At 59.2% G+C, this 113,772-nt stretch carries 106 protein-coding genes and 4 tRNA genes; 58 read left to right on the top strand and 52 right to left on the bottom strand.

Annotation, left to right across the window (positions count from 1 at the left end; all coding sequences use genetic code 11):
• The first annotated feature begins 109 nt into the window (after positions 1-109).
• Complete coding sequence (locus ACA051_RS25600; RefSeq protein ID WP_497305602.1) at positions 110-886, top strand: ferredoxin--NADP reductase; 777 nt, start codon at positions 110-112, stop codon at positions 884-886.
• 41 nt (positions 887-927) lie between these two features.
• On the opposite strand, the gene mscL is transcribed toward ACA051_RS25600, so the two are convergent.
• Complete coding sequence (gene mscL, locus ACA051_RS25595) at positions 928-1,347, bottom strand: large-conductance mechanosensitive channel protein MscL (RefSeq protein WP_497305600.1); 420 nt, start codon at positions 1,345-1,347, stop codon at positions 928-930.
• Between the two features lie 286 nt (positions 1,348-1,633).
• On the opposite strand from mscL, the gene katB reads away from it, so the two are divergent.
• From katB to radA, 3 genes are read left to right on the top strand one after another with little or no spacing between them, the layout of a single operon-like run.
• Positions 1,634-3,175, top strand: coding sequence for a catalase KatB (katB, locus tag ACA051_RS25590; protein ID WP_497372400.1), 1,542 nt, complete (start codon positions 1,634-1,636; stop codon positions 3,173-3,175).
• 59 nt (positions 3,176-3,234) lie between these two features.
• Positions 3,235-3,777: an ankyrin repeat domain-containing protein gene (locus ACA051_RS25585; RefSeq protein ID WP_497372398.1), complete on the top strand. Its 543-nt coding sequence runs from the start codon at positions 3,235-3,237 to the stop codon at positions 3,775-3,777.
• 45 nt (positions 3,778-3,822) lie between these two features.
• On the top strand, positions 3,823-5,190 hold the full coding sequence (radA, locus tag ACA051_RS25580) for a DNA repair protein RadA (protein ID WP_010467488.1): 1,368 nt from the start codon (positions 3,823-3,825) through the stop codon (positions 5,188-5,190).
• A 70-nt stretch (positions 5,191-5,260) separates the two neighbouring features.
• On the opposite strand, the gene ACA051_RS25575 is transcribed toward radA, so the two are convergent.
• Positions 5,261-5,629, bottom strand: coding sequence for a PilZ domain-containing protein (locus ACA051_RS25575; protein WP_497305594.1), 369 nt, complete (start codon positions 5,627-5,629; stop codon positions 5,261-5,263).
• A 159-nt stretch (positions 5,630-5,788) separates the two neighbouring features.
• On the opposite strand from ACA051_RS25575, the gene ACA051_RS25570 reads away from it, so the two are divergent.
• The 3 genes from ACA051_RS25570 to yjiA all read left to right on the top strand — a co-directional run bounded on the left by ACA051_RS25570 (position 5,789) and on the right by yjiA (position 9,199).
• A complete protein-coding gene (locus ACA051_RS25570; protein WP_497305592.1) occupies positions 5,789-7,855 on the top strand; it encodes a carbon starvation CstA family protein in 2,067 nt (688 codons plus the stop codon).
• 14 nt (positions 7,856-7,869) lie between these two features.
• A complete protein-coding gene (locus ACA051_RS25565; RefSeq protein ID WP_007895266.1) occupies positions 7,870-8,067 on the top strand; it encodes a YbdD/YjiX family protein in 198 nt (65 codons plus the stop codon).
• A 163-nt stretch (positions 8,068-8,230) separates the two neighbouring features.
• The gene (gene yjiA, locus ACA051_RS25560; protein WP_497305590.1) at positions 8,231-9,199 is read left to right on the top strand and encodes a GTPase; all 969 of its coding nucleotides are present in this window, start codon (positions 8,231-8,233) and stop codon (positions 9,197-9,199) included.
• Between the two features lie 51 nt (positions 9,200-9,250).
• Here the strand turns inward: yjiA and ACA051_RS25555 are convergent, their stop codons facing one another.
• The 5 genes from ACA051_RS25555 to ACA051_RS25535 form a co-directional block, all read right to left on the bottom strand.
• Positions 9,251-9,934, bottom strand: coding sequence for a GntR family transcriptional regulator (locus ACA051_RS25555; protein WP_497372396.1), 684 nt, complete (start codon positions 9,932-9,934; stop codon positions 9,251-9,253).
• 25 nt (positions 9,935-9,959) lie between these two features.
• Positions 9,960-10,664, bottom strand: a complete 705-nt coding sequence (locus ACA051_RS25550) for a FadR/GntR family transcriptional regulator (RefSeq protein WP_109634999.1) — start codon at positions 10,662-10,664, stop codon at positions 9,960-9,962.
• A gap of 67 nt (positions 10,665-10,731) precedes the next feature.
• Entirely contained in the window at positions 10,732-12,045 is a 1,314-nt protein-coding gene (locus ACA051_RS25545; protein ID WP_497372394.1) for a C4-dicarboxylate transporter DctA, read from the bottom strand.
• Positions 12,046-12,321: 276 nt separating this feature from the next.
• Positions 12,322-13,575 carry a serine hydroxymethyltransferase gene (gene glyA, locus ACA051_RS25540; protein ID WP_054051411.1) on the bottom strand — a complete coding sequence of 418 codons (1,254 nt, stop codon included), beginning with the start codon at positions 13,573-13,575 and terminating at the stop codon, positions 12,322-12,324.
• 246 nt (positions 13,576-13,821) lie between these two features.
• A complete protein-coding gene (locus ACA051_RS25535) occupies positions 13,822-17,670 on the bottom strand; it encodes a sensor domain-containing protein (RefSeq protein WP_497305586.1) in 3,849 nt (1,282 codons plus the stop codon).
• A gap of 286 nt (positions 17,671-17,956) precedes the next feature.
• Between ACA051_RS25535 and ettA the strand changes: the two genes are divergently transcribed.
• A complete protein-coding gene (ettA, locus tag ACA051_RS25530) occupies positions 17,957-19,621 on the top strand; it encodes an energy-dependent translational throttle protein EttA (protein ID WP_010467508.1) in 1,665 nt (554 codons plus the stop codon).
• Positions 19,622-19,787: 166 nt separating this feature from the next.
• Here the strand turns inward: ettA and ACA051_RS25525 are convergent, their stop codons facing one another.
• The 4 genes from ACA051_RS25525 to ACA051_RS25510 all read right to left on the bottom strand — a co-directional run bounded on the left by ACA051_RS25525 (position 19,788) and on the right by ACA051_RS25510 (position 23,360).
• On the bottom strand, positions 19,788-20,282 hold the full coding sequence (locus ACA051_RS25525) for a GreA/GreB family elongation factor (RefSeq protein WP_497305584.1): 495 nt from the start codon (positions 20,280-20,282) through the stop codon (positions 19,788-19,790).
• A gap of 70 nt (positions 20,283-20,352) precedes the next feature.
• Positions 20,353-20,709 carry a hypothetical protein gene (locus ACA051_RS25520; protein ID WP_497372392.1) on the bottom strand — a complete coding sequence of 119 codons (357 nt, stop codon included), beginning with the start codon at positions 20,707-20,709 and terminating at the stop codon, positions 20,353-20,355.
• Between the two features lie 216 nt (positions 20,710-20,925).
• Positions 20,926-22,779: an Lnb N-terminal periplasmic domain-containing protein gene (locus ACA051_RS25515; RefSeq protein ID WP_497372390.1), complete on the bottom strand. Its 1,854-nt coding sequence runs from the start codon at positions 22,777-22,779 to the stop codon at positions 20,926-20,928.
• A 92-nt stretch (positions 22,780-22,871) separates the two neighbouring features.
• The gene (locus ACA051_RS25510) at positions 22,872-23,360 is read right to left on the bottom strand and encodes a DUF3015 domain-containing protein (protein WP_497305579.1); all 489 of its coding nucleotides are present in this window, start codon (positions 23,358-23,360) and stop codon (positions 22,872-22,874) included.
• Between the two features lie 276 nt (positions 23,361-23,636).
• Here ACA051_RS25510 and ACA051_RS25505 point away from each other — a divergent pair, with 276 nt between their 5' ends.
• Both ACA051_RS25505 and ACA051_RS25500 read left to right on the top strand, forming a co-directional pair.
• Positions 23,637-26,075: a Lon protease family protein gene (locus ACA051_RS25505; protein WP_497372388.1), complete on the top strand. Its 2,439-nt coding sequence runs from the start codon at positions 23,637-23,639 to the stop codon at positions 26,073-26,075.
• Between the two features lie 316 nt (positions 26,076-26,391).
• Entirely contained in the window at positions 26,392-26,712 is a 321-nt protein-coding gene (locus tag ACA051_RS25500; protein ID WP_010467520.1) for a PA4575 family protein, read from the top strand.
• A 22-nt stretch (positions 26,713-26,734) separates the two neighbouring features.
• On the opposite strand, the gene ACA051_RS25495 is transcribed toward ACA051_RS25500, so the two are convergent.
• Positions 26,735-28,564, bottom strand: coding sequence for a hypothetical protein (locus tag ACA051_RS25495; protein WP_497372386.1), 1,830 nt, complete (start codon positions 28,562-28,564; stop codon positions 26,735-26,737).
• Positions 28,565-28,723: 159 nt separating this feature from the next.
• Between ACA051_RS25495 and ACA051_RS25490 the strand changes: the two genes are divergently transcribed.
• The 3 genes from ACA051_RS25490 to bamJ all read left to right on the top strand — a co-directional run bounded on the left by ACA051_RS25490 (position 28,724) and on the right by bamJ (position 30,472).
• Positions 28,724-29,212, top strand: a complete 489-nt coding sequence (locus ACA051_RS25490) for a TIGR00645 family protein (RefSeq protein ID WP_403102403.1) — start codon at positions 28,724-28,726, stop codon at positions 29,210-29,212.
• A 209-nt stretch (positions 29,213-29,421) separates the two neighbouring features.
• Entirely contained in the window at positions 29,422-29,733 is a 312-nt protein-coding gene (locus tag ACA051_RS25485) for a DUF6482 family protein (protein WP_497305575.1), read from the top strand.
• Between the two features lie 121 nt (positions 29,734-29,854).
• Positions 29,855-30,472, top strand: a complete 618-nt coding sequence (gene bamJ / locus ACA051_RS25480) for a BamJ family beta-barrel-assembly machinery protein (RefSeq protein ID WP_046048787.1) — start codon at positions 29,855-29,857, stop codon at positions 30,470-30,472.
• Positions 30,473-30,603: 131 nt separating this feature from the next.
• Here bamJ and ACA051_RS25475 read toward each other — a convergent pair whose 3' ends face one another.
• The 3 genes from ACA051_RS25475 to ACA051_RS25465 form a co-directional block, all read right to left on the bottom strand.
• A complete protein-coding gene (locus ACA051_RS25475) occupies positions 30,604-30,861 on the bottom strand; it encodes a PA4570 family protein (RefSeq protein WP_497305573.1) in 258 nt (85 codons plus the stop codon).
• Positions 30,862-31,067: 206 nt separating this feature from the next.
• Positions 31,068-31,409: a zinc ribbon domain-containing protein YjdM gene (locus ACA051_RS25470; RefSeq protein WP_010467527.1), complete on the bottom strand. Its 342-nt coding sequence runs from the start codon at positions 31,407-31,409 to the stop codon at positions 31,068-31,070.
• Between the two features lie 184 nt (positions 31,410-31,593).
• On the bottom strand, positions 31,594-32,562 hold the full coding sequence (locus ACA051_RS25465; RefSeq protein ID WP_033054288.1) for a polyprenyl synthetase family protein: 969 nt from the start codon (positions 32,560-32,562) through the stop codon (positions 31,594-31,596).
• A 240-nt stretch (positions 32,563-32,802) separates the two neighbouring features.
• Between ACA051_RS25465 and rplU the strand changes: the two genes are divergently transcribed.
• The 5 genes from rplU (at position 32,803) to ACA051_RS25440 (ending at position 36,628) form a co-directional block, all read left to right on the top strand.
• Positions 32,803-33,117 (top strand): 50S ribosomal protein L21, encoded by a 315-nt coding sequence (gene rplU / locus ACA051_RS25460; RefSeq protein ID WP_003176051.1) that lies wholly within the window; start codon positions 32,803-32,805, stop codon positions 33,115-33,117.
• 34 nt (positions 33,118-33,151) lie between these two features.
• Entirely contained in the window at positions 33,152-33,427 is a 276-nt protein-coding gene (rpmA, locus tag ACA051_RS25455; RefSeq protein ID WP_003215862.1) for a 50S ribosomal protein L27, read from the top strand.
• 193 nt (positions 33,428-33,620) lie between these two features.
• Positions 33,621-34,844, top strand: a complete 1,224-nt coding sequence (gene cgtA, locus ACA051_RS25450) for an Obg family GTPase CgtA (RefSeq protein ID WP_497305572.1) — start codon at positions 33,621-33,623, stop codon at positions 34,842-34,844.
• Between the two features lie 188 nt (positions 34,845-35,032).
• The gene (gene proB / locus ACA051_RS25445) at positions 35,033-36,151 is read left to right on the top strand and encodes a glutamate 5-kinase (RefSeq protein ID WP_219096089.1); all 1,119 of its coding nucleotides are present in this window, start codon (positions 35,033-35,035) and stop codon (positions 36,149-36,151) included.
• Between the two features lie 12 nt (positions 36,152-36,163).
• Positions 36,164-36,628, top strand: coding sequence for a CreA family protein (locus tag ACA051_RS25440; protein ID WP_497372384.1), 465 nt, complete (start codon positions 36,164-36,166; stop codon positions 36,626-36,628).
• Between the two features lie 185 nt (positions 36,629-36,813).
• Here ACA051_RS25440 and rpsT read toward each other — a convergent pair whose 3' ends face one another.
• A complete protein-coding gene (gene rpsT / locus ACA051_RS25435) occupies positions 36,814-37,092 on the bottom strand; it encodes a 30S ribosomal protein S20 (RefSeq protein ID WP_008154937.1) in 279 nt (92 codons plus the stop codon).
• A gap of 252 nt (positions 37,093-37,344) precedes the next feature.
• Between rpsT and murJ the strand changes: the two genes are divergently transcribed.
• The 6 genes from murJ (at position 37,345) to ispH (ending at position 44,850) form a co-directional block, all read left to right on the top strand.
• Positions 37,345-38,883 carry a murein biosynthesis integral membrane protein MurJ gene (gene murJ, locus ACA051_RS25430; protein WP_497305570.1) on the top strand — a complete coding sequence of 513 codons (1,539 nt, stop codon included), beginning with the start codon at positions 37,345-37,347 and terminating at the stop codon, positions 38,881-38,883.
• A gap of 129 nt (positions 38,884-39,012) precedes the next feature.
• Positions 39,013-39,963 carry a bifunctional riboflavin kinase/FAD synthetase gene (ribF, locus tag ACA051_RS25425; RefSeq protein WP_497372382.1) on the top strand — a complete coding sequence of 317 codons (951 nt, stop codon included), beginning with the start codon at positions 39,013-39,015 and terminating at the stop codon, positions 39,961-39,963.
• Positions 39,964-42,795, top strand: a complete 2,832-nt coding sequence (ileS, locus tag ACA051_RS25420) for an isoleucine--tRNA ligase (protein ID WP_497305567.1) — start codon at positions 39,964-39,966, stop codon at positions 42,793-42,795.
• Positions 42,788-43,300, top strand: coding sequence for a signal peptidase II (lspA, locus tag ACA051_RS25415; protein ID WP_497305565.1), 513 nt, complete (start codon positions 42,788-42,790; stop codon positions 43,298-43,300). Before ileS ends, lspA begins: the two co-directional genes overlap by 8 nt.
• Positions 43,301-43,307: 7 nt before the next feature.
• The gene (gene fkpB, locus ACA051_RS25410; RefSeq protein ID WP_497310664.1) at positions 43,308-43,745 is read left to right on the top strand and encodes an FKBP-type peptidyl-prolyl cis-trans isomerase; all 438 of its coding nucleotides are present in this window, start codon (positions 43,308-43,310) and stop codon (positions 43,743-43,745) included.
• A 157-nt stretch (positions 43,746-43,902) separates the two neighbouring features.
• Positions 43,903-44,850: a 4-hydroxy-3-methylbut-2-enyl diphosphate reductase gene (gene ispH, locus ACA051_RS25405; protein WP_497305563.1), complete on the top strand. Its 948-nt coding sequence runs from the start codon at positions 43,903-43,905 to the stop codon at positions 44,848-44,850.
• On the opposite strand, the gene ACA051_RS25400 is transcribed toward ispH, so the two are convergent.
• Entirely contained in the window at positions 44,819-45,376 is a 558-nt protein-coding gene (locus tag ACA051_RS25400) for a GspH/FimT family pseudopilin (RefSeq protein WP_497310663.1), read from the bottom strand. The two genes, ispH and ACA051_RS25400, sit on opposite strands and share 32 nt — an antisense overlap.
• Positions 45,377-45,507: 131 nt before the next feature.
• Between ACA051_RS25400 and ACA051_RS25395 the strand changes: the two genes are divergently transcribed.
• The 7 genes from ACA051_RS25395 to thiO are packed head-to-tail and all read left to right on the top strand — an operon-like array spanning position 45,508 to position 52,272.
• Positions 45,508-45,981, top strand: coding sequence for a GspH/FimT family pseudopilin (locus ACA051_RS25395; RefSeq protein WP_497305561.1), 474 nt, complete (start codon positions 45,508-45,510; stop codon positions 45,979-45,981).
• Positions 45,978-46,427 carry a type IV pilus modification protein PilV gene (gene pilV / locus ACA051_RS25390; protein ID WP_497305559.1) on the top strand — a complete coding sequence of 150 codons (450 nt, stop codon included), beginning with the start codon at positions 45,978-45,980 and terminating at the stop codon, positions 46,425-46,427. Before ACA051_RS25395 ends, pilV begins: the two co-directional genes overlap by 4 nt.
• Positions 46,424-47,137, top strand: coding sequence for a PilW family protein (locus ACA051_RS25385; protein ID WP_497372380.1), 714 nt, complete (start codon positions 46,424-46,426; stop codon positions 47,135-47,137). The genes pilV and ACA051_RS25385 overlap by 4 nt, the downstream gene beginning before the upstream one ends.
• Positions 47,134-47,604 carry a pilus assembly PilX family protein gene (locus ACA051_RS25380; protein WP_497305555.1) on the top strand — a complete coding sequence of 157 codons (471 nt, stop codon included), beginning with the start codon at positions 47,134-47,136 and terminating at the stop codon, positions 47,602-47,604. The genes ACA051_RS25385 and ACA051_RS25380 overlap by 4 nt, the downstream gene beginning before the upstream one ends.
• Complete coding sequence (locus ACA051_RS25375) at positions 47,591-50,698, top strand: pilus assembly protein (RefSeq protein WP_497305553.1); 3,108 nt, start codon at positions 47,591-47,593, stop codon at positions 50,696-50,698. The genes ACA051_RS25380 and ACA051_RS25375 overlap by 14 nt, the downstream gene beginning before the upstream one ends.
• Positions 50,699-50,712: 14 nt before the next feature.
• Positions 50,713-51,114 carry a type IV pilin protein gene (locus tag ACA051_RS25370; RefSeq protein ID WP_497305551.1) on the top strand — a complete coding sequence of 134 codons (402 nt, stop codon included), beginning with the start codon at positions 50,713-50,715 and terminating at the stop codon, positions 51,112-51,114.
• 57 nt (positions 51,115-51,171) lie between these two features.
• Entirely contained in the window at positions 51,172-52,272 is a 1,101-nt protein-coding gene (gene thiO / locus ACA051_RS25365) for a glycine oxidase ThiO (protein WP_497305550.1), read from the top strand.
• Positions 52,273-52,402: 130 nt separating this feature from the next.
• Here thiO and ACA051_RS25360 read toward each other — a convergent pair whose 3' ends face one another.
• From ACA051_RS25360 to ACA051_RS25345, 4 genes are all read right to left on the bottom strand, one after another.
• Positions 52,403-53,743: a sigma-54-dependent transcriptional regulator gene (locus ACA051_RS25360; protein ID WP_497305548.1), complete on the bottom strand. Its 1,341-nt coding sequence runs from the start codon at positions 53,741-53,743 to the stop codon at positions 52,403-52,405.
• 2 nt (positions 53,744-53,745) lie between these two features.
• Positions 53,746-55,335, bottom strand: coding sequence for a sensor histidine kinase (locus ACA051_RS25355; protein WP_497372378.1), 1,590 nt, complete (start codon positions 55,333-55,335; stop codon positions 53,746-53,748).
• Positions 55,325-55,558 (bottom strand): PP0621 family protein, encoded by a 234-nt coding sequence (locus ACA051_RS25350; protein WP_497305546.1) that lies wholly within the window; start codon positions 55,556-55,558, stop codon positions 55,325-55,327. The genes ACA051_RS25355 and ACA051_RS25350 overlap by 11 nt, the downstream gene beginning before the upstream one ends.
• A 113-nt stretch (positions 55,559-55,671) precedes the next feature.
• Entirely contained in the window at positions 55,672-56,694 is a 1,023-nt protein-coding gene (locus tag ACA051_RS25345) for an outer membrane protein assembly factor BamD (RefSeq protein WP_497305544.1), read from the bottom strand.
• A 151-nt stretch (positions 56,695-56,845) separates the two neighbouring features.
• Here ACA051_RS25345 and rluD point away from each other — a divergent pair, with 151 nt between their 5' ends.
• The 7 genes from rluD (at position 56,846) to ACA051_RS25310 (ending at position 61,939) form a co-directional block, all read left to right on the top strand.
• The gene (rluD, locus tag ACA051_RS25340) at positions 56,846-57,808 is read left to right on the top strand and encodes a 23S rRNA pseudouridine(1911/1915/1917) synthase RluD (RefSeq protein ID WP_007942311.1); all 963 of its coding nucleotides are present in this window, start codon (positions 56,846-56,848) and stop codon (positions 57,806-57,808) included.
• The gene (gene pgeF, locus ACA051_RS25335) at positions 57,805-58,530 is read left to right on the top strand and encodes a peptidoglycan editing factor PgeF (protein ID WP_497305542.1); all 726 of its coding nucleotides are present in this window, start codon (positions 57,805-57,807) and stop codon (positions 58,528-58,530) included. Before rluD ends, pgeF begins: the two co-directional genes overlap by 4 nt.
• A gap of 131 nt (positions 58,531-58,661) precedes the next feature.
• Positions 58,662-61,226, top strand: a complete 2,565-nt coding sequence (gene clpB, locus ACA051_RS25330; protein WP_497372376.1) for an ATP-dependent chaperone ClpB — start codon at positions 58,662-58,664, stop codon at positions 61,224-61,226.
• A gap of 298 nt (positions 61,227-61,524) precedes the next feature.
• Positions 61,525-61,600: transfer RNA gene (locus ACA051_RS25325), tRNA-Asn, on the top strand.
• 9 nt (positions 61,601-61,609) lie between these two features.
• Positions 61,610-61,686, top strand: a tRNA-Pro gene (locus ACA051_RS25320).
• A gap of 5 nt (positions 61,687-61,691) precedes the next feature.
• A tRNA-Lys gene (locus tag ACA051_RS25315) sits at positions 61,692-61,767 on the top strand.
• Between the two features lie 95 nt (positions 61,768-61,862).
• Positions 61,863-61,939, top strand: a tRNA-Pro gene (locus ACA051_RS25310).
• A 163-nt stretch (positions 61,940-62,102) separates the two neighbouring features.
• Here ACA051_RS25310 and ACA051_RS25305 read toward each other — a convergent pair.
• The 5 genes from ACA051_RS25305 to ACA051_RS25285 form a co-directional block, all read right to left on the bottom strand.
• The gene (locus ACA051_RS25305; protein ID WP_497372374.1) at positions 62,103-62,498 is read right to left on the bottom strand and encodes an HvfA family oxazolone/thioamide-modified RiPP metallophore; all 396 of its coding nucleotides are present in this window, start codon (positions 62,496-62,498) and stop codon (positions 62,103-62,105) included.
• A 313-nt stretch (positions 62,499-62,811) separates the two neighbouring features.
• The gene (locus ACA051_RS25300; protein ID WP_497305537.1) at positions 62,812-64,110 is read right to left on the bottom strand and encodes an NAD(P)/FAD-dependent oxidoreductase; all 1,299 of its coding nucleotides are present in this window, start codon (positions 64,108-64,110) and stop codon (positions 62,812-62,814) included.
• 60 nt (positions 64,111-64,170) lie between these two features.
• A complete protein-coding gene (locus tag ACA051_RS25295; protein WP_497305536.1) occupies positions 64,171-64,344 on the bottom strand; it encodes a DUF3094 domain-containing protein in 174 nt (57 codons plus the stop codon).
• Between the two features lie 51 nt (positions 64,345-64,395).
• Positions 64,396-64,923: an MOSC domain-containing protein gene (locus tag ACA051_RS25290; RefSeq protein ID WP_497305534.1), complete on the bottom strand. Its 528-nt coding sequence runs from the start codon at positions 64,921-64,923 to the stop codon at positions 64,396-64,398.
• A complete protein-coding gene (locus tag ACA051_RS25285) occupies positions 64,920-65,546 on the bottom strand; it encodes a DUF1780 domain-containing protein (RefSeq protein WP_007970534.1) in 627 nt (208 codons plus the stop codon). Before ACA051_RS25285 ends, ACA051_RS25290 begins: the two co-directional genes overlap by 4 nt.
• A 130-nt stretch (positions 65,547-65,676) precedes the next feature.
• On the opposite strand from ACA051_RS25285, the gene ACA051_RS25280 reads away from it, so the two are divergent.
• The 3 genes from ACA051_RS25280 to ACA051_RS25270 all read left to right on the top strand — a co-directional run bounded on the left by ACA051_RS25280 (position 65,677) and on the right by ACA051_RS25270 (position 67,108).
• Positions 65,677-66,144, top strand: coding sequence for an FAD/FMN-containing dehydrogenase (locus ACA051_RS25280; RefSeq protein WP_497372371.1), 468 nt, complete (start codon positions 65,677-65,679; stop codon positions 66,142-66,144).
• On the top strand, positions 66,141-66,830 hold the full coding sequence (locus ACA051_RS25275) for an energy-coupling factor ABC transporter permease (protein WP_497305531.1): 690 nt from the start codon (positions 66,141-66,143) through the stop codon (positions 66,828-66,830). Before ACA051_RS25280 ends, ACA051_RS25275 begins: the two co-directional genes overlap by 4 nt.
• Before the next feature lie 62 nt (positions 66,831-66,892).
• Positions 66,893-67,108 carry a hypothetical protein gene (locus tag ACA051_RS25270; protein ID WP_497305529.1) on the top strand — a complete coding sequence of 72 codons (216 nt, stop codon included), beginning with the start codon at positions 66,893-66,895 and terminating at the stop codon, positions 67,106-67,108.
• Positions 67,109-67,111: 3 nt separating this feature from the next.
• On the opposite strand, the gene yacG is transcribed toward ACA051_RS25270, so the two are convergent.
• From yacG to pilB, 5 genes are read right to left on the bottom strand one after another with little or no spacing between them, the layout of a single operon-like run.
• The gene (yacG, locus tag ACA051_RS25265; RefSeq protein ID WP_497372369.1) at positions 67,112-67,312 is read right to left on the bottom strand and encodes a DNA gyrase inhibitor YacG; all 201 of its coding nucleotides are present in this window, start codon (positions 67,310-67,312) and stop codon (positions 67,112-67,114) included.
• A complete protein-coding gene (coaE, locus tag ACA051_RS25260) occupies positions 67,309-67,932 on the bottom strand; it encodes a dephospho-CoA kinase (protein WP_497372367.1) in 624 nt (207 codons plus the stop codon). Before coaE ends, yacG begins: the two co-directional genes overlap by 4 nt.
• Positions 67,929-68,801, bottom strand: a complete 873-nt coding sequence (locus tag ACA051_RS25255; RefSeq protein ID WP_497372366.1) for a prepilin peptidase — start codon at positions 68,799-68,801, stop codon at positions 67,929-67,931. The genes coaE and ACA051_RS25255 overlap by 4 nt, the downstream gene beginning before the upstream one ends.
• A 1-nt stretch (position 68,802) precedes the next feature.
• On the bottom strand, positions 68,803-70,020 hold the full coding sequence (locus ACA051_RS25250) for a type II secretion system F family protein (protein ID WP_497305523.1): 1,218 nt from the start codon (positions 70,018-70,020) through the stop codon (positions 68,803-68,805).
• A 2-nt stretch (positions 70,021-70,022) separates the two neighbouring features.
• Entirely contained in the window at positions 70,023-71,723 is a 1,701-nt protein-coding gene (gene pilB, locus ACA051_RS25245; RefSeq protein WP_497372364.1) for a type IV-A pilus assembly ATPase PilB, read from the bottom strand.
• 225 nt (positions 71,724-71,948) lie between these two features.
• On the opposite strand from pilB, the gene ACA051_RS25240 reads away from it, so the two are divergent.
• Both ACA051_RS25240 and ACA051_RS25235 read left to right on the top strand, forming a co-directional pair.
• The gene (locus ACA051_RS25240) at positions 71,949-72,362 is read left to right on the top strand and encodes a pilin (protein WP_497305520.1); all 414 of its coding nucleotides are present in this window, start codon (positions 71,949-71,951) and stop codon (positions 72,360-72,362) included.
• Positions 72,363-72,676: 314 nt separating this feature from the next.
• Entirely contained in the window at positions 72,677-73,030 is a 354-nt protein-coding gene (locus ACA051_RS25235) for a BON domain-containing protein (RefSeq protein ID WP_497305518.1), read from the top strand.
• A gap of 283 nt (positions 73,031-73,313) precedes the next feature.
• Here the strand turns inward: ACA051_RS25235 and ACA051_RS25230 are convergent, their stop codons facing one another.
• From ACA051_RS25230 to dksA, 16 genes are all read right to left on the bottom strand, one after another.
• Positions 73,314-73,610 carry a DUF2845 domain-containing protein gene (locus tag ACA051_RS25230; protein WP_497372362.1) on the bottom strand — a complete coding sequence of 99 codons (297 nt, stop codon included), beginning with the start codon at positions 73,608-73,610 and terminating at the stop codon, positions 73,314-73,316.
• Positions 73,610-76,552 (bottom strand): DUF748 domain-containing protein, encoded by a 2,943-nt coding sequence (locus ACA051_RS25225; RefSeq protein ID WP_497372360.1) that lies wholly within the window; start codon positions 76,550-76,552, stop codon positions 73,610-73,612. Before ACA051_RS25225 ends, ACA051_RS25230 begins: the two co-directional genes overlap by 1 nt.
• 116 nt (positions 76,553-76,668) lie before the next feature.
• A complete protein-coding gene (locus ACA051_RS25220) occupies positions 76,669-77,685 on the bottom strand; it encodes a class I SAM-dependent rRNA methyltransferase (protein ID WP_497372358.1) in 1,017 nt (338 codons plus the stop codon).
• 223 nt (positions 77,686-77,908) lie between these two features.
• On the bottom strand, positions 77,909-78,781 hold the full coding sequence (locus tag ACA051_RS25215; RefSeq protein ID WP_497305512.1) for an oxygenase MpaB family protein: 873 nt from the start codon (positions 78,779-78,781) through the stop codon (positions 77,909-77,911).
• Positions 78,782-78,847: 66 nt separating this feature from the next.
• A complete protein-coding gene (acs, locus tag ACA051_RS25210; protein WP_497305510.1) occupies positions 78,848-80,785 on the bottom strand; it encodes an acetate--CoA ligase in 1,938 nt (645 codons plus the stop codon).
• A gap of 230 nt (positions 80,786-81,015) precedes the next feature.
• Positions 81,016-82,680, bottom strand: a complete 1,665-nt coding sequence (gene pgi / locus ACA051_RS25205; RefSeq protein ID WP_497305508.1) for a glucose-6-phosphate isomerase — start codon at positions 82,678-82,680, stop codon at positions 81,016-81,018.
• A 224-nt stretch (positions 82,681-82,904) separates the two neighbouring features.
• Positions 82,905-83,285, bottom strand: coding sequence for an aspartate 1-decarboxylase (gene panD / locus ACA051_RS25200; RefSeq protein ID WP_003228271.1), 381 nt, complete (start codon positions 83,283-83,285; stop codon positions 82,905-82,907).
• A 187-nt stretch (positions 83,286-83,472) separates the two neighbouring features.
• Entirely contained in the window at positions 83,473-84,333 is an 861-nt protein-coding gene (gene panC / locus ACA051_RS25195) for a pantoate--beta-alanine ligase (RefSeq protein WP_497305507.1), read from the bottom strand.
• Positions 84,330-85,130, bottom strand: coding sequence for a 3-methyl-2-oxobutanoate hydroxymethyltransferase (gene panB / locus ACA051_RS25190; protein WP_497372356.1), 801 nt, complete (start codon positions 85,128-85,130; stop codon positions 84,330-84,332). Before panB ends, panC begins: the two co-directional genes overlap by 4 nt.
• Before the next feature lie 365 nt (positions 85,131-85,495).
• Positions 85,496-85,981, bottom strand: a complete 486-nt coding sequence (gene folK, locus ACA051_RS25185) for a 2-amino-4-hydroxy-6-hydroxymethyldihydropteridine diphosphokinase (RefSeq protein WP_497305503.1) — start codon at positions 85,979-85,981, stop codon at positions 85,496-85,498.
• A 3-nt stretch (positions 85,982-85,984) separates the two neighbouring features.
• A complete protein-coding gene (locus tag ACA051_RS25180; RefSeq protein WP_461976826.1) occupies positions 85,985-87,385 on the bottom strand; it encodes a polynucleotide adenylyltransferase PcnB in 1,401 nt (466 codons plus the stop codon).
• Positions 87,386-88,188: 803 nt separating this feature from the next.
• The gene (locus ACA051_RS25175) at positions 88,189-89,625 is read right to left on the bottom strand and encodes a sigma-54-dependent transcriptional regulator (RefSeq protein WP_497305499.1); all 1,437 of its coding nucleotides are present in this window, start codon (positions 89,623-89,625) and stop codon (positions 88,189-88,191) included.
• A gap of 22 nt (positions 89,626-89,647) precedes the next feature.
• The gene (locus tag ACA051_RS25170; RefSeq protein ID WP_497372355.1) at positions 89,648-92,602 is read right to left on the bottom strand and encodes a sensor histidine kinase; all 2,955 of its coding nucleotides are present in this window, start codon (positions 92,600-92,602) and stop codon (positions 89,648-89,650) included.
• Positions 92,586-92,762, bottom strand: coding sequence for a hypothetical protein (locus tag ACA051_RS25165; protein ID WP_003176118.1), 177 nt, complete (start codon positions 92,760-92,762; stop codon positions 92,586-92,588). The genes ACA051_RS25170 and ACA051_RS25165 overlap by 17 nt, the downstream gene beginning before the upstream one ends.
• Before the next feature lie 77 nt (positions 92,763-92,839).
• Complete coding sequence (gene gluQRS / locus ACA051_RS25160) at positions 92,840-93,736, bottom strand: tRNA glutamyl-Q(34) synthetase GluQRS (protein WP_497305497.1); 897 nt, start codon at positions 93,734-93,736, stop codon at positions 92,840-92,842.
• A 194-nt stretch (positions 93,737-93,930) separates the two neighbouring features.
• Entirely contained in the window at positions 93,931-94,371 is a 441-nt protein-coding gene (gene dksA / locus ACA051_RS25155) for an RNA polymerase-binding protein DksA (RefSeq protein ID WP_007902025.1), read from the bottom strand.
• Positions 94,372-94,704: 333 nt separating this feature from the next.
• On the opposite strand from dksA, the gene ACA051_RS25150 reads away from it, so the two are divergent.
• Complete coding sequence (locus ACA051_RS25150; RefSeq protein ID WP_497372353.1) at positions 94,705-95,877, top strand: pyridoxal phosphate-dependent aminotransferase; 1,173 nt, start codon at positions 94,705-94,707, stop codon at positions 95,875-95,877.
• Positions 95,877-96,590: a DNA/RNA nuclease SfsA gene (gene sfsA / locus ACA051_RS25145; protein ID WP_497372351.1), complete on the top strand. Its 714-nt coding sequence runs from the start codon at positions 95,877-95,879 to the stop codon at positions 96,588-96,590. Before ACA051_RS25150 ends, sfsA begins: the two co-directional genes overlap by 1 nt.
• On the opposite strand, the gene ACA051_RS25140 is transcribed toward sfsA, so the two are convergent.
• The gene (locus tag ACA051_RS25140) at positions 96,587-96,904 is read right to left on the bottom strand and encodes a Rieske (2Fe-2S) protein (RefSeq protein ID WP_497372349.1); all 318 of its coding nucleotides are present in this window, start codon (positions 96,902-96,904) and stop codon (positions 96,587-96,589) included. The two genes, sfsA and ACA051_RS25140, sit on opposite strands and share 4 nt — an antisense overlap.
• 165 nt (positions 96,905-97,069) lie before the next feature.
• On the opposite strand from ACA051_RS25140, the gene ACA051_RS25135 reads away from it, so the two are divergent.
• From ACA051_RS25135 to ACA051_RS25120, 4 genes are read left to right on the top strand one after another with little or no spacing between them, the layout of a single operon-like run.
• Positions 97,070-97,942 (top strand): heme/hemin ABC transporter substrate-binding protein, encoded by an 873-nt coding sequence (locus ACA051_RS25135; RefSeq protein WP_497372347.1) that lies wholly within the window; start codon positions 97,070-97,072, stop codon positions 97,940-97,942.
• The gene (locus ACA051_RS25130; protein ID WP_497372345.1) at positions 97,939-98,976 is read left to right on the top strand and encodes a FecCD family ABC transporter permease; all 1,038 of its coding nucleotides are present in this window, start codon (positions 97,939-97,941) and stop codon (positions 98,974-98,976) included. Before ACA051_RS25135 ends, ACA051_RS25130 begins: the two co-directional genes overlap by 4 nt.
• Positions 98,976-99,743, top strand: coding sequence for a heme ABC transporter ATP-binding protein (locus tag ACA051_RS25125; protein ID WP_497305487.1), 768 nt, complete (start codon positions 98,976-98,978; stop codon positions 99,741-99,743). The genes ACA051_RS25130 and ACA051_RS25125 overlap by 1 nt, the downstream gene beginning before the upstream one ends.
• Positions 99,744-99,762: 19 nt before the next feature.
• The gene (locus ACA051_RS25120) at positions 99,763-100,614 is read left to right on the top strand and encodes a ChaN family lipoprotein (RefSeq protein WP_497305485.1); all 852 of its coding nucleotides are present in this window, start codon (positions 99,763-99,765) and stop codon (positions 100,612-100,614) included.
• 266 nt (positions 100,615-100,880) lie between these two features.
• On the opposite strand, the gene ACA051_RS25115 is transcribed toward ACA051_RS25120, so the two are convergent.
• From ACA051_RS25115 to ACA051_RS25105, 3 genes are all read right to left on the bottom strand, one after another.
• Complete coding sequence (locus tag ACA051_RS25115; protein WP_007971093.1) at positions 100,881-101,153, bottom strand: TfoX/Sxy family protein; 273 nt, start codon at positions 101,151-101,153, stop codon at positions 100,881-100,883.
• Positions 101,154-101,396: 243 nt separating this feature from the next.
• Positions 101,397-101,741: a pentapeptide repeat-containing protein gene (locus tag ACA051_RS25110; RefSeq protein ID WP_497305483.1), complete on the bottom strand. Its 345-nt coding sequence runs from the start codon at positions 101,739-101,741 to the stop codon at positions 101,397-101,399.
• Between the two features lie 90 nt (positions 101,742-101,831).
• Positions 101,832-103,388 (bottom strand): bifunctional aminoglycoside phosphotransferase/ATP-binding protein, encoded by a 1,557-nt coding sequence (locus tag ACA051_RS25105; RefSeq protein WP_497305481.1) that lies wholly within the window; start codon positions 103,386-103,388, stop codon positions 101,832-101,834.
• 118 nt (positions 103,389-103,506) lie between these two features.
• Between ACA051_RS25105 and mrcB the strand changes: the two genes are divergently transcribed.
• From mrcB to ACA051_RS25090, 3 genes are read left to right on the top strand one after another with little or no spacing between them, the layout of a single operon-like run.
• Positions 103,507-105,831, top strand: coding sequence for a penicillin-binding protein 1B (mrcB, locus tag ACA051_RS25100; protein WP_497305479.1), 2,325 nt, complete (start codon positions 103,507-103,509; stop codon positions 105,829-105,831).
• A 16-nt stretch (positions 105,832-105,847) separates the two neighbouring features.
• A complete protein-coding gene (locus tag ACA051_RS25095; RefSeq protein WP_497372343.1) occupies positions 105,848-106,582 on the top strand; it encodes a tetratricopeptide repeat protein in 735 nt (244 codons plus the stop codon).
• Entirely contained in the window at positions 106,582-106,917 is a 336-nt protein-coding gene (locus ACA051_RS25090; RefSeq protein WP_497372341.1) for a YqcC family protein, read from the top strand. The genes ACA051_RS25095 and ACA051_RS25090 overlap by 1 nt, the downstream gene beginning before the upstream one ends.
• Before the next feature lie 18 nt (positions 106,918-106,935).
• Here ACA051_RS25090 and ACA051_RS25085 read toward each other — a convergent pair whose 3' ends face one another.
• On the bottom strand, positions 106,936-107,349 hold the full coding sequence (locus ACA051_RS25085) for a DUF4124 domain-containing protein (protein ID WP_497372339.1): 414 nt from the start codon (positions 107,347-107,349) through the stop codon (positions 106,936-106,938).
• Between the two features lie 399 nt (positions 107,350-107,748).
• On the opposite strand from ACA051_RS25085, the gene ACA051_RS25080 reads away from it, so the two are divergent.
• The 6 genes from ACA051_RS25080 to msrQ all read left to right on the top strand — a co-directional run bounded on the left by ACA051_RS25080 (position 107,749) and on the right by msrQ (position 113,731).
• Entirely contained in the window at positions 107,749-109,473 is a 1,725-nt protein-coding gene (locus ACA051_RS25080; RefSeq protein ID WP_497305473.1) for an acetolactate synthase 3 large subunit, read from the top strand.
• Between the two features lie 2 nt (positions 109,474-109,475).
• A complete protein-coding gene (gene ilvN, locus ACA051_RS25075) occupies positions 109,476-109,967 on the top strand; it encodes an acetolactate synthase small subunit (RefSeq protein WP_003176102.1) in 492 nt (163 codons plus the stop codon).
• Positions 109,968-110,015: 48 nt separating this feature from the next.
• Positions 110,016-111,032 (top strand): ketol-acid reductoisomerase, encoded by a 1,017-nt coding sequence (gene ilvC / locus ACA051_RS25070; RefSeq protein WP_007948647.1) that lies wholly within the window; start codon positions 110,016-110,018, stop codon positions 111,030-111,032.
• Between the two features lie 144 nt (positions 111,033-111,176).
• Complete coding sequence (gene pssA, locus ACA051_RS25065) at positions 111,177-112,034, top strand: CDP-diacylglycerol--serine O-phosphatidyltransferase (protein ID WP_497305471.1); 858 nt, start codon at positions 111,177-111,179, stop codon at positions 112,032-112,034.
• A 63-nt stretch (positions 112,035-112,097) separates the two neighbouring features.
• Positions 112,098-113,111 carry a protein-methionine-sulfoxide reductase catalytic subunit MsrP gene (gene msrP, locus ACA051_RS25060; protein WP_497372337.1) on the top strand — a complete coding sequence of 338 codons (1,014 nt, stop codon included), beginning with the start codon at positions 112,098-112,100 and terminating at the stop codon, positions 113,109-113,111.
• Positions 113,111-113,731 (top strand): protein-methionine-sulfoxide reductase heme-binding subunit MsrQ, encoded by a 621-nt coding sequence (gene msrQ, locus ACA051_RS25055; RefSeq protein ID WP_497305467.1) that lies wholly within the window; start codon positions 113,111-113,113, stop codon positions 113,729-113,731. The genes msrP and msrQ overlap by 1 nt, the downstream gene beginning before the upstream one ends.
• Positions 113,732-113,772: the final 41 nt, after the last annotated feature.

Genomic DNA, 113,772 nt, shown 5'->3' with positions numbered 1-113,772 from the left:
GCATTAATGACGGCAGGACATGGAGTCTTGTCCAAAGCCACTACAAATCACCGGTGTTTACATCACCCGCTTTGCGGGACACTGGGGCATCTGTTGAATGGAGCACCCCATGACCGCCAGCACAGAAAAATTCACTCGCCAGACCCTGACCGACGTTCAGCCGTTGACCCCCAACCTGTTCACGTTGCGAGCCAGCAGAGACCCCGGTTTTCGTTTTCGGGCGGGACAATTTGCCCGGCTCGGCGTGACCCGGACCGATGGCAGCACGGTGTGGCGCGCCTATTCAATGGTCTCCTCGCCGCATGACGAGTTTCTCGAGTTCTTTTCCATCGTTGTGCCAGGCGGTGAGTTCACCAGTGAACTGAGCCGGCTGCAGATTGGCGATACGCTGTTGGTCGACCATCAGGCCTTTGGTTACCTGACGCTGGATCGTTTCGTCGACGGTCGTGATCTCTGGCTGTTATCCACAGGCACCGGCGTTGCGCCGTTTTTGTCGATCCTGCAGGACTTCGAGGTGTGGGAGAAATTCGAGCGGATCATCCTGGTCTACAGCGTAAGGGAAGCCCGCGAACTGGCTTATCAGGAGCTGATCGCGGGGCTGGCGCAGCGCGACTATCTAGCCGAATACGCGCACAAATTGCAGTTCATCGCGACTGTCACGCGCGAGGAGCACCCCGGCGCCCTGAACGGGCGAATCACGACGCTGATAGAAAATGGCGAACTGGAGCGGGAGGCGGGGGTGGCACTGACGGCGGAGCACTCGCGGGTCATGCTCTGCGGTAACCCTCAGATGATCGATGACACACGCAAGTTGCTCAAACAGCGGGACATGCACTTGAGTCTCAGTCGACGACCCGGCCAGGTGGCGGTGGAGAACTTCTGGTAAAAAAAAAACGGCGCCCCGAAGGCGCCGTTTCTGTTTCGCAATCAGCTTTCAGGCCGATTGTTCTGGGCTTTGAGCAGGTCACGGATCTCGCTCAACAGCTCTTCTTCCTTGGTTGGGACCGGCGGCAGGGTTGGCGCAACGGCCTCTTCGCGTTTCAGACGGTTGATGGCTTTGACGCCCATGAAGATCGCGAAGGCGACGATGATGAAGTCGATCAGGCTCTGGATGAACTTGCCGTAGGCCAGCACCACGGCCGGAATATCCCCGTTGGCTGCCTTGAGCGTAACGGCCAGGTCACTGAAGTCCACCCCACCGATCAACAGGCCGATTGGCGGCATCACCACGTCGCCGACAAACGATGAAACGATCTTGCCGAAGGCGGCGCCGATGATGATACCGACGGCCATGTCGACCACATTACCTTTGACCGCGAAGGCCTTGAACTCACTTATCACGCCCATAGGTTATTTCCTTGTTACAGATGAGGTTGGTGGAGCGCAGTGTAAAGCAGCATTACGGCTCTTGCTCGAAACAGCTTCTTACAATGCTCGTGTTTATCGACACATTTGCCGCCAATTAGTTTGCAAAATGCCATCAATCGCGCGCGAAATACGTGCTAACAAGCTGATTAGCCACATAAATTTATGAATCATCGCATTACGTTCTTTCTATTTATGTTCTGCGGTCCGGGCCTCTAGCCTCTGGGTAGCGCACTTGGAGTGCGCCTTGAAAACAGAGGAACTTGATATGACTTCGACCATTGGCCTTGGGGCTTTCCCCTCTCGGTGCACCCTCGGCGTATTAACCGCCAGCCTGCTGTCCTTCTCCGTCCACGCTTCGACCCTGACCCGCGACAACGGTGCTGCCGTGGGCGACAACCAGAACTCGCAAACCGCCGGCGCCAACGGCCCGGTGCTGCTACAGGATGTGCAACTGATCCAGAAACTCCAACGCTTTGATCGTGAGCGCATTCCCGAGCGCGTCGTGCATGCCCGCGGCACCGGTGCCCACGGCACCTTCACCGTGACGGATGACCTGAGTGACCTGACCAAGGCCAAGGTGTTTGCGGGTGGTCAGAGCACTCCGGTGTTTGTGCGTTTCTCGGCGGTCGTCCACGGGAACCATTCGCCAGAAACCCTGCGTGATCCCCGCGGCTTTGCCACCAAGTTCTATACCGCGGACGGCAACTGGGACCTGGTCGGCAACAATTTTCCGACCTTCTTCATTCGTGATGCGATCAAATTCCCGGACATGGTCCACGCCTTCAAGCCAGACCCGCGTACCAACCTGGACGATGATGCCCGCCGCTTTGATTTCTTCTCACATGTCCCGGAAGCCACTCGCACCTTGACGGAGTTGTATTCCAATTCCGGTACACCCGCCAGTTATCGGGAAATGGACGGCAACGGTGTTCATGCTTACAAGTTAGTTAATGCAAAAGGTGAAATTCACTACGTGAAGTTTCACTGGAAAAGTTTGCAGGGGATTAATAACCTCGATCCAAAAGCGGTGACCAAAGTACAAGGCCAAGACTACAGTCATATGACTAATGATTTGGTGTTTCATATTAACAAGGGTGAGTTTCCGAAATGGGACTTGTACGTCCAGGTATTAAATCCTCAAGATCTGTACAAGTTTGATTTCGATCCATTGGACGCAACCAAAATCTGGCCCGGAGTTCCTGAACGAAAAGTTGGACAAATGGTGTTGAACCGTAATCCGGCAAATGTCTTCCAGGAAACAGAACAAGTTGCCATGGCGCCGGCCAATCTTGTTCCAGGCATCGAGCCTTCCGAAGATCGCTTATTACAGGGGCGGGTGTTCTCTTATGCCGATACTCAACTGTATCGCCTGGGCGCCAATGCACTGCAATTGCCGATCAATGCACCCAAGGTCGCCGTGAACAACGGTAATCAGGATGGCGCGATGAACATCGGCCACAGCAGCAGCGGCGTGAATTATCAGCCGAGCCGTTTGCTGCCGCGTGACGAGCCGCAAACCGCACGTTACAGCCAGTCGGCCCTGTCGGGCAGCACGCAGCAGGCGAAGATCCAGCGTGAGCAGAACTTCAAGCAAGCCGGGGATCTGTATCGCTCGTTCAGCAAGAAAGAGCGCAAGGACTTGATCGAGAGCTTCGGCGGTTCACTGGCCACCACCGATGACGAGAGCAAGCACATCATCCTGTCCTTCCTTTATAAGGCCGACCCTGAATACGGGACTGGCGTTGCCAGGGTGGCCAAGGGTGATCTGGGCCGGGTCAAGGCGCTGGCGGCCAAGCTGGCTGACTGATCGCGTTTGCCTGAAAAGCGGGGCCTCTGACGAGGCTCCGTCAGACCAAGGAGCTTGCCATGCGTTTTTGTCTATCGCTGTTTCTGGCGTGCCTGTCGTTCAGCGTAATCGGCGCGCCGGCCGAAGATCCCGCAGCGCTGAAGGTTCAACTGCAAAATTATTACTTCGACGCCGCCCGCCGTGGCGATGTGCCGATGCTCGATACCTTCATTGAGGCCGATTATTCCCTCGATACCCGCGACAGCAAGGGTTATACCGCGCTGATTCTTGCGGCCTATCACGGCCAGACAGCCGCCGTGGACCGTTTGCTCGCATCCGGGGCCGATGCCTGCGCTCAGGATCAGCGCGGCAACACCGCCCTGATGGGCGCCATTTTCAAGGGCGAAATCCAGATCGCCAAAACCCTGTTGGCCGCCCATTGCAGCCCTGACCAGCGTAACGGCGCTGGCCAGACGGCCGCGATGTACGCGGGACTGTTCAAGCGAGTCGAATTGCTGGATGAGCTCAAGGCCAAGGGCGCCGACTTGAATGCCGAAGATCCGTTAGGCAATAGCGCCGCGCGTCTGGCCAAGGGTGAAATCCGCACAGCGGCGCCGCGCTGATCCGCGTCAGCTGAGCTATCATCGCGGTTTTTGCCGGGAGTTCAGATGGCCAAGGCCAAGCGCATGTACGGCTGCACCGAGTGCGGCTCAACCTTCCCCAAGTGGGCCGGCCAGTGCGGCGAGTGCGGGGCCTGGAACACGCTGACCGAAACCATGGTCGAGAGCGGCGGCGCCGCAGCACCCAGCGGTCGCACCGGTTGGACCGGCCAACAGGCACAGATCAAGACCCTGGCCGAAGTCAGCGTCGAAGAGATTCCGCGCTTCTCCACTGCGTCCAGCGAACTCGATCGGGTGTTGGGCGGTGGCCTGGTGGATGGTTCGGTGGTCCTGATCGGCGGTGATCCGGGCATCGGAAAATCGACCATTCTCCTGCAAACCTTGTGCAACCTCGCCAAAGTCATGCCGGCGCTGTACGTCACCGGCGAAGAATCCCAGCAGCAGGTTGCTATGCGCGCGCGTCGTCTGGGCCTGCCTCAGGATCAGCTGCGGGTAATGACCGAAACCTGCATCGAAACCATCATTGCCACCGCCCGGGTCGAAAAGCCCAAGGTCATGGTGATCGACTCCATTCAGACGATCTTCACCGAGCAACTGCAATCGGCACCGGGTGGCGTGTCGCAGGTTCGGGAAAGCGCGGCGTTGCTGGTGCGGTATGCCAAGCAGAGCGGCACGGCGATTTTCCTGGTCGGCCACGTGACAAAAGAAGGCGCCTTGGCCGGGCCGCGCGTGCTGGAGCATATGGTCGATACGGTGCTGTATTTCGAAGGCGAATCCGATGGACGGCTGCGTCTGTTGCGAGCGGTGAAAAACCGTTTCGGCGCCGTCAACGAATTGGGCGTGTTCGGCATGACCGACAAGGGCCTGAAAGAAGTCTCCAACCCGTCAGCGATTTTTCTGACCCGTGCGCAGGAAGAAGTACCGGGCAGCGTAGTCATGGCGACGTGGGAAGGAACGCGGCCGATGCTGGTGGAAGTCCAGGCGCTGGTGGATGACAGCCATTTGGCGAACCCCCGGCGGGTCACCTTGGGGCTGGATCAGAATCGTCTGGCGATGTTGCTGGCGGTGCTGCATCGTCACGGCGGGATTCCGACTCACGATCAGGACGTCTTCCTCAACGTGGTCGGCGGGGTGAAGGTGCTGGAAACGGCCTCCGACCTGGCGTTGATGGCCGCGGTCATGTCCAGTTTGCGCAACCGCCCGCTGCCCCATGATTTGCTGGTGTTCGGTGAAGTCGGGCTGTCGGGCGAAGTACGCCCGGTGCCGAGTGGCCAGGAACGCTTGAAGGAAGCCGCCAAGCACGGCTTCAAACGCGCCATCGTGCCCAAGGGCAATGCGCCCAAGGAAGCGCCGCCGGGGTTGCAGATTATTGCCGTGACCCGGCTGGAGCAGGCCCTCGACGCATTGTTCGAATAACCTTCCAGGAGGAACACAAACCTTGTGGGAGCGAGCAAGCTCGCTCCCACATTGGATTGGTTTTGAGTCTTTAGATTTCGATCAAAGCGCCCAATTCGCGCTCCAGTTCCTCAGGATCGCCCAGGTTGAATTCGATCAACCTCCGCAGGCGTTCAATCGATTCCAGGCTGATGTGTTTGCAAACGAACCCGAGTTGACGATGGTCATCGTGGGTCAACATCACATCCATCTTGATCCCGACGTCTTCGGTTAGATGAATATCGACCAGGAAATGCCACTCTGGATTACCCAGCCACGGCTCTGGCTTCTCGATCAGCAGCCCCTTGAGTGACAGGTCGATCAGCTTCACCGGCCAGATGAATTCCCCCTGGCTCAGTTCGGTTTTGGCATCGAACGCAATACGTTTGAAGCGGCGGCGATCGGCAGGGTGCTCGCTCATGGCGCAATCCTCTAGATGTTCGCTGACTATAGACCCGCATTGTCGGAGCCTGCCAGTCAGGACAGTCTGCTAGACCAATATCGGGGTATGGTCTTTGCCGTCAGGCGAGCTAAACTCGGGGTGGCTGTCTTTCTTGTCCACCCTGGCTGGAATCATAAAATGAAAAATAATAATAGCCTGCTACGCCATCTACCCTGGCTGCTGCTGGCAATCGTGGGAGCGTGCGCCCTTGGTGTCGTGGCATTGCGCCGAGGCGAGGCGATCAACGCCTTGTGGATTGTGGTCGCGGCCGTGGCCATTTATCTGGTTGCCTACCGCTATTACAGTCTGTTCATCGCCAACAATGTGATGCAACTCGACCCTCGACGGGCCACCCCCGCCGTGCTCAACAATGATGGTCTGGACTACGTCCCCACCAACAAACACATCCTCTTTGGTCACCACTTCGCCGCCATCGCCGGCGCGGGGCCGCTGGTCGGTCCGGTATTGGCTGCACAGATGGGCTATCTGCCCGGTACGCTTTGGCTGATTGCCGGCGTGGTGCTGGCCGGTGCGGTTCAGGATTTCATGGTCCTGTTCATGTCCACCCGCCGTAACGGCCGCTCGTTGGGCGACATGGTCCGTGAGGAAATGGGCCGTATTCCCGGGACTATCGCGCTGTTTGGCTGCTTCCTGATCATGATCATCATCCTCGCGGTGCTGGCATTGATCGTCGTGAAAGCCCTGGCCGAAAGTCCTTGGGGCATTTTCACGGTGATGGCGACCATCCCGATCGCGATGTTCATGGGCATCTACATGCGCTACATCCGCCCGGGCCGCATCGGCGAAATCTCCGTGGTCGGTGTGCTGTTGCTGCTGGGCTCGATCTGGCTCGGTGGGCAGATTGCCGCTGATCCAGTCTGGGCCAAAGCCTTTACATTCACTGGCGTACAGATTACGTGGATGCTGGTCGGTTACGGTTTTGTAGCCGCATCGCTGCCGGTATGGCTGATTCTGGCGCCGCGCGACTACCTCTCGACCTTCCTCAAAATCGGCACCATCGTGGCCTTGGCGATCGGCATCCTGATCACCATGCCTGAGCTGAAAATGCCGGCGCTGACCCAGTTTATCGATGGCACCGGTCCGGTCTGGAAGGGCGGTCTGTTCCCGTTCCTGTTCATCACGATTGCCTGTGGTGCGGTCTCCGGTTTCCACGCGCTGATCTCCTCCGGCACCACGCCGAAACTGCTGGATAACGAAGTCAACGCCCGTTACATCGGTTACGGCGGCATGCTGATGGAATCCTTCGTCGCCATCATGGCGATGGTGGCGGCTTCGGTGATCGAGCCTGGTGTGTATTTCGCCATGAACAGCCCGGCAGCAGTCGTCGGCGGTGATGTGGTGGCCGTGGCCCAAACTGTCAGCAGCTGGGGCTTTGCAATTACCCCGGAAGCGCTGCAAGCGGTGGCCAAGGACATCGGTGAAACCACCATCCTGGCCCGTGCCGGCGGTGCGCCGACCCTGGCGGTTGGTATCGCGCAGATCCTGCACAGTGTCCTGCCGGGTGAAAACACCATGGCGTTCTGGTACCACTTTGCGATTCTGTTTGAAGCGCTGTTCATCCTGACTGCCGTCGACGCCGGCACCCGTGCCGGACGGTTCATGCTGCAGGATTTGCTCGGTTCCTTCGTCCCAGCGCTCAAGCGCACTGAATCCTGGACCGCCAACCTGATCGCAACCGCCGGTTGCGTGGCGATGTGGGGCTGGTTGCTGTACCAGGGCGTGATCGATCCACTGGGCGGCATCAACACCTTGTGGCCTCTGTTCGGTATCTCCAACCAGATGCTGGCCGGTATCGCGCTGATGCTCGGCACCGTTGTGCTGATCAAAATGAAACGCCAACGCTACGTCTGGGTAACCATGCTGCCAGCGGTCTGGCTGCTGATCTGCACCACCACGGCCGGTTTCATCAAGCTGTTCGACGCCAACCCGGCGATCGGCTTCCTGTCGCTGGCGAAAAAATACAGCGACGCGCTGGCCAATGGTCAGATCCTCGCCCCGGCCAAGGACATCACTCAGATGCAGCATGTGATCTTCAACGCTTACACCAACGCAACGCTGACGGCGCTGTTCCTGTTCGTGGTCTTCAGTATCCTGTTCTATGCGCTCAAGGTCGGTATCTCCGCCTGGGGCAGCAAAGAACGCACGGATAAAGAAGCACCGTTCCAGGCGCTGCCGGATGCGTAATCGAGGATTGCAGCATGTTCAATGACCTGAGTCGCCTCGGTAAATACCTCGGTCAGGCCGCGCGTCTGATGGTCGGCATGCCCGACTACGACAACTACGTCGAGCATATGCAAACCAAACACCCGGACAAACCGGTGATGAGCTACGAGATGTTCTTCCGGGAACGCCAAGAGGCTCGTTACGGTGGCAAGGGTGGGCCGAAGTGCTGTTGACCCGGTTGTCGGGTTAACAGCAATCCTTGTGGGAGCTAGCCTGCTAGCGATGGCGGCTGAACATTCAACATCACTGTTGATTGTCAGTCCGCCATCGCTAGCAGGCTAGCTCCCACATTTGTTTTGTGTTGATACTTTAATTTTGTGAAACAGGAGACTCCAGTTGTCCTCTCCCATCCCCGTCACGATCCTCAGCGGCTTCCTCGGCGCCGGCAAGACCACGCTGCTGCGTCACCTGCTCAAAGCCGAACACGGCCTGAAAATCGCCGTGATCGAGAACGAATTCAGTGACGCCGGTATCGATACCCAGCTGTTGGGCGACGATCCCGTGCAAGTGATGACGCTGTCCAACGGCTGCGTCTGCTGCACCATCCACACCGACCTGACCAAAGCTTTGTATCTGCTGCTTGAACGCCTGGACAGCGGCGAAATCGCCTTTGACCGTCTGGTGATCGAATGCACCGGCCTGGCCGACCCGGCACCGGTGGCGCAAACCTTTTTCATCGATGAAGAACTGCGCGAGCGTTATATCCTCGACGGCATCATCACCCTTGTAGACGCGGCGCACGCCGACACTCACCTGACGCAAACCATCGCCCAGGCGCAAATCGGTTTTGCCGACCGCTTGCTGGTGAGCAAACGTGATCTGGTGGACGAAGCGACGTTTACCGCGTTGAGCGAGCGCCTGACCCGCATCAACCGCCGCGCGCCGATTCGTGTGGTCGAACACGGCAAGATCGACCTGGCCGAATTGCTCGACGTGCGCGGTTTCAATCTGAATGCCGACCTCGGCGGCGTCAGCCTGCGCCCGGTGGCCAAGGCACCTTCTATCGACCGGATCTCCAGCCTGGTGCTGCGCACCGACAAGCCGCTGGATATCGACAAGCTCAGCGAGTTCATGAACGAGTTGCTGGAAGACCATGGCAAGCAATTGCTGCGTTACAAAGGTGTATTGAGCATTGTGGGCGAGCCGCGGCGCATGGTGTTTCAGGGCGTGCTGAAGTTGTACGGATTCGATTGGGACACCGAATGGGCGGACGACGAGGCGCGGGAAAGCGTGATCGTGTTTATTGCCGATGATTTGCCGGAAGAGAAGATTCGGGAAGGGTTTGCGCGGGTGGCTGCGGACTAGAATTATCGGCGCCTGTCATGCCGTCATCGCGGGCTTGCCCGCGATGGCGATTTACCCGGCAACACGATTCTGGCCTGAACTCGATTCAGAGTTCAGTAAGGCCTCTTCAAGAAAATCCAGATGCCGGCTCAGCAATGCCTCTGCAGCCATGGCATCTCCACACTCCACCGCATGGATAATGTCCTCATGCCACCCGCAATAACCCTCCGCCGGCGCATCAAACTGCGCAATCGCCAGCGAAGTCAGCGGCACCAGACTGTCGAGAAAGTGCGCCAACGGGGCATTCCCCGCCATTTTCGCCAACTGCAAATGAAATTCCCCTGACAACCGAATCGCCGGGCCGCGCGCTGTGCAGTGGCGCTCGCTCTCGATCAGGGCATGCAGGCGGTTCAAGTCTTGCGCATGAGGTTGCCGGCAGGCCAGTCGCACCAAGGTGATCTCGGTCAGCCGCCGGGCATGCAGCGCCTGCCGGGTCTGCTCGGCATCGAGCGCGGCGATGCGGGGCCGATGGTTCGCCCGAAGGACGATGATTTGCTGATGAGACAGGCGCGTCAGCACGACACGAATGTCACTGCGTCGAACGCTGAACATCTGCGCCAGGCTTTCTTCGGTAAAGCGGCTGGACGCATTGAGGCGCTGTTCGAGAATGGCGTCGAAGATCCGCGAATAGAGATCGTCCTCCCGCGCGGGAAAGGGCAGGGCAGTGAGTGTTTGCGGTGAGGCGAAGCGGTTCATGGCCTGTCTCCAGTTCGAAGCAGTTTTAACTGCCGAGGTTGTCGTCCGGGATATTCAGTTCGATGCCCATCCGCTGACCTTCCCGAAGGATGTGCCGACGCATCTCGGCACTGGCCTGGGCGCTGTTTTTGCTGCGGATCGCCCGCACCACGGCTTCGTTCTCCTCAAGGCGCTCAGCCAGATGCTCGGGGGAGTTGCGCAGCACCTCGGCGCTTTGCTTGAGGGCATTGCTGGTCTGCTGCACCACGCTCTGGAAAATCGGGTTCGAGGTCAGCGTGAACAGTTCTTCGTGGAACGCGATGTAGGCGTTCACCCCGGCCTCGCTGTCGTTGGCCTCCAGCGCTTCGCGCATGTCCATCAGGGTCAGGCGCAGTTGCCCGACTTCCTTGCTGCTGATTGACTGCGCGACCAGGCCGACGATAAACGGTTCGAGGGTGTAGCGCAGTTGCAGCACGTCTTCCAGGCTGGCGCCGGCCACCGCGCTGTCGTGGCTTTGGCTGTCGCTGAGATGGGCATCCAGCACCACCACGCCTTTGCCGGGCATCGAGCGCACCAGGCCAAGGGTTTCCAGCACGATCACCGCTTCACGCAGGCTCGGGCGGCTGATGCCCAGTTGTTCGGCCAGTTCACGTTGCCCCGGCAGCATTTCGCCGGAGCGCCACTGACCACGGGCCAAAGCGGCCCGGAGTTTTTCTACGACTGAGTTCACAACGGTCGACGAGGTAATCACTGTTCGCTCCATGAGCATCCAAAACGGTTGTTGACCGTGCCTGCCCGCAGGCAGGCACGGCGTTTATTCAGAATTCTTGCTGATGCGCCGGGGCAACAGGTTTTCTCGGCTGGAAGGTATAACCCACCTGGCCGGAAAGCACTTTGTTCGCCCGTTGAATATCGATGTCCTTCTCCCAGCGGGCGATGGCCACGGTGGCGACGCAGTTGCCGATCAGGTTGGTCAGCGCGCGGCCAATGCCCATGAACCAGTCCACCGCCAGCACCAAGACCAGGCCGACCACCGGAATCGCAGGGATCGCCGTGAGTGTTGCCGCCAGAATCACCAGCGCCGAACCGGGAATCCCGTGGGCACCTTTGGAGGTGATCAGCGACACCAGCAGAATGGTCAGCAGATCGGTCATGGCCAGCGGCGTGCCGGTGGCATTGGCGATGAAGACGATGGCGAGGGTCAGGTAGATCGAGAAACCGTCGAGGTTGAACGAGTAACCCGTAGGAATGACCAGCCCAACCGTCGAACTGCCGATGCCCAGATGCTCAAGTTTGCGCATGATTTGTGGCAGCACGGCGTCGGAAGAAGCGGTGCCCATGACGATCAACAACTCTTCGCGCAGGTACTTGAGCAACGGCCACATCTTCAGGCCAGACAGGCGCATCACCAGCCCGAGAATCAATGTCACAAACGCCACACAGGTCAGATAAAACAGGCCGACCAGGCTGCCCAGGTGCTGCAGCGAATCCAGGCCATATTTGCTGGTGGTGAAAGCGATGGCGCCGAACACGCCGATCGGCGCCAGGCGCACGATCATGCCCATGATGCGGAAGATCACGTGGCTCAGCTCATTGATCAGCCGGGAAATGCCCGACGCTGCTTCGCCCACCAGGTTCAGCGCACTGCCGAACAGCACTGAAAACAGCAGGACTTGCAGAATATTGTTCTCCGCGAAGGCGCCGATGACCGAGGTCGGGATCAGGTTCATCAAGAACTGGGAGGTGGTTTGCATGTGCTGACCGCGCTGGGCGATATCGCCCATGTCTGCAGCGGAAAGCTGATCCAGATGAATGTTCGCGCCGCTGCCGATGCCGGTGGTGAAAGCGAACATCAGACCAATCACCAGGGCGATGGTGGTCAGGATTTCGAAGTAGATCACCGACTTCAGGCCGATGCGCCCGACCTTCTTCAGGTCGCCGGCACCGCTGATGCCGCTGACCACTACGCAGAACACGATTAGACCGATGAGCATCTTGATCAGTTTGATGAAACCGTCGCCGAGCGGTTTGAGCTGGGCCGAGTATTCAGGAAGGGTCAGCCCGCAGACGATGCCGAGCACCAGTCCGAGAACTACTTGGAGGAAGATTGAACGCGAGCACCATCTGAGCATGGGAGGAATCCTGGTCGGTGTCCTGGCTGCCGTGCGCTAAGCGCATCAGATTCAGGACTTAATTATTGTGGTCTTACCGGTATGTCCAGTGCAGGCGCAGTCTAGGCGCTGTTTTTGGGTGATCGCAAGCGGAAATTGCGTAATTGGCATGATCGGTCTTACCAGTTGAGCGCAATAGCCCGACCTTGAGCCTTTTCGCCATTCCAAAAAAATGCGGGCGAAAAAAAACCGGCCATCACGTGGCCGGTTTTTTATGGCTGCGGTTTAGCGCCGCAATTAAGCGCCGTACACCGGCAGCTTCTTGCAGATGGCCTTGACCTTCTCACGAACGGCATCGATCACCGCTTCGTTGTTCAGGTCAGCCAGGATGTCGCAGATCCAACCGGCCAGCTCTTTGCACTCTGCTTCCTTGAAGCCGCGAGTGGTCACTGCCGGCGTACCGAAGCGCAGGCCGGAGGTGACGAACGGGGAGCGTGGATCGTTTGGCACGGAGTTCTTGTTCACGGTGATGAACGCTTTGCCCAGAGCGGCGTCGGCGTCTTTACCGGAGATTTCCTGCTTGATCAGCGACAGCAGGAACAGGTGGTTTTCAGTACCGCCCGAGACCACGTCGAAACCGCGCTCGATGAACACGCCGGCCATGGCCTTGGCGTTCTTCACCACCTGTTGCTGGTAAGTCTTGAACTCAGGTTGCAGCGCTTCCTTGAAGCAGATCGCTTTGGCGGCGATCACGTGCTCCAGCGGGCCACCCTGGGCGCCCGGGAATACCGCGGAGTTCAGTTTCTTCTCGATGTCGGCGTTGGCGCGAGCCAGGATCAGACCGCCACGTGGACCGCGCAGGGTCTTGTGCGTGGTGGTGGTCACGACGTCAGCGAATGGAACCGGGTTCGGGTAGACGCCAGCGGCGACCAGACCAGCCACGTGAGCCATGTCGACGAACAGGTACGCGCCAACTTTGTCGGCGATTTCGCGGAAACGTGGGAAGTCGAGGATCTGCGAGTAGGCAGAGAAACCGGCCACGATCATTTTCGGCTTGTGCTCAACAGCCAGGCGCTCGACTTCGTCGTAGTCGATCAGGCCATTGGCGTCGATGCCGTATTGAACGGCGTTGTACAGCTTGCCGGAGGAGGAAACGCTGGCACCGTGGGTCAGGTGACCACCGTGGGCCAGGCTCATGCCCAGGATGGTGTCGCCCGCTTGCAGCAGGGCCAGGTAAACGGCGCTGTTGGCTTGCGAACCGGCGTGCGGCTGAACGTTGGCGTAATCGGCGCCGAACAGTTCTTTGGCGCGGTCGATGGCCAGTTGCTCAACCACGTCGACGAACTCGCAACCACCGTAGTAGCGCTTGCCCGGGTAGCCTTCGGCGTACTTGTTGGTCAGTACCGAGCCTTGAGCTTCCATCACCGCTGGGCTGGTGTAGTTTTCCGAAGCGATCAGCTCGATGTGTTCTTCCTGGCGCTGAGCTTCTTGCTCCATGGCGGCAAAAAGATCGGCGTCGTACTTGGCAATAGTCAAATCACGGCTGAACATGGCGGTCCTCAAGGATCGGGGCAGAAAAGGGGGGCATTCTAACCCAATGGGTTTTAGATGGCATATGAAAGGACATCATGTCGCAGACAAGTGGGCTTCATGACCGGATGTGTGGTGTCTGGGCGAGCCTCTTCGCGGGCAAGCCTCGCTCCTACAGGAGGCGCGGTGTTCACAAATGTTGTGTTCCCCCCAAAACCCGTAGGAGCGAGGCTTGCCCGCGAAGGCGTCATCCGCAGCGCTGTGATTTCAGTCGAACATGAACAGCGCTTCATTACTGAACTGCGCCTCAAACCGGCTCGCCGGCATCGGCCGCCCGAACAGATACCCCTGAACCTCATCGCACCCATGCTCACGCAGGAAGTCGAGTTGCTCATGGGTTTCCACACCTTCGGCGATTACCGCCAGGTTCAGGCTGTGCGCCATGGCAATGATCGCCCGGGCAATCTGTGCATCCTGTTCACCCGACGGCAGGCCATCAACGAAGGTGCGGTCGATTTTCAGCACGTCGATCGGGAATTGCTTGAGGTAGTTGAGCGATGAATAACCGGTGCCGAAGTCATCGACCGCAATACTCAGGCCGAGGTTTTTCAACCCGGCGAGGATCTGCATCGCTTCGCTGACTTCACGCATCAGGATACTTTCGGTCAGCTCCAGCTCCAGGCATGCCGGCGGCAGGCCGGTTTCCTTGAGGATGGTGGCGATCCGCGTGCCGAGCTGGCCGTCGGAGAACTGCCGGGCCGAAATGTTCACCGACACCTTCGGCACCCGCACCTTGGCCTGATGCCAGGTCTTGAGCTGACGGCAGGCTTCGCTGATCACCCAGTCACCGACATCCACCACCAGCCCAAGCTCTTCGAGCACCGGAATGAAATCCCCCGGCGGCACCAGGCCGCGACGTGGATGACGCCAGCGCAGCAGCGCTTCGGCGCCGGTCAGGCGTTTGCCATCGCCGCTGAACTGCGGCTGGTAGTACAGAACGAATTCGTCTTGCTCCAGGGCGTGGCGCAAGTCGCTTTCCAGTTCCAGGCGCTCCAGGGCGCTGGCGTTCATGTCTGCCTGATAGAACTGGAAGTTGTTCTTGCCGCGCTCCTTGGCGTGGTACATCGCGGTGTCGGCGTTCTTCATCAGCTGACTGAGTTCGTTGCCATCCTGCGGGCTCAGGGCGATACCGATGCTGGCGGTGACGAAGAACTCGCGGCCTTCCAGCACGAACGGTTTCACCAGGCTGGCGAGGATCTGCTCGGCCACATGGATCGCCCGGTTCAAGGCGACGTCACGGCTGGCCCGAGGTTGCAGCAACAAGGTGAATTCATCGCCGCCCATGCGCGCCACGGTGTCGTCATCGTCGACGCAACCGAGCAAGCGCGTGGCCATTTCCTTGAGCATGCGGTCGCCGGCGGCGTGGCCGAGGGAGTCGTTGATCGGCTTGAAACGGTCGAGGTCGAGGAACATCAACACGACCCAGGACTTCTGCCGCTCGGCTGATTGCAGCGCGGTGTGCAGACGATCCTGGAACAGCGTGCGGTTGGGCAGGTGAGTCAGGGCGTCGTAGTAGGCGAGGCGGTGAATCCGCTGCTCACTGGCCTTGCGCTCGCTGATGTCGCTGAAGAAACACACGTAACTGGCCAGGTCACCTTCATCGTCGAGCACCGCCGTGATGCCGACCCAGGCCGGGTAATGCTCGCCGTTGCGCCGCTTGAGCCAGACTTCGCCCTCCCAGGTGTTGTTCTGATGCAGTTGCTTGAGCACATAATGCAGGTGGGCTTCCTGCTGCTCGTCGACGGTCAGCATGTTCGGCAATTGGTCCAGCACCTGCTCCACGGCATAACCGCTGACGCGACTGAACGCTTCGTTGGCCTGGACGATGTAACCGGCCGGGTCGGTGATCAGGATCGCCGAAGTCGAATGTTCGAAGACCGTGGCCGCCATGCGCAGGTCTTTCTCGGCCCGGCGTTGCTGGCTGATGTCGCGGCCGACGCCCAGCACGCCTTCGAAGGCCCCGTGTTCGTCCCAGACCAGTACCAACCGTAGCTCGATCGGAATTTTGCGCCCGTCGGCCCGCAGGCAATCGAACAGGAACAGTTGGGTCTGCACCTGAGTGCGCAGCAGCGCCAGTTGTTCGGGTTTATCCAGCGCTTTGCTGACCCGATCCATCAGGCCGTAAATGCCGGTCAGTTGCTGCGGGTTGGCGATGGTCGATTGCCAGCCGTTCTGGAAGATCCACTCGGCGTCGTAGCCCAGCACGGCTTGCACCGACGGGCTGACGTAGTTGAGCTTCATTTTGCTGTCGGTGGAGAAAATGACGTCGCTGATGCTTTCGGCGAGCATCCGGTAGCGCTGTTCGCTGTCACGCAGGGATTCACTGGCTTCGATCTGATCGGTGATGTCCTTGGCCACGCCGATGATCCGCGTGACTTGATCGTGTTTGTCCCGCGCCAGTGCCTGTTCGCGAATGTCGAAACGCCGCCACTTGCCGTCGCGATGACGGAACCGCAACTGGCATTGCAGCAATTGGGTGTAACCCGCGCGGCGCTGGGTCTGGCGCGAGCGGTGGTAGTAATCGGCATCTTCGGGGTGCAGGAGGATTTCCCAGAAATACTCGCCCATCTGGTGCAGCTCGGTGGCGTCATAACCGAGGGTCTGGCCCAGGTGGTGGTTGCTGAAGATCATCCGCTGGCTGATCACGTCTTGCACGTACAGGTGATCCGGCACGGTGCGCACCACATCGGACCAGAAGCCTTCGCGTTCCAGCAGCGACAGCTCGATGAGTTTGCGGCTGGTGATGTCGGTGATGCTCAGGATTACCGCTTTATAGTCGGCGTGATCTTCCGGCAAGCGCAGCACCAGCCACAGGTGCTGGTCGCGGTCATTGGCATCCTGGAGTTTGATTTCCAGCTCGAGCTGTCTCTGCTGGTTGAACACCGTTTCGAGCACTTGATGGCCGATGGCGGTGCCGTCGAGCGGGCAGCCGTCAATCAACAGTTTCCAGGCCTGAGCACAGGAGTTGACGTTGAGCAGTTGCAGGGCGACCTGGTTGACCTCAGTGATGCGCAGCTCCTGGAGCAGTTGCTGGCGTTGCTCCGGTATGTCGAGCCAGGCCTTGAGTTGCTCGCTGCTGTGCAGTTGGGCTTTGTCGAAGAAGGTCTTGAGCCCGGAGACGTCCAGTACGCACAGGGCAACGCCAGTGCCTTCGAAAATATCGTGATAGCGGCGGCGGCCTTCATGCAACTGGCGCTGACGGCGGCGAATGTTCAGCAGCGCGATGAACGGCAGCAGGGAGAAGGCCAGGCCCAACAGGCATTTGCCGATGAACGCCGGCAACAGTTGTTCGAGCACTTGCTGGCGATCGAACAGTCCGCGCAGTTGCCAGTCGCTGCTGCTCAGGGGCACTGTCAGCACACTGTTGGCCAGATCGTTCGGGGACAACGCGCTCGGTTTGACCGAAAGCGACGCTTCATCGCGGCTGATGATCTGGTGATTGACCCGATTTTCCACCAGCCACAGCGGACGGATGCCCGCTTCATTTTGTTTGGTCAGTGACGAGAAAAATGTCGACGTCAGGCGCAGGGCCCAGTAACCACGGCTGCTGCCACTGGCCTGATGCAGCAGCAGGTGCACCACTGAGCCGTCGTCGGCATTGCTGAAATAGTGGGCCTGGGCGCGGCTGCGCCGGACCAGCTCACCCAGGTAATTGGCATCCTGGCTGTCGGCGGCGCTGTCGCCAAGGATTTTGCCGGAAGGACTGAGCAATGCCAGGCTGCGCAGTTCAGGCAGCGATTGTTGCAACTTGCGCAGCAGCGCCTGCAGTTCGTCGGCACTTTGCGGTTGTTCGACGATCGGTAGCAGATTCAGCGCGATCTGGGCGTTAAGCGCCATGTTCAGGCTGACTTGCGCGGCCAGGTCGGCGGTGTAGTCGATGGTGTATTGGCGCTGGTATTTCTGTGTTTCGCGAAGCTGATCCAGCAGTTGCCAGAACAGCAATCCGAGCAGCAACAGCACGAGGGTCGCCAGCGCACCCTTCAAGGATCCGCGCAGGGGCGAGCCGGTCGCAGGATGGGCTGCGCTCACGGACGATGGCGGAGAGACATTAGACAAACTGTAATCCTGCGGTTTGGCTGGACTGGCGCGACGTGCACTATAAGCCGGACGCCCGAAGGGCGGCTAGCATGCCTTGTGTTGTGGCGAAGTGCCAGCCCCTCGCGGCTGGACTGCCATCTGTCATTCAGGTAGCTTTGCCGGTTACACGGGAGCGTTCCAGCTCCTAGACTCAGACTTTTTCAGCGCTCATGTATTGATACATTATCAATCTGACGACGCGCACAGTCTGGCCGGGCATCGCCTGCGCTCCAATCATTCATCTGTCACTGACCCAAGGTTCTCCATGGCTCAATACGTCTTCACCATGCATCGGCTGGGCAAAGTTGTTCCGCCGAAGCGGGAAATCCTGAAAAACATTTCACTGTCCTTCTTCCCGGGCGCCAAGATCGGCGTGCTCGGCCTCAACGGTTCGGGTAAGTCCACGCTGTTGAAAATCATGGCGGGCGTCGACACCGAGTTCGAGGGCGAAGCCCGTCCGATGCCGGAGCTGAACATCGGCTACCTGCCACAAGAGCCGATCCTGGACCCGACCAAGACCGTGCGTGAAGTGGTCGAGGAAGCGGTCAGCGTGATCAAGAACGCCCAGGCTCGCCTGGACGAGGTCTACGCCGCTTACGCTGATGAAGATGCCGACTTCGACAAACTGGCCGCCGAACAGGCCAAGCTCGAAGCCATCCTGCAAGCCAGCGACGGTCACAACCTGGATCGCCAACTGGAAGTCGCCGCCGATGCGCTGCGTCTGCCGGCCTGGGATGCCAAGATCGAATTCCTCTCCGGTGGTGAGAAGCGTCGCGTGGCCCTGTGCCGCCTGCTGCTGTCCGCACCGGATATGCTGCTGCTCGACGAACCGACCAACCACCTGGACGCCGATTCCGTCGCCTGGCTGGAGCATTTCCTGCACGACTTCCCGGGCACCGTGGTCGCGATCACGCACGACCGGTACTTCCTGGACAACGTTGCCGGCTGGATCCTCGAACTCGACCGCGGCGCCGGTATCCCTTACGAGGGCAACTATTCGGGTTGGCTCGAAGCCAAGTCCGATCGTCTGGCTGCCGAATCCAAGCAGCAGTCGGCCCACGAAAAAGCCATGAAGGAAGAACTGGAGTGGGTGCGCAAAGGCGCCAAGGCCCGCCAGTCCAAATCCAAGGCTCGTCTGCAACGCTTCGAAGAAATGCAGTCGCAGGAATTCCAGAAACGCAGCGAAACCAACGAAATCTACATTCCGGCCGGTCCGCGCCTGGGTGACAAGGTCATCGAGTTCAAGAACGTCTCCAAGGGTTACGGCGATCGCGTGTTGATCGACAACCTGTCGTTCTCCATGCCTAAAGGCGCCATCGTTGGCGTGATCGGCGGTAACGGTGCCGGTAAATCGACCCTGTTCCGCATGCTGATGGGCAAGGAAACACCGGACTCGGGCAGCATCGAAGTCGGCGAAACCGTGCAACTGGCGTGCGTCGATCAGAGCCGCGAAGACCTGGACGGCAGCAAGACGGTGTTCCAGCAAATCTCCGACGGTTCCGACCAGATTCGCATCGGCAACTACGAGATTCCGTCGCGTACCTACGTCGGTCGCTTCAACTTCAAGGGCGGCGACCAACAGAAGTTCGTCAAGGACCTGTCCGGTGGTGAGCGCGGTCGCTTGCACCTGGCCCTGACCCTGAAAGAGGGCGGCAACGTCCTGTTGCTCGACGAACCGTCCAACGACCTCGACGTTGAAACCCTGCGTTCCCTGGAAGAAGCCCTGCTGGACTTCCCGGGCGCCGCCATTGTGATCTCTCACGATCGGTGGTTCCTTGACCGCGTCGCGACGCACATCCTGGCGTACGAAGACGATTCGCAAGCGGTGTTCTTCGAAGGTAACTACACCGAATACGAAGCCGATCGCAAGAAACGCCTCGGCGAAGCGGCTTCACAGCCGCACCGTGTACGGCACAAGAAACTGGCCTGATATCGGGTTGGATGGATGAAAAAACGGAGCCTTCGGGGCTCCGTTTTTTTATGGGCTTCAGTTACACCGCGGCGCGGCCATCGCTAGCAGGCTAGCCCCACAGGGATTATGGAATCGACACAAATCCACTGTGGGAGCTAGCCTGCTAGCGATGACGGCCTCAAGATCACCCGATCTCTATGCCCAGAACCTCAATCACCAAATCCCCCGCAGGCCGCTTCCACACCACCTCATCCCCGACCTGCGCGCCCAGCAACGCTCGCCCCAGCGGCGAGCCCCAATTGATCAGCCCGCTCGCGGCATCCGCCTGATCCTCACCCACCAGTTGCACGCGTTGTTCGTGGCCGTGCTCATCGGCAAAGGTTACCCACGCTCCAATCTGCACTTTGTCGGTCGAGGAGGCCGGTACGACCAACTGGGCGCTTTGCAGTCGCTGATTGAAATACCGCCAGTCACGCTCCAGGTCGGCCTGGCGCTGTTTGTCGGCCAGTTCACCTTTTGCACTTTGTTCATTGAGCAGGTTTTGCACCTCGGCGAGTTTCGCTTGAAGCTGGGCGAGACCGGCCGGCGTGACGTAATTGGGCTGCGCGCTGACCTGCCGTTCGACTGGCTGATCGGCTTGCGCGGCGGCGTTATCTTCATTGACGAAAGCGCGACTCATGGTTTTCTCCCGTTATAGGGTTTGGGCCATGGTTGCAGGCTTTTAGTTTCGATGGATGTCTGTCTGCGACTCATTGCGAGCGATAGGCACGGGCGGCGTCCTGGTCCTTTTGTTGCTGCCAGGCTTTGTCCCGGTCGTCCCAATGGTGACTGCGATAGTCCTCGCGATCCTCGCTTTCGCGCATGGCCTGGCACTGGCGAAAACCGTCGCTCCAGCCTTCGGCGTATTGCTTGTCCTTGAGGTAACGCGGCACGTTCTTGCGAAATTCACCGGTCATCGCCCCCGCTGCCTGACGGCCACTGATGCAACCATCATCGAAGCCATCGGCAAAAGCCGGCGGATAACCCTTGGCGACAAGATCTTCGTGGGTCGACTGGCAACCCGCGCACAACAGCAGCAACCCCAACACACCCGCACAACGCCACATCCCAGACTCCCGACCGTTCGACGGCCTATACACAGAAGTCTAGAAGTTGATTCGTCAGGCGCTTGTGAAAGGGCTGTGATTAATCTGTTGGGTAACGATGATCCAATGTGGGAGCGGGCTTGCTCGCGAAAGCGGTGTGTCAGTCAACATTGATGTCGGCTTACACTCCCTCTTCGCGAGCAAGCCCGCTCCCACAAGGGATTGTGGTGTTTCGGGTCAGTAGTGATACCACTTCACCTCAAGCATCACTTCGTTCTCGGGTGAGGCCAGGTGGCTGAATTCACGCTGGGCACTCAGGCGCAAACCCAGATTGCGCGACAATTCCCACTGCTGGTTCAGGCTGATGCTGCGCCGTACTTCGCCGTTGGTGAAGAAATCGCCCTTGGTTTCAAGGCTGAAGTTGCCCAGCGGGTTTTTCCACAGCAAACCGCTATTGAAACCTGCTGCCGGTGCGATGAAACCCGCGAAGTCGTTGTTGTGCTCGACACGCACGGTGCCCAGTGCGAAGCCGAGCATGTCTTCACCCAGCTGCCAGGTGCCGCCGCCGCCACCGTTGACGTGGCTGACCAACGTTTCATCGTCATGCTTGCCCGGCACGCGCTCCAGACCGCCTGTGACTTGCCACGACAATGGCTGCAACAGCTCATTGCGCGGCGTCATGGAACGGATGGTCGCCAGGTCGAGTTGCTGGAACTGCCAGTGATTGCCTTCGTACTGGCGCAGTTTCATCTGCAGGATTTCGATCTGCGCACCGAGCGGGAAGCTCTCGGCGTTATCGTTGAGGTCGTGATACGCCATTCGCAGGCCATATTCGCCAAAGGCCTTGTCGCCCCGGGTGCCGATGCCGGCCTGCCAGGTGCGAGATTCATGACCGTCCTCGGGCAAGCCGGGCCTTGGGATGTCCAGCTCAGGGGCGGGGTTCTGATTGATCGCCCGCAGCAGTTCGAAACTGCGTTGCGCCTGCTCAGGGTCGCGCTCCTGACCGTTGGCGCGGTAACGCTCCAATCGATAAGCCGCATCGATGATCAGCGCCTGACGGTCGCGCGGTTGAGCCTTGAACGCGGGTGTCTGCAATTGTTTTTGGTCGGCGCTGACTTTCAGCACCCACTCCTGTTCTTCGTCAGTCAACGGCACGGCACGGCTCAGCAGTTCCCGTTCACGAGACGGACGATATTGAATGGATTCCACCAGCCCGGCTTCTTTCACCGCTTTGACCGTGTCGGTGGGAATCGCGGTCAGCGGGAATTGTTCGGTCAGACGCAGACTCGGCCGTGCCACTTGCAGTAACTCAAGCAGGCGATAGGAGCAGTTTTCGTCGAAAAAGAAATAGTCGAACTGGATCTGCTTCAACTCCCAGACGTGCTCGACCATGCGTTCGGTTTCTGCCTGCGTCAGGTTCAGCCGGTATTCCCACAGATCGCGGTTCTCGAGGCTGCGGTATTCCGAGAGTTTTTCCTGATAAGGCACCAGCGCGAACAGGCCCGGATAGCCGCCCATCAAGCCTTTCCAGGCATACAGGATGCTGTTGTCCGAGCCTTCGATGTACGCGCCGAAGTTGATCGCATAACTGAGCAGGGCGGTTTGATCGCTCTGTACATTGGCCTGGTCGATGCGCAGCAAGGTATGGCCGAACATCGATGACGGACTGTTCAGATACGCTGCCGGGAAAATCATCACCGCGCTGTGGGGCGAGACATCCTTGAACCATTGCTTGAATTCGCTGCAGTTCAGCGTTGGCAGATCGGTCAGCTTGAGCTGTGCTTTTAGCCAACGGGTGCGGGCCGGATAGACGCATTGGGCGTGCTTTTCGTCCGCACGGGCCGGGGCGTACAGCGCCTGCACGGTCGCCGCCAGTTCACGGTCAGGGTGTTCATTGCCGTCAGGTGCGAGAAAGAACTTTTTGTCGCTGACATAGCTGCGCCAGCCGCCGAGCTTGGCGGTTTCGTAATGGCCCAGGGAGATCCAGAAAGGGTCATTGGCCAGTTGCTGCAAACGTTGATTGTCGATAGGTGGCGCGGCGGACAGCGGGGCGCAGACACAGAGCGCCAGCCAGGCAAGGCGTTTGAGCATAGTGGGCAACTTAAGTCGAAAAAAATAAAGACCCAAAGAGGGCAGGTCCAAAAAATAAAGCCCGCTCCCCGAAAGGAGCGGGCGGGTCGAGCTTAAGCTTGAGTAGCGTACTTGGCCAGACGCGGATCGTTCTTCAGAATGGCCAGGGTGTTGGTATGCACGTCGTCAGCGGTCACGTCAGCCTTGCTGAAGATCTGCTGGAAGTGCTCATGAGTCACAGCGGCGAAGTGCGCACGGTCTTCCGGCGCCACGCCCAGTACCACGGCATAAGTGGTCAGCGCTTCGCCCTGACCTTTAGCCATGTCTTCGGACAGCTCGTTCATCATGCCATTCATGGCAATCCAGGATTTGCCGCCATAAGTCAGCGACGCATTAGTCGAGCAACCGTTGGTACCGGACGTCATACCGAACGTTGCGTTGCCGGAAGTGCCGTTGGTGGTGGATGCCAGGAAGTGAGCCGGGGTGCCACGCTGACCTTCGAACAGCATGTTGCCCCAACCGCAATCCGGGCCGCCTGGCGCCTGCGCCATGGCGTTGATGGATACAGCGGTGAAGAGAGTACCGAGAAGAATCCGTTTCATAGCTATGTTCTCTTTAAGTGCATACCAATGGACAAGGGGTCTGGCCCAATCCGGCGCCAGTGGGCCAGTTATTAATCCAGCCGCGCAGTTTGGAGTTTAGGCACGTTCCCGGGGTTCCGTGATTTTTTGCAAAACATTCGTTGAAATCATTGATTTGCGCCCGGCCAGCCTGGGGATGACGGTTTGTCTATGCTTTGACTGGAGGCGCGCCTTGCAAGTGAGGTATGGGCAGCGCCAGAATGCCGCTATCTGCCCCGCCTGATGTAAGGAAGCCCGATGCCTGATCCTGTTGCTGCCAGCTTGCGTCTAGCGCCTGAAGCGCTGACCCGTCCGTTTTCCGCTGAACAGTTCAGCTTCTCTACCACCAATGATCTGGAGCCCTTTCGCGGTGTGCTTGGCCAGGAACGTGCGGTCGAAGCCTTGCAGTTCGGCGTGGCCATGCCACGCCCCGGTTACAACGTATTCGTCATGGGTGAGCCCGGCACCGGCCGGTTTTCGTTCGTCAAACGCTACCTGAAGGCCGAAGGCAAACGCCTGCAGACCCCGGCAGACTGGGTCTACGTCAATAATTTCGATGAGCCTCGCGAACCTCGCGCACTGGAATTGCCATCGGGCACCGCTGGCGCCTTCATCAGTGACATCAACGGCTTGATCGACAACCTGCTGGCGACCTTTCCGGCAGTGTTCGAGCACCCGTCCTACCAGCAGAAAAAAAGCGCCATCGACCGCGCCTTCAACCAGCGCTACGACAAGGCACTGGACGTGATCGAGCGCCTGGCGCTGGAGAAGGAGGTTGCGCTTTACCGCGACGCCAGCAACATCGCATTCACCCCGATGAGTGAAGGCAAGGCGTTGGACGAAGCGGAATTCGCCCAGTTGCCGGAAGCCGATCGTGAGCGTTTCCACGACGATATTGCCGGTCTGGAGGAGCGACTGAACGAAGAGCTCGCCAGCCTGCCGCAATGGAAGCGCGAGTCGAGCAATCAGCTGCGCCACCTCAACGAAGAAACCATCACTTTGGCCTTGCAGCCGTTGCTGTCGCCGTTGTCGGAGAAATACGCCGAGAACGCGGCTGTTTGCGGTTACCTGCAAGCCATGCAGGTCTATCTGCTCAAGACCGTGGTCGAGCAACTGGTGGACGACAGTAAGACCGACGCCGTCGCCCGCAAACTGCTGGAAGAGCAATACGCCCCGAGCCTGGTGGTCGGTCATTCGTCCAGCGGTGGTGCGCCGGTGGTCTTTGAGCCGCACCCGACTTACGAAAACCTGTTTGGCCGCATTGAATACAGCACCGATCAGGGCGCGCTCTACACCACGTATCGGCAGCTGCGGCCGGGTGCGCTGCACCGCGCCAACGGCGGTTTCCTGATCCTTGAAGCGGAAAAAATGCTCAGCGAGCCGTTTGTGTGGGATGCGCTCAAGCGCGCCCTGCAATCACGCAAGCTGAAAATGGAATCGCCGCTCGGTGAACTGGGCCGCCTGGCCACGGTGACCCTCACGCCGCAACACATTCCGTTGCAGGTCAAAGTCGTCATCATCGGTGCGCGTCAGCTGTACTACACGCTGCAAGACCTCGATCCGGACTTTCAGGAGATGTTCCGTGTCCTGGTGGATTTTGACGAAGACATCCCGATGGTCGACGAGAGCCTGGAGCAGTTCGCCCAGTTGCTCAAAACCCGCACCTCGGAAGAAGGCATGGCGCCGCTGACGGCTGATGCCGTGGCGCGCCTGGCGACCTACAGCGCGCGTCTGGCCGAACACCAGGGGCGTTTGTCGGCGCGCATCGGCGATCTGTTCCAGCTGGTCAGCGAGGCGGATTTCATTCGTCACCTGGCGGGGGACGAGATGACTGATGCCGGGCATATCGAGCGGGCGCTCAAGGCCAAGGCCACCCGTACCGGACGGGTCTCGGCGCGGATTCTCGATGACATGCTGGCCGGGATCATCCTGATCGACACGCACGGCGCCGCCGTCGGCAAGTGCAACGGGCTAACCGTGCTGGAAGTCGGCGACTCGGCGTTCGGTGTGCCGGCGCGGATTTCCGCCACGGTCTACCCGGGCGGCAGCGGCATCGTCGACATCGAGCGCGAGGTCAACCTTGGCCAGCCGATTCACTCCAAGGGGGTGATGATCCTCACTGGGTATCTGGGCAGCCGCTACGCCCAGGAATTCCCGCTGGCGATTTCCGCGAGTATCGCTCTGGAACAGTCCTACGGTTACGTCGATGGCGACAGTGCGTCGCTGGGCGAGGCTTGCACGCTGATTTCGGCCCTGTCGAAAACGCCGCTCAAGCAATGCTTTGCGATCACCGGCTCGATCAACCAGTTCGGTGAAGTGCAGGCGGTGGGCGGGGTCAACGAGAAGATCGAAGGCTTCTTCCGGCTCTGTGAAGCTCGCGGGCTGACTGGTGAGCAGGGGGCGATCATTCCACACGCCAACGTCGCCACGCTGATGCTCGATGAAAAGGTTTTGTCGGCAGTGCGTGCGGGGCAGTTCCATGTCTACGCGGTGCGGCAGGCCGACGAGGCGCTGAGCCTGTTGGTCGGCGAGCCGGCCGGTGCGCCGGATGCCGATGGCCAGTTTCCTGAAGGCAGCGTTAACGCGCGGGTGGTGGAACGCTTGCGGGTGATCGCGGAAATGATCAGCGAAGAAGACCTCAAGGAAGCCGAGAAAGAAGCGGCGCTGGAAGCCCTGGTCGAAGCCAAGCCGGCCTGACCGATCTGAGGATCACCCCGATCCACTGTGGGAGCGAGCCTGCTCGCGATGAGGGACTGACATTCAACATGTTTGTTGGCTGAAAGTCCGCAATCGCGAGCAAGCTCGCTCCCACAGGTTTTGTATTAACTACCGGAAAAGTGCCATCACTCTGGCGTCAAAATTCACACAATGACCATTCGGCGCCTTCTGGTCTCACTTGACGTGCTAGTCAAACTTTTCTTCTATTCTCAGCTCAAGGATATCGACAGTAATCACTGGATCGAGACAGCCCCCCCGTGAGGGCTGAATACCGGATCTATCGAGGGTCGCCGCCATGTCGCGCAACCTCTGCCTCACCCGTCAATGCCTGGGCCTTGTGACCCGTATCGAGTGTGCCATCCGCCCGTTGGCGGGGGATACGGGCATGTGGACCTTGCTCTTCGCCGCCGGAATGGCCGGCGAACAACCTTCCGCCATCAAGGCGCAGGGCCCGTTTCATGGCCCTTTCGTGGCTGAATCCATCCTCGACACGATTGTTGAAAGCCTGACGCTGCATGGCTACGAGCTGGCCGATGACCCACAAATCTGGTGCCTGCACCTGCAAGCCCAACTGCGGGAAATCAACGGTGGTCGTTGCCGCAACCTCAATGGCTGAGTTAAGCGGCTACTGATACCGGCTATTGATCAAGGTGGGTCAGGTCCGCCTTGGCCAGTTTTACCTCGAAACCATATTGCACCGTGGTGAGGTCGGTTCGCTGATAGGTTTCCAGACGTGTTGGCTGGCCATAGAAGTAATGCACGGCAAAGAGCGCCGGGCCTTCTGCACTTGTGTCGTGTGTGACCGAAAGTATCTCTTTCAGGTAGTTTCCAGAATCGTCTTTGGCGAAAAATCGCCAGTCCTGAGCAGGAAACAACTTCAAATCAACCACCAGCGCATTGCCTTTGAGTTCCAGACCCTTGGGCAATGGATGGGCGTCGAGCGTCTGTTTGGCCACCGTCGCCAGAAACAGCGGCATGGAGCCCACGGCATAGGCTGGTGTTTCAGGAAACAGGTTCAAGTCATAGGTGATGGCGCCACGTAGTGGATCGACCTCGTAAGCCTCAGTCGGCAGCTCGATCGGCTCATCGCGTTTGCCGCTGCCATCCTCCGTAAAGAACGTGACCGGGCTATCGCCAGGGCTGAACGATGTGCCGAGCAGTTCGTCATTGAAGCTTCTGAGGTGGTCGAACTCAATGCGTGCGGCGCTGGGGTCATCCACCGACTGACTGACGATGACGCCCTTCTTCAGCTGCTCCTCACTCAATGTCGCGCCCTTGAGCCAGGTCGGAGCCTGATCGTCATACACCACCACCGGCAAGGTCAGTGGCTGGATGGTTTTTTCCGTGGTGTGTGAGTCGAAGCGGCGCACCGGCAGGTTCAGATCCTTGCGGGTCACCGTGGCGGCCGAGAAATCCAGCACGCTCACTTCAACGGTTTCGACCGGGCCGTTGAAATACACTTTGGTGTAATGATTTTTTTGCTGGTCCTCGAAGGTGCGCTGTTCTTCATCGATCTGCTTTTCGAAGGTCTCGCTCCAGGCCTTCTGCTGCTGAATGTTCGCCAGTTGTTTTTGATAGAAGGCGATTTGCGCGGCGGTTTCATTGATCGAACCTGAACGCGAGAGGAATTGCCCTGTGGTGTCCTTGGCCTGGACGATCAGCGGGTTCAACGGTGTTTCGCTGACTTCGGGGGCCAGTGGCGCGCTGTTGTTGAATTCGATTTCGGCGTAGTTGTTGCCAAGTTTCAGCAAGGTGACGCTGAGGTTGTCGTTGGTTCGGGTCTGGCCAACGTCTTTTTTCGTCAGGTCGAAGGTGTAGAGCCGGCGCGGGGCGATGACCTCGACCTTGCCTTGCAAGCTCACCGGTTGGGGCTGGTTCTTGTTGTCCATGTCCAGGCCGTCGATGAACGGATAGGTCACCGTCAGATCATCCGGGTTGGTCAGGTTGGAACTCGACGGGCTCAGCTGAATGCCGGGATCGGTTTCCGACCATTCCGGCTGGAACGCGATGACGCGCTTGTTGCTCAGGGTCACCGATTGCCATTCCAGTCCATGGGGAAAGAGAAACGCAGCCGGAATGTTGAAATTGAAGGGGAACACCGGTTGCAGGTCGGTCAGGTAGTCGGAGCTGGAATCCTTGTGCAGCACGAACAGACCGTTGATGTAGGTGTCGACCAAAGCTTGAGGCGTGGGGTAGTGCTTGAGCACGGCGAGGGCGTCTTCGCCGTATTCGGTTACCACGGGTTTGCTGTCGAGCTTGAGTTGCGCACGCTCGAGCAACAGCAGCGAACCACCGAGTTCGGCCACGGCATCCTTGAGTTTCGGGTCCTGAATTGCATCCAGTGACTTCTCGAGCTGCGCGGTCTTTTCCTCGAGGCTGGTCTGGCGCTTCTCATCGCTGGGTGAGCAGCCGCTCATCAGCAGAGCCAGGCAAATGCCGGCACTCGTTATTGGTAATCGCACACCCATTTCCAGTCTTCCTGTCCGATGTCGCTGAGCGGTCAATAGTCTGGACACTAGCAGAAAAACTTTGTGACACCCGCGCAGGTTGCGGATTTCCCGACGGTTTCTGGCTGTAACGGGGGGCTGTTATACTCGCGGCCATTTCCAGTCCACGTGTGAGATTCAATGGAACGCTTTATCGAAAATGCAATGTACGCCTCTCGCTGGCTGCTGGCACCAATCTACTTCGGTCTGTCCCTTGGGCTACTGGCGCTGGCGCTGAAATTCTTCCAGGAAGTTTTCCACGTCATTCCCAACGTATTCTCGATGGCCGAGTCGGATCTGATCCTGGTGCTGCTGTCGCTGATCGACATGGCGCTGGTGGGTGGTTTGCTGGTGATGGTGATGATTTCCGGTTACGAGAACTTCGTTTCCCAACTGGACATCGACGACGATAAGGAAAAGCTCAACTGGCTGGGCACCATGGATTCGTCTTCGCTGAAGATGAAAGTGGCGGCCTCCATCGTGGCGATTTCGTCGATCCACCTGCTGCGGGTTTTCATGGACGCCAAGAACGTCGATCCGGAGCATCTGAAGTGGTACGTGATCATTCACATGACGTTCGTCGTGTCGGCGTTTGCCATGGGTTACCTGGACAAACTCACCAAGCACTGATTCGCACAGAACCCTGTAGGCGCGAGGCTTGCCCGCGAAGGGGCCGTGTCAGTCGATATAGATGTTGCCCGTCACACCGCCTTCGCGGGCAAGCCTCGCTCCTACAGTCAGGCGCAAACAGACGGGCGGTGTCGTTTGTGGCTTGTACTTTGAGGTGGCGAGGCCTATGCATGTATTGATATTGGCTTGACACTGTATGAGGTGCCTTCATGAACTTCGTTGAGTTGCGCGCTTATGCCATCGCCGGGAAAATCGATGAGCTGAACCTGATCTCCATGGAAGGCGGGATCTATCTGCTGGAGGCGCGCATGCACGGCGCGGCGTATCCCTTGAGTGATGCCCGCGGCGAAATGTTTCACCTGCGTTCGGTCGAGCATGCGCGCGAAGTGCTTCACGACTTTCCCTCCTTGGCATTCAACCTCGTACACACTTCTGTTCATGACGAGATGTGCGGGCTTGGTTCCGGTGCAGAGGAAAGCCTGAAAGTTCCGATTGCCTTCCGTTCTGCCTGGCACCACTGACAGCGCTCATCAACGCAACGGCATCTGTGCTAGTCTGCTGGCCCTTTTGGTTCCGGGCGCTCCGGGACGCGCTGTGCACGCACGGCAAGTTCCCAGGCCGTCCGCACAGCGGAGCAGTGTTATGTCCGAAGTAAATCTGTCCACCGACGAAACCCGCGTCAGCTACGGTATTGGCCGTCAGCTGGGCGACCAACTGCGCGACAACCCGCCACCGGGCGTCAGCCTGGACGCGATCCTGGCTGGCCTGACTGACGCATTCGCCGGTAAGGAAAGCCGTGTAGGTCAGGAAGAAATGTCCGCGAGCTTCAAGGTTATTCGCGAAATCATGCAAGCCGAAGCCGCTGCAAAAGCTGAAGCGGCCGCAGGCGAAGGCCTGGCTTTCCTGGCTGAAAACGCCAAGCGTGACGGCATCACTACCTTGGCTTCCGGCCTGCAATTTGAAGTGCTGACTCAAGGTGAAGGCGCCAAGCCAACCCGTGAAGATCAAGTGCGCACTCACTACCACGGCACCCTGATCGACGGCACTGTGTTCGACAGTTCCTACGATCGTGGTCAGCCTGCAGAATTCCCGGTCGGCGGCGTGATCGCTGGCTGGACCGAAGCCCTGCAACTGATGAACGCCGGCAGCAAATGGCGTCTGTACGTGCCGAGCGAACTGGCTTACGGCGCTCAAGGCGTTGGCAGCATTCCGCCGCACAGCGTTCTGGTATTCGACGTCGAACTGCTCGACGTTCTGTAAGCTCTTGATCCTGTAGGAGCGAACGGTGCGGCGATCCGACTTGCTCGCGAATGCATCACCTCGGTTTCAAGTCGGAACCGAGTTGTCAGGTTCGCGGGCAAGCCTCGCTCCTACGGGGTTTGTAGTGTTACTCATACTTCAATCTTGTGGTGCAGCTCACTCGACGGGCGCAACGCCCGGGCGTAGCAGAACAGAAACAGATTGCGCACCAGTTCCTTGAGCACCACCGGCTCGCTGGAACTCAAGCCGTTGACGTCCAGATCACCCTGATCCTGCAGCTCGTTCAAGGCTTCTTCTTCAAGCACCGCACAGACTTCCCCGGTTTCCCGATGCAGGATCCTGAGGTACGGGTGTGGGCGGTCCAGCCAGGCATCGATCAAATAAGTCATGGGTCTCATCTCCATTGATGGGTTTCAATGAGAATAATTCTTATTCATCAAATAGCAAGGACCTATTGGCAGTTTGTGATTTTTTCCGGGTGAAGATTGCGTAAGGTCAATACGGCTGGCGTTTGGCTACTGCGAGGAATGGCTGGGTGCAGCGGGGGAGGGTGAAGCACCATCCCACGCAGGGCGCGGGATGGAAGGCAACAGAATCAGACTTTTCTGACGAACTCGGATTTGAGCTTCATCGGGCCGATGCCGTCGATCTTGCAGTCGATGTCGTGATCACCATCGCACAGGCGGATGTTCTTGACCTTGGTGCCGACCTTGACCACCAGCGACGTGCCTTTGACCTTCAGGTCCTTGATCACGGTGATGGTATCGCCGTCCTGCAGGACGTTGCCCACCGAATCCTTTTTCACGGTGTCATCGGACGCCGCTTCGGCTTCGCCGCTGGCGGACCACTCGTGGGCGCACTCGGGGCAGATCAGCTGAGCGCCGTCTTCATAGGTGTATTCGGAATTGCATTTTGGGCAGGGTGGCAACGTGCTCACTAAAGCTCCTTGGGTTCAGGATCGCTAAAAGCGCACATTGTATAGGGTTTTAGGCGGGAGAGGGGCGGGGCGCTAAATGACCTGTGGGAGCGGGCTTGCCCGCGAAGGCGGAGTAACAGTCGACATCAATGTTGAATGTTAGTCAGCCTTCGCGGGCAAGCCCGCTCCCACATGGGATTTGCTTTTAGTGCGTGCGGGCGACCGCAAACTCACTCAACTCAACCAATGCATCGCGGTATTCGCTGGCTGGCAGCGCATCGAGGCATTTGATCGCTCGGGCCACGTAATCACGGGCCAGTTGCGCGGTGTAATCCAGCGAGCCGGAAGCTTCTACCGCTTCGCGGATGCTTTCCAGGTCTTCGATACCGCCTTTCTGGATCGCCTTGCGCACCAGTGCAGCTTGCTCCGGCGTACCTTCGCGCATGGTGTAGATCAGCGGCAGGGTCGGTTTGCCTTCAGCCAGATCGTCACCGACGTTCTTGCCCAGAGTTTCGGCGTCGCCTTTGTAGTCCAGCAAGTCGTCGACCAATTGGAACGCCACGCCCAGATGATCGCCGAATGTACGCAGGGCTTCTGACTGTTCCGATGTAGCTTCGCAGAGTGCTGCAGCACTGTGGGTCGACGCTTCGAAGAGCATCGCGGTCTTGCCGCGGATGACTTCCATGTAGGTTTCTTCGGTGGTGCTGGCGTCGCGGACCTTCGACAGCTGCAGCACTTCGCCTTCGGCAATGATTCGCGTGGCTTGCGAAAGGATTTTCATCACCGGCATGGAGCCCAGTTCGACCATCATTTCGAAGGAACGCGAATACAGGAAGTCGCCCACCAGCACGCTTGGCGCGTTGCCCCACATAGCGTTGGCGGTCGAGCGGCCACGGCGCATGCCGGACATGTCGACCACGTCGTCGTGCAGCAGGGTGGCGGTGTGCAGGAACTCGATGGTCGCGGCCAGCAGGCGCAGGTCATCGCCTTCGCGGCCCAGGGCCTTGCCACACAGCAACACTAATAGAGGACGCAGGCGTTTACCGCCAGCCGAGGTAATGTAATCGCCGATTTTCGATACCAGCGGCACTCGGGAAGTCAGCTGCTTCTTGATGATGCCGTCGACGGCGCTAAAATCGTCCGCCACCGCGCGGTAGAAAGCTTGGGGTTGCATCAGCGACAGTTGCTCCAGAAGGGTTGCGCGGCATGCTAGGACCCACGTCGGCGGGTGTCAAGGTACGATGGACGGCCCCTTGCATCGCCCCGGCAGCTTGCGTACAATCGCGCACCCTGAACTTCCTGGGCAGCACCTGCCTTACGCAATTGCAAACAGGCCTTCCAGCCTTATGCAGCCATGCCAGCCAATACCTCTTCTTATAAAGAGCTGGGTGAGCAGGATTATCGGAGAAATACCATGTCGTACGCAGTAATTGTTACTGGTGGCAAGCAATACAAGGTCGCCCCAGGTGAATACCTGAAGATCGAAAAACTGGAAATCGCTACCGGCGAATCCGTTACTTTTGATCGCGTTCTGTTGGTCGCCAATGGCGATGACGTGAACATCGGCGCTCCAGTTGTTGCTGGCGCTACCGTTGTGGCTGAAGTGATCTCCCAAGGTCGTCACGATAAAGTCCGCATCATCAAGTTCCGTCGTCGTAAGCACCACATGAAGCGTATGGGCCACCGCCAGTGGTACACCGAGATCAAAATCACCGGTATTCAGGCTTAATTTCAGCCTAATTCCTCACTAGGAGAATTGACTCATGGCACACAAAAAAGCTGGTGGTAGTACCCGTAACGGTCGCGACTCAGAAGCCAAACGCCTTGGCGTGAAGATGTATGGCGGCCAGGTTATCATTCCGGGCAACATCATCGTGCGTCAGCGCGGCACCCAATTCCACGCCGGTTACGGTGTTGGCATGGGTAAAGATCACACTCTGTTCGCTAAAATCGACGGCGTGATCAAGTTCGAAGTAAAAGGCGCTTTCAACCGCCGTTACGTGAGCATTGTCCCGAAGACTGAAGTCGTCGCGGCATAATTGCGTAGTTGCTGGAAAAGCCCTGTCTCGCGACGGGGCTTTTTCGTTTGTGGGGTGAGTCTCTTGCAAAGCTGTCTGTGATGGGCTCCAGCGCTGGATTTGCGGTCGTTGATTGAGGTCGCTGCGCTCATTTTTGCAAGAGTCTTATGTCTAGATTTTTTCGGCTCGTCCGTATGACGAGAGGCGTTTTGTTATGAAGTTTGTTGACGAAGTATCGATTCGAGTAAAGGCCGGTGACGGCGGCAACGGTTGCATGAGCTTCCGTCGCGAGAAATTCATTGAAAACGGTGGCCCGAACGGCGGTGATGGTGGTGATGGCGGCTCGGTCTACATGATCGCCGACGAAAACCTCAACACCCTGGTGGACTACCGTTACACCCGGCACTTCGATGCCGAGCGCGGTTCCAACGGCGGCAGCACAGACTGCACCGGCAAGAAAGGTGAAGAGCTGGTGCTGCGTGTTCCGGTCGGCACCACTGTCATCGATTCCGCGACTCAGGAAGTGATCGGCGACCTGACCAAGGCAGGCCAGAAACTCCTGGTGGCTCATGGCGGCTGGCACGGTCTGGGCAACACCCGTTTCAAATCCAGTACCAACCGTGCTCCGCGCCAGACCACACCGGGTAAACCGGGTGAGGCGCGTGATCTCAAGCTGGAAATGAAAGTATTGGCTGACGTCGGCCTGCTGGGCTTGCCGAACGCCGGTAAAAGTACCTTCATTCGCTCCGTATCGGCCGCCAAGCCGAAAGTTGCCGACTACCCGTTCACCACGCTGGTGCCGAACCTGGGTGTGGTCAGCGTCGATCGCTGGAAGAGCTTCGTGGTCGCGGACATTCCGGGTCTGATCGAGGGTGCTTCCGATGGCGCGGGCCTGGGGATTCGCTTCCTCAAGCACTTGTCGCGTACCCGTTTGCTGCTGCACCTCGTGGACATGGCGCCGCTGGATGACGCCAGCGCCCCGGATGCTGCTGAAGTGATTGTCAGTGAGCTGACCAAATTCAGCCCGTCCCTGGCTGAGCGTGATCGCTGGTTGGTGCTGAACAAGTGCGACCAGATCCTTGAAGAAGAGCATGACGCTCGCGTCAAGGAAATCGTTGATCGCCTGGAATGGACCGGTCCGGTCTACGTGATCTCCGCCATCTCCAAGCTGGGCACCGAGCGTCTGTGTCACGACATCATGCGTTACATGGAAGACCGTGCTGACCGTCTGGCTAACGACCCGGCTTACAAGGAAGAGCTGACCGAACTCGATCAGCGCATCGAAGACGAAGCCCGTGCCCAGTTGCAGGCGCTGGATGATCAGCGTGCCCTGCGTCGCAGCGGCGTGAAGTCGGTCCATGACATCGGCGACGATGATTGGGACGAAGAAGATGTGGATGACGAAGACGGTCCGGAAATCATTTACGTGCGTGACTGATTCGGTAGGAGCGAGGCTTGCCCGCGATGGCGGTTTATCTGTCTGATCGCGGTGTTATCATCGCTGGCACGCCAGCTCTCTAAGGCGCCGCTCAATCGAGCGGCGTTTTAGTATCTGGAAATCGGTAGTCACGAATAACGTTACGGGCGGCGCTGGGTCGCGCTGCCCTCAAGCTAAGGTTGAAGATGATGCGGAGCAAGGTGACAGGTGCGCAGCGTTGGGTCGTGAAGATCGGCAGCGCTTTGCTGACGGCTGACGGCAAGGGCCTGGATCGCGCGGCAATGAGTGTCTGGGTCGAGCAGATGGTGGCTTTGCATGAGGCTGGCGTCGAACTGGTGCTGGTGTCCTCCGGGGCGGTAGCGGCGGGGATGAGTCGTCTGGGCTGGAGCGTGCGACCCAGTGCAATGCACGAGCTGCAGGCCGCTGCCGCCATCGGTCAGATGGGTCTGGTGCAGGCCTGGGAGTCGAGCTTTGCCGAGCATGGCCGGCATACTGCGCAGATTCTCCTGACTCACGATGACTTGTCTGACCGCAAGCGCTACCTGAACGCCCGCAGCACCCTGCGTGCGTTGGTCGAGCTGAAAGTGATCCCGGTGATCAACGAAAACGACACCGTGGTCACCGACGAGATCCGGTTCGGCGACAACGACACCCTGGCGGCGCTGGTGGCTAACCTGGTGGAGGCTGACTTGCTGGTGATCCTTACCGATCGCGACGGCATGTTCGACGCCGATCCGCGCAACAACCCCGACGCAAACCTGATTTACGAAGCGCGCGCCGATGATCCGGCGCTGGATGCCGTCGCTGGCGGTACCGGTGGTGCATTGGGTCGTGGCGGCATGCAGACCAAGTTGCGTGCCGCACGTCTGGCGGCGCGTTCCGGTGCGCACACCATCATCGTCGGCGGGCGCATTGAGCGCGTGCTGGATCGTCTGAAGGCTGGCGAGCGCATCGGCACCCTGTTGTCACCTGAGCGCGGAATGCTGGCGGCGCGCAAGCAATGGCTGGCGGGTCACCTGCAAACCCGTGGCACGCTGGTGCTGGATGCGGGTGCGGTGACGGCGCTGTCCCAGGGCAACAAAAGTTTGCTGCCGGTTGGCGTCAAACTGGTCCAGGGCAGTTTTCGGCGCGGTGAAATGGTGGTGTGCGTGGCGCCGGACGGTCGTGAAATTGCCCGTGGCCTGGCCAACTACAGCGCGCTGGAAGCACAAAAAATCATCGGTCAGTCGTCTGAGGCGATTGTCGGTCTGTTGGGTTACATGGCGGAGCCGGAACTGGTTCACCGCGATAACTTGATTCTGGTCTGAAGGAATATTTGAATGCGTGTGGCAAAAGGATTGTTGGGTCTGCTGTTGGCAATGCCGCTGCTGGCCTCGGCCGAGGAGATTGGCCAGGTGTCGACGGTGTTCAAGTTCGTCGGCCCGAACGACCGTATCGTCGTCGAGGCGTTTGATGATCCGAAGGTTGAGGGTGTGACTTGCTATCTTTCGCGAGCCAAGACTGGCGGCGTGAAGGGCGGCTTGGGTCTGGCTGAAGATCGCGCTGAAGCCTCTCTTGCTTGTCGCCAGGTTGGGCCGATCAACTTCAAGGGCGAGCTGAAGGATGGCGAAGAGGTGTTCAAGGAGCGCACATCGCTGGTATTCAAGACGATGCAGGTGGTGCGCTTTCTCGACAAGAAGCGCAATACGCTGGTGTACCTGGTCTACAGCGATCGCTTGATCGAAGGCAGTCCGCAGAATGCGGTGACGGCGATCCCGATCCTGCCGTGGGCGCACGCCCAGTAAACTGACGCAAATCGAAATGTGGGAGTGAGCCTGCTCGCGATAGCGGTGTAACAGTCGGCATCAATGTTGAGTGTTACACCGCTATCGCGAGCAGGCTCACTCCCACATTTTTTTTGCGTTGTTTTTGCCAAATCGCAGGCAATAAAAAACCGACCCTAGGGTCGGTTTTTCAACAAGCTTATCGCTTATGCGGCAACAGCAAGGTTCAGAGCCTTGACGTGACCGTTCAGGCGGCTCTTATGACGAGCTGCCTTGTTCTTGTGGATGATGCCTTTATCGGCCATGCGGTCGATAACTGGCACAGCCAGAACGTAAGCTGCTTGAGCTTTTTCAGCGTCTTTTGCGTCGATGGCCTTAACTACATTCTTGATGTAGGTACGAACCATGGAACGCAGGCTGGCGTTGTGGCTGCGACGCTTCTCAGCCTGTTTTGCACGTTTTTTGGCGGAAGGTGTGTTGGCCACCGTCGAGCTCCTCGAAAGACTTTTTAGGAAATAGCAAACAAAATAGGCCGCGAATCATGCCGATGAGTTGATGTCTTGTCAAGGGCGGTTGAGACGTTCCGCTAAGTGGTAGGTATAAAGAGGCGGGATATTTATTTCCGGCGCTTGACCTGTAAACTCGCGAGCTTTGGCTCTGTGCTGCTGCGGCGCGGAGTATCGCATAAGTAGGCGCTTTGTTCGCCTGCTGTTTATCGACAGGCACAAACTCTTTCAATGAATCTGCTCAAATCGTTGGCCGCCGTCAGCTCTATCACGATGCTTTCCCGGATTCTGGGGTTCGTTCGTGACACCCTCATCGCACGTACATTTGGTGCTGGGATGGCGACGGACGCCTTCTTTATCGCCTTCAAACTGCCCAATCTGCTGCGGCGGATCTTCGCCGAAGGGGCTTTCTCTCAAGCTTTCGTGCCGATTCTTGCCGAATATAAAAACCAGCAAGGCGAGGAAGCGACGCGAACATTTGTAGCCTACGTATCGGGCCTGCTGACATTGGTGCTGGCATTGGTGACGGCGCTGGGGATGATCGCCGCGCCTTGGGTGATCTGGGCCACGGCGCCGGGTTTCACCGATACGCCGGAGAAGTTCGAGCTGACTACCAGCCTGCTGAGAGTGACCTTTCCCTACATATTATTGATTTCCCTGTCTTCCCTGGCCGGGGCGATCCTCAATACGTACAACCGTTTTTCGGTGCCGGCCTTCGTGCCGACCCTGCTTAACGTCAGCATGATTGTCTTTTCGGTGTTCCTGACGCCGTACTTCGACCCGCCGGTTATGGCACTGGGCTGGGCGGTACTGGTCGGTGGCCTGGCGCAATTGCTCTATCAACTACCGCACCTGAAAAAGATCGGCATGCTGGTACTCCCTCGCCTGAACCTGCGCGATAGCGGCGTCTGGCGGGTGTTGAAGCAAATGTTGCCGGCAATCCTCGGGGTTTCGGTCAGCCAGATTTCCCTGATCATCAACACGATTTTCGCTTCCTTTCTGGTGGCTGGTTCGGTGTCATGGATGTATTACGCCGACCGCCTGATGGAATTGCCGTCCGGCGTGCTGGGTGTGGCGTTGGGCACCATTCTGTTGCCGACGCTGGCCAAGACCTACGCCAGCAAGGATCGTCACGAATACTCGCGAATCCTCGATTGGGGGCTGCGCCTGTGCTTCATGCTGGTGTTGCCGTGCTCCCTGGCCTTGGGGATTCTGGCCGAGCCGCTGACGGTTTCGCTGTTCCAGTACGGTCAGTTCAGCGCGTTTGATGCGTCCATGACTCAACGGGCGCTGATCGCTTATTCGGTCGGTTTGCTCGGGATTATCGTGATCAAAGTACTGGCGCCCGGCTTTTATGCGCAACAAAACATCCGCACCCCGGTAAAAATCGCGATTTTCACCCTGATCGTCACGCAATTGTTCAACCTGGTGTTGATTGGTCCGTTTGCGCATGCCGGCCTGGCGCTGGCCATCAGCATCGGTGCCTGCATCAACGCCGGGCTGCTGTTCTATCAGTTGCGCAAACAGCAGATGTATCAACCGCAACCGGGCTGGGGCAAGTTTGGGCTCAAGCTGGTGATTGCCGTGCTGGTCATGTCCGGCGTGTTGCTCGCCGGCATGCACTTTATGCCGGCCTGGGATCAGGGGCATATGCTGGAGCGTTTTCTGCGTCTGGGCGCATTGGTGGTGGCCGGTGTGGTCGCTTATTTCGGCATGTTGCTGTTGATGGGCTTTCGTTTGCGTGACTTCAATCGCAAGGCGTTGAGCTGAGGCGCTTGCCTCGATAAACACGGGCGGGCCGGCGGTTTTGTCGGCTTGATCACTTTGGGTTACGGTGTTGCCTGTCGTCGGCCGCCGGGTGTGGTTATAATCGACCACTTTATGAGCAAGAAGCGCGTTATGCAGCTGGTCCGAGGCCTCCACAATCTGCGCCCCCAGCATCGGGGCTGTGTCGCCACTATTGGCAACTTTGACGGTGTTCACCGTGGTCACCAGGCTATCCTGGTCAGGCTGCGTGAACGTGCGCTCGAGTTGGGCGTGCCCAGCTGCGTGGTGATTTTCGAGCCACAGCCGCGGGAGTTCTTTGCCCCCGATACGGCCCCGGCCCGCCTGGCCCGGCTGCGGGACAAACTGCAGCTGCTGGCCGACGAGGGTGTCGACCGGGTCCTGTGCCTGCCTTTCAACCAGCGTCTGAGCAAACTGAGTGCCGCCGAATTCGTCGATACGATTCTGGTCGATGGCCTGGGCGTGCAGCATCTGGAGGTCGGCGACGACTTCCGTTTCGGCTGCGACCGGGTCGGGGATTTCGATTTCCTGCAACAGGCCGGCATCCTCCAGGGCTTTACCGTCGAAGCGGCGCAAACCGTTGAACTGGACGGTATCCGCGTCAGCAGCACCCAGGTGCGAAATGCATTGGCCGCTGCTGATTTTGCCTTGGCTGAACGCTTGCTCGGTCGGCCGTTCCAAATTACCGGGCGCGTCCTGCATGGCCAGAAGCTGGCGCGCCAGCTCGGCACGCCAACTGCCAATATTCAACTCAAGCGTCGTCGCGTGCCGTTGTCCGGGGTTTACCTGGTCAATGTCGACATCGACGGCAAGACCTGGCCAGGCGTCGCCAATATCGGCGTGCGGCCAACCGTTCAAGGTGATGGCAAAGCCCACCTCGAAGTGCACCTTTTAGATTTTGCCGGCGATCTGTATGACCGGCGTTTGACGGTGGTTTTCCACCACAAGCTGCGTGAAGAGCAGCGTTTTGCCTCTCTGGAGGCGCTTAAGACGGCGATCAATGCGGATGTCGCCGCCGCCCGTGCCCTGTCGCACCTAGCGCCAATCGCTAATGAAGAGCCTTAAATGACCGACTATAAAGCCACGCTAAACCTTCCGGACACCGCCTTCCCAATGAAGGCCGGCCTGCCTCAGCGCGAACCGCAGATTCTGCAGCGCTGGGACAGCATTGGCCTGTACGGTAAGTTGCGCGAGATTGGCAAGGATCGTCCGAAGTTCGTCCTGCACGACGGTCCTCCTTACGCCAACGGCACGATTCACATCGGTCATGCGCTGAACAAGATTCTCAAGGACATGATCATCCGCTCGAAAACCCTGTCGGGTTTCGACGCGCCTTATGTTCCAGGCTGGGATTGCCACGGCCTGCCGATCGAACACAAAGTCGAAGTGACCCACGGCAAGAACCTGGGCGCAGACAAGACCCGCGAACTGTGCCGTGCCTACGCCACCGAGCAGATCGAAGGTCAGAAATCCGAATTCATCCGTCTGGGCGTGTTGGGCGACTTCGCCAACCCTTACAAGACCATGGACTTCAAGAACGAGGCCGGTGAAATCCGTGCACTCGCCGAAATTGTCAAGGGCGGTTTCGTGTTCAAGGGCCTGAAGCCTGTGAACTGGTGCTTTGACTGCGGTTCGGCCCTGGCTGAAGCGGAAGTCGAGTACGAAAACAAAAAGTCCTCGACCATCGACGTGGCCTTCCCGATTGCCGACGAAGCCAAACTGGCTGCCGCTTTCGGTCTGGCGTCCCTGGCCAAGCCTGCCTCGATCGTGATCTGGACCACCACCCCGTGGACCATCCCGGCCAACCAGGCGCTGAACGTTCACCCGGAATTCAACTACGCCCTGGTCGACGTCGGTGACAAACTGCTGGTGCTGGCTGAAGAGCTGGTCGAGTCGTGTCTGGCCCGTTACAGCCTGGAAGGCTCGGTCATCGCGACCACCACCGGTAAAGAGCTGGAGCTGATCAACTTCCGTCACCCGTTCTACGATCGCCTGTCGCCGGTTTACCTGGCCGACTACGTTGAACTGGGCGCTGGCACCGGCGTGGTTCACTCTGCCCCGGCCTACGGCGTGGACGACTTCGTGACCTGCAAGAAATACGGCATGGTCAACGACGACATCCTCAACCCGGTACAGAGCAACGGCGTTTACGTGACATCGCTGGAGTTTTTTGGCGGCCAGTTCATCTGGAAAGCCAACCCGGCCATCGTCGACAAACTGACAGAAGTCGGTGCGCTGCTGCACACCACCATCATCGAACACAGCTACATGCACTGCTGGCGCCACAAGACCCCGCTGATCTACCGCGCCACCGCGCAGTGGTTCATCGGCATGGACAAAGAGCCTGTTAGCGGCGACACCCTGCGCAAGCGCGCACTTAAAGCCATCGAAGAAACTCAGTTCGTCCCGGCCTGGGGTCAGGCGCGCCTGCACTCGATGATCGCCAACCGTCCGGACTGGTGCATCTCGCGTCAGCGCAACTGGGGCGTGCCGATCCCGTTCTTCCTGAACAAGGAAAGCGGCGAGCTGCACCCGCGTACCGCTGAGCTGATGGAAGAAGTCGCCAAGCGCGTCGAAGTCGAAGGCATCGAAGCCTGGTTCAAGATGGACGCTGCCGAACTGCTGGGTGACGAGGCGCCGCTGTACGACAAGATCAGCGATACCCTGGACGTCTGGTTCGATTCGGGCACCACGCACTGGCACGTCCTGCGTGGTTCGCACCCAATGGGCCACGAGACCGGCCCGCGTGCCGACCTGTACCTGGAAGGCTCGGACCAACACCGCGGCTGGTTCCACTCGTCGTTGCTGACCGGTTGCGCCATCGACAACCACGCGCCGTACCGCGAGCTGCTGACCCACGGTTTCACCGTAGATGAGTCGGGCCGCAAGATGTCCAAGTCGCTGGGCAACGTGATCGCGCCGCAAAAGGTCAACGACACCCTGGGCGCCGACATCATGCGTCTGTGGGTGGCTTCTACCGATTACTCGGGTGAAATGGCGGTTTCCGACCAGATCCTGCAACGCAGTGCGGACGCCTACCGGCGCATCCGTAACACCGCGCGTTTCCTGCTCTCCAACCTGACCGGTTTCAACCCGGCCACCGACATCCTGCCGGCCGAGGAAATGCTCGCCCTGGACCGTTGGGCCGTGGACCGCACCCTGCTGCTGCAACGCGAGCTGCAAGAGCATTACGGTGAATACCGCTTCTGGAACGTCTACTCCAAGATCCACAACTTCTGCGTGCAGGAGCTGGGCGGTTTCTACCTCGACATCATCAAGGACCGCCAGTACACCACTGGCGCCAATAGCAAGGCCCGCCGTTCGGCGCAAACCGCGCTGTACCACATCTCCGAAGCGCTGGTGCGCTGGATCGCGCCGATCCTGGCGTTCACCGCTGACGAACTGTGGGAATACCTGCCGGGCGAGCGTAACGAATCGGTGATGCTCAACACCTGGTACGAAGGCCTGACCGAACTGCCGGACAACGTCGAACTGGGTCGCGCCTATTGGGAGCGGATCATGGCGGTGAAGGTCGCGGTCAACAAGGAAATGGAAATCCAGCGCGCGGCCAAGGCCGTCGGTGGCAACCTGCAAGCCGAAGTGACGCTGTTCGCCGAAGACGCGCTGAGCGCCGACCTGGCCAAGCTGAGCAACGAATTGCGCTTCGTGCTGATCACCTCGACCGCCAGCGTGGCGCCTTTTGTTCAGGCACCGGCGGACGCGGTAGTCACCGAAGTCAGCGGCCTGAAGCTGAAAATCGTCAAGTCGGCCTTCGCCAAGTGCGCCCGTTGCTGGCACTGCCGTGAAGACGTCGGCGTGAACCCGGAGCATCCGGAAATCTGCGGTCGTTGCGTCGACAACATCAGCGGCGCGGGCGAGGTTCGTCACTATGCTTAACGCCATTGGCCGCTTTGGGCGGCTGAGCTGGCTCTGGTTGAGTTTGCTGGTCTTGGTCATCGACCAGGCCAGCAAGTTTTACTTCGAAGGCTCGTTGAAGATGTACCAGCAAATTGTGGTGATCCCCGATTATTTCAGCTGGACCCTGGCCTACAACACCGGCGCGGCGTTCAGCTTCCTGGCCGACAGCTCGGGCTGGCAGCGCTGGTTGTTTGCCCTGATCGCGGTGGTAGTGAGTGCGGTGCTGGTGGTGTGGCTCAAGCGTCTGGGGCGCAACGAAACCTGGTTGGCCGTCGCTTTGGCGCTGGTACTGGGTGGGGCGCTGGGCAATCTGTATGACCGCATCGCCCTGGGCCATGTGATCGATTTCATTCTGGTGCATTGGCAGAACCGCTGGTATTTCCCGGCGTTCAACTTTGCCGACAGCGCGATTACTGTCGGTGCCGTGATGCTTGCGCTGGATATGTTCAAAAGCAAAAAGACCGGAGAAACCGTTCATGACTGAACAGGTATTGGCTGAGCAACGCATCCGCCAGAACACGGAAGTCACCTTGCACTTTGCATTGCGCCTGGAGAACGGCGACACCGTCGACAGCACCTTCGACAAAGCCCCGGCGACCTTCCAGGTCGGCGATGGCAACCTGTTGCCAGGCTTCGAAGCAGCGCTGTTCGGCTTCAAGGCCGGCGACAAGCGCACGCTGATGATTCAGCCGGAGAACGCGTTCGGCCAGCCGAACCCGCAAAACGTGCAGATCATCCCGCGTTCGCAGTTCAAGGACATGGACCTTTCCCCGGGTTTGCTGGTGATCTTCAACGATGCGGCCAATACTGAGCTGCCAGGCGTGGTGAAGGAATTCGATGACGAGCAAGTGACCATCGACTTCAACCACCCGCTGGCCGGTAAGACATTGACCTTTGACGTCGAGATCATCAGCGTCAAATCGCTGTAACTGACCGAGTGCGGTCCAATGTAGGAGCAGAGCTTGCTCGCGAAGGCGTCATCACATTCAACATCAATGTCGACTGACACACCGCTTTCGCGAGCAAGCTTCGCTCCTACAGGGATGTAATGTTCTAATTTCTTGCGCGCAAGACACGAGGCACAGTATGCAAATCAAACTCGCCAACCCCCGTGGCTTCTGCGCCGGTGTGGACCGGGCGATCGAAATCGTCAACCGCGCCCTGGAAGTCTTCGGGCCGCCGATCTATGTGCGCCACGAAGTGGTCCACAACAAATTCGTCGTCGAGGACCTGCGTGCTCGCGGGGCGATCTTCGTTGAAGAACTGGAGCAGGTGCCGGACGACGTCATCGTGATCTTCAGTGCCCACGGCGTTTCCCAGGCTGTGCGTACTGAGGCCGCCGGCCGTGGCCTCAAGGTGTTCGACGCGACCTGCCCGCTGGTGACCAAGGTGCACATCGAAGTCGCGCGTTACAGCCGCGACGGCCGTGAGTGCATTCTCATTGGCCACGCCGGCCACCCGGAAGTCGAAGGCACCATGGGCCAGTACGATGGCAGCAATGGTGGCGCGATCTATCTGGTCGAAGACGAGAAAGACGTCGCCTCGTTGCAGGTGGTCAATCCCGACAAACTGGCGTTCGTGACCCAGACCACGCTGTCCATGGACGACACCAGCCGTGTGATCGACGCCCTGCGTGCACGCTTCCCGGCGATCGGTGGTCCGCGTAAGGACGACATCTGCTACGCCACGCAAAACCGTCAGGACGCCGTCAAGCAACTGGCCGACGAATGCGACGTGGTATTGGTGGTTGGCAGCCCGAACAGCTCCAACTCCAACCGCTTGCGTGAACTCGCCGAGCGCATGGCCACCCCGGCCTACCTGATCGACGGCGCCGAAGACCTGCAAAAGAGCTGGTTCGACGGTGTCGAGCGTATCGGCATCACCGCTGGCGCCTCCGCGCCGGAGGTGCTGGTGCGTGGCGTGATCCAGCAGTTGCAGGCCTGGGGTGCTACCGGGGCCGATGAATTGGCGGGTCGCGAGGAGAACATCACGTTCTCCATGCCTAAAGAGTTGCGCGTGCGCTCCCTGCTTTAATTTTTTTCCCTCCTGGACACAGCGCCTGCTCAGCCTTATCGCTGCGCAGGCTGACGCGCCCGGTCGCGGCCAGCACTACCTGGAGCTGGCTGATCGGTTCGCGGGCAGTGCAAAAGTGCAGCGTCCCCGCTTGAAACGCCCGGCCAGGCATCTGTGGTTCGCCGATACGGCTGAAACGGATGTATCGCCTGACCGGCCAATTGCCAACAATCGGCACCCGAGCACCACTCACGCGTTCAATCAGCAGCGGGTTGCTGCTGTCCTCTGGCCCTTTGCCGCTGATATCCAGAATGATGCGCCAGCCCTGACCCCAGTCGTCGTTGATGCCATGAATGACGATGGTTTGATTGCGCGCGAGTGCTTCGCTCCTGGCGCTGCGAATACCACTGGCAAGAGACTTCGCCGCCTCCTCACGATGATTCGATTCTGTAAGGGCCGCGAACGCCGGACTGACCAACAGCAGAACAATCCCGGCAATTGTCAGTCCCATGAGCAGTTCGATCAGGCTGAAACCTCGCTGATGCATGTCATCTCCCTCCGTGGAGTGCTGCGGCCCGCGCAATCCATACGCGAGTAATGGCAAATCAACCGCACGCCGGTCGGTCGAATGTTCTAGCGTGTAGAAGCAGGTATAGCCGACGGCAACGGAGGGCACCGATGGATCATCGTACAAAAGGTTTCACGCTGATCGAGCTGCTGGTCTCGCTCTCGGTATTTTTGATCCTGATCACCCTGGCCGTGCCGGCGTTTACCCGATCGGTGCAAGGCACCAAGGCAGACACCGAAATTGGTGACTTGCAACGCGGACTCAATTTCGCACGACTTGAGGCCATCGACCGCGGCGTCTCCATCCGGGTTCGTCCGACCGCAGTTGGTGGCGTCTGGACCGGTGACTTGGCGGTTTATGACAGTACTGGCACACCGGCCAATGTATTGCGGGTTGTTCCAGCGCTGAGCAGCGGCGCGAGTCTGACGCTACCCTCAGGAGTGACCGCCATCGATTTCAACAATTTGGGTGGTTTGTCGGCTCCGTCCACGCCTGTGGTGATCAGCTACGTGCTTGGGACGCAAAGCAGGACGCTGAATGTGTGCCTGAACGGACGAATTCTATTGGGTGGAAGTTGCGGATGAGGGAACGGAGCAAACATGCACAGGAGGGCATGACGCTGATCGAGGTACTGGTCGCGTTGGTGATTCTGACCGTGGGGCTGTTGGGCGCGGCGGCGATTCAGCTCAATGCGCTGAAATACACTGACAGTTCGCGGATGACCAGCCAGGCGAGTTTTATCGCCTACGACATGATGGACCGTATCCGCGCCAATTCCGGCGCCGACTACACCGTGACGCCTCCGACGTCGGGCAACCTGAACGTCGCCCGCGATCAGGACCTCTACGATTTCACCACCAACATCGTGAATTTCGGCGGTGCGACGGCCACCGGCACCGTCACGCTGAACCAGCGGGTGTACACCATCACCATCACCTGGGATGACTCGCGCGCCGCCAATGTCACCAACTCGCGCCGCAGCTTTGTCTTGACCAGTCGCGCCACGGTCGACCCGGTGGCAACACCATGAGGCGGTTCAGCAGAGGTTTCGGGCTGATCGAGTTGTTGACCGCCCTCGCGTTGAGCCTGATTGTGGTGCTGGGCGTGGTGCAGATTTTCATCGCCGCCAAGAATACCTACCTCAGCCAGAACGCCGCCGCCGCCATGCAGGAGGATGCGCGTTTTGTGCTGAGCAAGATGATTCAGGAAGTCCGTATGGTCGGCATGTTTGGCTGCCTGGGGACGATCGCCGATTCAAGTACGGGGGGGAGCTTCGCTGTCAGTCAGATAACACCGATCAGCTGGGATAATGCCAACCTCAAATTGACCCTGGTGACCGCCGATGTGGGAGCGGGTGGCGGGGCGCCCGCCTGGACAGTGGTTTCCGATTGTCGAAACACGGCGACGGCTTATACAAATCCACCGGCTCTGACATCGGGGCAGTTGGCGTTTCCGATCCGGCGGCTGATCTACAGCTTCAGCAATAACAAAATCATGATGGGCTCCGGTCCCGGCACGCCGGCGCAGTTCGTGCTGGTCGATAACGTCAGTGCCTTCAGCGTGCTCTTCGGCCTCGCCAATTCCGCCACTGATGTAGCCGCTTCCAGCTACAGCGCTAACCCGTCCGACCCCGCGCGAATTCGCAGCGTGCGCCTGACGATGACGCTCTTTGATCCGAGCAGTCGGGTTAAAAATCAAACCTTCACCGTGGTTGCCGCCTTGCGCAACAGGTTGCCATGAGGGAGGCCTCCATGACTTTTCATGCCCAGCGAGGTATGGCACTGCTGGTCAGCCTGGTGTTTCTGCTGTTGCTGACGCTGATTGGTCTTTCGTCGATGCAGAACGCCACGCTGCAGGAAAAAATGGCCGGCAGCGTGAGCTTGCGCAACCAGTCGTTCCAGGGCGCCGAAGCGGCGTTACGCGTAGGTGAAAGCGCGGTACAGCTGGACAGCTATTCATTGCCGGTCTGCAGCCAGTGCGCACCACCGTCGGACGCGTTGACGGTCACCGCCGCCGGCCCCGGTTCCACCCCCGGCGTGACCTGGATCGCCTCGGGCAAGGGCTTTTACGGGGTGCAGAATATCGGCACCGCGGTCAACGCCGTGAATGTGCCGAGCAACACCTCGGCGACGCTTTACCGGGTGACCGCCGTCGGCATCGCGGGCAACTCGCGCAGCGTCGTGGAGAGTATTTATGCGAAGTATTGAAAGGCGCGGCGGCGTGTGGCGGCTGTTTAGCGGCGTTGTTCTGGGGCTTTACCTGTCCGCACCGGCGTATGCCTTCACACCGTCGGACTCTCCGCTGTTGAGCGCCGCAGCCGTCGCACCGAACGTCATGCTGCTGATCGACGACTCGGGGAGCATGAACAACATCATTTGGGCGCCTGGTTTCGATCCAACGGTCAACCGTGCGCAGATTGCGATTTGCAATTCCAACGGGTCATGTTTGAACGGCCAGAATCTGGACATGAGTGATAACAATATTTTGTTGTCGAGTCTGAATCGCGGCGGTTGTTCGACGAACGGCAACTGGTACGGTTTCTATCGTGGTTTTTTGGGACTGTCATCGATCTGTTTGAAGCTGCCCGACCCGGTGGGCAATGAAAACACTCGTTATACGGCTGACTATCTGTCTTATCTGGTGGGCTTGGCCAATGGTTCGAGCAGGGATTTCACCAGTGGTACCGGGGCGATCCCCAATGAATTCCGAATGAACGTTGCGAAGGACGTTTCCACAGACCTTGTAACCAGTAATCGCGCGCTGCGTATCGGGCTGGCGACGTTCAATCCTCCCACGAGCAGCAACTCCGGCCCCGGCGGATTAATTGTCCGTGCTGTCAGTGATCTGTCTCCTGTCGGCAGCGTCACCCAAGGCCAGGCGCAAACCAACTTCGACAACCTGATTTCATCGATTGGTGGTTTGAATGCAATAGCCAATACCCCATTGGCGGAAACCTACTATGAAATAAATCGTTATTTTCGGGGGTTGGCGCCGTTCTACAACTCGACACCGGCGACTTATACCAGCCCGATTCAATACCGCTGTCAGAAAAACTACGGTGTGGTAATTACCGATGGCTTGCCGACCTATGACCGGACTTTTTCGACTACCGATCCGCTCGGTGGCTCTCGTCTGCCCAACTGGGATGGTGTGAATAACGATGGTGACAACCTGAGCGGTGACGGAGAGGGCGACACGCTGTATCTGGATGACATCGCCAAGTTTGCCTTTGACATCGACATGCGCTCCACAGGAACCGATCTGGCAGGCAAAAGCTGGAATGCGGCGGATTTTCCCAAGCAGAACTTGAACACCTACACCGTGGGCTTTACCGCCGCGAACCAGATGTTGTCGGACGCGGCCAATTACGGGCAGGGCAAGTACTATCAGGCGACCGACAGCGTAGGGCTCAACAGTGCATTGTCCTCGGCGCTGAGCGACATCACCTCCAAGGCCGGTTCCGGTGGTAGCGGCGTCACCAGCGGCACCACTCTGGCCAGCAATTCAAGTTACTTCCAGACCAGTTATGACCCGAAAGACTGGCGCGGCACCATCAAGTCCTTCGGTTTCACCTCGGCGGGCATCGTCAACACTGCGGCGACACTCTGGACGACCGATACCACCGTCGTTCCCGGTGCCACAGCGCCTACTTACCAGTCCTGGAACACCCTGACCAACGCCGCCGTCACCTTGGCCTATGCCAGTTTCTCCCCGGCGCAGCAGACCTCCCTCAGCCGAAGCCTGCCCACCGGCATCAACGGCAGTGATCTGGTGGAGTGGAGCAAGGGCACCAACAAAACCGGGCTCAAGGTGCGCAGCGTGCTGCTCGGGGACATTATCAATTCCCCCCTCGTACTGGCTTCACCCGCGGACAAAACCGCCTCCGATCTGGTGGGCGACACCACCTACAGCACCTACCTGACCACCAAAGCCGCCACCATGAGTCCCAGCCTGGTGGTGAATGCCAACGACGGGTTTGTGAATGTCATCAACTCGGCCAATGGCACCCGGCGTTATGGCTATATGCCGTCCAGCGTGTTGCCATCGCTGCGCTACATCGCCGACCCGACCTACATCAACGGTGTGAGCCACAAGTTTCTGGTCGACGGTCAGGTCGGGGTGTTCGATGCCCAGTTCAGCAGCGCCTGGAAAACCCTGGCCATTGGCGGAACCGGGGCCGGCGGCAGGACTTTTTATGCGTTGCAGCTGTTCGATGCGTCAGCGGGTAACGTGACCAAGGCGCTGTGGGAAATCAGTGCGCCGGCCACCGCCAGCACGGCGAACGTTTTCAATGACCTGGGTTATGCCTATGCACGGCCGGAAGTGGCACGCTTGGCCGACGGTCGCTGGGCCGCGTTCATTTCCAACGGTTATGGCAGCAACACCGGGGTGGCGGCGTTGTACGTGGTGGACATTCGTGACGGCTCGTTGATCAAGAAAATCGTGGTCGACAGCACCGACACCAGCAATGGCCTGTCGTCGGTGAAGCTCAGGGTCAACTCGCAGAATGTGGTGCAGGCAGCCTATGGTGGCGACTTGAAAGGGCGATTATGGAAGTTCGATTTGAGCGCTACCGCCCCCGACACCTGGGGTGTGGCATTCTCCGGCAAGCCGCTGTTTACCACGGCGGGTGGCGCCACCCAGCCAATTACTGTGCAGCCGTTGCTGGCGGACAATTCATTGGGCGGCAAGGAAGTGTTTTTCGGCACTGGCAAATTCAACGAGACTGCCGACAAGACCAACAAGGATTTGCAGGCGTTCTACGCCGTGTGGGATGCGGAGGGCGGCGCGGGTCAGATCACCGTGTCCAGTTTGCAGGCTCAAGCGGTGACCGGTGTGTTCTCGGGCAGCACCGGGCAATTCATCACCACTAGCCAGAATGACGTGACCTATCCGGGGGAGAAGGGCTGGTACCTGCCGCTGGTGTACAACAGCGTGCTGACGGGTGAGAGGGTGATCAATCAGGCCAGTCTGGTGCTGGGGCGGATCGTCTTTACCACGGCGAGTGTGGACACCACCGACCCATGTGCCAGTTTCGGTACCGGCAAACTGGTCGAGCTGGATGCGTTCAGCGGTAAGATGCTCAACTACGCGGTGCTCGACACCAACAACGACGGGACGGTCGACAGCACGGACACGGTGTCCAGCGGAGTGATTTTCACCGGTGGCATCCCGACCCTGAACGCCATCGTCAACGGCGCGACTCGCAAGATCGTGAACGATTCCAGTGGCGGCATCAGCACCCTGGTGGAAAAATCCGGTGGCGGCAGCCGTCGCATCATGTGGCGACAAATACAGTAAGTGAGAGTTTAGGAATGCGCAGATCCAACCGAGGTTTCACCCTGATCGAAATCATGATCGTGATTGCGATCATCGGGATCGTCATTACCATTGGCGCCCCGAGCCTCAGCGAGTACGTGAAAAAGGGCCGCCGTACCGAAGTGGCCGGGCTGCTTTCAGAACAGGCGCAGATTCTTGAGCGGTTCTACTCGAAGAACAATGTCTATACCGCTGCCACCGGACTGAGCGCCGGCAACGACTTCTACACCATCACCCCGACGCTGAACGATCAGACCTTCCTGCTGACGGCAACGCGTAAGACCGGCGCTGCGATGGCGACCGACAAGTGCGGGGATTTCACCCTCACCAACACCGGTGTCAGAAGCATGGTCAATGCGACGTCCGGGCTGGTAACCAAAGATTGCTGGGGTCGCTGAGTTCCTTTTTCGGGCGCCTTTTAGCGCCCTCTGTCTATTTATCGGTTGGATCAGAACATGAGCAGGCAACAGCAAGTGGTGATTGTCGGCGGCGGCGTGATTGGGCTGTTGACGGCGTTCAATCTCGCGTCCGAAGTGCAAAGTGTTGTGTTGCTGGATCGTTCGAGTGTGGGGCAGGAGTCGTCATGGGCCGGTGGCGGCATCGTTTCGCCGCTCTATCCATGGCGCTACAGCCCGGCAGTCACCGCGCTGGCGCATTGGTCCCAGGATTTTTATCCGCAACTTGGTGAGCGACTGTTCGCCGCGACCGGGGTTGATCCTGAAGTGCATACCACCGGCCTGTACTGGCTGGATCTGGATGACGAGGCCGAGGCGTTGGCCTGGGCTGCGCGGGAAAACCGTCCGTTGCGGGCTGTGGATATCTCGGCGGCGCACGATGCCGTCCCGGTGCTGGGTCCCGGTTTTTCCCGGGCGATCTATATGGCTGATGTGGCCAACGTGCGTAATCCGCGGCTGGTAAAGTCCCTCAAGGCAGCGTTGCTGGCGCTGCCGAACGTGACGATTCGTGAGCAGTGCGAAGTCAGCGGGTTTATTCGTGAAGGCGACAGGGTTGTCGGCGTACAGACTTCGGAGGGCCTCGTCCACGGTGATCAGGTGGTCCTGACGGCTGGCGCCTGGAGTGGCGACTTGCTCAAGAGTCTGGACCTTGAATTGCCAGTCGAACCGGTCAAAGGGCAGATGATTCTGTACAAGTGCGCGGCAGACTTCCTGCCGAGTATGGTGCTGGCCAAGGGGCGTTATGCGATTCCCCGGCGCGACGGGCACATTCTGATTGGTAGCACGCTGGAGCATGAAGGCTACGACAAGACGCCGACCGGCTCGGCGCTGGAGAGTCTGAAAGCATCAGCGGTAGAGTTGATTCCTGCGCTGGCGGATGCCGAAGTGGTGGGGCATTGGGCCGGATTGCGTCCGGGGTCGCCGGAGGGAATTCCCTATATTGGCCGGGTGCCGGGGTTCGACGGACTTTGGCTCAATTGCGGGCATTACCGTAATGGGCTGGTGCTGGCGCCGGCGTCGTGTCAGTTGTTTGTGGATGTGATGTTGGGCAGGGCGCCGATTATTGATCCGGCGCCGTATGCGCCGACCGGGCGGATCTGACGGCAAGATTTTTATTGCCTGCCAGATCGCTTTCGCGGGCAAGCCTCGCTCCTACAGGGGATTTGCGTCGTTCACAAATGTATTGATCGACTCAAACTTGTAGGAGCGAGGCTTGCCCGCGAAGGGGCCTTCAATCCAGACCCAATTTCTTGAGCCGATAGCGCATCGACCTGAATGAAAGATTCAACCGCTGAGCCGCCGCCGTGCGGTTCCAGCGGGTTTCCTCCAGAGCCTGGAGGATGAGTTTGCGTTCGACGTTTTCCAGATAATCTTCCAGGTTGTCGATCTGCGTCAGGTCCGGCACGCCGCTCTCTGCTGTGCAGTTACCTTCGGCCAATCGCAGGTCACTGGCTTCGATCTGTTTGTTCTCGCACAGGGTATAAGCCCGTTCCAGCACGTTCTCCAATTCCCGCACGTTACCTGGGAAACGGTAGCTCTTCAGCGCGTCGAGGGCGAGCGGGTGGAGTTTTGCGGCGGGTTGACCGCTGCCGGCCGCCAGGCGCTTGAGCACATGGCTGGCCAGCGGCTCGATGTCGTCGCGGCGCTCGCGCAAAGAGGGAACGCGTAGTTCGATCACGTTCAGCCGATAGTACAAATCCTGGCGAAAGCGTTCGGCGGTGACTTCGGCGTCGAGGTCTTTGTGGGTGGCGCAAAGGATGCGGACATCGACCACCATTTCTTGCTGACCGCCGACACTGCGAATGGCTTTCTCCTGAATGGCCCGGAGCAGTTTGACCTGCATCGCCAAGGGTAAATCGGCCACTTCGTCGAGAAACAGTGTGCCGCCGTGGGCGGCCTGGAACAGCCCGGGTTTGTCTTCGATGGCGCCGCTGAAACTGCCTTTGCGATGACCGAAGAATTCGCTTTCCATCAACTCCGATGGAATCGCCCCGCAGTTGACCGGGACGAACGGTTGATTAGCCCGCGGGCCCTGCTCGTGGATCAGTCGGGCGACCAGTTCCTTGCCGCTGCCGGATTCGCCGCTGATGTACACCGGAGCCTGACTGCGGGCAAGTTTGTCGATTTGTTTGCGCAGGTTGCGCATGGGCTGTGAATCGCCCAACAACCGGCGATCGATGGCCGTACTGGCACCACCCGGTGCCGGCAAGCTAAGGGCGCTGGTGACCAGTTCGCGCAGGCGCGTCAGGTCAACCGGCTTGGTCAGGAAGTCGAAAGCCCCCGCCTTGAGGGCGTTGATCGCTGTTTCGAGGCTGCCGTAAGCGGTGATCATCGCCACCGGCACGTGTGGGTAACGCTGCTGGATGTACTGCACCAACTCAAGGCCGGTGCCGTCGGGCAGTCGCATGTCGGTCAGGCACAGGTCGAATGTTTCCCGCATTAACAAGGCCTGGGCTTCGCCAAGGTTGCGGGCACTGTAGGTATCGAGTTTCATCCGTCCCAGGGTGATTTCCAGGAGTTCGCGGATATCCGGTTCGTCGTCAACGATCAGGACTTTTGGCCGTGGGCTCATGTTCAACTTTGTTTCCGTCCGTGAGCAAAAGTGATGCGAAAGCAGCCGCCGCCTTGGCGTGGTTTGAAGTCTAGGCGGGCCTGGTTGCTTTCGCACAGCTCACGGGACAGATAAAGCCCCAGGCCTGTGCCCTGGCTACTGGTGGTGAAGAATGGTTCGAACAAATGCGTCTGTTGGTCCGGCGCCACGCCGGGGCCGTTGTCCCGGACTTCGAGTGTCGGCAACTGGCTGTCGGGCTCGACAAACAACTCGAGCCAGACCTGCGCCAGGTCGTGACTCATGGCGCTATGGCGCCAGGCGTTGCGCAACAGATTGTCGAGAATCTGGGTCAGCTGATTCGGGTCCATCAGGGTTTTGAAGTCGCCCGGGCCGATGTGCAGGTGAATCAACTGGCGATCGGTCGCGCCTTCACGGGTTTCGGCGACGAAATGCTCCAGCCACGGCTTCAGATCAAGCCGTTGCGACACGGTTTGCTGGCGGCGGGACAGTTGCAGGACGTTTTCGATAACCCGATTCATTCGCTGAGAGTGGTCTTGAATAATCTGTGTCAGACGCCGATCCGCGCCGTTCAGTTCCTCGGATTCCTGTAATAGCTGCGCGGCATGACTAACGGCGCCCAGTGGATTTCGGATTTCATGGGCGATACCGGCCGTCAGGCGACCGAGTGCGGCGAGCTTCAGTTGCTGCGCCTGTTGAGCGATCTGGGCGAGGTCCTCGAGAAACACCAGGGTCTGGTGGTTCGGGCCTTGGTCCAGGGCAATGAAGCTGGGTTGCAGTTCCACACCACTGCTGGCGATTTTCAGGCTTTGCGGTCGCAGCGATGGATTGTTGAACCACAGCTGAAGGCGTTCGACCAGTGTCGGCGAATAATCGTCGACCAACTGACCATCGAGGTCGTTTTGCCCCAGCAGGATCAAGGCGCTGTGATTGGCCAGTTGTACCCGTCGCTGGTCGTCCAGCACCAGAATGCCCGTGCGCATGCGGTGCAGGATCAACGCGTTGAGCGCTTCCAGGCCAACCACTTCATTGGCTCGCTGTTCGGCGAGGTTTTCGCTGACTTCCAGTCGCCTTATCAGACCTTGCACCAGCAACGCCGCGGCAAAACACAGCGCGCCGAGAGTGCCGACTTGCAGGTACTCGCCGGGACTGATCGGGTGACTGAAGCTAAGGAGGAGGCCAAGGCCGACGATGCCAAGGGCGGCGACCGCCGCGATCAACAAGCCGATACGCCCGCGCAACAGGGTGTTGCTGATGGCCACCGAGACAATAAGCAGGTTGCCGATGGCGCTGGCCACGCCGCCCGCGGCATAGAACAGGCCGCACAGCAGCAGGACATCGACCAATGCGAGGCTGAAAAGCTGTGCCGGCCGTCGGGTGCTCTCCCAAAAGACCACCAGCAGGATGTTCAGCACCAGGTACAACCAGCTGCCACTGCGCAGCAGGTCGTCCTTGGCGAAGGCCAGCAACTGGTTGTCCATGTTGCTGGAGATCAACAGCACCAGAGTAATGCCGACGCTTAAACGGTAGAGATGATAAAGGCGCAGCAGTCGCTGGGCCTGTTTGCCGCCGGGACTGGACGTCTCAGCGATCACTTGAGCCCGGGCCTTGCTCAAGGTGAGCCTGGCTGCAATACCATTGTTGTTGAAGGTTCAGCGCGCGATCGCGGGGCAGGTGTACGCCGCAATGCGCGCAGCGGACCATTGGCGCGGCATCCAGTTCGGCGGAGGACCTGGGCGCGGAAGTCGAAGCCTTGAACTTGCGCCAGAACCATACCGCAGCGGCAATCAGGGCGATCCAGAACAGTAAACGAAGCATGGTGAGCTGCTTTATTGGCTAATGAGCAGGCAGTTTAGCCAAGGACCAGACCTGCGCACAGCGCAATAAAAAAGGGAGACTCAAGAGTCTCCCTTTTTGCATAACCCGATGTGTCAGTCGAACACGCCGAAGGTCATGTAGCTGAACCACGAGCGGTCTTCGTTGTTGCCTTGCGCTTCGTGTTCCTCTTCTTCGATCACGTCGCCATCTGCATCTTTAGGCTTGAGATCGCTTGGAATCGCGTCCTTGGCATCCTGGAACTGCTTCTGCACGTCCTGGTTGGCGCGGGTTTCGCCCGGCGGCAGCGGTGGACGGGATTCGATCAGGCCCAGAGTAGCCTTGCTCAACCACGAACGGTTGTCGGCTTCGTCGACCGAAGGCTTGAACTGACCGTCCACCAGGGTTGGGTGGTTCGGGTAGTTGAGCTTCAGGGTTTCAAGGCTGGTGGCTGCCAGGTCGTCCAGGTGCAGACGCTGGTAGGCCTCTGTCATCACCGCCAGGCCGTCACCAACCGAAGGGGTTTCCTGGAAGTTTTCCACCACGTAACGGCCACGGTTCGCGGCGGCGACATAGGCCTGACGGGTCAGGTAGTAGTCGGCAACGTGAATCTCGTAGGCCGCCAGCAGGTTGCGCAGGTAAATCATGCGCTGCTTGGCGTCCGGCGAGTAGCGGCTGTTCGGGAAGCGGCTGGTCAGCTGGGCGAACTCGTTGTAGGAGTCGCGGGCAGCACCCGGGTCACGCTTGGTCATGTCCAACGGCAGGAAGCGCGACAAGAGGCCGACGTCCTGGTCGAAAGAGGTCAGACCCTTGAGGTAGTAGGCATAGTCCACGTTCGGATGCTGAGGGTGCAAACGAATGAAACGCTCGGCGGCAGACTTGGCAGCCTCAGGCTCGGCGTTTTTGTAGTTGGCGTAAATGAGCTCGAGTTGAGCCTGATCAGCGTAGCGCCCGAACGGATAACGCGACTCCAGCGCCTTCAGCTTGGCTGTGGCGGCGGTGTAGCTATTGTTGTCCAGGTCGGTCTGAGCCTGCTGGTACAGCTCGACTTCGCTAAGGTTTTCGTCTACGACTTCCTTCGATGAGCAAGCAGCGGTCAATGCGAGGATGGCGATCAGCAGCAGGTGTTTCACTTGCATGGCGGCTTGCGTCCCTATGACGGCCGCTGTCTTGGGCGGGGCCGTCCTGTTATGATGAGCGCCCCGTTGAATAGCCTCGGGGCAAAAGACGCCGTATTTAACCACAAGCGCGCAGCCGAAACCAAAGGCTGTGCCGACGCCTAGTCTGAGCATGTCCGATAAAATTGAACTTCGCGCAGAGGTGCCGTCCGAATTGGGCGGCCAACGCCTCGATCAAGTCGCCGCACAATTATTCGCTGAGCACTCGCGCTCGCGCCTTTCCGCCTGGATCAAAGACGGCCGCCTGACTGTGGATGGGGCGGTTATCCGCCCGCGAGACATCGTTCATGGTGGCGCCATTCTTGAACTGACTGCCGAGCAGGAAGCTCAGGGCGAATGGATCGCTCAAGACATCGAGCTGGACATCGTCTATGAAGACGACGACATCCTGGTGATCAACAAACCCGCGGGTCTGGTGGTGCATCCTGCCGCCGGTCACGCTGATGGCACCTTGCTCAACGCCTTGCTGCACCACGTGCCGGACATCATCAATGTGCCCCGCGCCGGTATCGTGCATCGCCTGGACAAGGACACCACCGGTCTGATGGTGGTGGCCAAGACCATTCAGGCGCAGACACAGCTTGTCACGCAACTGCAGAGCCGCAGCGTAAGCCGGATCTACGAATGCATCGTGATCGGTGTGGTGACGGCCGGCGGCAAGATCAATGCGCCGATCGGTCGTCACGGCCAGCAACGCCAGCGCATGGCCGTGATGGAAGGGGGCAAGCAAGCCGTCAGCCATTACCGCGTGCTCGAGCGTTTCCGCTCCCACACTCACGTGCGGGTTAAGCTGGAAACCGGTCGTACTCACCAGATTCGCGTGCACATGGCTCACATCAACTACCCGTTGGTCGGAGACCCTGCCTACGGTGGTCGCTTCCGCATTCCACCGGCAGCCAGTGTGACCATGGTCGAATCGTTGAAGGCATTCCCCCGTCAGGCCCTGCATGCGCGGTTCCTGGAGCTGGATCACCCGACCACCGGAAAACGCATGAGCTGGGAATCGCCACTGCCGGACGATTTCGTCTGGTTGCTGACCCTGCTCAAGCAAGACCGTGAGGCGTTCATCGGATGAGTGACTGGCTGATTCCCGACTGGCCTGCGCCTGCCGGGGTGAAAGCCTGTGTAACCACCCGTGCGGGCGGCGTCAGTCTGGCGCCGTTCGACAGCCTCAACCTTGGCGATCACGTCGACGACAGCCCCGAAGCGGTTGCCGAAAACCGCCGTCGCCTCACCGATCATTTCTCTATTCGGCCGGCCTGGTTAAAGCAGGTTCACGGCGTTGTCGTGGCTCAAGCCGATCCAAGCCTTGTGGCCACTGCCGACGCAAGTTGGACCGCAACACCTGGTATTGCCTGCGCGGCAATGACCGCCGATTGCCTGCCGGCCTTGTTTTGCGACCGTGCGGGCACTCGCGTTGCAGCGGCCCATGCCGGTTGGCGTGGGTTGGCGGCGGGTGTGCTCGAAGCCACCCTCGATAGCCTCGATGTGCCACCAGAAGACGTGCTGGTCTGGCTCGGCCCGGCCATTGGCCCGCAAGCCTTTGAAGTCGGCCCCGAAGTACGCGAAACCTTCGTCGAACAATTGTCCGAAGCCGCCAAAGCCTTTGTCCCGAGCCAGAATGACGGCAAGTTCATGGCCGACATCTACGAGCTGGCGCGTTTGCGCCTGGCTGTACGCGGTGTCACCGCTGTGTATGGTGGCGGTTTCTGCACCGTAACCGATCCTCGCTTCTTTTCTTACCGCCGTAATCCTCAAACGGGTCGGTTTGCCTCCCTGATCTGGCTCGAACGCTAGACTTCTCTGATCTACATCAACTGTACGACGCTTGAATCTCCCAGAATCGACCACATCTAATGAGGTATCTGGCAGGTTTCTTCATTCAGGATGTTTTTATAGGTCCGGCCTGCTCAAAAGGAAGGTGACCCATGCGTATAGATCGTTTAACCAGCAAGTTGCAGTTAGCTCTATCCGACGCCCAATCGCTGGCAGTCGGCCTTGACCATCCCGGCATTGAACCCGCGCATTTGATGCAAGCCATGCTCGAACAGCAGGGTGGTTCGATCAAACCCCTGCTGATGCAGGTCGGTTTCGACGTCAACAGCCTGCGTAAAGAGCTGACCAAAGAGCTCGACCAGCTGCCGAAAATCCAGAACCCGACCGGCGACGTGAACATGTCGCAAGACTTGGCGCGCCTGCTCAACCAGGCCGATCGCCTGGCCCAGCAGAAGGGCGATCAGTTCATCTCCAGCGAACTGGTGCTGCTCGCTGCCATGGACGAGAACAGCAAGCTCGGCAAGTTGCTGCTCGGCCAGGGTGTGAGCAAAAAGGCTCTGGAAAACGCGATCAATAATCTGCGCGGCGGCGAAGCAGTCAATGACACCAACCACGAAGAGTCTCGTCAGGCGCTGGACAAGTACACCGTCGACCTGACCAAGCGTGCCGAAGAAGGCAAGCTTGATCCGGTGATCGGCCGTGACGACGAAATTCGCCGGACCATTCAGGTGCTGCAGCGCCGCACCAAGAACAACCCCGTGCTGATCGGTGAGCCTGGCGTGGGTAAAACCGCCATCGCCGAAGGCCTGGCCCAGCGCATCATCAACGGTGAAGTGCCGGATGGTCTGAAGGGCAAACGCCTGTTGTCCCTGGATATGGGGGCGCTGATTGCCGGTGCCAAGTACCGCGGAGAGTTCGAAGAGCGCCTGAAATCGCTGCTCAACGAGCTGTCGAAGCAGGAAGGGCAGATCATTCTGTTCATCGACGAACTGCACACCATGGTTGGCGCCGGCAAAGGCGAAGGCTCGATGGACGCGGGCAACATGCTCAAGCCTGCGTTGGCGCGCGGTGAACTGCACTGCGTTGGCGCGACGACACTCAACGAGTACCGCCAATATATAGAGAAGGATGCGGCCCTCGAACGGCGCTTCCAGAAGGTCCTGGTGGACGAGCCGAGCGAAGAAGACACCATCGCGATTCTGCGTGGCCTCAAAGAGCGTTATGAGGTTCACCACAAAGTCGCGATCACCGACGGCGCCATCATCGCTGCCGCCAAGCTCAGCCATCGCTACATTACTGACCGTCAGCTGCCGGACAAGGCTATCGACCTGATCGACGAAGCGGCTAGCCGCATCCGCATGGAGATCGACTCCAAGCCGGAAGTCCTGGATCGTCTGGAGCGCCGTCTTATTCAGCTGAAGGTGGAATCCCAGGCGCTGAAAAAAGAAAGCGACGAAGCCGCGATAAAACGTCTGGAAAAACTCAAGGAAGAAATCGTCCGCCTTGAGCGTGAGTACTCGGACCTCGAAGAAATCTGGAATTCGGAAAAAGCCGAAGTACAGGGTTCTGCGCAGATCCAGCAGAAAATCGAACAGTCCCGTCAGGAGCTGGAAGCCGCGCGCCGCAAAGGCGACTTGAACCGTATGGCCGAGTTGCAGTACGGGATCATCCCGGACCTGGAACGAAGCCTGCAAATGGTCGATCAGCACGGTAAAAGCGAAAACCAGTTACTGCGCAGCAAGGTGACCGAAGAAGAGATCGCCGAAGTCGTCTCCAAGTGGACCGGTATTCCGGTGTCGAAAATGCTCGAAGGCGAGCGCGACAAGCTGATGAAGATGGAAAGCCTGTTGCACCAACGTGTGATCGGCCAGGACGAAGCGGTGATTGCCGTTTCCAACGCGGTGCGGCGTTCCCGTGCCGGGTTGTCCGACCCGAATCGCCCGAGCGGTTCGTTCATGTTCCTCGGCCCGACCGGTGTCGGTAAAACCGAGCTGTGCAAGGCGCTGGCCGAGTTCCTCTTTGATACGGAAGAGGCGATGGTGCGGATCGACATGTCCGAGTTCATGGAGAAACATTCCGTGGCCCGACTGATTGGTGCGCCACCGGGCTACGTGGGCTATGAAGAGGGCGGTTACCTGACCGAGGCGGTGCGTCGCAAGCCTTACTCGGTGATCCTCCTGGACGAGGTCGAGAAGGCCCACCCGGATGTGTTCAACATCTTGCTGCAAGTACTGGAAGATGGCCGACTGACCGACAGTCATGGCCGCACGGTGGATTTCAAAAATACCGTGATTGTCATGACCTCCAACCTGGGCTCGGTACAGATCCAGGAACTGGTCGGTGATCGCGAAGCGCAGCGTGCGGCGGTGATGGATGCGATTTCCACGCACTTCCGGCCGGAGTTCATTAACCGGGTCGACGAAGTGGTGATCTTCGAGCCATTGGCGCGGGATCAGATCGCGGGCATTACCGAGATCCAGTTGGGTCGACTGCGCAGTCGTCTGACTGAGCGCGAGTTGAAACTGGAGCTGAGTCCAGAGGCCATGGACAAGCTGATCGCGGTGGGTTACGACCCGGTGTACGGGGCACGACCGCTCAAGCGGGCGATTCAGCGCTGGATCGAGAACCCGCTGGCACAACTGATTCTGTCCGGTCGTTTCATGCCAGGCGACACGGCTGTCGGCACGGTGGAGAACGACGAAATCGTATTTGCCTGACCCGCCACGACAGTGAAATAAACAAGGCCTCGCATCGCGAGGCCTTTTTTTCGTCAGGTTGTTGAACTGAAAGGAAAAGGCTTGTAAAGTGCGCCCCGCAGTAAGTCACCCGTAAGGGTTTCTGCTCCCCAAGCAGAAATCTGAAATAAGTTGCAAATCATTAACTTGAATGCAATTTAAGGGGTTGACAGAGGTGCTTAAGATTGTAGAATAGCGCGCCTCAGACACACGAACGCAGCGATGCGAACGGGTCGAAGAGGTGAAGCAAGCTTCACAGTTGTAAATTGAAATATGTAGTTCCGTGATAGCTCAGTCGGTAGAGCAAATGACTGTTAATCATTGGGTCCCAGGTTCGAGTCCTGGTCACGGAGCCAATTTCAAACCGGGGTATAGCGCAGTCCGGTAGCGCGCCTGCTTTGGGAGCAGGATGTCAGGAGTTCGAATCCCCTTACCCCGACCATTTTTGGGTCGTTAGCTCAGTTGGTAGAGCAGTTGGCTTTTAACCAATTGGTCGTAGGTTCGAATCCCACACGACCCACCATTTTTGAAACCAGTTAACGCTGGAATCAGATCTTAAGATCAGACGCCAAAAGCTCTGTTCGCAGAAGGCGCCTTTAACGGGTGCCTTTTTTTTACCGGGGTATAGCGCAGTCCGGTAGCGCGCCTGCTTTGGGAGCAGGATGTCAGGAGTTCGAATCCCCTTACCCCGACCATATTAAAAATCCTCGTATCGAAAGATACGGGGATTTTTTTTGGCTTCGAAAAACAAAGCTTCAGTCATCGTATAACTGCTGGGCAGCGCTTCCAGGTGTAAATCGCCAGACGAAAAAAAACCGCGCTTCCCCAAGTAAAAGCGCGGTTTTGATTCCTGAAGGCTTAGGCGCCGTCTTGGTCTTTCAAATGTTCGAACAGACCTTTTGGCATTTTCTTGCCATTGGCTTCGAAGTTGGCTTTTACGTTGTCGTAAGCCTCTTGCTCGTCGATGAAGCCGTCATGGTTGGTGTCGATCTTGTCGAAGTTGGACTTTGGCGCGACTTTCTGGAATTCGGCGCGGGATACCTTGCCGTCGCCATCGGTATCGGTCTTCGCCATCGACGCATCGCCACACTTGCCTTCGCCACATTTGCCTTCAGGGGTTTTTACCACCTGTTCGGCCGAGGCCAGCAGGTAGCCCTGAGTCAGAGGCTGCGAAGCGAATACGGAACCGGACAACATCATGCCACCGGCCAGAACAGCGCCGAGCAGACTAATAGTGTTTTTAGTACGGGACATTTCAATACTCCAGGGTTGTACGACACAACCGTTCGATAAAGGACGCCACGTGAGTGCGGCGATAACCGTAGCGGGCGAGTTGCCTTGCTCGGATGTGGCCATTTAAAGGGCGGGGTGTATCGCTACTGTGTCGCGCAAGGGGGAGTTTGTAAGCGAGGGGGTGGAATCGTGGCGGGAGATACAGTGAGACACACAAGTGTCAAACAGTGGGGACGAGGTGCCTCATTCGCGGGCAAGCCTCACTCCTACAGATGGGTGGTGACTGTAGTAGCGAGGCTTGCCCGCGAAGAGGTGCTAATGGACGCTGAAGATCTTAATGCAGTTTGAGTCGCGGCTCAGTCCCGCGCCCGATTTTGCTACCGAGCATCAGCATCGCCGTGCGAAACGCGCCATACAGCGCCATCTGGTGCATGCGATACAGCGACACGTAAAACATCCGCGCCAGCCAGCCTTCGAGCATCACGCTACCGGTCAGGTTGCCCATCAAGTTACCCACAGCCGAAAAACGTGACAGCGAGATCAGCGAGCCGTAGTCGGTGTACTTGTACTCCGGCAACGCCTTGCCTTCGATCCGCAGTTTCAGCGATTTGGCCAGCAACGAAGCCTGCTGGTGCGCAGCCTGGGCGCGCGGCGGTACGTTGCGGTCGGTGCCTGGTTGCGGGCAGGCCGCGCAGTCACCGAAGGCGAAGATGTTTTCGTCGCGGGTGGTTTGCAGGGTCGGCAGCACTTGCAGTTGGTTGATGCGGTTGGTTTCCAGGCCATCGATGTCCTTGAGGAAACCTGGTGCACGAATACCGGCGGCCCAGACTTTCAGGCTCGCGCTGATCACTTTGCCGTCGGCGGTGATCAAGCTGTCAGCGGTCACTTCGCTGACGGCGGCATTGGTCATCACATTGACCCCGAGTTTCTCCAGGGTTTTATGCACAGGCCCGCCGATGCGCTCCGGCAGGGCTGGCAACACCCGTGGGCCGGCTTCGATCAGGGTGATGTGCATGTTTTCCGGTTTGATCCGGTCCAGGCCATAAGCCGCCAGTTCGTGGGCGGCGTTGTGCAGTTCTGCGGCCAGTTCAACCCCGGTGGCACCCGCGCCGACGATGGCGACGCTGATCTGCTCGACCTTGTCGGTCTGCCCGGCATGAGCGCGCAGGTAGTGATTGAGCAGTTGCTGATGGAAACGCTCGGCCTGCTTGCGGGTGTCGAGAAACAGGCAATGCTGCGCCGCGCCCTGCGTACCGAAATCGTTGGTGGTACTGCCGACGGCAATCACCAGCGAGTCGTAAGCCACTTCACGCGCCGGCACCAGTTCCAGGCCTGCCTCGTCGTAGGTGGCGGCCAGCTGGATTTTCTTCTGTTCGCGATCGAGCCCGCTCATGCGCCCCAGCTGGAACTCGAAGTGGTTCCATTTCGCCTGGGCAACATAGTTGAGTTCGTCTTCGGAAGAGTTCAGCGACCCGGCCGCCACTTCGTGCAACAACGGCTTCCAGATGTGGGTCAGGTTCGCGTCGACCAGCATCACACTGGCCGTGCCACGTTTGCCCAGAGTCTTACCCAGACGGGTAGCCAACTCCAGACCGCCGGCGCCGCCGCCAACGATGACAATACGATGAGTCATAGGGATATCTCGCAAGGCTAAAAGAAATCGGTGCAATTACCCGAGCGAGCGCGAAGCTGCTCATAGCGTCAGGTAACTGATAAATCGGCTCAACAGGCCTAAACCAATGGTCACTGCCAACACCACCACCAGGAGCATCCACGGCCGGAAAGGCCGGCGCTCGACTCGGTGCTGGGACAGGTGCAGGTACTCTTCGACATGCTTCTGGTCGTCGGGGTTCAGGTGGCTGGTCATATTGGGCCTCGTCAGGTAGACGTTGCTGAAGGTGTAGAAGCTACAGGCTGATTAACGAACGTTGAACGGAGCATAGCCGCTGTCGGGGATGGGCTCGACGCTCACCCTGTCGTCCAGGCGAATGATTCCACCTTGTAGCACTCGGGCTGTGATTCCGCCATGTCCGCGAACGGCCTGAAACGTCCCGGGGCCCAGGTTGTTCTGCAGGCGCGCGCAAGGCTGGCACCAGCCGGTGGTTTCGAAAATGGCCTGGCCGATGCGGAAACGACGACCCTTGAGGCTGAACAGGTTGATACCGCTGATAACGAGGTTGCGCCGCAACTCTTCAGGCAAGACCGGTTGGTCGTGCGGGCGGCCCATCAGCGAGCTGATTACCGGCAGGTGCTCCCATTGAATCAGTGTCACTTGCCGTGCGTTACGTACACCGGGGCGGGCTCGGTCGCCGGTCAGGCCGGCTTCAAGTCGTGCCTCCACGGCATCCAGTTCGATCATCGGCACGTGAGGTTCCGGGCGCACGCCGATCCAGCGCACGCGGCCCATTTGTGGGACTTCGGCGATTAATGCCTGCAACGGGCTCACAGGCTGATCCCGACGTCGAAGACGATGCTGCGGCCAAGGTTACTGCGCAGGAAATCCGGGGCGTCCGGGTGGGCGAACAGCACTCGGGCGAAGGTCGGGCCGACCAGCGACAGTGATCGCCATCCCTGACGCAGGTATTCGGTCGGCGGCGGGAAATGGCTGTTGAGGTCGAGCACTTCACGCTTGAGGCTGGCGAAGGCGATGATGTCCAGCTCCCCCAGGTCCATGCCGCGCTCTTTGTAGTTGTGGGCTTTTTTACGCAAGGTCGGCGCCAGTCTCAGCAGGAATTCATTGGCGGGAATGCGCCGGGGCTTGGCCTCGCGACGCACGAGCTGGCTTAGGGAAAACGCGCTGCGCCGGCGTTGCAGTTCATCGCGCCATTCGTCATTGAGGCGCCGGCCTTCGTCGAGGACGAAAAACACCTCGAAGCTGGCGTCACGAAACAGTACGTCCGGCGGCTCCCCGGCAGGGGCGAACTCGTCGGCGCGATAGGGAATGTTCAGGCCTTGCAGCAGGCGTTGGCAGACCCAACGCTCACGCTCCCATTTGCGGGCATTGGACAGAAAGGCGTTGGCTTGCTCGGCCGCGATGGTCAGCAGGCGTAAATAATCTGAGTCATCCATAGGCCCAAGCTTAGCGTTCAAATGCGACAAGCTGAAAGCGTTTACCGGCAAAGGACGTCACTGGGCAGTCGGAACGGGCGGTGTAGACTGATGGCCAGTATGGGTAATTGATCTGACAAGGGGGGTTAACGTGAAATATTGGCCGGTGTTACTGTTGAGTCTTCTGCCCTTATGGGCCCATGCACTGGAGGTGGGCGAGCGACTGGCGCCCTGGACCTTGCTCGATCAGTTCGACCAGGCCTACACGCTCGATAATCAGACTCAGACGCTGCTGGTGGCGCGAAGCATGGACGCCGCGAAACTGGTTGACGCTGCGCTGCAAGGCCAGCCCAAGGGTTATCTGGAGGCGCGACACGTCGTGTTTTTAGCGGACATCCAGCGCATGCCACGGCTGATCGCGAAGATGTTTGCCGTTCCGGCCATGCGCGATTATGCCTACCGGGTCATGCTGGACCGAGAGGGACGTGTGGCGCCGCGCTATCCCGGGGCTGTGGATAAAGTGCTGTGTCTGCAACTCAAAGACGGTCAATTGGTTGCGCAACACGAATATGCCACGGCTGCGCAGCTGCATGAGGCGCTGGAGAAGGTTCGACCATGATCGGTGCCGAGCTGCTGTCCCTGCAAACGCTGACAGTCGGCTGGCTGATTTATGTGCCCGTGCTGCTCTGGGCCATCTGGCGTGTGCCGTGGGTTGAGCTGTTCACCGACAGCCGCCGTCAGCATTTGCTGTTTGGCACGGTGTTCGCGCTGTTCATGCTGTGGCTGGTCCGACGTGATTTCGATACGGGCGTGTCGTATCACTTCATTGGCATGACGGCCGTGACGTTGCTGCTGGACTGGCCGCTGGCGATCGTCGGCGCCTTGGTGGCGCAATGCGGGCTGGTGCTGCTCGGGCGTCAGGACCTGGCGGCCGTCGGGGTCAACGGGGCACTGCTGATTGTGCTGCCGGTGCTGGTGACCGAGTGCTGTGCCCTCCTGGTCGAGCGCGCGCAGCCGCGTAATCCCTTTGTGTATATCTTCGTGTCCGGCTTCTTCGCAGCGGCGCTGTCAGCCCTGCTGTGTCTATTGCTGGCGCTGTGGCTGTTGTGGTTCAACGAACGTTTCGAGATGCCGTATTGGCTGGAAGATTTTGTCGGTTATCTGTGGCTGCTGATTTTTCCGGAAGCCTTCATCAACGGCATGATTGTCAGCGCGCTGGTCGTGTTCAGCCCGGAATGGCTGGAGACCTTCAATCGCACACGCTACCTTTCGGCACCCTGGAAAGACGACGACCCCAAGTCTTGATCCACATCAAATCGATAAAACGCTGACGCTTTCATGCTCCACAAAACCTCAGGAACATCGAAATGAGTGTGTACGAATGGGCAAGGCAGGAGTTGCGTCAGAGCCTGGATAGCGCGCAGGAAGTGGGGTTTGATCCGGGATTGAGCCTGCGCGCCTTGCTCAGCGCGGTGGTGCAGCAGAGCAAGACAGTGCGCAGTGCCGAAGACCTGGCCGACGAGTTGCGTTTTCTCGCGGAAAACCTCGATGAAGACCAGGACTACGGCTTTATGCGGCCTTGAGTGTCAGTGACGCGGTTCGAAGTCTTCGCTGAACATATCGTCTTCGGCGTCCGGGCTGACCGGAATCTTGTGTTCTTCCGACGCCCAGGCGCCCAGGTCGATCAGTTTGCAACGGTCCGAACAGAATGGCCGGAATTTGCTCTCCGGGCTAAATTCAACGGGGGCGCCGCAAGTTGGGCATTCGACGGTTGGGATCTGGCTCATGACTGGCCTCCACGCAAAGTAAGGTAAAAGTGATGCAGGCGTTCGACCTCGCTGTGCAGCCAGGCGAGGTCGCGGTCGTTGACCACCACATCGTCGGCGCGGCTCACGCGGTCCTGGCGGCTGGATTGCGCCTTGAGGATCGCCTGGACCTGTTGCTCGCTGGTCTGGTCACGCTGCAAGGTGCGTTCGATCTGTAGCTGTTCCGGGGCGTCGATGACCAGCACCCGCTGGGTCATTGCGTACTGCCCGGACTCGATCAGCAATGGCGAAACCAGAATCGCGTAAGGCGATTGTGCCTTGGCCAGGTGATCGGCGATTTCCTTGGCGATCAGCGGATGCAACAACGCTTCGAGCCAGCGGCGCTCCTCCGGCACCTCGAAGATCAGTTTGCGCAACGCCGCGCGGTCCAGTTGTCCGTCGGCTTGCAACACGCCGGGGCCGAAATGTTCAGCGATCTTCGCCAGCGCCGGGCGTCCCGGCTCCACGACCCAACGGGCTGCGTGATCGGCGTCCACTACGTGCACGCCCAGGTCGATGAAGTGCTGGGCAGCCGCGCTTTTGCCGCTGCCGATGCCGCCGGTCAGGCCCAGAATCCAGGGTTTTTCCACAGGGGTATTCATTTCAAACCGACAAACTGCCAATAGAAGCCGGTTATTTGACCACCCCAGAGCAAGGCAATCCAGCCGGCAATTGCCAGAAAGGGTCCGAAGGGGATCGGTGTCGAGGTTTTCGCGTTGCGCAGTCGCAGCAAAATCACCCCGATGATGGCGCCCACGAGCGATGACAGGAGGAGGGTCAGCGGCAGTATCTGCCAGCCGCCCCAGGCCCCGAGCAGGGCCAGTAACTTGAAATCGCCATGGCCGATGCCGTCCTTGCCGGTGAGCAGCTTGAACAGCCAGAACACTGACCACAACGTCATGTAACCGGCCACTGCGCCCCACAACGCGTCATGCAATGACACGAACAATCCGAAGCTGTTGACGATCAACCCCAGCCACAGCAGCGGCAGCACCAACACATCCGGCAGCAGTTGGTGCTCGGCGTCGATCAGACTCATGGCCAGCAAGCCCCAGGTCAGCACCAGCACCATGCAGGCCTGCCAGCCGAAGCCGAAATGCCAGGCGATAAACGCCGAGATCAATCCGCAGGCCAATTCGGTCAATGGATAGCGCTTGCTGATCGGCGTGGTGCAGTTCGAGCATCGCCCTCGTAGAAACAGATAACTGAGCAGCGGAATGTTTTCCCAAGCGCGGATTCGATGGTCGCACTGCGGGCAGTGGGAATGAGGCAGTATCAGGTTGTAGGCCGGGCCCGGCGCCTCGGGTGGTACGCCCAACACGTCATGGGCTTGCAGCCGCCATTCGCGGTCGAGCATTTTCGGCAGGCGCCAGACCACCACGTTGAGAAAGCTGCCGATCAGCAGGCCGACCGCCAGGGCGATGACCACGAACGCCAGCGGATAGAGGTTCAGGATTTCGTTCAAGGGCATGTCAGATCGCTGAGCCGAGTTGGAAGATGGGCAGGTACATCGCAACCACCAGGCCACCGACAATAACACCCAGCACCACCATGATGAACGGCTCCATCAGGCTGGTGAGGTTATCGACCATATTGTCCACTTCATCCTCGTAGAAGCTCGCGACCTTATCGAGCATGTCGTCCAGTGCACCGGACTCTTCGCCAATGGCGGTCAGCTGAATCGCCATGCTGGGAAAGATGCCCGAGGTGCGCATGGAGAAATTGAGCTGCATGCCGGTCGACACATCCTGCTTGATCCGCAGCACCGCTCGCTTGAACACGATGTTGCCGGTCGCGCCGGCCACCGATTCCAGAGCCTCGACCAGTGGCACGCCGGCGGCGAACGTGGTCGACAGGGTGCGGGCGTAACGGGCCACGGCAGACTTGTACATCAACGTGCCGATCAGCGGCAGTTTCAGCAGCCAGGTGTCCATCCTGTCCCGAAAGCCTTGGGATGTTTTGAACGCGTGGCGTACACCGAAGAGGGCGGCGATCAACACGCCGAGCATCATCCACCACCACGCCTGCATGAACTCCGACAAGCCGATGACCATCACGGTGAAGGCCGGCAATTCGGCGCCAAAGCCCTTGAACACCGACTCGAACTGCGGCACCACCTTCACCAGCAGAATCCCGGTGACAATGATCGCCACAAAGACCACGGCCAGCGGGTAGGTCATGGCTTTCTTGATCTTGGCCTTGAGGCTTTCGCTCTTTTCCTTATAGGTCGCCACCCGTTCCAGCAAAGTGTCCAGAGCGCCGGCCTGCTCACCCGCGTCTACGAGGTTGCAGTACAGCTCATCGAAATACTGCGGCTTTTTGCGCAGAGAAGCGGCGAAGCTGTTACCCGCCGCGACTTCCTGTTTCACCTCGTCCACCAATTTACGCATGGCCGGGTTATCGAAGCCTTCGCCGATGATGTCGAACGATTGCAGCAGAGGCACACCGGCTTTCATCATCGTTGCCATCTGCCGGGTAAACAGGGCGATTTCCTGAGCCTTGATACGTTTGCCGAAGCTGAAAATCGAGACAGATTTCTTGCGCACCTTGCCGGGGTTGATCCCCTGCTTGCGCAACTGAGCCTTGATCAACGCCGGGTTGAGACCGCTCAACTCGCCGGTCATTCTGGAACCTTTCCTGTCCGTTCCTTCCCAGGCGTAGACACTGATTTTTGCTGCTTTGACCGCCATGTTCAGTCCTTGGTGACCCGGTTGATTTCTTCAAGGCTGGTGACGCCTTGCATGGCCTTGATCAAGCCCGAGGTGCGCAAGTCATTAAAACCGTCCTTGCGCATCTGGATGTCGATTTCCAGTGAGTTGCCTTCGGCCATGATCAGCCGTTGCAGGTCCGGTGTGTTCTTCACCACTTCATAAATCCCCACTCGCCCTTTGTAACCGCGGTTGCATTGATCGCAGCCGACCGGCTCATAGATCGTGAACGAGCCGATGCGTTCCTCGGGGAAGCCTTCCTTGAGCAGCGTTTCGCGGGGAATCTCGATGGGTTTCTTGCAATGGCTGCACAGTTTTCGCGCCAGCCGCTGGGCGATGATCAGGGTGATCGAGGTGGCGATGTTGAAGCCCTGAATGCCCATGTTGTGCAGGCGGGTCAGGGTTTCCGCGGCGCTGTTGGTGTGCAGGGTGGAAAGCACCATGTGCCCGGTCTGGGCGGCCTTGATGGCGATTTCGGCGGTTTCGAGGTCGCGAATTTCGCCGACCATGATCACGTCCGGGTCCTGACGCAGGAACGAGCGCAGTGCCTGGGCGAAATCCAGCCCTTGTTTGGGATTGACGTTGACCTGGTTGATGCCTTCCATGTTGATCTCCACCGGGTCTTCGGCGGTGGAGATGTTGATGTCCACGGTGTTGAGGATATTCAGGCCGGTGTAGAGCGACACGGTTTTGCCTGAGCCGGTCGGCCCGGTGACCAGGATCATCCCCTGTGGCTGCTTCAGCGCGGCCATGTACAAGTCTTTCTGTTCAGGCTCGTAGCCGAGGGCGTCGATGCCCATTTGTGCGCTGGACGGGTCGAGGATCCGGATCACCACTTTCTCGCCCCACAGGGTCGGCAGGGTGTTGACCCGGAAGTCGATGGACTTGGTCTTGGACAGACGCATCTTGATCCGCCCGTCCTGGGGTTTGCGCCGCTCGGAGATGTCGAGGCTGGCCATGACTTTCAGCCGCGCCGCGATGCGGTTGGCCAGTTGGCTCGGCGGCCTGGCGACTTCTCGCAGCATGCCGTCGGTGCGCATCCGCACCCGGTAGGTTTTTTCGTAGGGCTCGAAATGCAGGTCGGAAGAACCGCTTTTGATCGCATCGAGCAACATCTTGTGGACGAAGCGCACCACTGGCGCGTCATCGGCATCCTGGCCTGCGATGGAGTCCTTTTTGTTGTCATCGACCGACTCGATGTCCAGCCCGTCAAGGTCTACATCGGCCATGTCTTCGAGGCCGGTGGAATGGCTGTCGAAGAATTTCTCGATGGCGTCGCTGAGTTTGTCGTCCTCCACCAGGATGGCTTCGGTGTTCAACCCGGTGCTGAACTGGATGTCATTGATGGCTTGATGATTGGTCGGGTCGGAAATCCCCACGAACAGTTTGTTGCCACGGCGCCAGAGGGGCAGGGCGTGGTGCTGACGGATCAGCTTCTCACTGACCAGCCCTCGGGGTTGGGTTTCCTTGTCCAGGCAATTGAGGTCGAGCAGCGCCATACCGAAATGCTCCGACGCAATCTCGGCGACCTGCCGACTCTTCACCAGCTTGTTCTGCACCAGGTAACTGACCAGGGAGATTTTGGTGCGTTGGGCTTGCTGAAACGCCTGTTGCGCGCTTTGGTCGGTGAGCAGTTCGGCCAGGACCAGTTGCTTGGCCAGACCGCTTAGGGCGATGTCATTCATTGGGATACCGGACGCAGACAGTTCATGACTTATAGCCTAGTCAAGGAGCTGAGCCAAACCAGCGGCCGTCAGGTGACAAATAGTGTCAGATAGTGCGGATCCTGGGGGTAGGAAAGGTCTTTGACCTGGCTTCGAGCCCCGCCAACAGGGGGCGCTGCGCTTGGCACGGGGTGTGCTGAAGCTCATTCAGATCATGAGATTTCGACTCATGCATGGAGCCTGTCTATGAATACTCAAAAAGGTTTTACCCTGATCGAACTGCTGATCGTGGTGGCGATCATCGGGATTCTGGCGACGTTTGCGTTGCCGGCTTATTCGAAATATCAAGCACGTGCCAAAGTGACGGCCGGCCTGGCAGAGATCACGGCGTTGAAAGTGCCGTTCGAAGACCTTATGAATTCCGGCACTAATCCGGATTTGACGAAGGTCGGAGGAACAGCCACTACCTCTAACTGCACCACTACGGCTTCTGGCGTAGCGACTGATGGTACCGGTTCTATCGCTTGCACGATTCTCAATGCGCCCGGCCCGGTCTTGAGCAAGACAATCACCCTGTCGCGCACGTTGACTGGCTGGACATGCGGCACCACGGTTGCGCCTGATTACGCGCCGAAGGGTTGTAACGCCACTGGGACGTAGTTTCTCGGCGGTTTAATGAGTGCCCGGTCTGCAAAGACCGGGCATTTTTTTTGTCCGTCGTAGGGGGAAACCCGTGAAAGACAGAAATTCTCGACAATTCATGGCCTTACGCCTGCGGCAAAACCCGCAACTTGCATGCAGAGAATCTCGAAGTCATGCAATTTGCATGATTCCGAAAAACAGAAAATTTCATAAGTAATTGTTTTATAACGATTTATTGTCTGTTTTAAAGTTGGCACAGCGTTCGCAATATACCCAGTAACCCTGCTGACAAGACACGCAGCAGACTTTCTAGAAAAACAGGAGTTACTCGTATGAAGAAGTTCGCTATCGCTGCCGCTACTGCTACCGCGCTGACCCTGACCATGGCCAACGCTGCATTCGCACAGACCCAAGCGACTCAGGCACCAATGGTCCTGGCCGCCGGTGAAGTGACCCAAGCCAAAGAAGCTACCTCCGACACCTGGATCACCACCAAAGTCAAAGCAGACCTGGTAACCGAAAAAGGCATTCCTGGTACTGACATCAAGGTTGAGACCAACAAAGGTGTTGTTTCCCTGTCGTCCACTGTTGCAGTGACTGACGCTCAGAAAACCACCGCCGTGGCTATCGCCAAGAAAATCAAAGGCGTCCAGGCGGTCTCCGCTGACGGCCTGAAAGCCGAGTAAGGCAAGACTTCTCGCCTGGACTGGGAGAAGGCGCGGCAGGCGGGCCGAGCAATACGCCAGCCGCATCTGGAGAGTTCATGCGAAAGGCCACAAGGATGTGGCCATTACAGGCCTCCGACATTCGTGTCGGGGGCCTGTTCTATTGTGGGCGTCGCAATAACCAATGTGGGAGTGAGCCTGCTCGCGATAGCGGTGTGTCAGCCAACATCAATGCTGAAGGACGAACCGCTATGGCGAGCAGGCTCACTCCTACATTTGTATGTGCCCACTTTGGATAGTGGGTTCAGTTACCGCGCTTGCTGGTGATCTGTTTCAGCCGATTACCTTCAAACCGCAGGTATTGATACATCCCGCCATTGGGCCCGTAGGTCCATTCCTCGACCTGAAACTCTTCCCGCCTGTTGGCGCTGCGCTTGTAGCCCAGCAGATCGCGGCTGACCGGGTCACCGCACTTCTGCAGCACTTCGCTGGACCGGTCGCCAACACTGACCAATTGACTGCCGCAACGCAGGGTATCGGCCGCCGAGGCCTGACTGGCGGCCAGTGCGAGGGTCAGGCTCATTAGCAATCGTCTGATCATCACTCGGCATCCAGGTGCATCGGCGTCACCACCCGACCGTCACTTTGCGCCTCGCCCAGTTGGGCGTCGATGAAGTAGACACGGTCATCGGCCATTTGCGCCTTGTCCACCAGGTAATCCTTGATGCTGCTGGCGCGTTCCTGACCCAACTGGCGCAACAGCACATCGCTGGAGCTCCAGAATTTGATCACGTCTGCACGCATTTTTGCGCTGCGTTCTTCCTTGCCCAGATCCTTCCATTCAGCCGGTGGCTGGTTCTTCAGACGCGTGCGGTAGATCCCTTCCAGTAGCGGACCTTTCTCGCCGTCCGGCACTTGCAGCAATGAAGCCTGGGCTGGAACCTTGTCGCCGCGTCGCTGGAGCATTTTGTAGTAGTTGTACTGGTATTCGCGCTCAAGCCGTTGCTCGGCAATCAGTGGGCCATCGCTGTTGGCGGCCGCGGTACCCTCGATTTCCAGGCGCAGGGCCGGACGTTCCTTGAGTGCCTGGGACAGTTTGATCAGTGAAGCCTCGGCGTCCTTGCTCAGTTCGCTTGAACCCGGCGCAAACGAGACAGTGCCCAAATCTTCGGAACCCCCGCCACTGACCAGCCCGCCAATCATTTTGAACGGCGCTGCAGCCGCCTTGACGATCAGATTGCGCAGGGTCTGCCAGACAATCGGCATGACGCTGAACTGCGGATTGTTCAAGTCGCCGGTTACCGGCAGCTCGATGGAAATCTTGCCGTCGATGTCCTTGAGCAACGCGATCGCCAGTTTCAGCGGCAGGCTTACAGCGTCCGGACTGTCGACCTTCTCACCCAGTTGCAGTTGCTCGACGACCACTTTGTTTTCGGCCTTGAGCTGACCCTTGACGATTATGTAATGCAGGTCGAGATTGAGCCGGCCCTTGCGGATGCGGTAACCGGCGAACTTGCCGGAGTAGGGCGTCAGCGTGGTCAGCTCCACACGTTTGAAACTGGTGGCGATGTCGAGGCTGGACATCGGGTCGAACGGATTGACCGAACCCTTGATGGTCACTGGCGCGTAGCGGTCGACCTTGCCTTTGATATCGACGCTGGCCGGTTTTGCCTGACGGCTGTCGATGGTGCCGATCTGCCCGTTGAGCTGTTGCACGGCCGTGGCGAAGTTCGGGGTCAGGCTGAAGTCGGCGAAGTTCGCCGAACCGTCATTGATGGCAATGCCGCCAATGTGGATGCCCAGCGGTTTGTCCTTGCTGGCAGGTTTGGCTGCGGCGGTCTTGGCAACTGCGGTGTCGGCCGGTTGCGGGATCAGCAGGTCATCGATGTTGGTGGTGCGGTCATCGTTGATCATGAAGCGCGCGTAAGGCTGGAACAAGTTGACCTTGTCGATCGACAGGCTGTCGCCGTGTTGATAGTTCAGGCCTTCGATCACCAACTGCTGCCACTTGAGGAAGTCGCGGGTCTTGAGGGTGTCGAGGGTGTGCAGTTGATCGACCTGCGCTTTACCGGTGACGCTGAACGCCAATGGCTCGGTGCTTTTCAGATCGACCGCCAGATCACTGCCGAGCATGCCGCTGCGCAGTTCCAGGCGAATGAACGGGTTGATGTAGGACTGGGCGACACGCAGGTCGATGTCCTTGGTCTGCACGTTCATTTTGGCGCTGACCGGTGCCAGATTGACCACGCCGTCGGCCATGAGCTTGCCTTGTTTGCCCACGCCGGTGTCGAGCTTGAGGTTGAAAGGCGAGCCGTTGAGGCTGTCGAAGTTCTGCAAGTCGAGGTTCAGCGGGCCAACGTCCAATGCTACGGCGGGTTGCGCTTTACGATCGGCCAGATGCACCTGGTAATCGCGCAGTTGTACGTCTTTGAGCAGGACTTGCCACGGTTTGCTCGGTGGCGCGGGTTCTGGTTTTGGTGAGTCGGCGGCCGCCGGCGTGCTGGTCGGCTCTGCATCAGCCTTCACGGCTGCCTTGGACGGTTGGCTGGCGAACAGTTTTTGCCAGTCCAGTTGCCCATCTGCTTCGAGGGCGGCCCAGGTTTCGAGTTTCTGGCTGCGGATCTTGCCGACCACCACTTGCTGCTTGGCCAGGTCCACGGTGGTTTCGCTGACGTCCAGACGCGCAAGCTTGGCCAGCGGCCGCCCGTCCGGCGCCTTGATGTTGAACGGGGCGATGCTGAGCGCCACGTTGCTCAGCAGCAGTTCGGTTTCTTTGGACAGGTTCAGTTTGTAGTCGGTGCTCAGGTTCAAGGTGCCGTTTTCCAGGTCCAGCGGCAACGAGTCGCGCACGTACGGCCACCAGACTTTCATGTTGGCATCGGTGACTTTCAACTTACCTTCGGAGGCAATCGGGATCAGGCTGAAATTGCCGGTCCAGTCGATCTGCCCGCCTGCCGGGCCGACGGCTACCAAGGTCATGTCGGCGTTATCTTCCGGCAGCGTGCTGAGGTTCTTCAGCTCGAAGTCGAGTTTGTCGTAGAGGAATTCGATAGGCTCGCTGGGCCGTGCGTCCTGAAAGTGCACATAGCCGTCAGCCAGTTTGATCCGCTCGATGCGCAACGGAAACGGCTTGGAGTCCGGGTCAGCCGGGGTTGGTTCACTGGCGGGGATCTTGAACAGGCCCAGCAGATTGAGCTTGCCGTCCTTGCCGAAGAGGATTTCGGTCTTGGGTTTGTCGATTTCGATATCGGACAGGTGCAGCGCCTTGGTCCACAGGCTGTCGATCTGCAAGTTGGCATACAGGCGTTCAAAACCGACCTGTTCCTTGCCCGGCTCGCCGATGATCAGGCCCCAGAGGGTCACTTCCAGGCTGAAAGGGTTGAGTTCGATCCGGGAAATCGTGGCGGGCATCGTGGCGTAATTGGCCAATTGCTGATTGGCGACCCGCAACGCGATGCCCGGTAAAATCAGAAACCCCAGCAGGCTATAAAGGGCCAGAGCAGTCAACAATGCGCCAATAGCGCGAATCAATCCTTTGGGCATGTGCGGCTTCATCTGTCTGAATCGGAGTGCGTTGGAGTATGGCACGCGTTTCCGGTTCCGAAGTGATCGCACTCTTCTGGTTTTTCAGAAATTAGCGTAGGAAATTTCCTGCGTGATCAGAGTTGCAGAATCAACGTTTTCAGCGGCGGCTGTTGATCCATCGACGGGAAATCGCCGCCCGGCTTCATGACGGTCCACTCACGCACCGGACGCCCGGCCTTCTCCGCGCAACGTAAAACCTGTTCGCGCCAATCGTCCATGCTGACCTTTGCCAGGTTGTTGCAGCAGATCAGCACGCCGTTGTCGGCTGTGGTCAGCAGCGCCGGTTTGAGCAGGCTCTGGTAGTCGCGCAGCAGGTCGACCGTGCCGAACGCGCTCTTGGCCCAGGCGGGTGGATCGAGCAGCACCAGATCGTACTGACGCTGTTCAAGACGCGTGTAACTTGGCAGTTTCTGCCCGCGCCGTTGACTGATCGGCAGGCCCGCCAGTTGACGGATGGCCGGGAAGTAATCGGACTGGATGAACTCCATCGCAGGCAATTGCGGATTGAGCAGACCGTTCTCGCGACCGACCGCCAGATTGCCCTCGGCGAAATCCAGGTTGCAGACCTCGCGAGCGCCACCGGCCGCAGCGCTCAGACCGACACCGCAGGTGTAGGCGAACAGGTTGAGCACGCTTTTGTTTTTGCTGTGCTCCTTGACCCAGCCGCGCGTATTGCGCAGGTCGAGGAACAGCAGCGGGTCCTGGCCGGGATGACGGCCGCGAACCCGGTAGTTCAGGCCCCATTCGTGGCCGATCAGGTCCTGCAGGGCCGCCTCGTCGGCGCGGTAGACGGTGTCTTCGCGGTCAATCCGCGAGTTGCCACGGGAGCGGTCGTTGTAGACCAGCAGCGTCTCGAGGCCCAGGTGTTGATTGATGGTCTCGTGCAGTTGCAGCAGCGCGTCACGCTCCAGCGCCTGGTGGAAACTTTGCACCAGCAATTGCGGGCCGTAGCGGTCGATGGTCAGGCCACCGGCGCCTTCCTGGCTGCCGTGGAACAGGCGATAGCAATCGGTGCCTTGCTGATGCAGCTCGGCGAGCAGGTCCTGGCGATGTTCGAGGGCGGCGCGCAGCGCCTGATTCAAGGAAGACATGCTGGCGCCTTGCAGGAGGGAATTTGGCGCGGGAGTTTAACAGCTTGGCAGGGGAGCGAGGTGCTCTGTGGCGAGGGGCTTGCCTGTGGCGAGGGAGCTTGCTCCCGCTGGGCTGCGCAGCGGCCCCAAAATCTCAGCCCTTATCGGGGATTTTCGCGAGCGCTTCGCACTCGAGCGGGAGCAAGCTTCCTCGCCACAGGCATATCGATGCAGGGGCGGCGGGTCAGCTCAGTAGCCCCATCCGCCGCTTGGCCCGCTGCACCGAGCCATTACGCATCGCCCAGCGCAACATCGGCGCACTGCGCCTGACGCTGGCGCGGATCAGTTGGCGTTGCAACGGGTTCTGATTGACGCCGAGCATGTCACTGGCCCAGTCCGGCAGCAGATCGATCCCGGCCTGCATCATCAAGCCGCCAAACGGTTTGGCCAGACGGCTGGGGGCGGGCGCGTTCAACAGCAGTCGCAACACCTCGCGACTGCGCTGGTCGCACAGCAGTTGCGGGCGGATTCGTTCAAGGTAATCAGCGATTTCCTTGCGGCTGCGCGGCACATCGCGGGCGCCCAAGCGTTCGGCAACCAGTGCGATTTCGCCGTAGTAACGGTCCTGATCTACCCATGAAAGGTGCGGATTGCGATAACGCAGATGCGCGGCGAGGAAGTTGCTGACCTCGGCCACGTGCACCCACGTCAGCAAGTCGGGATCGCTGGCGGCGTAAGGCCGGCCGTCTGGCGCAATGCCGACCACTTGCAGGTGAATGGTGCGGACCTTCTCGATCAGCCAGTCGGCGTCTTTGCGCGAACCGAACGTCGTTCCGGAGATGAACTGACTGGTACGGCGCAATCGGCCGATCATGTCTTCGCGAAAATTCGAGTGATCCCAGACCCCGGCCAGGGCCAGTGGATGCAGGGCTTGCAGCATCAGCGCACTGATGCCACCGATCAGCATGCTGCTGAAATCGCCATGGACTTGCCAACTCATCGAATCGGGACCGAACAGGCCAGGATCGCCTTTGGGATTTTCCAGGTCGAGCTTGCCCAAGGACAGACCGGTCAGGCTCATGAGCTGGGTTTCGATGCGGGTACGGATGAATTCCATGGCGACTCAGTGGCGAAAAAGGAGACGCGGCCATTAACGGCCGCGCAGGTTTTTGAAACAAGGAAATTATTGGTTCAGGCGTTTGTCGACCAACTCCTGAACCACACTCGGGTCGGCGAGGGTCGAGGTGTCACCGAGGCTGTCGAGTTCGTTGCAGGCGATCTTGCGCAGAATGCGCCGCATGATTTTGCCTGAACGGGTTTTCGGCAAGGCCGGGGCCCACTGGATCAAGTCCGGTTTGGCGAAGCTGCCGATTTCCTTGCTGACGTGGGCCAACAGTTCTTTCTTCAGTTCGTCATTGGGCTCGGTGCCGTTCATGGGCGTGATGAAGGCATAGATGCCTTGGCCCTTGATGTCGTGGGGATAACCGACCACGGCGGCTTCGGCGATGCTGTCGTGCAACACCAGCGCGCTTTCTACTTCCGCGGTGCCGATGCGGTGCCCGGAGACGTTGATCACGTCGTCGATGCGCCCGGTGATCCAGTAATCGCCATCCTCATCGCGCCGCGCGCCGTCACCGGTGAAGTAGTAACCGGGGTAAGGCTTGAAGTAGGTGTCGACCATTCGTTGCGGATCGCCATAGACGCTGCGGATCTGCGCCGGCCAGCTGGATTTGATCGCCAGCACGCCGCTGCCGGCGCCTTTGATTTCCTTGCCCGTTTCATCCAGCAACACCGGTTGCACGCCGAACATCGGTTGTGTGGCGCAGCCGGGTTTGATCCGTTGCGCGCTGACCAGCGGGCTGAGCATGATGCCGCCGGTTTCGGTCTGCCACCAGGTGTCGACGATCGGGCAACGCTGTTCGCCGACGACGTTAAAGTACCAATCCCACGCTTCCGGGTTGATCGGCTCGCCGACGCTGCCGAGTAATCTGAGGCTCTGGCGAGAAGTTTCCTTCAACGGCTCGGGGCCTTCACGCATCAGCGAGCGCAGCGCAGTCGGGGCGGTGTAGAAAATGTTGACGTGGTGTTTGTCGATCACCTGCCAGAAGCGCGAACTGCTCGGGTAACTCGGCACGCCTTCGAAGATCAGCGTGGTCGCGCCGTTGGCCAGCGGGCCATAGACGATGTAACTGTGGCCGGTGACCCAGCCGACGTCGGCGGTGCACCAGAAGACTTCGCCTTCGCGGTAGTCGAGCACGTACTTGAAGGTCATCGCCGCTTGCAGCAGATAGCCGCCGGTGGTGTGCAGCACGCCTTTGGGTTTGCCGGTGCTGCCGGAGGTGTAGAGGATGAACAGCGAGTCCTCGGCGTCCATCGGCTCCGGCGGGCAGTCGTCGCTGACGTCGCGCAGCGCCTGGTGATACCAGAGGTCACGACCTTCAACCCAGTTCACTTCGCCTTGGGTGCGTTCGACGACGATGACGGTGCTGACGTTCGGGCAACTTTGCAGTGCCTGGTCGACATTCTGCTTGAGCGGTACGAATTTTCCGCCGCGCACACCTTCGTCGGCGGTGATCACCGTGCGGCAGTCGGCGTCGAGAATCCGGTCGCGCACAGAGTCTGGAGAGAAGCCACCGAACACCACCGAATGCACCGCGCCGATCCGCGTGCAGGCGAGCATGGCGTAGGCCGCTTCCGGAATCATCGGCATGTAGATGCACACGCGGTCACCCTTTTTCACGCCACGGCTTTTGAGCACGTTGGCCAGGCGACAGACGTTGTGATGGAGTTTTTTGTAGGTGATCTGCACGGATTCGGCGGGATCGTCGCCTTCCCAGAGGATTGCGATCTGATCGCCGCGTGTTTCCAGATGACGGTCGATGCAGTTGTAACTGACGTTCAGTTTGCCACCGGCAAACCAGCTGGCCTCACCGGTTTTCAGGTTATAGCGCTGGACGGTGTCCCACGGCGTGCTCCAGTCGAGAAAGCGGGTGGCCTGCTCGGCCCAGAACTCACTGGGGTGCTCGATGGATTGGCGGTAGAGGCGGTGGTAGTCGTCTTGACTTAGGTTTGCAGCCCGGCGGACGGCATCGGCTTTGGGGAACGTGCTGATATCGAACATGACGGTTCCTTATTCTTGTTTTGCGACAAGATCTAAAGATGCGCCGAGTGAACAACGGGTTCAAGTCATACACAAAACAACTGTGGGAGTGAGCCTGCTCGCGATAGCGGTGGATCAGTCAACATCGATGTTGAATGACAAACCGCTATCGCGAGCAGGCTCGCTCCTACAGGGATGGGTGTTGCCCACAGCATTTGTGTTTGGCACAAACCCTGTGGGCGGGCGTCAGATCAGCCGCGGTGGCGACCGCGGAAGTAGTTGATCAGGCCTTGGGTGGAAGCATCGTCAGCCGGGGTTTCTTCGCTGCCGACCAAGCGGTTGTAGACGCCTTTGCCCAGCTCTTTACCCAGCTCCACGCCCCACTGATCGAAGGCATTGATGCCCCAGACCACGCTTTGCACGAAGACTTTGTGTTCGTACATCGCCACCAGCGCACCGAGCCGACGCGGGCTGATGCGCTCGACCACCAGGGTGTTGCTCGGACGGTTGCCCGGGATCACCTTGTGCGGCGCGATTTTATGCACATCTTCTTCGCTCATGCCTTTGTCACGCAGCTCGGTTTCGGCTTCGGCAAGGGTCTTGCCGAGCATCAGTGCCTGGCTTTGCGACAGGCAGTTGGCGTACAGCCACTGGTGGTGGTCGGACACCGGGTTGAAGCTGACAATCGGCACGATGAAGTCAGCCGGAATCAGTTGGGTGCCCTGGTGCAGCAACTGGTGATACGCGTGCTGACCGTTGCAACCCACGCCGCCCCAGATCACCGGGCCGGTATCGGTGGACACTGGCGTGCCGTCCTGGCGCACGCTCTTGCCGTTGGATTCCATGTCCAGTTGTTGCAAATGCTTGGTGATGTTACGCAGGTAGTGGTCGTAAGGCAGGATTGCGTGGCTTTGCGCACCCCAGAAGTTGCCGTACCAGACGCCGAGCAATGCCAGCAGCACCGGCATGTTCTGGTCGAAAGGCGCGCTCTGGAAATGCTGGTCCATGGTGTAGGCGCCGGACAGCAGTTCCTTGAAGTTCGACATGCCGATGGCCAGCGCAATTGGCAAGCCGATGGCCGACCACAGCGAGTAACGGCCGCCGACCCAGTCCCACATCGGGAAGATGTTTTCTTCGCGGATACCGAACGCCACGGCCGCTGCATTGTTGCTGGAAACGGCGATGAAGTGACGATACAACTCGGCTTCCGAACCGCCCTGAGCCAGATACCAGGCGCGAGCGGCCTGGGCATTTTTCAGGGTTTCGAGGGTGTTGAAAGATTTCGACGAAACGATGAACAGCGTGGTTTCCGCGCGCAGCTTCATGGTCAGTTCGTGGAACTCGCTGCCATCGATGTTTGCCAGGTAATGGCAACGCACGCCTTTCTGGGCGTAGGACAGCAGCGCTTCAGACACCAGCTCAGGGCCGAGGAACGAGCCACCGATGCCGATGTTCACCACGTCAGTGATCGGCTTTTCGGTGTAACCACGCCACAAACCGTCGTGGATGCGGCCGACGAGGTCGGTGATCTGGTTCAGCACTTTGTGCACTTCAGGCATCACGTTGACGCCGTTCACCGACAGCTTGTCGCCGACCGGGCGGCGCAGGGCGGTGTGCAGGGCTGGACGACCTTCCGACGAGTTGACGATTTCGCCGTCGAACAGCGACTTGATCGCGCCCTTGAGGTCGACTTCATTGGCCAGGCCCACCAGCAGATTGCGGGTCTCGGCGTTGATCAGGTTCTTCGAGTAATCGAGAAACAGGCCGCAGCTGCTGAGGGTGAATTGAGTAAAACGCTGCGGATCGGCATTGAAGGCCTCGCGCATGCTGAAATCCTGCATGGCTTGGCGGTGGTCATTCAACGCTTGCCAGGCGGGCAGAGCGGTCACGTCATGAGGAGTGCGGTAGTACGCCATCGCTGCGGGTTTCCTTTTTACTTGAACGGCTTTTTGAACACAAAAAATCCCGGAGCGCTGCGGGTGGGCGTCCGGTCAACTGCGTCGACACGATTTCAATGACACAGGGCGAATACAGTAAACCTCGCGCTGCGATCTGTCTTGACTTTGTCTAACACGTTCCCGGTACTTTTTTATACACAAAGCAGGGAACGGTTCGACAAACGGGAGTGGCGTCGGTTCGATCAGGCGACCTGAACCGGAATGGCATTGCTGGTGTGGCTCAGCTCATTGCCCGGCGCCATGTAGAGCATGCGCGGCTTGAAATTGAGCAGTTCGGCTTCGCTGTAATGCGCGTAAGCGCAGATGATCACCCGGTCACCGACCTTGGCCTTGTGCGCGGCAGCACCGTTGACCGAGATCATGCGCGAGCCTTCCTCGCCACGAATCGCGTAGGTGGTGAAGCGTTCGCCGTTGTCGACGTTATAAATCTGGATCTGTTCGTATTCACGGATACCGGACAAGTCCAGCCATTCGCCATCGATGGCGCAAGAACCTTCGTAATCGAGTACTGCGTGAGTGACTTCGGCGCGATGTAGCTTGGCTTTGAGCATGATGGCGTGCATGAGTGTTTTCCCAGGTCGGAATCGAACGGCGGGCAGTTTGCCCGAAGGCATAAAGGGCAGCAATACAAGGCGCGAGGGAGCAGCCCTCTGTAGGAGCCGGCTTGCTGGCGATGGCCTCACCGCGGTGCATTTGCCGGACCGAGGTGATGCTATCGCCAGCAAGCCGGCTCCTACAGGGGATTTGTGTTTAGGCGGGGGCGTCGAGGTTCAGGTGCAGGTTGTCGATCAACCGTGTGGTGCCGAGGAACGCCGCAACCAGAATCACCAGGTCCCGATCTTCCGGGGTCGCCGGACGCAAGGTTTGCGCGTGACGAATTTCCAGGTAATCGGTGCGCAAACCCGCCGCTTCGAGCTGCTTGATCTGTGCATCGATCAACGCCGGGAAATCCCGCTCGCCCTGTTTGATCGCCTCGGCAATCTGGCTCAGGCCGCGATACACCACCGGCGCAACGGCCCGCTGCTCTTCGCTGAGGAAACCATTGCGCGACGACAACGCCAGGCCATCGGCCGCCCGCACGGTCGGCTCGCCAATGATCTGCACCGGCATGTTCAGGTCATGGACCAGGGATTTGATCACCGCCAGTTGCTGGTAGTCTTTCTGGCCGAAAATCGCCAGGTCCGGCTGGACCATGTTGAACAGCTTGCTGACGACCGTCGCGACGCCTTCGAAATGCCCGGGACGGCTGGCGCCACACAGGCCTTCGGAGAGTTGCGGGACGCTGACGCGGGTCTGGCCGGCCATGCCGTCGGGGTACATTTCTTCGACGGTTGGCGCAAACAGCAAGTGGCAACCGGCCTGGAGCAGTTTCTCCTGGTCGGCGGCCAGGGTCCGCGGGTACTTGTCGAGGTCTTCGCCGGCGCCGAATTGCAGCGGGTTGACGAAAATGCTCGCGACCACGAAATCCACCCGCTGGGTCGCTTTGGTAATCAGCGCGACATGACCGCTGTGCAGGTTGCCCATGGTCGGCACGAAGCCGATGCGCTTGCCTTCGTTGCGGGCGCGAGCCACGGCGGCTCGCAGTTCGCGTACTGTTTTTACGGTGTTCATGCAGAGAATCCGTGTTCGATCCCAGGGAAAGTAGCTGCTTTGACTTCAGCGACATAGGCGCTCAGTGCAGCGTGAATGCTGGTCTGGCCGCTCATGAAGTTCTTTACGAATTTAGGTACGCGGCCGGTAATGGACAGGCCGAGCATGTCGTGCAGGACCAGGACCTGGCCATCGGTGTCACTGCCGGCGCCGATGCCGATCACCGGAATGCCCACTGCCTGGGTAATTTCCTGGGCCAGTTCGCTCGGTACGCACTCGAGCAACAGCATGGCTGCGCCGGCCTGTTCCAGCGCGATGGCGTCGGCGCGCATCTGCCGCGCCTGGTTCTCGCTGCGGCCCTGGACTTTGTAACCGCCCAGCATGTTCACCGATTGCGGTGTCAGGCCCATGTGCGCGCACACCGGGATGCCCCGTTCGGCCAGCAGGCGGATCGAGTCGGCGAGCCACAATGCCCCTTCAACCTTGACCATGTGCGCACCGGCCTGCATCAACAGGGCGCTGTTGGCCATGGCTTGTTCGGTGGTGGCGTAGGCCATGAACGGCAGGTCGGCGAGGATCAGCGCATCGGCGTTGCCGCGTTTGACGGCTGTCACGTGATAGGCCATTTCCGCGGTGGTCACCGGCAGGGTGCTGTCGTGACCTTGCAGAACCATGCCGAGGGAGTCGCCCACCAGCAGCACTTCGACGCCAGCCTGATTGCAGGCGTGGGCGAAGGTCGCGTCATAGCAGGTCAGCATGGTGATTTTTTCACCTTTTTGCTTCAGACCTTGCAGAGTGGTCAGGGTGATGGCTGGCATGAAAAGTTCCTCATTCAGGCGCTTGGAAACTACTGCGAGTAACGCGCGTGATTCTTCGTTAAATACAGGCGCACGCTCTGATGTCGTGCTTTTAAGGCCTGGATTGCGCCCTTCAACGCCGTGTTGGCGGCAGCGGGACGCCTATAGTCGTGAGGAGAACTCGGGAAGTCAATTGCATGTGTTACCGCATTGTTACGCGGGGGGTGTTACCGGGGTAACTGATGCGATTCAGCAGCTGCAATCTGGTGTTCAACACAAAACCAATGTGGGAGCGGGCTTGCTCGCGAATGCGGTGTGGCAGTAAACATTGATGCTGAATGACACACCGCATTCGCGAGCAAGCCCGCTCCCACAGGGACTTTTTGTCAATTTGGGGAAAGGCGTTCCAGGCCGACGAACGGGCAGGCGGCGAGTAATGCCTTCAGACTGCGGCCATCGGCCAGATGCAGATCCGCAGGCGTCAGTTCGGCCAGCGGATACAGAACGAAGGCCCGTTCCTGCATATGGTAGTGCGGCACCTTGAGGCGTGGTTCGTCGATCAGGCGATCGCCAAACAGCACGATGTCGAGGTCCAGCGTGCGTGGGCCCCAGCGCTCAAGACGTTCGCGGCCCTGTTCGTTCTCGATGGCTTGCAATGCATCGAGCAGGTCCAGCGGCGGGAGTGTGCTGTCGAGGGCGGCGACCGCGTTGGTGTAGCGCGGTTGACCGGGCAGGAGCGAGTCGCTTTGATAAAACCCGGACACCCCGACCAGTTCGGTCTGCGGCAACTGCGCCAGCGCCTCGACGGCGCTGCGCAATTGTTCGGCTGGATCAGCCAGATTGCTGCCCATGCCGATGTAGATGCGTTCCATGGATTACTCGCCCGTGGCACTCGGTGCGCCAGCCGCACGTTTGCGCTTGGCGCCACCGCTGCGGCGACGTTTGCGTGGAGCGCCGGTGCCTTCATCCTTGCCGCTGAGGTCGCGGATCATGTCCCGACGCTCACTGTCATTGGCGTCCTGATAGTCAGTCCACCATTCACCCAGGCCATCAGTCTGTTCGCCAGCGCTTTCGCGCAGCAGCAGGAAGTCGTAACCGGCGCGGAACCGCGGATTGTCCAGCAGCAGGTCGGCACGCTTGCCGCTGCGGCGAGGAAGTCGCTCCTGCATGTCCCAGATCTCGCGGATCGGCATGGTGAAGCGTTTCGGAATCGCGATCCGCTGGCACTGCTCGGCAATCAGCTCGTGAGCGGCTTCCTGCATCGCCGGAATTGGAGGCATGCCGCGTTCTTGCAGACGCAGTACGCGAGCCGGCAGGGCAGGCCACAGCAGTGCGGCAAACAGGAACGCTGGGGTCACCGGTTTATTCTGCTTGATCCGCAGGTCGGTGTTGATCAGCGCTTCACTGATCAGCGTGTGGGTGTACGTCGGGTTGTATTCCAGCGCCTCGGCACTCGCCGGGAACAGCGGATCGAACAGCTGCAGGTCGACCAGCATCTCGAAGGTGTCCGCGGCATGGCCGGAGAGGAACAGCTTGAGCACTTCTTCGAACAATCGGGCCGACGGGATCTCGCGCAGCATCGGCGCCAGGTCTCGGATCGGCGCGGCGCTGTGTTTTTCGATACCGAAATTCAGCTTGGCGGCAAAGCGCACGGCCCGCAGCATCCGTACCGGGTCTTCCTGGTAACGCTGCTTCGGGTCGCCGATCAGGCGGATCAGGTGATTGCGGATGTCGTGTACGCCGTTGGCGTAGTCGAGAATGCGCTCGCTGACCGGATCGTAATACAGGGCGTTGATGGTGAAGTCGCGGCGTTGCGCGTCTTCTTCCAGCGTGCCATAGACGTTATCGCGCAGGATGCGCCCGCTCTCGTTGCGGGAAGACTGGTTGCTGTCTTCTTCCTCATCGTTTTGCGGGTGATTGGCGCGGAAGGTCGCGACTTCGATGATTTCGCGGCCAAAGTGGATATGCACCAGTTTGAACCGGCGACCGATGATCCGCGCGTTACGGAATTCGGCTCGAACCTGTTCTGGCGTGGCACTGGTGGCAACGTCGAAATCCTTGGGCGTGATGCCCAGGAGCATGTCACGCACACAGCCGCCAACCAGGTAAGCCTGGTAACCGGCGTTCTGCAGGCGCTCGACGATGTTCACCGCATAACGGCTGAATTGGGCCTTTTGCAGCGAATGTTGGCCGCTGTTGAGCACTTCAGGCGTACTGCGAATGTGTTGCGTATGACGCTTGGGCGAACGGAATGACTGGAACAACTTCTTCAGCATGGGATGCACTGTTTGAAGGAATGTTCGGCCATAACGAAGAATGACCGCATGATGGGCGGGGATTCTAGCATTTAGTCGGGGGATGGTGTAGGAAGCGTGCGCACTGTGGCGAGGGGGGGCTTCTCGGAACGCCGCATCGCCCCGTTGGGTTGCGAAGCAGCCCAAGCTCCTGAGCGTTTGTGAAGTCTTGCCAGCGCTACGCACTGGAACGGGGGTAACCCCCTCCTCGCCGCAGAAACTACAAGGGGAGCCGAAGCTCCCCAAGAAAGTAGTTGCATGCTCTATTTTTATTTTTGATTCGGGCTTTTTGTTTTTATTAAGTGCCCTTGCCATGAAGTGTTTCCTTCATGACCCTCCCAATCGGGAGCCAAGAGCAAACGGATTGCTTTGGTCGCTGTGTTGCAGTGATCCTTCGATCCAACCAGTTCAGGCACTGTCTTAGGACAGTTTTTTATTATTCTCGGCCTGGTCGTGGGGCAAGCCCCAAATACAACGCCTCTCCAAAAGAATCAGTTAGCTGCGCCTCTCGCCGTCTTGTTTTTATTGTGCGTGAGTCGATTCGTCTTATTTTTATTGTCTTGTGCATTGCTTGTTATTGTTCTTGTACTAAACATATAGCAGGGTGCGTGCCAACTTTTGTGAGGTCCAGCAAAACTAGGGGGTAGGCGGGCTGGCAGGGTTTTTCGAGGTCGAAAAAAACCGGGGCTTCGTTACCGTAAGCCCCGGCTTCTGTTACGTGAAAAGACTGAGGTAACAGTTTTTTCACAAAGTCACGTGTTACCCGCACACCAGGCAGGCGGGGTTCAGCTCTCGCTGGCCACCCCGGTCTTGCGCCGCGGAATACCCAGGCGCTGACGACGTTCCCACAGGCATTTGCGACTAACCCCGAGTTTGCGGGCCAGTTCGGTTTCCGTCATGTGGTCCTGATGCTCAAGCACGAAGTGCTGGAAGTAGTCTTCCAGCGACAGGTCTTCGGTCGGCTCATGATTGCTGTTGCTGGCACCGTTGCCCTGTTGCGGAGGCAGACCGATGAAGTCGTCGTCTTCCAGGTCGCTCAGTTCGATGTCGATCCCCAGTAGCTCGGCGGAAATCTCCGGGCTCTCGCACAGGATGACAGCGCGCTCTACTGCGTTTTCCAGTTCGCGAACGTTACCCGGCCAAGAGTAATGACGGATTGCCTGTTCGGCATCCGCGGCGAACTTCAGGTCGGTGCGGTTGACTCGCGCGCTTTGTCGCGCAAGGAAGGCATTGGCGATCTCGTTGACGTCGGCACCGCGCTCGCGCAGGGCCGGCAGTTTCAGGGCGATCACGTGGAGGCGGTAATACAAGTCTTCACGGAACTGGCCGATCTTCGCCAGGCTCTTGAGGTCCCGGTGAGTCGCGGCGATCAGGCGCACATCGACTTTCTGCGACTGGACCGAGCCGACCCGGCGAATTTCTCCTTCCTGCAACACACGCAGCAAGCGGGCCTGGGCTTCCAGCGGCAGTTCGCCGATTTCGTCGAGGAACAACGTGCCGCCGTCCGCTGCTTCCACCAGACCGGCACGCCCGGCGCTGGCGCCAGTGAACGCACCTTTTTCATGTCCGAACAGTTCGGACTCGATCAGGCTTTCCGGAATGGCTGCGCAGTTCACCGAAATCATCGGCGCCTTGGCGCGTTTGGACAGGTTGTGCAGGGCGCGGGCCACCAGTTCTTTACCGGTACCGGATTCGCCCTGGATCAGGACATTGGAATCGGTCGGCGCGACTTTGCGGATCTTGCTGTACAGGTCCTGCATCGGCGGGCACGAACCAATGATGCCGATTTCGCCGTTGCTGTTATCGACACCCGGTTTTGCCGCGCCATTGGCCGCTTTGCCGGTGGCAGGTTCGCCGCCGGCCGGCAGCGATTGGCGGTCACGCAGGATACGGGCGACGGCCTGGAGCATTTCGTCGTGATCGAAAGGCTTGGCGATGTAATCCACCGCGCCCATCTTCATCGAGTCGACGGCCGAACGCAGGCTGGCGTAGCTGGTCATGATCAGCACCGGAGTACCCTGGCCGAGTTTGATCAACTCGGTGCCCGGAGCGCCCGGAAGACGCAAGTCGCTGACGATCAGGTCGAACGTGGGAATGGTGAAGCGTTCTTGTGCTTCCTGCACTGAACCGGCTTCGCTGACCTGGTACTGGTTACGTTCCAGCAGGCGGCGCAAGGCGGAGCGGATAATTGTTTCGTCTTCGACGATCAAAATGTGCGGCATTGATTCGATACTCTCGACGGTCTCAGTTCACAGCGGACGTCGCTTCGACATGACGCGGCAAAGTCACCCGGATACGGGTACCGCGTTGGCTTTGTACATCAGCCGGGCTGTCGATGGTGATTTGTCCATAATGCTCTTCAACGATGGAATAGACCAGTGCAAGGCCCAGACCGGTGCCTTCGCCAGGATCCTTGGTGGTGAAGAAAGGTTCGAACAATCTGTCCATGATGTTCTTCGGAATACCGCTGCCTTCGTCTTCCACGATCAAGTCGACCGTGTGTTCGCCGGCTTCGCTTTTGACCCGCACTGCGCTGCCGGGAGGCGAGGCGTCGCGGGCGTTTGAAAGCAGGTTGATAAGTACTTGCGCGAGTCGCTGCGGGTCACCTTCGCACCAGTGATCGGGGTCGCACAGGTTGTAGAACTGCACTTCGAAATTGCGTCGGTTCAGGGCCAGCAAACCAATGGCATCCTGGGCCACTTCCGCCAGACAGACGGGCTCGTCACTGTGCTGATGGCTGCCCGCGTGGGCGAAGCTCATCAGCGACTGAACGATGCGGGACACGCGTTTGGTCTGCTCAAGGATCTGCCCGCTGATTTCCTTCAGTTCGCCATCGTCTTCACGCTCTTCACGCAGGTTCTGCGCCAGGCAAGCGATGCCGGTGATCGGGTTGCCGATTTCATGGGCCACACCCGCCGCGAGTCGCCCGATGCTGGCCAGGCGCTCGGAGTGCACCAGTTTGTCTTCGAGCATCTGGGTTTCAGTCAAGTCTTCCACCAGCAATACCAGGCCACTGTTACCCGGCGCGAGCGGTTCATCGATCGCCGCTTTGTGCAGGTTCAGCCAGCGGGTCTGGCCATCAAGGGCCAGGTGCTGTTTGTGCAAATGTTCGTCCGGCAGATTGATGAAGCCCTGCAGCAATTCTTTCCACGGATCGGCGATGGTGCTCAGGCGCGAGCCGACCACTCGCTGCGCGGCAATCCCGGTCAGCTCCTCCATGGCTTTGTTCCACATGAGGATTTCCTGATCCTTGGCCAGCGAGCAAACGCCCATTGGCAATTCCTGCAAGGTCTGGCGGTGGTAGCGGCGCAGGGCATCGAGTTCGGCGGCAAGGCCGGTGAGGCGCGAGTGGTAGTCCTCGAGGCGGCTTTCGATGAAGTGGATGTCTTCGGTGACATAGTTTTCGCCACCGGCCTTGTACGGCAGGAAGGTCTCGACCATGTCCTGCGCCACGCTCGGGCCCATCAGGCCGGAGAGGTTGGCTTCGATTCGGTCGCGTAAGCGGCGCAAGGCATATGGCCGGCGCTCGTCGAATGGCAGATAGAGATCGCGCAGGGCTTGCTCGACTTCTTTCTGCGCGGCCTTGGCGCCCAATGGCTTGGCCAGTTGCGTGGCGAATTCCTGAGGCGAGGCGGCGTGCAATTCGCGGCGTTGCGGGCGACGCACGTTGTCCACGGCGCAGGCTTCGGCAGCGCTGGCCTCTTCGGGGCTGGCGTTGGTGAACAGCGAGATCAGGGTGAACATCAGCACGTTGGCGGCGAGGGACGCGATCGCGGCCATGTGCCAACTGGTGTCGTCCAGCACGTAGATCATGTTCAACAGCGGAATGTAGAAGCCCTGCAGGTTGCCGACCAGCGGCAACAACATGGTCACCAGCCACACCAGAATCCCTGCGAGCAAACCGGCGATGAAGCCGCGGCGGTTGGCGGTCGGCCAATACAGGACAGACAGGACCCCTGGAAGAAATTGCAGCGTGGCCACAAACGCGACGATGCCGAGATTGGCCAGGTCCTGTTCGGCGCCCAGCAACAGGTAGAAACCGTAACCGGCCATGATGATCGCAACGATCAGCGCCCGGCGGGTCCACTTCAGCCAGCGATAGATATTGCCTTCGGCCGGCGGTTGGTAGAGCGGCAGCACCAGATGGTTCAGCGCCATCCCGGACAGCGCCAGGGTGGTGACGATGATCAGCCCGCTGGCTGCCGACAACCCGCCGACATACGCCAGCAACGCCAGGGCTTTGCTGTTGGCGGCGATGCCGATGCCGAGGGTGAAGTATTCCGGATTGGTGGTGGCGCCGAGTTTCAGTCCGGCCCAGAGAATCAGCGGCACCGCCAGGCTCATCAACAGCAGGAACAACGGCAAACCCCAGCTGGCGCTGACCAGCGAGCGCGGGTTGAGATTCTCGGTGAAGGTCATGTGGTACATGTGCGGCATCACAATCGCCGAGGCGAAGAACACCAGCAGCAGCGTGCGCCACGGGCCTTCCTGCAAGGGTGTGTGCAAAGCGGCGAGGGCGGTCTGGTTTTGCAGTAGCCACAGTTCCAGCTGTTGCGGACCGTCGAACACGCCATACAGGGCATAGAGGCCGACACCGCCAATGGCGATCAGCTTGATGACCGACTCAAAGGCAATCGCGAACACCAGGCCTTCGTGTTTCTCTCGTGTGGCGATGTGGCGCGAACCGAAGAAAATCGTGAACAGGGTAATCAGCGCGCAAAAGCTCAGGGCCACGCGATGCTGCACCGGCTCGCGGGTCAGGATGCCGATGGAGTCGGCCACCGCCTGGATCTGCAACGCCAGCAATGGCAGCACGCCGATCAGCATGAAAATCGTGGTCAGCGCTCCGGCCCACGTGCTGCGGAAACGGAACGCGAACAAGTCGGCCAGCGACGACAGTTGATAGGTGCGGGTGATTTTCAGGATCGGGTACAGCAACACCGGCGCCAGCAAAAACGCTCCGGACACCCCGAGGTAACTGGACAGAAAACCGTAGCCGTACTGATAGGCCAGGCCCACCGTTCCGTAAAACGCCCAGGCACTGGCATACACGCCCAGCGACAGGGTGTAGGTCAGCGGGTGGCGAATGATCGCCCGGGGGATCGTGCCCCGTTCGCTGATCCAGGCGACGCCGAACAGCACCGCCAGGTACGCGGCGCTGATCAGGATCATCTGGGTCAGGCTAAAGCTCATCGGCATCTTTTTGGCTCTGCAGGATGAAGGTCACGACGATCAGAATCAGCCAGAGCAGATAAGGGCGATACCAGGCGCCAGTGGCGTCGATCCACCAATCCATGATGGCCGGGGAGAACAGGTAAATCCCCACTACCAGGAGCAGGACCAAGCGATAGATGTACATCCCGGCCTCTCTTTTTTATGCGCGTGCCCGAAAACGTGCGGCGATGGTAACGGATGGGCGCGCCACTGCAAGTGTGATCACTGTAGTTGCGCTTCGGGCAGGGTCAGTGTGCGTGGGATCTTCATGGCATCCCAGTGGACGATGCCCCAGTTCAACACTTCCCGTGGCGTGGCATAAGCCAGTTCGGCCCCCGGGTTTTGCCCCAGCGCGCGCAGTGCGCGCAGCAATAGCGGCGTTGCCTGGTCTTCGGCCAGTGGCGGCGAGCGGTAGGACTTGCCGAGCTTGTTGCCGTCAGGCTGTGTGATCAGCGGGACATGCAAGTAGCGCGGCTGCGGCAGGCCCAGCAGTTCTTGCAGGTAAAGCTGGCGCGGCGTGGAATCCAGCAAATCAGCGCCACGGACGATATCGGTGATGCCTTGCCAGGCATCGTCCAGCACCACCGCCAGTTGATAGGCGTAGAGCCCGTCGCGGCGGCGAATCACGAAATCGCCGACATCCCGACCCAGGTGCTGGCGGTACTCGCCTTGCACGCGGTCGATGAAGTGGTATTCCAGTTCCGGTACGCGTAAGCGAATCGCAGCGTCTTCGGTGCCGTGACCGGCATTGCGGCACAGGCCCGGATAAATGCCGTGATACGGCTCCAATTGTTTGCGCGAACAGGTGCAGGCGTAAGCGAGCCCCTGATGAAACAGGCGATTGACGACTTCGGCGTAGGCATCATGCCGCTCGCTCTGGCGCACCATCGCGCCATCCCACTCAAAACCGTAACTTTCCAGGGCTTTCAAGATAGCTGCCTGGGCGCCGGGTTCTTCCCGTGGTGGATCGAGGTCTTCCATGCGCATCAGCCAGCGTCCACCGACCGAGCGCGCGTCGAGGTACGAGGCCAGTGCGGCGACCAGCGAACCGAAATGCAGATGTCCACTGGGCGTGGGGGCGAAGCGCCCGATGTAGGCGGAAGGGGTGATGGCGGTCATAAGGCGATGTCAGGCTGTCCAATCGTTTCGAGCATGGCTTGAAGCCACCTTCGCGAGCAAGCTTCGCTCCTACAGAAGATCGCGCCAGCCTTTGTAGGAGTGAAGCTTGCTCGCGAAGGCAATGCCGAAGATGCAACAAATATCAGAAACAAAAACGGAGCGTTCGCACGCTCCGTTGTTCGTTCAAGTCGAGATTACTTGCCGACTTGCTTTTCCTTGATTTCCGCCAGGGTCTTGCAGTCAACGCACATGTCGGCGGTAGGGCGGGCTTCCAGTCGCTTGACGCCGATCTCGACGCCGCAGGACTCGCACCAGCCATATTCTTCGTCTTCGATCAGCTGCAGCGTCTTGTCGATCTTCTTGATCAACTTGCGCTCGCGGTCGCGGGCACGAAGTTCAAGGCTGAACTCTTCTTCCTGGCTGGCACGGTCGGCCGGGTCAGGGAAGTTGGCCGCTTCGTCTTTCATGTGATCAACCGTGCGGTCGACTTCCTGCATCAAGTCCTGTTTCCACTTATTCAGGATCTTGGTGAAGTGAGCGCGCATGGGCTTGCCCATGTACTCCTCGCCCTTTACTTCTTTGTAGGGTTCGAAGCCGCTGATCGACTGGTTTTGCTGCTTTGCTTGGGTGGGCATGAAATGGACCGCCTCTACTCTTGTAATCCATTGCGCAGGATTGCTCCATCACCGACACCTGCCGGCCCTGCGGCTGCAAGCGGGCGAACTTACCAGATCAAATCGGGCCGCGCTACTCCCGGATGTCGAGGTAGTGGCCCAAAGGGCTTGCAAATGATTGCAAAGCCCTGTCTGGCGGCGTTGGAGACCTGATCAATTATTGATTTTAGTCAAACCTGCGGTACACGCTTGAGTCGTTTACGGCAAGGTTATAACGCCTCTGACTGCTTTAGGTTCTCGCTCGTTCCGGCGCTTGGGTAGAATCGATTCTTTTCTCCGTTGTAAGGAAGGCTAATGGCTCAGTCCTACAGTGCCCGCAGTCGCGCGATCGAACCTTTCCATGTGATGGCGCTGCTGGCGCGGGCCAATGAACTGCAAGCCGCGGGTCACGATGTGATCCACCTGGAAATCGGCGAGCCGGACTTCACCACCGCCGAACCGATCATCCAGGCCGGCCAGGCAGCGCTGACGGCGGGGAAGACCCGTTACACCGCGGCGCGTGGTATTCCCGAGTTGCGTGAGGCCATTTCGGGCTTTTATCAGCAACGTTACGGGTTGAACATCGACCCGCAGCGAATCCTGATCACGCCCGGCGGGTCCGGCGCCCTGTTGCTGGCCAGCGCTTTGCTCGTCGACCCGGGCAAGCACTGGCTGCTGGCGGACCCGGGTTATCCCTGCAACCGGCATTTCCTGCGGTTAGTCGAAGGCGCTGCGCAACTGGTGCCGGTCGGCCCGGACGTGCGTTATCAGCTGACGCCGGACCTGGTGGCGCGTCATTGGGACCAAGACAGCGTCGGCGCCTTGGTGGCCTCGCCCGCCAACCCGACAGGGACCATTCTGACTCGCGACGAACTGGCGGGCTTGTCGGCGGCGATCAAGGAGCGCCACGGTCATCTGGTGGTGGACGAGATCTACCATGGCCTGACGTATGGCACCGATGCCGCCAGTGTTCTGGAAGTCGATGACAGCGCTTTCGTCCTTAATAGTTTTTCCAAGTATTTCGGCATGACCGGCTGGCGGCTGGGATGGCTGGTCGCGCCTGAAGCGGCGGTCGGTGATCTGGAAAAGCTCGCGCAAAACCTCTACATCAGCGCCCCGAGCATGGCTCAGCACGCCGCACTGGCCTGCTTCGAACCTGCCACGATCAGCATTCTGGAAGAGCGCCGCGCCGAGTTCGGTCGTCGTCGGGATTTCCTGTTGCCGGCTTTACGAGAACTGGGCTTCGGGATCGCCGTCGAGCCGGAAGGGGCGTTCTACTTGTACGCCGATATCAGCAAGTTCGGCGGCGATGCCTTCGCGTTCTGCCGACATTTCCTCGAAACCGAGCATGTGGCAATTACCCCGGGCCTGGACTTCGGGCGCTATCAGGCCGGGCACCACGTGCGTTTTGCCTACACCCAAAGCCTGCCGCGCCTGGAAGAAGCGGTCGAACGGATTGCGCGTGGATTGCGGAGCTGGCACGGCTGATGCGTTTTCATCCTCCCCTCGAAGAAGGTCGCCTGATCCGTCGTTACAAGCGTTTTCTCGCCGATATCGAAACCGTTGGCGGCGAATTGCTGACCATCCACTGCCCGAACACCGGCTCGATGCTCAATTGCCAGGTGGAAGGCGGGCAGGTCTGGTTCAGCCGCTCCAACGACCCGAAACGCAAATTGCCCGGCACGTGGGAAGTCGGCGAAACCCCGCAAGGTCGGTTGTTTTGCGTGAACACCGGGCGCGCCAACGGGTTGATCGAAGAGGCGTTGCGGGCGGGCGTGATTACCGAACTGAACGGCTTTACCGAGTTGAAACGCGAAGTGGCCTACGGGCAGGAAAGCAGCCGCATCGATTTCCGTCTCGATTACCCGGGTGGTCCGGCATATGTGGAAGTCAAAAGCGTGACCCTGGGCTTCGACGGGTCATCGGTTGCCGCATTTCCCGATGCGGTGACACAACGGGGGGCCAAGCATTTGCGGGAACTGGCTCACCTGGCTCGGGACGGGATTCGTGCGGTGCAGTTGTATTGCGTCAACCTGACCGGCATTGAAACGGTGCGTCCGGCAGAAGAGATCGATTCGGCCTACGCAGCGGCATTGCGTGAGGCGGTGGCATGCGGAGTCGAGGTACTGGCTTATGGCGTGCGATTGACCCACGAAGAGATGGTGGTCGATCGACGTCTGGAGGTGCTGCTGAACGGTTAAAGACTGATCCAGATGCCTTGTTCGTCTTCGCGGCAGGTAACGGGGGTGAGGGATTGCCCGGCACAAGGGCCGGCGACGCATTCGCCGTCTTCGATCAGGAACAGTGCGCCGTGGGTGGCGCACTGGATCAGGCTGTTGCTGGGGTCGAGAAACTGGTCGGGTTTCCATTCCAGTCCGACACCCCGGTGCGGGCAGCGATTGATGTAGACGTACACCTGGCCGCCCCGGCGCACGGCAAAAAGTTTCTGACTGTCGATGTCGAATCCGCGACTGCTGTTGTCAGCCAGTTCGGCACCTGTGCAAATCAACTTCATGTCTATCCTCAATTCCGGCGGCTCGTGACCGGATATGTCCGAGCTTGACGTTCAAATGCAAACAATTATCAAATGGCCGCTTCGCCCGTGGGGTGCAGGTGCCGGATGCCGAGGATACTTGGCCTGTCATCTCGATGCCTGGGAAAACTTAAAAGGAAGCTGTTTATGCGCCTGAGTACCCGCGTTGCTGCGCTGTGTGTCGGACTCCTCGCCAGCCACCACTCCGCAGCGGCCGAGTTGCCACAGCGTTGGGTCAGTGCCGGCGGCGCTCTGTCGGAGTGGGTGAGCGCGCTGGGCGGTGAGTCGAAACTGGTCGGTGTCGATACCACCAGTCAGCATCCGGAATCGCTGAAGGCGCTGCCGAGCATCGGTTATCAGCGGCAACTGTCGGCGGAGGGCATCTTGAGCTTACGCCCACAGATTCTGGTCGGCACCGAAGAAATGGGGCCGCCGCCGGTGCTTTCGCAGATTCGTAGCGCGGGCGTGCAGATCGAGCTGTTCTCGGCCCAGCCCGATCTGCCGACGTTACAGGGCAACCTGGCGCATCTGGGCAAGTTGCTCGGCGCTGAAGGCCGGGCTGCGCAATTGCTCCAGACCTATCAGCAGCGACTCGAGCAGCAGAAGGTCCGGGTCACTCGTGCGCAGTTGAAGGAAAAATCGCCGGGCGTGCTGTTGCTGCTCGGCCATGCGGGCGGCAAGCCGCTCATCGCCGGTAAAGACACCGCCGCCGATTGGCTGATCCAGCAGGCCGGTGGGCACAATCTGGCAACGCACACTGGCTACAAGCCCTTTTCTGTTGAGTCGCTGGTCAGTCTGGACCCCGACATGCTGGTGTTTTCTGACCGAGCGCTGGCCGGCGACGCCGCGCGAGCAGCGTTGTTCAAGGAAAACCCGATTCTGTCCTCGACCCGTGCGGCCAGGGACGGGCGCGTCATGGAGCTCGATCCGACCTTGTTGGTAGGTGGATTGGGGCCGCGGTTGCCTGATGCGTTGAAAACGCTGTCTGATGGTTTCTTCCCCGGCAATACGGCCCGATGACCGTTCTGGTTAAACCCCGTGCGTTGTTCATTGGCCTGAGCGTGCTGTGTTTAGTGGCGATCTGGTTGTCGTTGGCGCTGGGGCCGGTCAGCCTGCCTTTATTCGATACGCTGCGCGCGGCGTTGCGCATGATCGGCCTGCCCATTGCCCCCGATGGACTGGAGCAGGCCGAGTTGATCCTCGGGCAAATCCGCCTGCCTCGAACCTTGTTGGGGCTGGCGGTGGGTGGCGTGCTGGCATTGTCCGGCGTGGCGATGCAGGGATTGTTTCGTAACCCTCTGGCTGATCCGGGGTTGGTCGGGGTGTCCAGCGGTGCTGCGTTGGGCGCCGCTATCGCGATTGTCGGTGGTTCGGTGTTTGGCGGTCTGCCTGAATCGTTCGGACCTTATCTGTTGTCGGTGTGCGCATTTCTCGGCGGGTTGGGTGTGACGGCGCTGGTGTATCGCCTGGGTCGGCGCAATGGGCAGACGAATGTTGCGACCATGCTGCTGGCCGGTATTGCGCTAACTGCATTGGCGGGTTCAGCGGTCGGTTTGTTCACCTATCTGGCCGACGACGCGACCTTGCGCACACTCACGTTCTGGAACCTGGGCAGCCTCAACGGCGCCAGCTATTCGCGGCTCTGGCCGTTGCTGCTGGTGAGCGCCGGTGTGGCGCTCTGGTTGCCGCGCCGGGCCAAGGCCTTGAATGCGTTGCTGCTGGGCGAATCGGAGGCCGGTCACCTGGGCATCGACGTCGAAGGGCTCAAGCGCGAATTGGTGTTCTGCACTGCACTGGGGGTTGGCGCGGCCGTGGCGGCAGCGGGAATGATCGGCTTTGTCGGTCTGGTGGTGCCGCATCTGGTGCGCCTGCTGGCCGGTCCTGATCATCGGGTGTTGTTGCCGGCCTCGGTGCTGGCGGGTGCGAGTCTTCTGTTGTTTGCCGACCTGGTGGCGCGGCTTGCTCTGGCGCCGGCAGAGTTGCCGATCGGGATTGTCACGGCCTTCATCGGTGCGCCTTTCTTTTTGTATTTACTGCTCAGAGGGCGTGCCTGATGTTGCGAACCCAGAGCCTGCAAATCCGCCGAGGCGCAAAGATCGTTCTGACGGACATCACGCTTGAGCTCAAGCCAGGCGAAGTGCTCGGTGTGTTGGGCCCTAACGGTGCTGGCAAAAGCACCTTGCTCGGTGCCTTATGCGGCGAATTGAAGGCTGATCATGGCAGCGTCTGGCTCGATGAGCGCGAGTTGAGCCATTGGGCCGGCGCGCAGCGAGCCCAGCGACTGGCGGTCTTGCCGCAGGTGTCGACCCTGGACTTCGCCTTCCGTGTCGAAGAAGTGGTCGGCATGGGGCGTTTGCCCTATCAAAGCGGGCGGGTCCGGGATGACGAGATCGTCGCCGCCGCCTTGCACGCTGCCGATGCGGGACACCTGAGTGGCCGAAGCTATCTGGCGCTGTCCGGGGGCGAGCGTCAGCGGGTACATCTGGCTCGGGTGCTGGCGCAGCTCTGGCCGGGCGAAGCGGGGCAGACGCTGTTGCTCGATGAACCGACCTCGATGCTCGACCCGCTGCACCAGCACACCACCCTGCAAGCGGTGCGCGAATTCGCCGATCACGGCGCTGCGGTGCTGGTGATCCTGCATGATCTGAACCTGGCGGCGCGCTATTGTGATCGCCTGTTACTGCTCGAGGGTGGGCGGCCCGTGGCGCTGGATACCCCAGAGCACGTCTTGCGCCCGGAACCACTCAAAGCGGTGTTCGGGCTGGAAGTCCTGGTGCAGCAGCATCCGGAGCGTGGTCATCCGCTGATCATCGCCCGCTGAGAATGACATCGAGGTGAGCATGCGAGGAATTTTGCTACTGGCGGTCGTGTTGTTGAGTGCCTGCCAGCACGTTTCGGTACCGCCTCCGGTCGTCGGTGAGATTCAGGACCTGCGCAGCGGCCAAGTCCTGACTCCCCAGGCGTTGGTCGAACGGCTGGCCAGGCCTTCGCGGCTGATCGTCGGCGAGCAGCACGACAATCCTGATCACCATCAACTGCAATTGTGGTTGCTACAGGCGTTGGGCGAACGTCGACCCCAGGGCAGTCTGTTGCTAGAAATGCTCACGCCGGATCAACAATCGCGCGTCGATGACATTCGCCGTGCCTCGACGCTACCCGCAGATCTTCCCGGCGCGTTGAACTGGCAGCCGGGGTGGGACTGGAATCTGTACGGGCCGATTGTGCGCTTTGTGCTGACTCAACCCTACCCGCTGCTGGCGGCCAACCTGGACAGTCTTGAAGTCCGTACCGTTTATGCCAAGCCGCCGACATTAAACGGTCGGCTTTCCAATGCTCCGACGGTCAAGGATGAGTTGCTGGCGCAGATCAACGACTCCCATTGCGGACTGCTGCCCACATCGCAAATGCCCGCGATGCTGGCGGTCCAGCAGCAACGTGATCGACGGATGGCCGAGCGCTTGCTGTCGGCACCGATGCCTTCGCTGCTGTTTGCCGGCGCCTATCACGCGCGCAAGGATGTTGGTGTGCCGATCCACGTGCTCGATCTTGGCGAGCCTGAAGCACCGACGGTTTTGATGCTGGCGGAGCAGGGGGGCGAGGTCACGCCGGCCATGGCTGATTACGTCTGGTACACGCCTGCCACGCCGGGCCAGGATTACTGTGCGCAAATGCGAAAGCAGTTCGGGAAGTAAACGGACGACTTTTCCACAGGCAAAAAAAGACCCGGCAAGAGCCGGGTCAAATAACCGTGATTAGCCTGATGAGGAGATATCTGAGAGTCCGAACCAAGGGCTTTTCAAATATCGACCAGTCTCGCGACCAGTTGTGGTAATCATAGCGATTCTCATTACCAAGTCAATCGCTGTTTTTTGATTTCTTTGAAAACCTCTGTCTTCTGGCGGAGAAGCCCCGTAATCGTTGGGCCTCAGGTGGTAATCCTGAGGCGCAATACGCCTGTTCAATTCTTGTGGCGGGATGAGATGGCTTCCAGTTGTTTGTTCAAGGCTTCTTTGCGTTCGGCTGGAATGTCATTCCAATGCACGTCCATCAGTGCGCCTTCGATCGCATACAACAACACCTTGGATGCCCGGAACCCGCGTGTGCGCACGGCTCGATAAGCATCCACCGCCCCGAGGCGACGCAAGTCCGACGCGCTGTGGATGCCCACGGCATGCAGCCACTGTGCCGACGTCTTGCCAAGATTTTTCAGGTGTTGCAGTTCATCATTCATCAAGCCTCCTTGCGACGGCCGAACGGTGCGTGGGCGAGCTTCTCAGGAGTGTAGCCATCAGTAGGAAAAGCGTGATTGTTTGGTCGGTTTCGACGCAAAAGCTTCTAAGAGCAAGACTCAAATAGCTGAGAGAAGGACGGAGGGAGCAGGGGGAGGAGGCGCGGAGGGGGCAAGGTTCCCGGCAAAAAATCCGGCGTCCAGCGCGAAGCGGGGGCGCCGGACTTGTCAGGTAGAACGTCGTTTTTAGCGGGTGCGATAACGCAGGCGAGTACCGAAATTCATCGACATCAGGATCTCGTCAGCACTCAGTTCTGGCGGAAAGTAGGCGCCGGAGATCTGTGCGTGAGCCAGGCTCGCGCCTTCCAGGCAGGCGTCGCGGAAGTCAATGCCGCGCAAATCGGCGGAGCGGAAATAGGCATCGGTGAAATCGACGCCATCGGCGTTCAGCTCACGCAGGTCCAGGCCGCGGAAATCGCCGCCGACCATGTCGACAGAGGCATGACTGGCGCGCTCGGCATTGAAGCCTGCGATGTCGTCTTTGTGCAGCAAGGCATAAAGCGGGGTGTCGAGAAGTTTTGGCTGGCTCATGTCGCATCACCTGATGGTTTTATGACGCCAGTATAGTGCCACTATTTGACAGCCGTGAAGCCGGCGATGGCTTCACGGCTGAAATAGTTTTTACAGGCCCGGCATGCGCTGGCGAATCTGCGCAACGACGGTATCGAGCGTCCCGCTTTCATTGGTCTGGACGCGTTTGCTGCACAGAATCTCGGCAGGTGTCAGCGCTTCGCGGCTGGCTTGCTGGGCGGCGATAACGGCGAGGTTGGCGTCGGACGGGTCCTTCTGGTCTGCCTGACGCAAGGCCAGCCAGCTCTCGATGACGGCTTGTGGTGCATTGCAATCGAGGATCAGGAACGGTGCCCCGGTGGCTTCGGCGATTTTCGCCGCGCCGTCGCGCTGCTCGCGCTTGAGGTACGTCGCATCGATGACCACCGGGAACCCGGCGCGCAGGATGACCGCGGCAATGTCATGCAGTCGGCTGTAGGTGGCGGCGCTCGCATCGGCACTATAGATGCCGGCCTGCGGGTCATTCGGTACCGTTTGCTCGCCGAACAGACGCTTGCGCTCAACATCCGAACGCAGGCGAATGGCGCCCAGCGCTTCCACCAGGCGCATGGCGACGTGGCTTTTGCCGACAGCGGAAACACCGTGGGTAATCGCCATGAACCGCGAAGGAATGGTGCTGTAGCTTTCTGCCAGGTTGGCGTAGTTGCGGTACTGACGCAGGGTGGTGGCGCGCTGCACCGGGTCGGCCTCGGCCGGCATGCTGAACAAGCTGACCTTGGCGCGAACCAGTGCGCGGTAGGCTTTATAGAAGTTCAGCAGTTCAAGGCCCTGATAGTCGCCGGTCAGTTCCAGATACTGGCTGATGAAACGGCGCGCCAGGCTCTTCAGGCCGCGATCTTCCAGGTCCATGGCCAGGAAGCCGGTGTCGGCATAAACGTCGGTGAAGCGGAACGGTTCGTTGAACTCGATGCAGTCGAAGATCACGACCTTGCCGTCGATCACGGTGGCGTTGCCCAGGTGGATGTCGCCGTGGCATTCGCGGATGAAGCCTTCAGCCTTGCGCTGGGCGAACAGCGGCTTCAGGCGTTCGAAGCTGCTTTCGGCCCAGGCTTGCAACGCATCAAGTTGCAGCAGATCGGCCTTGTCGCTGAGGAACGGGCGGATCTGTTCGAAGTTTTGGCGTACCGGTGCCATCACGCTGTCCGGGGTGCCGGCTTCGTGTTCGCCAGGCACTTTCGGCGCAGTGAGGTGGAATTGGGCGATCTGCGCGGCCATCTCGTCGATGTGCGCAGTGGTCAACTCGCCGTTGGCTTGCAGGGTGCTGAGCAGCTGGCTTTGTGGGAATTGACGCATTTTCAGTGCGAAATCGACAAGCGGACCTTCGCCGCCCAGTTGTGGCGCAGCTTCGCTGCCGGTGATCGGCAACACTTCCAGGTACAAATCGTTGGTCAGGCGCTGGTTAAGGCGCAGCTCTTCGCCGCAGAAATGCTCGCGAGCGTCGAGGCTGGTGAAGTCGAGGAAGCCGAAATTCACTGGCTTCTTCACTTTATAAGCAAAGGGGCCTGTGAGAATGACCCAGGAAATATGGGTCTCGATGACCTGGAACCCGTCGACAGGATGCGGGTAGAGGGCCGGGTTTTGCAGGGCGGCGATCAGGGACTGGCTCACAGGCGATCCTTCATAGTCTGGGGAAAATTCACGGCCGCCATTATGGCTGCAAGTCCGCCTGACGCAAACCTCGGAGGGCGCCTGTTGAGTATGAATAAAGTGCGTATAATCCGCCGCCATGACTCGTACTCGATCCCCCCGTACCCCCAAAAAACCACCTTCCAGGGGCTTGAGCCCCTGGCTGGGCTGGGCCCTTAAACTCAGTCTGGTCGGCCTCGTGGTGCTCGCCGGGTTCGCGGTTTACCTCGACGCCGTGGTCCAGGAGAAGTTCTCCGGCAAGCGCTGGACCATCCCGGCCAAGGTGTATGCACGCCCGCTCGAGCTGTTCACTGGCCAGAAGCTGAGCAAGGAAGACTTCCTTACCGAGCTCGACGCTTTGGGTTATCGCCGAGAAGCCGTGAGCAACGGCCCCGGCGCTGCGGCGGTCAACGGCAACACCGTCGACCTGAATACCCGTGGTTTCCAGTTCTATGAAGGCCTGGAGAAAGCCCAACCCGTGCGCGTGCGCTTCTCCGGCGATTACGTGGCCGACCTTTCGGCGACCAACGGTTCAAAGCTTTCTGTCGTGCGACTGGAGCCGCTGCTGATCGGCGGGATTTACCCGAAAAATCTCGAAGATCGCATTCTGATCAAAATCGATCAGGTCCCGCCGTATCTGCTGGAAACCCTGGTGGCCGTGGAAGACCGGGATTTCTATAACCACTGGGGCGTGTCGCCAAAGTCGATTGCCCGCGCCGTCTACGTCAACACCTCCGGCGGCAAGATGACCCAGGGCGGCAGTACGCTGACCCAGCAGTTGGTGAAGAATTTCTACCTGACCAGCGAACGCAGCCTGACCCGAAAACTCACCGAAGCCATGATGGCCATGCTGCTTGAGCTGCATTACGACAAACGGGAAATTCTTGAGGCGTACCTCAATGAAGTGTTCGTCGGTCAGGATGGCCAGCGCGCGGTGCACGGTTTCGGTCTCGCCAGCCAGTTCTTCTTCGGGCAGCCATTGTCCGAGCTGAAACTGCATCAAGTCGCAATGCTGGTGGGGATGGTCAAGGGGCCGTCTTACTACAATCCGCGTCGCAACCCGGAGCGGGCGCTGGAGCGGCGCAATCTGGTGCTCGATGTGCTTGAGCAGCAGGGTGTCGCCACCGCTGAGCAGGTCACAGCGGCGAAGAATATGCCACTGGGTGTGACGACTCGCGGCAAGCTGGCGGACAGTTCTTTCCCAGGCTTCCTCGATCTGGTTAAACGCCAATTGCGCGAAGACTACCGCGACGAAGATTTGACCGAAGAAGGCCTGCGGATCTTCACCAGTTTCGACCCGATCCTGCAGATGAAAGCCGAGGCGTCGGTCAACGACACCTTCAAGCGTCTATCCGGGCGCAAAGGTTCCGATGAGGTCGAAGCGGCGATGGTCGTGACCAACCCGGAAACCGGTGAAGTCCAGGCCATGATCGGCAGCCGTCAGGCGAGTTTTGCCGGCTTCAACCGGGCGCTGGATGCGGTGCGACCGATCGGTTCGTTGATCAAGCCCGCGGTTTATCTGACAGCCCTTGAGAAACCGAGCCAGTACACGCTGACCAGTTGGCTGTCGGACGACTACTTCTCGGTCAAAGGCGCGGACGGTCAGGTCTGGAAACCCCAGAACTACGATCGCCGTTCCCACGGTACGGTTTTCCTGTACCAGGGCCTGGCCCATTCCTACAACCTGTCGACGGCGCGTCTCGGGTTGGCGGTGGGCGTCCCGAATGTTCTGAAGACATTGGCGCGCCTGGGTGTCAGTCGCGAGTTCCCGGCGTTCCCTTCGATGTTGCTGGGGGCCGGTGGATTGACGCCGATTGAAGTGGCGACCATGTACCAGACGCTGGCCAACGGTGGTTTCAATACGCCGATGCGCGGGATTCGTAGCGTACTGACCGCCGAAGGCGAGCCACTCAAGCGTTATCCGTTCCAGATTGAGCAGCGTTTCGACCCAGCCTCCATTTACCTGATCCAGAGCGCCATGCAGCGGGTCATGCGTGAAGGTACCGGCAGTTCGGTTTACAACGTGCTGCCGAAAACCCTGACCCTGGCGGGTAAAACCGGTACCAGTAACGACTCGCGAGACAGCTGGTTCGCCGGTTTCAGCCAGGACTTGCTGGCGGTGGTGTGGCTGGGGCGCGATGACAACGGCAAGACCCCGTTCACCGGTGCCACCGGTGCATTGCAGGTCTGGACCAGTTTCATGCGCAAGGCCGATCCGCTGCCACTGGACATGCCGCAGCCGGACAACATTGTTCAGGCCTGGGTCGATTCGCGTACCGGGCAAGGTTCCGAAGGCAGCTGCCCAGGTGCCGTGCAGATGCCGTATATTCGCGGCAGCGAACCGCCACCCGGCGCCGCTTGCGGTGGCGAAAGCCCTGCATCCGGCGAAAAGGTGATGGATTGGGTCAAGGGCTGGCTGAATTAAGCAAAGAGGGTTTCAAGTGAACAAGTGGTTGATTCCAGCGATTACCGCCGTGGCTTTGCTCAGCGGTTGCTCCACCGTACAGCGTGGTTCGATCCCGGTTGTGGATTCCGGCAGCGCCGTTTCGAACAGTGAACGGGTTTCGGCGAATGGCGGTTTCCGTCAGACGACGTCTAAACGTCCTGTGCAAGCCCAGCCTCAGGCGATTCCACAAGGTGACACTGGAGTCGTCGTGATGGTGCCTGGTGGCGGCGCAGTGGCGTCGGCACCGATCAGCACCGGTCCGATTACGCCTGGTCCGATTACCCCCGGGCCGATAGACACCTCGCCGGTACAGTCGGCACCGATCAATCAGGGCAGCTACAGCATGCCGTCGACGCCGAGCGGGATTCCTTCGGCGAGCTCCGGTGGCTTGTCTGCCGATGAGCAGTTGGACGGTCCGGTGCTGGCGCTGTTGACCACTGCTCAGCAGCAACAGGCCGGCGGTGATCTCAACGGTGCGTCCTCCAGTCTTGAGCGCGCCCAGCGTGTTGCGCCACGTGAGCCGCAAGTGCTTTATCGCCTGGCTCAGGTGCGCATGGCCCAAGGCGATGCGGCACAGGCTGAACAGTTCGCCCGTCGTGGCCTGACGTTCGCCAATGGTCGTCCGGCGCTTCAGGCCAGCCTGTGGGAATTGATCGGCCAGTCGCGTGAGAAGCAGGGTGATTCCGCAGGTGCGGCACTGGCCCGTCAGAAGGCCAAGGTTTCGCTGTGATGGACGCACGTTTCCCCAAGATTGCCGAGCAACTGCTGTTGATCGAACGCGAGCTGCGGATTCAAGGCTGGTGGGACGACGTTTCGCCCTCCGCTCAAGCGTTATCCAGCGTCGAGCCGTTTTCGGTGGATACGCTGGATTTCGAGCAGTGGCTGCAATGGATTTTCCTGCCTCGGATGAAGGTCATCCTCGAACAGGATATGCCGCTGCCCAACGCGTCGGGCATTCAGGAGATGGCCGAGATGGTCTTTGCCGCTCGCAATGTTCAGGGTAAGGATCGCTATTTGCAGGTCTTGCTCAAAGAGTTCGATCTGCTGATCACCGCCTCTCGCTGAATCGGAGACTGCCAGTGCCTACTGGCAGTTATCCCCAATCTGTTTTTGTGCTTCGGTGATGCGTTCCTGACGCTGCTCGTCATCGAGGCGACGCATCTCACCGTCGATCTTCTCCCGCAATCGCGGATTATTCTGCAGTTGGGCCAGGTTCGTTCGCGCCTGCTCGCAGAACACATTTAGCTGGGCTTGCTGCTCGGCGACCTTCTTTTTCACTGTGTTGTCGATGGCCTGTTGATCGCCAATCGCCGTGCTGCGCGTTGGTGTGGCGGGTTTTCCGGGAGGCGGGGAGGGCGTCACCACGGTGGTGGCCTCCTGGCCTTGCGGCGGTTGCGCGTCGAAGTGGGTAACGCCTTGGGCGTCGACCCATTTATAGATCTGACCGGCCATACACAATGGGCTGATCAGCAAAGTGACCATGAAGAACGTTCGCATGCCATTTCCTTGCCAGAGTTGCGCAATTGAAGCTAACACAGTTGCGGTTTAGCGGTTTTTTCTTGCTTTCTCATGTGCTTACTTCAATAAAGCACATAGACGGCTTGACTTGCAGAGGACGAAACAGAAGAATCCAAAGTCCGCTGTAGAGGGACTGCCAGAAGCAGACCCACTCAGCAGATCATGAGGCGCACATCCGCGCCGACCTGTTACACCCGCAACGCGTTACCTCGCGCTGGGTGGGAAAGGCCCGCAACACTTGGGACGATCCCAATACTTGCTCAGTCAGTGCTGACGTAGTCGGCGACCACCGTCGCTCATGCTCTGCTGAGAAGTAAACCTATTAAGACCCGTCCCCTTTTATGTGGGCGGTATTCTGGCGTTTTAGAGGTGAACAACGTGGAGCTTTTATCTGGCGGTGAGATGCTCGTCCGCTTTTTGCGTGACGAAGGCGTCAAGTACATCTACGGGTACCCGGGTGGTGCTCTTCTTCATGTTTACGATGCCCTGTTCAAAGAACCGGAAGTGACCCACATTCTGGTTCGTCACGAACAGGCTGCGACCCATATGGCTGACGGCTACGCTCGTGCCACCGGTAAAGCCGGTGTGGTACTGGTGACCTCCGGTCCGGGCGCAACCAACGCCATCACGGGTATTGCCACGGCCTACATGGACTCCATTCCGATGGTGGTCATTTCCGGCCAGGTGCCTAGCACCATGGTGGGCACCGATGCGTTCCAGGAAACCGACATGATCGGTATCTCCCGGCCGATCGTGAAGCACAGCTTCATGATCAAGCACGCGTCGGAAATCCCGGAAATCATGAAGAAAGCGTTCTACCTGGCGCAATCCGGTCGTCCTGGTCCGGTCGTTGTCGATATCCCGAAAGACATGACCAACCCGGCCGAGAAGTTCGAATACATCTTCCCGAAAAAAGCCAAGCTGCGTTCCTACAGCCCAGCCGTTCGCGGTCACTCCGGACAAATCCGCAAGGCAGCCGAAATGCTCCTGGCGGCCAAGCGCCCTGTGATGTATGCGGGTGGCGGCGTGATTCTCGGTGGTGGCTCCGCGCCGCTGACCGAGTTGGCGAAGATGCTCAACCTGCCGGTGACCAATACGCTGATGGGCCTGGGTGCCTACCCTGGCACCGACCGTCAGTTCATCGGCATGCTCGGCATGCACGGCAGCTACACGGCTAACTTGGCGATGCACCATGCCGACGTGATCCTCGCGGTCGGTGCGCGTTTCGATGACCGCGTGATCAACGGCCCGGCGAAGTTCTGCCCGAACGCCAAGATCATTCACATCGACATCGACCCGGCGTCGATCTCCAAGACCATCAAGGCCGACGTGCCTATCGTTGGTCCGGTGGAAAGTGTCCTGACCGAAATGGTCGCGATCCTCAAGGAAATCGGCGAGACCCCGAACAAGGAGTCTGTTGCCAGTTGGTGGAAGCAAGTTGATGAATGGCGCGGTGATCGCGGCCTGTTCCCGTACGACAAGGGCGACGGCAGCGTCATCAAGCCGCAGACCGTGATCGAAACCCTGTGCGAAGTAACCAAGGGCGATGCCTTTGTTGCCTCCGATGTGGGTCAGCACCAAATGTTCGCGGCGCAGTATTACAAGTTCAACAAGCCAAACCGCTGGATCAACTCCGGTGGCCTGGGCACCATGGGCTTCGGTTTCCCGGCGGCCATGGGCATCAAGTTGAGCTTTCCGGATGCCGACGTCGCCTGCGTAACGGGCGAGGGCAGTATCCAGATGAACATTCAGGAACTGTCCACCTGCCTGCAATATGGCTTGCCGGTCAAAATCGTCATCCTGAACAACGGCGTTCTGGGTATGGTTCGCCAGTGGCAAGACATGAGCTACGGTAGCCGTCACTCGCACTCTTACATGGAGTCGCTGCCTGACTTCGTCAAGTTGGCTGAGGCTTATGGTCACGTCGGCGTGCGCATCACCGAATCGAAAGATTTGAAGACGAAGATGGAAGAGGCGTTCGCCATGAAAGATCGCCTGGTGATCATCGATGTTTCGGTCGACACCAGCGAGCACGTCTACCCGATGCAGATCAAAGACGGCTCCATGCGCGATATGTGGCTGAGCAAGACGGAGCGTACTTAATCATGCGGCACATTATTTCCTTGCTTCTGGAAAACGAACCTGGCGCTCTGTCTCGTGTAGTCGGCCTGTTCTCGCAGCGCAACTACAACATCGAAAGCCTGACCGTGGCGCCAACCGAAGACCCGACTTTGTCGCGTCTGACGCTGACCACCGTTGGCCACGATGAGGTCATCGAGCAGATCACCAAGAACCTGAACAAGCTGATCGAAGTGGTCAAGCTGGTCGACCTGTCGGAAAGTGCTCACATCGAGCGCGAACTGATGCTGGTCAAGGTCAAGGCCACCGGCGCCCAACGCGCCGAGATCAAGCGCACCACCGATATTTACCGTGGGCAGATCGTTGATGTCAGCGCTAGCGTGTATACCGTTCAATTGACCGGCACCAGCGACAAGCTCGACAGCTTCATTCAGTCCATTGGCACCGCCTCGATCCTGGAAACCGTCCGTAGCGGCGTAACCGGTATCGCTCGCGGCGACAAAGTACTCAGCATTTAAACCAAATTAGCGAACGGCCTGAACGGCCCGGATATATAGGGGAATTTCATGAAAGTTTATTACGAAAAAGACTGCGACCTGTCGATCATCCAGGGCAAGAAAGTTGCCATCATCGGTTACGGTTCCCAGGGCCATGCTCAAGCGTGCAACCTGAAAGACTCCGGCGTTGACGTTACTGTCGGTCTGCGCAAAGGTTCGGCCACTGTTGCCAAAGCCGAAGCTCACGGCCTGAAAGTGACCGACGTAGCTTCCGCTGTTGCGGCTGCCGACCTGGTCATGATCCTGACCCCGGACGAGTTCCAGTCTGCCCTGTACAAGAACGAAATCGAGCCGAACATCAAGAAAGGCGCCACTCTGGCCTTCTCCCACGGCTTCGCGATCCACTACAACCAGGTTGTTCCGCGCGCTGACCTCGACGTGATCATGATCGCGCCGAAAGCACCGGGCCACACCGTGCGTTCCGAGTTCGTCAAAGGCGGCGGTATCCCTGACCTGATCGCTATCTATCAGGATGCTTCGGGCAATGCCAAAAACGTTGCACTGTCCTACGCCGCAGGCGTCGGTGGCGGTCGTACCGGCATCATCGAAACCACTTTCAAGGACGAGACCGAAACCGACCTGTTCGGCGAACAAGCCGTTCTGTGCGGCGGTACCGTTGAGTTGGTGAAAGCCGGTTTCGAAACCTTGGTTGAAGCTGGCTACGCGCCGGAAATGGCCTACTTCGAATGCCTGCACGAACTGAAGCTGATCGTTGACCTCATGTACGAAGGCGGCATCGCCAACATGAACTACTCGATCTCCAACAACGCTGAGTACGGCGAGTACGTGACCGGTCCGGAAGTGATCAACGCCGAGTCCCGTCAGGCCATGCGCAACGCCCTGAAACGTATTCAGGACGGCGAATACGCCAAGATGTTCATCAGCGAAGGCGCGACCGGCTATCCTTCGATGACCGCCAAGCGTCGTAACAATGCCGCTCACGGTATCGAAATCATCGGCGAGCAACTTCGCTCCATGATGCCGTGGATCGGTGCCAACAAGATCGTCGACAAAGCTAAAAACTAAGTCGCGCACTTGTACGAAAAACGCGGCTTAGGCCGCGTTTTTTCGTTTGGGTGATCGGTTCTGGTATAAAGCTGCATCGTTTGTGGCCGAACCGTCGTCCCAGACACCTGTCGAAACTTTCCACCCCGTTGCAAGGTAATGTCCATGAGCGAACGTCCCGAAGAGCCAAACAAGGCTTCTGACGCCGAAAGCCTGCTGCCCATCGATGAACACATCGAGGAAGGGCATGACGCTGAAGGTCGTAAAGTCCGGCATCGTGGTATCTATCTTCTGCCGAATCTGTTCACCACCGCGAACTTGTTCGCAGGGTTTTATTCCATCATCAACTCGATGAGCGCCCAGAGCGCCTTGAGTGCCGGTGATTCGATTGGCGCGAGCAAGTATTTCGCGTTTGCCGCCATCGCGATTTTCGTCGCCATGGTCCTTGATGGTCTCGATGGTCGCGTTGCCCGCATGACCAATACCCAGAGCGCCTTCGGCGCCGAGTACGACTCGCTGTCGGACATGGTCGCCTTTGGTGTCGCGCCGGCATTGCTGGCGTTTGGCTGGGCTTTGGGCGACATGGGCAAGGTCGGCTGGATGGTTGCCTTCATCTATGTCGCGGGTGCGGCGCTGCGTCTGGCGCGCTTCAATACGCAAGTCGGCACCGCGGACAAACGCTACTTCATCGGTCTCGCCAGCCCGGCGGCTGCAGGTGTGGTGGCAGGGATTGTCTGGGCGTTCAGCGACTACGGCATTCAGGGGTCCAAGATGTCGTTCCTGGTTGCGCTGATGGTGGCCGCCGCCGGCATGCTGATGGTCAGCAACATCAAGTACAACAGCTTCAAGGAGTTGGACTTGAAGGGTCGCGTACCTTTTGTCGCGATCCTCGCGGTAGTGCTGGTGTTTGCCGTGGTCTTCAGTGATCCGCCGCGCATTCTGCTGCTGGTTTTCCTCGCTTACGCGGCGTCTGGTCCGGTGCAATACCTGTTGCATCTTCGTCGGCACAAAAACGCCGAGTGATGTAATTTCCCTCATACTCCGCAGTCTATTGGTGCATCTGTCCTCCAATGCTGCGGAGTTGCCATGCTGATCAAAGTCCCCAAAGCGTCTGACTGCCATGAGTCGGATGTCACGCCTGAATCCTTCTACCTTTCTCGACGCAATCTGCTGGGTGCAGCCGTTGCCGGTCTGGCGGTGAGCAGTCTGCCGCGCTGGGCCAGTGCTGACGAAGCCGCTCGTTACGCAGATGTCGAACCTGGCAAGGCGCCATCCTGGTTTGCCGAAAAGCTTCCTTCTACTAAATGGGGGGCAGTCAACGTCAAGGATGAGGCGATCACGCCATTCAAGGATGCGACCCACTACAACAACTTCTACGAGTTCGGCACTGATAAAGGCGACCCTGCCGCCAATGCCAGTTCGTTGAAGACTGAGCCTTGGACCGTAGTGGTGGATGGAGAGGTGGGTAAGCCGGGGCGGTATGCGCTCGAAGACTTCATGAAGCCCTATCAGTTGGAGGAACGGATCTATCGTCTTCGCTGTGTTGAGGCTTGGTCGATGGTCATTCCCTGGATTGGTTTTCCTCTCTCGGCGTTGCTGAAGGAGGTCGAGCCGACGTCGAAGGCCAAGTTCATCCGCTTCGAAACGCTGCAAGATCCCAAGAGCATGCCTGGGCAGCGCTCTGGTTTTGCCTTGATCGAGTGGCCCTATGTAGAGGGTTTGCGTCTGGATGAGGCGATGAATCCGTTGGCCATTCTTGCGGTGGGCATGTATGGGCGTGAACTACCGAATCAGAACGGGGCGCCTCTGCGTTTGGTGGTGCCTTGGAAGTATGGCTTCAAGAGCGTCAAATCCATCGTGCGGATCAGTCTGGTCAGCGAACAGCCGAAAACCACCTGGCAGAGCATTGCCGCGGATGAATACGGCTTCTATGCCAACGTGAACCCTACAGTCGATCACCCGCGCTGGACTCAGGCGCGGGAGCGTCGTTTGCCGAGCGGCCTGTTCAAGCCCAATGTTCGGGACACGCAAATGTTCAACGGCTACTCGGATGAAGTCGCTTCTCTCTATACAGGGCTCGATCTGCGGAAGAACTACTGATGCGTTATCCGTTTTGGCGAATTGGCGTCTTTATAGCGGCGGCGGTCTGGCCGCTGCTTTGGTTGTATCAGGCCTGGCAGGATGTGTTGGGCCCCGATCCGGGCAAGGTGCTGGTTGACCGGTTGGGGCTGGGAACGCTTATCCTGCTGCTAATAACGTTAAGCATGACGCCTCTGCAGAAGCTCACCGGTTGGGCGGGGTGGATTGCCGTGCGCCGGCAGCTGGGGTTGTGGTGTTTCGCTTATGTGGTTCTGCATCTGAGCGGCTACACGGCGTTCATTCTTGGATTTGATTGGTCGCAGCTGGGTGTCGAGTTGCGCAAGCGGCCGTACATCATTGTCGGGGCGTTGGGTTTTCTCTGTTTGTTGGCATTGGCGGTCACTTCTAATCGTTACAGTCAGCGACGGCTGGGTGTTCGTTGGAAGAAGCTGCATCGGTTGGCGTATGTCATTCTCGGGCTTGGATTACTGCATATGTTGTGGATCGTTCGTGCCGATCTTAAGGAATGGGCTATCTATGCTTCTGTAGGTGCGCTGCTGTTAGTGTTGCGCATTCCGCCTGTGGCCCGTCGAATCCCGCGTTTAATCGCTAAAAAGGCACCTTCTGCAAGAAAAGCATAAATAGGTGTTGACGGCAGATTCTGGAAGTCTATAATTCGCCC

The sequence above is a fragment of the Pseudomonas sp. LBUM1669 genome, assembly GCF_059695705.1.
This window is presented reverse-complemented; position numbering and strand designations above follow the sequence as displayed.

Coding starts and splice junctions, on each gene's coding strand:
- katB (WP_497372400.1), top strand. CDS start 1,634: ATGACTTCGACCATTGGCCTTGGGGCTTTCCCCTCTCGGTGCACCCTC.
- yacG (WP_497372369.1), bottom strand. CDS start 67,312: ATGAGCCAGATCCCAACCGTCGAATGCCCAACTTGCGGCGCCCCCGTT.
- ACA051_RS25375 (WP_497305553.1), top strand. CDS start 47,591: ATGCGAAGTATTGAAAGGCGCGGCGGCGTGTGGCGGCTGTTTAGCGGC.
- proB (WP_219096089.1), top strand. CDS start 35,033: ATGCGGAGCAAGGTGACAGGTGCGCAGCGTTGGGTCGTGAAGATCGGC.
- ACA051_RS25495 (WP_497372386.1), bottom strand. CDS start 28,564: ATGGGTGTGCGATTACCAATAACGAGTGCCGGCATTTGCCTGGCTCTG.
- msrP (WP_497372337.1), top strand. CDS start 112,098: ATGCTGATCAAAGTCCCCAAAGCGTCTGACTGCCATGAGTCGGATGTC.
- ACA051_RS25255 (WP_497372366.1), bottom strand. CDS start 68,801: ATGCCCTTGAACGAAATCCTGAACCTCTATCCGCTGGCGTTCGTGGTC.
- ACA051_RS25225 (WP_497372360.1), bottom strand. CDS start 76,552: ATGCCCAAAGGATTGATTCGCGCTATTGGCGCATTGTTGACTGCTCTG.
- ACA051_RS25510 (WP_497305579.1), bottom strand. CDS start 23,360: ATGAAACGGATTCTTCTCGGTACTCTCTTCACCGCTGTATCCATCAAC.
- ileS (WP_497305567.1), top strand. CDS start 39,964: ATGACCGACTATAAAGCCACGCTAAACCTTCCGGACACCGCCTTCCCA.
- ACA051_RS25475 (WP_497305573.1), bottom strand. CDS start 30,861: ATGACTTATTTGATCGATGCCTGGCTGGACCGCCCACACCCGTACCTC.
- ACA051_RS25130 (WP_497372345.1), top strand. CDS start 97,939: ATGACCGTTCTGGTTAAACCCCGTGCGTTGTTCATTGGCCTGAGCGTG.
- cgtA (WP_497305572.1), top strand. CDS start 33,621: ATGAAGTTTGTTGACGAAGTATCGATTCGAGTAAAGGCCGGTGACGGC.
- ACA051_RS25465 (WP_033054288.1), bottom strand. CDS start 32,562: ATGCAACCCCAAGCTTTCTACCGCGCGGTGGCGGACGATTTTAGCGCC.
- ACA051_RS25575 (WP_497305594.1), bottom strand. CDS start 5,629: ATGAGCGAGCACCCTGCCGATCGCCGCCGCTTCAAACGTATTGCGTTC.
- thiO (WP_497305550.1), top strand. CDS start 51,172: ATGAGCAGGCAACAGCAAGTGGTGATTGTCGGCGGCGGCGTGATTGGG.
- ACA051_RS25400 (WP_497310663.1), bottom strand. CDS start 45,376: ATGCATCAGCGAGGTTTCAGCCTGATCGAACTGCTCATGGGACTGACA.
- ACA051_RS25135 (WP_497372347.1), top strand. CDS start 97,070: ATGCGCCTGAGTACCCGCGTTGCTGCGCTGTGTGTCGGACTCCTCGCC.
- ACA051_RS25295 (WP_497305536.1), bottom strand. CDS start 64,344: ATGACCAGCCACCTGAACCCCGACGACCAGAAGCATGTCGAAGAGTAC.
- ACA051_RS25360 (WP_497305548.1), bottom strand. CDS start 53,743: ATGAGCCCACGGCCAAAAGTCCTGATCGTTGACGACGAACCGGATATC.
- mscL (WP_497305600.1), bottom strand. CDS start 1,347: ATGGGCGTGATAAGTGAGTTCAAGGCCTTCGCGGTCAAAGGTAATGTG.
- ACA051_RS25555 (WP_497372396.1), bottom strand. CDS start 9,934: ATGAACCGCTTCGCCTCACCGCAAACACTCACTGCCCTGCCCTTTCCC.
- ACA051_RS25230 (WP_497372362.1), bottom strand. CDS start 73,610: ATGATCAGACGATTGCTAATGAGCCTGACCCTCGCACTGGCCGCCAGT.
- radA (WP_010467488.1), top strand. CDS start 3,823: ATGGCCAAGGCCAAGCGCATGTACGGCTGCACCGAGTGCGGCTCAACC.
- ACA051_RS25220 (WP_497372358.1), bottom strand. CDS start 77,685: ATGTCTTCCTTGAATCAGGCGCTGCGCGCCGCCCTCGAACATCGCCAG.
- clpB (WP_497372376.1), top strand. CDS start 58,662: ATGCGTATAGATCGTTTAACCAGCAAGTTGCAGTTAGCTCTATCCGAC.
- ACA051_RS25565 (WP_007895266.1), top strand. CDS start 7,870: ATGTTCAATGACCTGAGTCGCCTCGGTAAATACCTCGGTCAGGCCGCG.
- mrcB (WP_497305479.1), top strand. CDS start 103,507: ATGACTCGTACTCGATCCCCCCGTACCCCCAAAAAACCACCTTCCAGG.
- rluD (WP_007942311.1), top strand. CDS start 56,846: ATGTCCGATAAAATTGAACTTCGCGCAGAGGTGCCGTCCGAATTGGGC.
- ACA051_RS25525 (WP_497305584.1), bottom strand. CDS start 20,282: ATGAGTCGCGCTTTCGTCAATGAAGATAACGCCGCCGCGCAAGCCGAT.
- ACA051_RS25520 (WP_497372392.1), bottom strand. CDS start 20,709: ATGTGGCGTTGTGCGGGTGTGTTGGGGTTGCTGCTGTTGTGCGCGGGT.
- pssA (WP_497305471.1), top strand. CDS start 111,177: ATGAGCGAACGTCCCGAAGAGCCAAACAAGGCTTCTGACGCCGAAAGC.
- ACA051_RS25500 (WP_010467520.1), top strand. CDS start 26,392: ATGTCGCGCAACCTCTGCCTCACCCGTCAATGCCTGGGCCTTGTGACC.
- ACA051_RS25150 (WP_497372353.1), top strand. CDS start 94,705: ATGGCTCAGTCCTACAGTGCCCGCAGTCGCGCGATCGAACCTTTCCAT.
- ACA051_RS25395 (WP_497305561.1), top strand. CDS start 45,508: ATGGATCATCGTACAAAAGGTTTCACGCTGATCGAGCTGCTGGTCTCG.
- ACA051_RS25165 (WP_003176118.1), bottom strand. CDS start 92,762: ATGTACATCTATCGCTTGGTCCTGCTCCTGGTAGTGGGGATTTACCTG.
- pilB (WP_497372364.1), bottom strand. CDS start 71,723: ATGAATGACATCGCCCTAAGCGGTCTGGCCAAGCAACTGGTCCTGGCC.
- ACA051_RS25170 (WP_497372355.1), bottom strand. CDS start 92,602: ATGCCGATGAGCTTTAGCCTGACCCAGATGATCCTGATCAGCGCCGCG.
- ACA051_RS25090 (WP_497372341.1), top strand. CDS start 106,582: ATGGACGCACGTTTCCCCAAGATTGCCGAGCAACTGCTGTTGATCGAA.
- pgi (WP_497305508.1), bottom strand. CDS start 82,680: ATGGCGTACTACCGCACTCCTCATGACGTGACCGCTCTGCCCGCCTGG.
- ACA051_RS25305 (WP_497372374.1), bottom strand. CDS start 62,498: ATGTCCCGTACTAAAAACACTATTAGTCTGCTCGGCGCTGTTCTGGCC.
- ACA051_RS25515 (WP_497372390.1), bottom strand. CDS start 22,779: ATGCTCAAACGCCTTGCCTGGCTGGCGCTCTGTGTCTGCGCCCCGCTG.
- rpmA (WP_003215862.1), top strand. CDS start 33,152: ATGGCACACAAAAAAGCTGGTGGTAGTACCCGTAACGGTCGCGACTCA.
- msrQ (WP_497305467.1), top strand. CDS start 113,111: ATGCGTTATCCGTTTTGGCGAATTGGCGTCTTTATAGCGGCGGCGGTC.
- ettA (WP_010467508.1), top strand. CDS start 17,957: ATGGCTCAATACGTCTTCACCATGCATCGGCTGGGCAAAGTTGTTCCG.
- ACA051_RS25600 (WP_497305602.1), top strand. CDS start 110: ATGACCGCCAGCACAGAAAAATTCACTCGCCAGACCCTGACCGACGTT.
- panC (WP_497305507.1), bottom strand. CDS start 84,333: ATGAACACCGTAAAAACAGTACGCGAACTGCGAGCCGCCGTGGCTCGC.
- ACA051_RS25275 (WP_497305531.1), top strand. CDS start 66,141: ATGATCGGTGCCGAGCTGCTGTCCCTGCAAACGCTGACAGTCGGCTGG.
- ACA051_RS25350 (WP_497305546.1), bottom strand. CDS start 55,558: ATGCTTCGTTTACTGTTCTGGATCGCCCTGATTGCCGCTGCGGTATGG.
- ACA051_RS25505 (WP_497372388.1), top strand. CDS start 23,637: ATGCCTGATCCTGTTGCTGCCAGCTTGCGTCTAGCGCCTGAAGCGCTG.
- ACA051_RS25385 (WP_497372380.1), top strand. CDS start 46,424: ATGAGGCGGTTCAGCAGAGGTTTCGGGCTGATCGAGTTGTTGACCGCC.
- ispH (WP_497305563.1), top strand. CDS start 43,903: ATGCAAATCAAACTCGCCAACCCCCGTGGCTTCTGCGCCGGTGTGGAC.
- ACA051_RS25485 (WP_497305575.1), top strand. CDS start 29,422: ATGAACTTCGTTGAGTTGCGCGCTTATGCCATCGCCGGGAAAATCGAT.
- panB (WP_497372356.1), bottom strand. CDS start 85,130: ATGCCAGCCATCACCCTGACCACTCTGCAAGGTCTGAAGCAAAAAGGT.
- ACA051_RS25545 (WP_497372394.1), bottom strand. CDS start 12,045: ATGCTCAGATGGTGCTCGCGTTCAATCTTCCTCCAAGTAGTTCTCGGA.
- pilV (WP_497305559.1), top strand. CDS start 45,978: ATGAGGGAACGGAGCAAACATGCACAGGAGGGCATGACGCTGATCGAG.
- ilvC (WP_007948647.1), top strand. CDS start 110,016: ATGAAAGTTTATTACGAAAAAGACTGCGACCTGTCGATCATCCAGGGC.
- ACA051_RS25270 (WP_497305529.1), top strand. CDS start 66,893: ATGAGTGTGTACGAATGGGCAAGGCAGGAGTTGCGTCAGAGCCTGGAT.
- ACA051_RS25300 (WP_497305537.1), bottom strand. CDS start 64,110: ATGACTCATCGTATTGTCATCGTTGGCGGCGGCGCCGGCGGTCTGGAG.
- sfsA (WP_497372351.1), top strand. CDS start 95,877: ATGCGTTTTCATCCTCCCCTCGAAGAAGGTCGCCTGATCCGTCGTTAC.
- ribF (WP_497372382.1), top strand. CDS start 39,013: ATGCAGCTGGTCCGAGGCCTCCACAATCTGCGCCCCCAGCATCGGGGC.
- lspA (WP_497305565.1), top strand. CDS start 42,788: ATGCTTAACGCCATTGGCCGCTTTGGGCGGCTGAGCTGGCTCTGGTTG.
- coaE (WP_497372367.1), bottom strand. CDS start 67,932: ATGAATACCCCTGTGGAAAAACCCTGGATTCTGGGCCTGACCGGCGGC.
- ACA051_RS25175 (WP_497305499.1), bottom strand. CDS start 89,625: ATGCCGCACATTTTGATCGTCGAAGACGAAACAATTATCCGCTCCGCC.
- acs (WP_497305510.1), bottom strand. CDS start 80,785: ATGTTCGATATCAGCACGTTCCCCAAAGCCGATGCCGTCCGCCGGGCT.
- ACA051_RS25285 (WP_007970534.1), bottom strand. CDS start 65,546: ATGGATGACTCAGATTATTTACGCCTGCTGACCATCGCGGCCGAGCAA.
- pgeF (WP_497305542.1), top strand. CDS start 57,805: ATGAGTGACTGGCTGATTCCCGACTGGCCTGCGCCTGCCGGGGTGAAA.
- ACA051_RS25490 (WP_403102403.1), top strand. CDS start 28,724: ATGGAACGCTTTATCGAAAATGCAATGTACGCCTCTCGCTGGCTGCTG.
- murJ (WP_497305570.1), top strand. CDS start 37,345: ATGAATCTGCTCAAATCGTTGGCCGCCGTCAGCTCTATCACGATGCTT.
- ilvN (WP_003176102.1), top strand. CDS start 109,476: ATGCGGCACATTATTTCCTTGCTTCTGGAAAACGAACCTGGCGCTCTG.
- ACA051_RS25235 (WP_497305518.1), top strand. CDS start 72,677: ATGAAGAAGTTCGCTATCGCTGCCGCTACTGCTACCGCGCTGACCCTG.
- ACA051_RS25370 (WP_497305551.1), top strand. CDS start 50,713: ATGCGCAGATCCAACCGAGGTTTCACCCTGATCGAAATCATGATCGTG.
- ACA051_RS25115 (WP_007971093.1), bottom strand. CDS start 101,153: ATGAATGATGAACTGCAACACCTGAAAAATCTTGGCAAGACGTCGGCA.
- ACA051_RS25585 (WP_497372398.1), top strand. CDS start 3,235: ATGCGTTTTTGTCTATCGCTGTTTCTGGCGTGCCTGTCGTTCAGCGTA.
- rplU (WP_003176051.1), top strand. CDS start 32,803: ATGTCGTACGCAGTAATTGTTACTGGTGGCAAGCAATACAAGGTCGCC.
- ACA051_RS25215 (WP_497305512.1), bottom strand. CDS start 78,781: ATGGAATTCATCCGTACCCGCATCGAAACCCAGCTCATGAGCCTGACC.
- panD (WP_003228271.1), bottom strand. CDS start 83,285: ATGCACGCCATCATGCTCAAAGCCAAGCTACATCGCGCCGAAGTCACT.
- ACA051_RS25120 (WP_497305485.1), top strand. CDS start 99,763: ATGCGAGGAATTTTGCTACTGGCGGTCGTGTTGTTGAGTGCCTGCCAG.
- ACA051_RS25140 (WP_497372349.1), bottom strand. CDS start 96,904: ATGAAGTTGATTTGCACAGGTGCCGAACTGGCTGACAACAGCAGTCGC.
- glyA (WP_054051411.1), bottom strand. CDS start 13,575: ATGTTCAGCCGTGATTTGACTATTGCCAAGTACGACGCCGATCTTTTT.
- ACA051_RS25125 (WP_497305487.1), top strand. CDS start 98,976: ATGTTGCGAACCCAGAGCCTGCAAATCCGCCGAGGCGCAAAGATCGTT.
- dksA (WP_007902025.1), bottom strand. CDS start 94,371: ATGCCCACCCAAGCAAAGCAGCAAAACCAGTCGATCAGCGGCTTCGAA.
- ACA051_RS25570 (WP_497305592.1), top strand. CDS start 5,789: ATGAAAAATAATAATAGCCTGCTACGCCATCTACCCTGGCTGCTGCTG.
- gluQRS (WP_497305497.1), bottom strand. CDS start 93,736: ATGACCGCCATCACCCCTTCCGCCTACATCGGGCGCTTCGCCCCCACG.
- ACA051_RS25380 (WP_497305555.1), top strand. CDS start 47,134: ATGAGGGAGGCCTCCATGACTTTTCATGCCCAGCGAGGTATGGCACTG.
- ACA051_RS25240 (WP_497305520.1), top strand. CDS start 71,949: ATGAATACTCAAAAAGGTTTTACCCTGATCGAACTGCTGATCGTGGTG.
- bamJ (WP_046048787.1), top strand. CDS start 29,855: ATGTCCGAAGTAAATCTGTCCACCGACGAAACCCGCGTCAGCTACGGT.
- ACA051_RS25250 (WP_497305523.1), bottom strand. CDS start 70,020: ATGGCGGTCAAAGCAGCAAAAATCAGTGTCTACGCCTGGGAAGGAACG.
- ACA051_RS25085 (WP_497372339.1), bottom strand. CDS start 107,349: ATGCGAACGTTCTTCATGGTCACTTTGCTGATCAGCCCATTGTGTATG.
- folK (WP_497305503.1), bottom strand. CDS start 85,981: ATGGAACGCATCTACATCGGCATGGGCAGCAATCTGGCTGATCCAGCC.
- ACA051_RS25180 (WP_461976826.1), bottom strand. CDS start 87,385: ATGCTGAAGAAGTTGTTCCAGTCATTCCGTTCGCCCAAGCGTCATACG.
- ACA051_RS25345 (WP_497305544.1), bottom strand. CDS start 56,694: ATGCAAGTGAAACACCTGCTGCTGATCGCCATCCTCGCATTGACCGCT.
- ACA051_RS25440 (WP_497372384.1), top strand. CDS start 36,164: ATGCGTGTGGCAAAAGGATTGTTGGGTCTGCTGTTGGCAATGCCGCTG.
- ACA051_RS25110 (WP_497305483.1), bottom strand. CDS start 101,741: ATGAGCCAGCCAAAACTTCTCGACACCCCGCTTTATGCCTTGCTGCAC.